Source organism: Streptomyces katrae (assembly GCF_000717655.1).
Lineage (GTDB): Bacteria > Actinomycetota > Actinomycetes > Streptomycetales > Streptomycetaceae > Streptomyces > Streptomyces katrae_B.
Map to the genome: position 1 here is coordinate 454,651 of NZ_JNZY01000010.1, position 110,260 is coordinate 564,910.

Consider the following 110,260-nt stretch of genomic DNA (forward strand, 5'->3'; position numbering starts at 1 on the left):
CCCAAGGGTGTTCGTTGATTGCGGTTTTGAGGAAATGCCGCCGACCCAAATTGCCGACGTGCCGTCAGGTCCGTTCGACCAGGGTTTCGTCCTTCTCCTCGTGCAGCGCACCGGTGCGCGGGCACTCCCACACGCCCGGTTCGCCCGCGCGCTCCACCAGGCGGACCCCGGCCCGGCCCACCCAGCCGATGCGGCGGGCCGGTACCCCTGCGACCAGTGCGAAGTCCGGTACGTCCCGGGACACCACGGCGCCTGCCGCGACCAGCGCCCAGCGACCGATGCGCACCCCGGCCACACACACGGAACGGGCCCCCAGGGAGGCCCCTTCGGCGACCACGACACCGGCTGCCTCCCAGTCGCCGCCGCGCTTCTGCCGGCCGTCGGGGTGGACGGCCCGCGGAGAGAAATCGTTGGTGAGCACGGCGGCCGGGCCGATGAACACCCCGTCGCCGAGTTCGGCGGGCTCGTAGACGAGTGCGTAGTTCTGCAGCTTCACGTTGTCGCCGATCCGTACGCCGGGTCCGACGTACGCCCCCCGCCCCACGATGCAGTCGCGCCCGAGCCGCGCGTCCTCCCGTACCTGGGCCAGATCCCAGATCGTGGTCCCGTCCCCGAGTTCGGCCGTCTCGTCGACCTGAGAGGAGGGTTGAATACGGACACTCACGCGGCGGTCCCCTTACGGCTGGAGGTACTGACGTAAGGGGGGAGCATATGTGCCGCGCGTAAGGCCCGCCGGGAGATCAACGGACTGTTCAGGCAGTGGACTTGGGGCCCCCGCCCGGGCGGTGGACGACGAGGGTGCCGTACGCGGACAGGGCTGTGGCCGGGTCGCCGGCGGTGTGGCGCAGGGTGCTGTCGAGGAAGGCGAGGCTCGCGGCGGCGGTGATGCGTGGGCCCGCTGTGCGGTCCAGGGAGCCGACGAGCGAGGGGAGGGGCGGCAGGTAGAGGGGTGCGTCCGTGAAGGTGAGGTGTGCGGCTCCGGGGACGGTGAGGCGGTAGCTCGTGGCGGTGCCGAGGTCGAGGACACGGGTGAGGCGCGGGAGGTAATCCGGGTCGGTGTCCGGGCCGATGGCCTGGGTGAGTGCGAGTACCGGCTGGGGGAAGGGCTGCGGCGCCGGGTCGTGGGGAGCGCCGTCCAGGTCGATGACGGCGGCGAACCGGGGGTCCTGGCGGGCCGCCTGCAGGGCCGCGGCGCCGCCGAGGGAGTGGCCGGCTGCGACGACGCGGCCGGTGTCGAGGTGTCCGGTGAGCGGTCCGGCGATCTCGCCGCTGTGGATGCGGCCCAGCTGGGTGCGTATGAAGCTGAGATCCGCGGCGCGGACCGCCGTCCAGCCGGCCGCCCGCTTCTCGTCCTCGGCGTCGTCGCCGGTCGCCGAGACGTTCGTACGGATCGTGCGGCCCTCGGTGAGCACGACGGCGGCGGAGTCGTAGGGGTGGTCGAGGCCGACGACGACGTAGCCGTGGCCGGCCAGTTCCTCTGCCCAGGCCGTGTTCTGCGTACGGACCCCGCCCAGGCCCGGGGAGAACAGCACGACGGGGAACCCTTCTCCGCCGCCGGCCACGGGTACGTCGAACGCCGCCTGCGTGTGGGCGCGCGGGAGGGCGTCCAGCAGGATGCGGGGGAGACCGGCGTAGTCCGCGAGGGCGTCGGAGACCACGCGCGCCTCGTGTGCGGTGCGTCCGAGGTACTGGGCGCGGCCGGTCCCCGCGGTGTCCTTCCGGGCCGGGTACCAGAACTGGGCGACGACCGTACGCCGGTCCTCGGGTGCGGCGGTGGCGGTCTCGGGGCGCTCGGGGTCGGTCAGCTCCAGCACGGTGGTGCCGACCGCGAACGATCCGGTCGGCTCGGGGAACGCCGGGGTGGGCAGGGCCCAGACCGCTGCCGGGCCCACGGCGATCAGTGCAAGGCACACCACCGATCCCGGGAGCGCCAGCCACCACGGAGCCCTGCGCGCCGCCCGCCCGGTACGCCCTCGCAGCAGCGGCGACAGGGCGAAGGGGAGGGCGACCGCCGCGCCGGCCAGCACCGGCACCATCTGCCAGCGCAGCCCGATCACGCCGAGCACCGCCCCGGCCCCCACGGCGACCGCCGGAGCGGCGACGGTGACCGGTCTGCGGAGCCCGGGCGGAAGCCACCGCGCCAGGACCAGCACGACTGCTCCCAGCACCAGGAGGGCTTCCCAGAGGGACATCTGGACGTATGTGCTCATCGCCTTCACGTCGCCATCGTCAAGGCGCTCGGGCGCCGTGGCGTCACCCTCGGGTCGGGTCGGTCCTGCGACCTGAGTCGCATCGACCGCTCTCCGGAAGTTCTCTTGTCATATGCCTGTCGCGTTGCGCGTACCCGCGCATATGGTGTGGCTCCGGACCATCCCGGGCACACGGCCCTCCCGCACTCCCCACGGGAGGGCCGTAGCGCGGCGCGTCACCAGCGGCGTACCCGGGTCAAGCCCGTGAAGCTGTCGGGCACGGTGACCGTGCGGGACCCACCCGCGGTCCTCGTCCCTGCACCGATGCTGCCGCTGCCGGCCCGAGTGGTGCCGGCGATGAGGCTGGGCAGCATCCCCACCGAGCGGACTTCGTACACTGCCGACGCGACGAGACGTCCGGCACCTCGGACCCCGTACGCAGGTGCAAGGTGTGCTCGCCCACCGAGGAGGTACCAACCGTGGACCGGACCACACGCGGCGGTCATGACGCGGCGTTGAACGCCCGGACGTGGGACGCCATCGTCAGCAGCCGGCCCCCGACGCCCAGGCGGTTGGACTGGCTGTTCCGTCCGGCCCCGGGACCGGGGCCGGAACTCCTCGGTGACGTACGAGGCGCCATGGTCGCCGAGCTCGGCTGCGGGCAGGGCCGGCACCTGGCGGGCCTGGCCGGGTGCGGGATCGCCCGAGGCTTCGGCATCGACGTGTCGCCGGTCCGCCTCGGTGACGCCGCGTTCACGTTCGCCGACGTGGACCAGGTCGAGTGGTGGCTCGGGGATGCGGTCACCGCGGCCGCGCACCTGCCCGACCTCGACATCGCGTACTCCGTCTTCGGAGCCATGTGGTTCGCAGATCCGCAAGACCTGCTGCCCGTCCTCGCCCACCGCATCCGCCTCGGCGGTCGCCTCGTCTTCTCGTGCCTCACCCGGTCGCCGGGGATGCCGGAGGGGCGCCGGCGGATGCTCGTACGCACAGGTCCCGCCCGGTCCCTGTGGACCGTCCGGCACATGTACTCCGTATCCGGCTGGGTGCGCCTCCTCGCCGAGCACGGCTTCACCACGGATCGGGCCATCCGGCCCACGGATCCGGTGAACGCCTTCTGGGGAACGTGCGTCTTCGTGGCACACCGGTCCCGGTGAGAGCCGGCCGTCGGAGGGTGTGACATCCGCCGTCCACGGTGAGCACATCGCCGTTGGTGTAGCCGGCCTTCGCGAGGTGGAGCACGGCGTGTGCCTCCTGCGGGCGATGCGACTCGGGGCGGGGCCGGCGGTAAGGTGCCCGGGTGATCGCGATGCCGGAGGAGTTCGCGCGGAGCACGGTCGAGCGCGATGGCGATGCCGGGGTGAAGTGGCTCGCCGAACTGCCCCGGATCGTGGATGAGTTGCTGGGGCGCTGGGGCTGCGTGCCGGACGGGGAGGTCATGCACGGGGGCGTTGGCGTCATCGTTCCGGTGCAACGGCGGGCTGAGGGCACCGCTGTGCTCAAGGTGTCTTTTCCGCACCCCGGCAACGTGCATGAGCCGGACGCGTTCGCCGCGTGGGGTGGGCGCGGGGCCGTCGTGCTGTACGAGCGCGACGACGAGCAGTTCGCGATGTTGCCGGAACGTATCCAGGCGTCGACCTTGGCGGAGATCGACGACGGCGACGAGGTGGTGACGGTCGCCGGGCGGCTCAATCGCCGCCTGGCCGTCCCCGCACCCTCCGGCCTGCCTCGGCTGCAAGAGCAGGCCGACGCCTGGGAGGAGCAGCTGCGCAAGGATGCCGAGGAGCTGGCTCACACCCTGCGGGATCACGTGGTGGACGCCGCCGTGGCGACCGTTCGCGAGCTGGGCCGGGCCCAGCCGGACACCCTCATCCACGGCGACCTCCATGCCCGGAACATCCTGCGCGCCGACCGCGAGCCGTGGCTGGCCGTCGATCCCAAGGGTTACGTGGGAGACCCCGCCTACGACGGCGGCACACTGCTCAAGTCACGTGCCCTGGCGCTCCTTGAAGCGGATGACCCGCGCAAGGCCGTCCATCGCGTCTTGGACGTCTTCGCCGAGGCCGCGGAACTCGACCGGGAGCGCGTCCAGCGCTGGTCCCAGTTCCATGCCGTCCAGGCCGCGTTCTGGGGCGCCGCCACGGTTTTCGGGTCGCCCGCAGCGGACCGCGACTGGACTGGCTCACCGAATTCGTGGACGGGCTTGCGGAGTTGCTTACGGGACGGCCGTGAACCGTGATGGGGCATCCACCCCCTGGGCGCGCAGCACATCCGCTCGTGCAGGATGCGGCCCACGTGGCGCGCTGAGCGGTACGGCCCTGAGAAAAACACCTGGCAGACCAGGGCGAGGGCCCGTATGGTCATCGCGATGACGACCCACACCGCTCACAGAATGGGGGTCCCGTCCGCGCAAGGTGAGTGCTGATGGCCACTCACACCGCGAACGAGGAATCCCCTCTCTCCCTCTGGCACCTCTCCCTCTGGCTGCGCGTGCGCGAGTTCGCCGTGCCGCCGTCCATGATCGAGACTGCGACCGCCCGCCGCCTTGCCGGCGACTGGGCCGGGGCATGTGCTGCCGCAGGCATCGATGTCGATCTCAACCTGCGTTCCACGGCGCGTACCCACGGGCGCGAACTCGCGGCCCGAATCCGGGCCGATCTCCGCAACCTGGTCCCCGACCTGCTGCGCTGGCACATGCCCAGGATCGCTCCCGACGGACTGCTGCGCCCGGGCCTGACCCTCTCCCTGGCCCGGTACGACACTCCCGGTTCCGTCGGCGCACGCCCGGTGCACCTCGTGGCCCGGACGCCGCCGGCGTGGGCGGACGCCGGTCAGCGGATCAGCCTCGCGCTCTGGGACGGATCTCACCGCGAGGCAGCCGCCCGCCGGCATCCGCATCCCCACCCCCACCCCCGGTTCCGCCTCGACCTGCACCGCCACCTGTGGGACGCCCGCCGGACCGATGAGCTCCGCATCCGGTCAGGGGCCGCCCCCCTGCCCGCCGACGCCACCCCCGCAACGGACCCGGACGTGCTCGGGCTCCTGCCGCAGGGGCGCCGCTGTGCCGTCGACCGGTGGGCGGCCGAGGCGGGGATCCTGCTCCGGGCCGACGGGTGTTCCACCCGTACCTTCACAGTACGGCTCGGGTCCCGGCAGAGGCTGGACCTGGACCTGGGCCCGGACCTGGGCCTCGTCGCGGACAGGGACGGCAGCGGCGGCCGGGACGACAGCGCCGCCAACAAGCCGCCCGCGCTACGAATCCCGGCGGCGTCCACGCACCCTGGCGCCCGCCCGCCCCCGGTCCTGCCCGACGCGGCGACCTGGCTCCTTCCCGACCTGGAACTGCTCCGCACCGGTTCGATCGACGCCGACCGGCTGCACCCGCTGGTCGCGTCGGCACTCGTACCGGATCACGCGCCGACCGGCCCGTCCCGGGTCCCGCAACGCAGCGGCCGACCGCACCTCGTCGAGTGTCGTGGGGCCCGGCACCGGATCGGGCTGGTCGACGGGGTACTGGCCCCGCTCGATCACGACCCGGCCGAGATCCGCCGGGAGGAACTGCTGGTTGCCCTGACCGGCACTCCGCTGCCCTGTCTGCAGGCGATCGACGAGGCACACCGGCGTCCGGACTGCCTCACCGGCGTACGCGAACGCCTGGACCACGGCGACACCGCCGGTGCGCTGGCCGTCGTCGAGAGCCTGCTGGGCCCCGACGCACTGCTGCGCGACGGCGCCCTCCGGGACGAGCTGGAGGCGGCCGCGCGGCAGCGGATCACGTACGGGCTGTTCAGGGCCGGCCTGACCGGCCCCGGGCCCGGCCGCATCCGCCCGGGCCCCGGCCGCCCCCGCGGGCACCGCTCGCATCCCCGCCATACGGCAGGCCGCTGACCCGGCGACCGCACTGCGCACCCGCCGTTCCCCCAGCGCACCACGAACCTACGAAAGGTGATCGAACATGCCCGCATACGCCCCGTTCGCCGTACGCAGCACCCCCACCGACCCCACCGACGACGTCCCCCAGCTCGACGTCGCCGGCGAGCTGCTGACCCTGCTCCGCGACACCACGACCGAACCTCGCCCGGACACCCAACTCGAGGCCCTGACCCTCGCCGTGGCCGCCGACCTGCCCGTACTGCTGTGGGGCGAGCCGGGAATCGGCAAGACCGCGGCCCTCACCCAGCTCGCCGCGTCGCTGGACCTTCCCCTGACCACCGTGATCGCCAGCGTCCACGAGCCGTCCGATTTCTCGGGCCTGCCCATCATCGGGGACGACCCCGCGGCACAGGGCGTTCCGATGGCCCCGCCGGACTGGGCCGTACGTCTCGTACGAGCCGGCCGGGGGCTGCTGTTCCTGGACGAGCTGTCCACCGCACCGCCGGCCGTCCAAGCCGCCCTGCTCCGCCTCGTCCTCGAGCGGCGGATCGGCGCCCTCCAACTGCCGCCCGGGGTCCGGATCGTGGCCGCGGCCAATCCGCGGTCCTCGGCGGCCGACGGCTGGGAGCTGAGCCCGCCGCTGGCGAACCGTTTCGTCCACCTCCAGTGGACCCACGACCACGACGTCGTCGTACGCGGCCTCGGCGGGACGTGGCCCCGGGCCACACTGCCACGGCTCGACCCTTCGATGCTGCCGCGGGCCGTGGACTTCGCCCGCCGCGCGGTGTGCGGGCTCCTCGCCGCGCGCCCCGGGCTCGTACACCGGCTGCCCAGTGGTGAAACCCGCCGGGGCGGCCCCTGGCCGTCACCTCGCAGCTGGGAGATGACCCTGAGCCTGATCGCCTTCGCGACCGCCGCCGGCTCCTCCCGGGACGTACTGTCCCTGCTGGTCAGGGGCACGGTGGGGGACGGCCCCGGGCTGGAGCTGCTGGCGAGCCTGGACCGGATGGACCTCCCCGACCCCGAGGTCCTGCTCGCCGATCCGGCGGGCGCGGTCCTGCCCGAGCGGGGTGATCTGCGCCAAGCCGTACTCGACGGCGTGGTGGAAGCGGTCCGCAAGCGCCCGGACAGGACCCGCTGGGACGCGGCATGGGCGCTCCTGGTCCGGGCGCTGGAGACGGGAGCCCCGGACCTGGTGGTCGTCCCCGCGTCCACGCTCGCCTCGCTGCGCCGCGAGGAGTGGGACGTACCGGCCGCGATCGAACGGCTCGCCGGAGCGGTGTCCCTCTCCCGACGGGCGGACCAGGCGGCCGCCCGGGCCGCCGCGGGCACGAAGGGCCGACGATGACCGGGGCGGCACCGGAGGCGCTGGACCTCGACAAGCTCTTCGCCGCCCGGCTGCACGCCGCCCGGGTCCGGCCCTACTTGGCGACCGCGCTGTTCGCCCTGCACACCGTCGAGTCTCGGCGGGTACCGACGATGGCCGTCGACCGGCACTGGCGGTGCTACGTCTCACCCGCGTTCGTGGACCGCATGCCGGTGGAGGAACTCGCCGGGGTGTGGGTGCACGAGGTGTCGCACCTGCTGCGCGACCACCACGGCCGTAGCGACCGGGTCGCCCGGGAACGCGGACTGACCGGCCCGGGGGAGCGGCTGCGGATGAACATCGCCGCGGACTGCGAGATCAACGACGACGTCTTCGGCGACGGGCTGGTCCGGCCGGAAGACGCGGTCGATCCGCTGTCCTTGGGGCTGTCCGAGGGGCAGCTCATGGAGGACTACCTGCGCCAGTTCACGCTCGGGCCCCGTACGCAGCACATGGCCTGGCTGGACTGCGGCAGCGGCGTCGACGGACTGGAACGGGAATGGGACCTCGGGGAGGACGGCGCGCACGGACTCAGCGAGCAGGAGCGGGACGCGGTGCGGTTCCGGGTGGCGCAAGGCATCAGGGGCCGCCCGGGAAGTGCCTCGAAGGGGTGGAAGCGCTGGGCGGAGGAAGCCTTCCACCCGCCGCAGCCGTGGCGGGAGTTGCTGGGAGCGGCGGTCCGTTCGGCGGCCTCCGGTTCCGGCGCGGGCGAGGACTACTCGTACGGCCGCCCGTCGCGGCGCTCGGCCGGGCTGCCCGGCACCGTTCTGCCGAGCCTGCGGCGCAGGCCGCCCCGGGTCTCCGTGGTCATCGACACCTCCGCCTCCGTCAGCGACGCCGAGCTGGGCAGCGCGCTCCTGGAGGTCGCCGCGATCAGCCGTGCCGTGGGCGGCCGTCGGGACCTGGTCACCGTGGTGGCGTGCGACGCGGCGGCCCGCATCGCCCATCCCCTGTGCCGTGCCGAGGGAATCGCGCTGGTGGGGGGTGGGGGTACGGATCTGCGCAGCGGCTTCGCGAAGGCCCTCCGGGCGGGAGCCCGGCCGGACGTCATCGTGGTCCTGACGGACGGGCAGACCCCCTGGCCGAGTACACGACCGGCGTGCCGGACGGTGGTCGGCCTCTTTCCCCGGCACCAGTCGTGGGACGAGGACGACCCCGAATACGTGCCGGACTCGCCGCCCGCGTGGGCCCGCGTGGTCGCCATCGGATAGCGCCGCTTGCGATCGCCGTGGTTTGGTAGCGTCCCCCAGATGATGGTGGGCACCGCACAGACCCGGCTGATCGTGCTGCGAGGCAACTCGGCGTCGGGGAAGTCGACCGTCGCCGCGGGGATCCGGGAACGGTTCGGCCGTGGCGTGGCCCTGGTTGGGCAGGACAATCTGCGCCGGGTCGTGCTGCGTGAACGCGACCGGCCCGCGGCCGCGAACATCGGCCTCATCGACGTCGTCGCCCGCTACTCGCTCGACGCCGGCTACCACGTCGTCCTCGAGGGGATCCTCTACACCGAGCACTACGGGGCCATGCTGCACCGGCTGCGCGAGGAACACCGCGGGCCGACCCACGGCTACTACCTGGACGTCCCCTTCCACGAGACCCTGGCCCGGCACGCCACCAAGCCCCAGGCGGGCGAGTACGGGGAGAACGAGATGCGCGACTGGTACCGGCCGCTCGACCTGCTGCCCGGACCCGTCGAGACGGTCATCGACGCCGACAGCTCCCTGTCGGACACCGTCGACCGCATCATGCGCGACACGGGGCTCGCTGGTCTTCCGGCCCTCGAGCCCTGACCTCGCGTACGGTCGGGGGCTGCCTCACCCTGGGCCGGTCCGGTTCGTGTCGGCCGGGGAATACTGCGTACCTCGATCGTCTACAGTTCCGTAGACGGGCTCTCACCCCTTCACCGCACGGGAGTTGTTCCCCATGGCAGCCGCTCTCTCGGGCGCCACGCCGCGGCCGCGGCCGCGGATCGCCTCCTGATGAAGACCGGCCAGGCGCCGTCGCCGACCCGTTGGGCCTTGGCCGCAGTGCTGTGCGCCGCACTGTTCGCACTGCTCACCGCCCTGGTCGTGGCCCGGCACGGCACCCCGTACGCCCTCGACGAGAGCTGGCACCGGTGGTCGGTGCAGCACCGCTCCTCCTTCCCGGTGGCCCTTGCACGCGGCTTCACGGCAACCGGCAGCGGTCCCGTCCCGTACGCGTGCGCCGTCGCCGCCGGGCTCATCGCGGGCCGGGGTTCCCGCGGCCGGGTGATGACTGCCGCGGGCGCGCTCGGCTTTCTGGTGCTCGTCCAGGTCGTGCGCCACGCCGTCCTCTACGGCGTGGCGCGGCCGCGTCCGCCCCTCGCCGACTGGGCCGTGCTCGCCACGTGGTCCGCCTTCCCCTCGGGCCACGCCACCACCTCGGTGATCGTGGCCGGGCTGCTGGGCTGGGCCGCATGGCGTACGGCGACTCCGGCCACCGCCCGGTTCTGCTGGGCCCTGGCGGCCTGCTGGGCCATCTCCGTCGGCCTGTCCCGGATCTACCTCGGGGTGCACTGGCCCACGGACGTGCTCGGCGGCTGGCTCTACGCCCTGACGTGGCTGACCGCCGCAAGGGCTTTGGCCGCGGCGAAACGTATGTGACATCAGGCTGTTGCCGCCGCCGCAGGCGCCGCGGTAGACGGCCGTGTCGTCTGCCATCACTGCGGTCTGTCGCGGCCCTGCCGCCTTGCCCTCCCCGGGAGCACCTGAGTCCGACCTTCCCGCCCGGCGTTCGCCAGGACGCGGTCCGGCGCTGGGCGCCGCCGTGGCCGGCGGTACCGTCGCGGTCCTCCACGGCAGGTCCGCCCCCGGCAGCCCCGGCACGGGCGGCTCCGCCGTGCCGTCCCACGGCAAGCACTCGTCGTCGCGGCGGGCGTCCTCGCGTACGGGTTCCACGACCTCCAGGAGGCCGTCTTCCTCCCCGGCCTGCACACCCTCGCCTTCGACATCAGCGCCGCCGTCCCGGCCGACAGCCGGTACGGGACCCTCCTCAAGGGCGTGTTCAACTCCCAGCCCGACCGAGTGTGCCCGGACCGCTCCACCTCGGCCGGCCGAACCGGCACAAACTGATGTGCGGATCCGGTGTCAGGTTGACAGGCTGAGATCATGGACGATCTGACCACCACACCCCTCAGCGCGGAACTCCTGCGCGGCGCCCTCGACCTGGAGCGCACCGAGCACGGTCTGCTCCCGCACCGGCTGCCGGCCCGGGCCCGCGCCCAGTGCACCGACGGGCAGCTGGCCATGGCGGAGGCCCAGCCCTCCGGTGTGCGGCTGGTGTTCCGCACCCGGGCCACCGTCGTTGAGCTGGACACGCTCCGGACGAAGCCGGCCTACGCGGGCGCACCGCCCCGCCCCGACGGCGTGTACGACCTCCTGGTCGACGGCCGCCTGGCCGGGCAGTCCGGTGTGACCGGCGGCAACGTCCTCATGGTCGACATGGCCACCGGGTCCGCGGAGACCCGCCCCGGGCCGGTCGGCACGGTACGGTTCACCGGTCTGCCCGACCGGCCGAAGGACGTCGAGATCTGGCTGCCGTACAACGAGATCACCGAGCTCGTCGCCCTGCGCACGGACGCCCCCGTCGAGCCCGTACCCCAGGGGAGCCGCAGGGTGTGGCTGCACCACGGCAGTTCGATCAGCCACGGCTCGGACGCCGCGAGCCCCTCCACGACCTGGCCGGCACTGGCCGCCTCGCTCGGCGGTGTGGAGCTGGTCAACCTGGGGCTGGGCGGCAGCGCCCTGCTGGATCCGTTCACCGCCCGGGCGATGCGGGACACATCCGCGGACCTGATCAGCGTCAAGATCGGCCTCAACCTGGTCAACATGGACCTGATGCGTCTGCGCGCGTTCACCCCCGCGGTGCACGGCTTCCTCGACACCGTCCGCGAGGGGCATCCCACCACGCCGCTGCTGGTGGTCTCGCCCATCCTGTGCCCCATCCACGAGGACACCCCCGGCCCCACCGCGCCGGACTTCAGCACCCTCGGAGCCGGGAGGCTGCAGTTCCGGGCCGCGGGAGACCCCGCCGAGCGTGTCACCGGGAAGCTGACGCTCAACGTCATCCGCGAGGAGCTGGCCCGCATCGTGGAACAACGGGCGGCCGACGACCACCACCTGCACTACGCCGACGGCCGCGAGCTGTACGGCGAGGCGGACTTCGCCGACCTCCCGCTGCCCGACCAACTCCACCCGGACGCCGCCACCCACCGCCGCATGGGCGGCCGCTTCGCCGAACTGGCCTTCGGCACCGGCGGCCCTTTCACCGCCCGCGGCGACTGAGTCACCGCCCGGCTGCCGGAGCCGGCACCAGCCGCGGCCGGCGCTCCCAGGCGGCCGAGCGCTGGTCAGGAGCAGGGGCGGCCGGTCCGGAACGTGGTGGTGGCCGTGGCCGTGGCGATTGCGGCGGCGAGCAGGTGCTGCTCCATCCGGTGCAGAAGCTGGTGCTGCGCTTCCGCGCGCTGTCGGAGCCTCGCTCCGGTCCTCTCGGCGCCCCAACGCCGAGAGGACCGGTCCTGCGGCCGTGCGTCAGGGGGACGGGCTGACCTGGACCGTGGTCAGGGCGCCCCCGGAAGCCTCCTTCACCACGGCGATCCGGGTCCCGGTGTCCGGTACCTTCACGCCCACCTGCGGCAGGTCGGCGTTCCAGTAGCCGCCCCGCCGGTCGTCGAAGACCGGGACACCCGGCCGCGCCGGAATGAGCACCGGTACGCCCGCCTTGTGCAGCACGATCTCGTCGCTCGGGCGCGTCGAGAACGTCGCGTCGAAGGTCTGCGCCCGTGCGTTGAGCAGCGTCCCGTCGGCGTTGCGCAGCGGCTCCGGTCGCGCGTCGACGGGGAGCAGCATCCCCGCGCCCGGGTGCGCCTTCGTGGTGTTGTCGCTGTACGCCGTGTCCCACAGCCAGATGAGCACACCCTGCTGGTACGGGTAGAACTCCACCGAGTCGTTCCCGGCGCCGAAGTTGTACGGGCCGGTCTTGAGGTAGGCCCCGTACCCGGTGTAGCGCCGGTTCTCGACCAGGTACGCCCGCGGGTGCTCCGCGGTGCCCGTACGGCCCTGCGTACGGGACCACTTCAGCGCGTTCCAGCCGTTCGAGCCCTGCTCGGCGCCGTCGCGCAGCACCTCCCGCTCACCCGCCGTGATCCGGATGTCGTCGAACGTGACGCCCTTGCCGTGCGTGTTGCCGTCCGAGGTCACCCGGAGGCGCAGCTGGACGCTGCGTCCGGCCAACCCGTCCAGCGGCACGGCGAGTTCGGTCCAGCCGCTCGAGGTGCCGGAGATCCCCTTCGCCGGGATCGCCGCGCCGCCGACCGTGCCCGGCAGCGGCGACCAGCTCGTGCCGCCGTCCGTCGAGGCCTCCACGGTCAGGAAGTCGAAGTCCTGCTCGATGTCGTACCAGACCCGGGCGTCGAGCCGGGCCGGCTGCCCCGCGCCCGAGAGGTCGGCCGTCCGGGTCAGGGTGTTGTCCATGAAGTCGCCGGTGCCGCTCCACCACTGGCTGGCGCCCTCGTACGGGTCGGCCAGATCGGTGCGGGTCACCGACGGCGGCAGATGCACCAACAACGCCTGTGGATCCTCGGTGTTGTAACCGGATACCCCGAGCACGGCGCGCGTCTTGCGGCCCGCGTCGGCCTCGGTGTATTCGAGCCAGCCCAGTTGCAGCTTGCTCCAGGGGTCGAGGTCGCCGGGGTAGTCGCCGGTGGTGTTCCGGCCCTTGCCGAGGTAGGAGGCCGAGGACATCAGCGACCAGAAGTTGACGCTGTTGTCCCCGTCGGAGCTGTACAGGTCGGGCAGCCCGAGGTCGTGCCCGAACTCGTGGGCGAACAGGCCGACCCCGCTGTTCTCACCGCCGGTCAGGTAGTCGCCGGCCCAGATGCCGGAGTCGCCGACCGGGGTGCCGCCCGCCTTGTTGTCCGCAGGACCCGCGCTGCCGGCCTGGTCCCAGTACGCGAACCAGCGGTGCGCCCACACGGCGTCCTTGCCCTGTTCGCCGCCGCCCCAGGTCTGGTCCTTGCCCCCGTGGACGACGACGAGGTGGTCGAGATAGCCGTCCGGCTCGTCGAAGTCGCCGTCGTGGTCGGCGTCGTAGCGGTCCCATACGTCGTACTCGGCCAGCTGGGCCTTGATCTGCTCCGGGGTACGGCCCTTGGCGCGCTCGGTGTGGTACCAGGCGTTGGTGGCGTCGCGTACGAGGTCCCAGTTGGTGCGGCACTGGCCGGGCTCGGAGCAGTTGTCGGTCCCGTACCGGGCTTCGTTCCACGGCAGCCGTACCCAGTCGCTGACCTGGCCGTCCATGTCGTAGCGGCCGGAGGACTGCAGCCGGTAGTAGTTGCGGAGGGTGACGGCGCCGGGGTCGGTGCCGAAGAACTGCTGCTGGTAGTAGGCCTGGCTGAAGTCCTTGCGCCACAGGGTGTGGTTGTCGCTCTTCGCGGGCTTGCCGATGGTGTTGTGGCGGGGGCCCGGCGTGCCGCCGAAGCGCGGCTTGCCCTCGAACTCGGTGGTCGTGTCGACCTGATCGCCGAACTCGGCGAGGATCACGAAGACCTTGTCCTTGCGCTCCTGGGCGAGTTCGACGTACCGCTTGCCGACCGCGGCCCGGCGGGGGAGCGTGCCGTCCGCCTCCGCCGCGGTGGCGCCGGAGGCGACGCCCTCGAGCGCCTGACGGCGCAGGGTCTGGCGCTGGAGCTCCAGCGGGGCGGGCGGCGGGGCGGGAGAGAGTTCGGGGGCCGGCCGCGCCGCGGGGGGCGGCGGGGCGGGCGCGGCGAGCGCGGGGGTGGCGAGGAGGGCGAGGGATATCGCCGCTACCACCGCGGGGAGTCTGCGCAACGTGGCTGACCTTTCGGTGAGTTCGGTCGAAGCGCAGGTAATATTTCACATGTCACAGGTGACGGCTAGAGTGCCGGAGCTGTGAGGCGTTCGCCGCGGTGGCGCGCCGCCGTGAGTGGCCCGGACGTGTCCATCCGGTCCCGCTTCCGGGTGCGGGCCGCCCCGCCGGCCGTGCGTGAGCCGCGTCTCACCCGGGCGCTGCGGCTTGTCTATGCAACGAGTTGCATAGAAGGATCGGGGGTATGGCGCTCGAACACGCGATCCTCGTCTCGCTGCTGGAGAAGCCGGGTTCAGGCTACGAGCTGGCCCGGCGCTTCGAGCGGTCCATCGGCTATTTCTGGACCGCCACCCATCAGCAGATCTACCGCGTCCTCAAGCGCATGGAGGCCGACGGCCTGCTCGCCGTCCGTGAGGTGGAGCAGCAGGGCCGGCCGGACAAGAAGGAGTACTCCGTCGCCGGCCCCGGCCGCGCCGCCCTCTCCCGGTGGCTGCACGAGCCGATCGAACCCGAGAGCCTCCGGCACGACCTCGCCGTGAAGATCCGCGGAGCCGCCTTCGACGACCCGGCCGCACTCGTCCACGAGGTCGAGCGGCACCGCCAGGTCCACCGCGACCGACTCGCCCACTACCTCGCCGGGGAACTGCGCGACTTCACCGGGCCCGAGGCCCCCGCACCACCCGACGCCGGCCAGGAACTGCAGCACGTCGTGCTCCGCGGCGGCATCGCGTACGAACGCATGACGATCGCCTGGCTCGACGACGTGCTCGCCACCGTCCACCGGCTCGCCGCGCACCGCCCGCGCAGCTGAACCCTCCCCTCCCCGCGTCCGGAACCAGCACCCTTCACCCCTCGACCCGACCCTCGGAAGGCGGACCTCCATGGCCGACGCCCTGCTGTTCAACCCGCGCACCTACGACCCGCAGCACTTCGACCCCGAGACCCGCAGGCTGCTGCGCGCCACCGTCGACTGGTTCGAGGAGCGCGGCAAGCGCAAGCTGATCGAGGACTACCGCACGCGCGCCTGGCTGGGCGACTTCCTCGCCTTCTCCGCCAAGGAAGGCCTGTTCGCCACCTTCCTCACCCCGGCCTCCGCCGCCGACGGCCACGCCGACAAGCGCTGGGACACCGCCCGGATCGCCGCCCTCAACGAGATCTTCGGGTTCTACGGCCTCGACTACTGGTACGCGTGGCAGGTGACCATCCTCGGCCTCGGCCCCGTCTGGCAGAGCGACAACGCCGCCGTCCGCGCCCGCGCCGCCGAACTCCTCTCCCAGGGCGAGGTCTCCGCCTTCGGCCTGTCGGAAAAGGCGCACGGCGCCGACATCTACTCCACCGACATGCTGCTGGAGCCCGACGGGAACGGCGGATTCCGGGCCACCGGCTCCAAGTACTACATCGGCAACGGCAACGCAGCCGCTCTCGTCTCCGTCTTCGGCCGCCGCACCGACGTCGAGGGCCCGGACGGTTACGTCTTCTTCGCCGCCGACAGCCGCCACCCGGCCTACCACCTGGTGAAGAACGTCGTCGACTCCTCCAAGTACGTCAGCGAGTTCCGCCTCGAGGACTACCCGGTCGGCCCGGAGGACGTCCTGCACACCGGCCGCGCCGCCTTCGACGCCGCCCTCAACACCGTCAACGTCGGCAAGTTCAACCTCTGCACCGCCTCGATCGGCATCTGCGAGCACGCGATGTACGAGGCCGTCACCCACGCGCAGAACCGCATCCTGTACGGCCGCCCCGTCACGGCCTTCCCGCACGTGCGCCGTGAGCTGACCGACGCGTACGTCCGTCTCGTCGGGATGAAGCTGTTCAGTGACCGCGCCGTCGACTACTTCCGCACCGCGGGCCCCGACGACCGCCGTTACCTCCTCTTCAACCCGATGACGAAGATGAAGGTGACCACGGAGGGCGAGAAGGTCGTCGACCTGATGTGGGACGTCATCGCCGCCAAGGGCTTCGAGAAGGACAACTACTTCGCCCAGGCCGCCGTCGAGATCCGCGGGCTGCCCAAGCTGGAGGGGACGGTCCACGTCAACCTCGCGCTGATCCTCAAGTTCATGCGCAACCACCTGCTGGACCCCGCCGAGTACGCGCCCGTCCCGACCCGCCTCGACGCGGCCGACGACGACTTCCTCTTCCGGCAGGGCCCGGCCCGGGGCCTCGGCTCCGTACGCTTCCACGACTGGCGCCCCGCCTTCGACGCGTACGCGGCCCTGCCCAACGTCGCCCGCTTCCGCGAGCAGGCGGACGCGCTGTGCACGTTCGTCACCACCGCGGCCCCCGACGAGGAGCAGAGCCGCGACCTGGACCTCCTGCTCGCCGTCGGCCAGCTCTTCGCGCTGGTCGTCCACGGCCAGCTGATCCTGGAGCAGGCGCAGCTGACCGGCCTGGACGAGGACGTGCTGGACGAGCTGTTCGCGGTCCTCGTCCGCGACTTCTCCGCGCACTCCGTCGAGCTGCACGGCAAGGACTCCGCCACCGAGGAGCAGCAGGACTGGGCCATGGGCGCGATCCGGCGTCCGGTCATCGACGCAGCCCGCTCCGCCCGGGTGTGGGACCGTGTCGAGGCGCTGTCCGGGGCGTACGAGATGGCCCCGTAACGCCGGCAGCACAGCAGCCGCTCCGGCCCACCACCGCGACGCCCGCGCGGTGGTGGGCCGAGCCGTCACCTCGGGCGGCCGCCCCCGGCCCGGGGACGCGGCCCGGCCCGTAGCGTGGTGGCATGACTACGAAGCCGACCCGTGCGAGCGGACCGAAGGTGCCGCCCTCCTACCCGCCCAGGACACCTCCGCCGCAGAAGAAGCCCGTGGAAGCCCCGCGCCCCCGGCCCGCCACGAAGCCGGCGGCCCGGACGCCGGCCCGCGGAGCCCGGATACGGGGCGGCGCAGCGACCTCGTAGGGTGGCCGGATGGCGATCACACCACCGGAGAAGGACGGCACCCGGCTGCTGTACGGATGCATGGCGCTCGGCGGCAGCTGGGACACCGATACGTACGGCCCCGCCGACATCGATGAGGCGGAGGCGGCGATCGCGGCGGCGCTGGACAGCGGAATCGACACCTTCGACCATGCCGACATCTACCGGCGCGGCAAGGCGGAGGCCGTCTTCGGAGAGGTCATGGCCCGCACCCCCGGCCTCCGCGAGCGGATCGTGCTCCAGACGAAGTGCGGGATCCGGCTGGCGGACGGCGACCTCCCGGGCATGTACGACCTGCGCGGCCCCTCCGTCGTCCGGCGCGTCGAGGAGAGCCTCGGCCGCCTGCGCACCGACGTCATCGACGTGCTGCTCCTGCACCGGCCCGACCCGCTGGCCGCCCCGGAGGACATCGCGGCGGCCCTCACCTCGCTGCGGGACCAAGGACTGGTCCGCCGGTTCGGCGTCTCGAACATGAACGCCGCGCAGATCGCCGCCCTCCAGCGGCATCTGGAGTTCCCGCTGGTCGCCAACCAGTTGGAGATGAGCCTGGACCGGCGGGACTGGCTCGAGGACGGCGTCGTCGTCAACACGGCCGCGGCGGCGGGCAACGGCTTCCCGGCCGGGACGCTCGAGTACTGCCTGGAGAACGGTGTCCGCCTCCAGGCCTGGGGCGCGCTGGCGCAGGGCCGGTTCACCGGCCGGCAGGAGAGCCCCGAGCAGCATGCAACGGCCCGCCTCGTGCGGTCGCTGGCCGATGCCAAGGGCACGACGCCGCAGACGGTACTGCTGTGGTGGCTGCAGCGGCATCCCGCACGGGTGGCCCCCGTCGTGGGCAGCGGCCGCCCCGAGCGGATCCGGGCCTGCCGCGACGCGGCGCTGCGCGAACCGGACCTCACGCACGAGGAGTGGTACGAGCTGTGGATCGCCGCCCGCGGAGCCCCGCTGCCGTAGCGGGGCCGCCCGGCGGGCCGGCGGTGTGAGGGTGTCAGGGTCCGGCGGTCAGATGCTCCACGACCAGGTCTGGTCCGCGCTGACCACCCAGGCGAGGACGACGAGGTCGGCGACGCCCAGGGCGAGACCGAGCCGGGCGCGCCCGGGACGGCTCGTACCGCGGTGCAGGGCGAGGGCGGCGAGGACGATCGCGGTCGGCCCGAGGAACAGGTTCATCGCGAGGAGGCCGATCAGGCCGAACACGAACGAGGCCACCGCCATGCCGTCGGCCTGACGGACGACGGGGGCGGGGAGCGCGGTACCGCGGGAATTCATGATCGTCCTTCCTGTCGGCCGGTCGGTCGGTGGCGCCGGGTGGTCCGCTCGCGCACCGCGAAGACCAGCAGCCAGCAGGCGATCGCGGCGGTGGCGGCGAGGGATATGTCGACGGGCACATGGGCCACGGTTCCCAGGACGACCCCCATCAGCATGAGGGCCGCTATCAGGAAGAGCATCGTGCTACCTCCATCGTGCTCACTCCAAAAATAGGAGACAGTTGTGCACTGACTGCTCAGTCTAAATGCAAGCGCGGGGATTCGGGGAATCGGGGGTTGACTTTTCGTCATGAGTGAGACCATCGGGGCACGCCAGGCCCAACGGCACAAAACCCGCAGGGCCTTGCTGGACGCAGCGCTGTCGCTGCTGGAGGAGCAGGGCCTCGGCAGCCTCGGCCTGCGGGAGGTGACCCGCGTCGCGGGAGTCACCCCGACAGCCTTCTACCGGCACTTCCGCGACACCGAAGAGCTCGGCATCGCGCTGGTGGACGAGGCGTTGCAGAGCCTGCACGGCACCGTCCGCTCGACCCTCACCGCCTCCGGAGACGCGGAGCAGCGGATCGACACGACCGTGGGCCTGATGGCCGAACTCGTACGGGAGTACCCCGGGCACATCCGGTTCATCGTGCGGGAACGGCACGGCGGCGTGCGCCGGGTGCGCGAGGCGGTGGCGGGCCAGCTCGACGCGTTCGCCGACGAGGTGGCCGAACGCCTGGGCGCCGATCCGCTGAGTGCGGGCTGGAGCGGGGACGACCTGCTCATGCTGGCACGCCTGTACGTCGACCACATGGTGATGACGGTTTCCGCCTACCTGGCCGCCGGCCCGGAGGGCGAGGAGTGGGCGGCGGTCACGCGTACCGCCCGTCGCCAACTCCGGCTGATCCACACGGGGCGGCTGAACTGGACCCCCGAACGGCTCCGCTAGCGTCGTCCGATCACGATTGATCACGATTGATCACGATGTCCGACGGGGACGTGGAAGCTCGCTAGCGCCCAAGTATCCTCAGCCGGACGGACTTTGGCTGACCACCAGCGAACCGGGACAGGGGCAGATATGTGGGGGCGGGGGACGGTCCTCGGGGACCGGTACACACTGGCCGAGCGGATCGGCGGCGGTGGCATGGGGGAGGTCTGGCGTGCCGACGACGACGTGCTCAGACGGCAGGTCGCCGTGAAGGTCCTGCTTCCCGCGCTGCTCGACGACGTCTCGTTCGCGGCGCGGTTCCGCCGCGAGGCCACGGTCCTCGCCTCGCTCAGCCACCCGGGCATCGTCGACGTGCACGACTACGGCGAGAGCCGGATCGAATCCGGTGAGCAGGTCGCGTACATCGTCATGGACCTCGTCGAGGGGCGGACGCTGCACGAGGTCCGCGCACAGTCCGGGCCCCTCCCCGTCGAGCAGGCGCTCGACATCGCAGGGCAGGCCCTCGACGCACTGCATGCCGCGCACCTGCAGGGCGTCACGCACCGCGACATCAAGCCGTCGAACCTGATGCTGGGCGAGGACGGCCGGGTGACGGTCACCGACTTCGGCATCGCCCGTTCCAGCGCGGCCAGCACCGGGATCACCGACTCGCACGCGGTCCTGGGGACGGCGCTGTACATGGCTCCCGAGCAGGCGGAGGGGCTCGGCGCCATCGCCGCGTCCGACCTGTACTCCATGGGCGTGGTCTGCTTCGAGCTGCTCACCGGCGAACCGCCGTTCACGGGCGAATCGGTCGTCGAGATCGCGCTCAAGCACATCAGGGAGCCGGTTCCGGACCTTCCGGCCGAATTCCCCGAGCCGGTACGCGCCTTCGTCGCCAGGGCACTGGCCAAGCGGCCCGAGGAGCGGTACGCCGACGCCTCGGTGATGGCTGCGGCGGCGCGGCGCGCGGCGGCCGGGCGGCCGCTGGGCGAGCTGGACGCACCGGCGGGACCGGTCGTCGCGGAGACCGCCCCGGCCGCGGGGGCCGGCGCCGAGCTGCGGCGGTCGTGGCGGGATCGGCTGCGCATCCCCGCGTCCGTCTCCGCACCGCTTGCGATCGGGTTCAGTGTGACGATCACGGTCTCGGTGGCCGTCACCGTCTTCTACATCGACCCCGGTGCGCGGCATGCCGATGCGAGCGGGCCCGGGCAGCACCCCTCCACGTCCGTGTCCGCGCCGGCTTCCGGCAGCGGGAGCCAGAGCCCCGGCGCGTCCCCCCCGGGGAGCGCGGCGGCCGGCACGCCCGATGCCTCGCCCCCGCCGCCCGGCGGCGAGATCCCGGGCGCGCAGGGCGGCGGTGGGGCCGCCGCCGCGGGCGGCGTGGGCGGCGCGGCGCCGGTCCCGGACCCCCAGCCCGCCGCAGGCGGTTCCGGCAGCGACGGGAGCCGGCCCGGCTCGGGGCCGAGCGGCGGCGGGGGAGGGGGCACGCCCGGAGGCTCGACCCCCGGAGGATCGGCCAACGGCGGGTCCAATCCGCCGCAGGGCTGCGGCGGAGCGAGCTGGGGTGCCATCACCAACGTCGGCGACGGGCTCAAGATCGGCTTCAGCGGCTCCGCCCCGCAGGGAAACGCCAAGGTGATCATGGGCGGCACCACCGCATTCGGCTGGCTGCACGAAAAGAGCAACTACGACAGCTTCAAGACGTGCGGCTCGAACGGCATCGCGATGGCGCGGGCGCTCACGCAGTTCAACGAAACCGTCCGCGTCGAGCTCGCCGGCCCGTTCGCCGGAGACGTGTGGTGGAACCTGGAGAAGGCCCCCGCGGCGGGCGCGTACTACATCAAGGACATCTCGTTCCAGGGCGGGTGCCTCACGGACAACGGCGCCGGCAACCAGCTGACGGTGGTCGGCTGCTCCGGGAGCAAAGCCCAGCAGTGGCGGATTCCGTAGCGGACGCACGAATGGTCCGCGGCATCACGAAGGACTCCCCGCCTCGTCAGCAGCAGTACGCCGAGGCGGGGAGCCCGCGGGCGGGGATCAGCCGTTCGGCACCGCCACCGAAACGGGCCGACGGGCGGACCGCGTCATTCCGCCGTCCACGTGGTTCGCCCTGAGCGCTGCGTACGCGCTGGACAGCGCCTGCCTCCGGACCGGGCGCCGCTCGGCGAACGCCGTCAGGTCGCCCGCGCACTGCAGTTCCCATCGCGGGAAGCGGCGCCGGGACATCGCCACGGAGGCGCTGGGGGCGAAATACAGCATGGTGGTGTTCTCGTGGGGGTTGTGCGCCGAGCCCTCGTACACCATTCGGCCGCTGGTCTCGAGGCGGTCCGCCAGGCGGGCGAGCGCGCTCGCGTCGGGCCTGTCCATGAACAGTCCGACGTGGTTCTCGAAACCGTGGACCCGCTCCTGCGCCCCCACGTCGTCCGTGTAGCCCGGGCTGCACCGCGGGAAGAGGAAGACCTCGACCTCCGGTGCCAGGCCGCTCGTGACGCGCAGCCGCGTCACCCGTATGTCCGCATCGTCCGGGAGCCAGTGACGCTCCACCAGACGGCGCTTCACCAGCACGCTCGGTATGGTGGTCGATGCGGGCCAGCCGTTTTCCTCGAAGTACTCGAGAGCGGATTCCACTGTTTCCGGGAACAGTAGCGTTGCGCAATGCGACACCACGCATCCGCTCTTGATTTCCCGTTTGAGATCACCCGGTATCCAGGGTGGCAGGAGAGCGTCCAGTGATTTTTTGGAGGCGTGGAGGGCGTAGTCAACAGCATGCTGGAGGCGCTGGACGTCGCACGGTTCGAACGTCACTTGATGCATGTCGCAGCCTTTCTGTTGCCGACACCTGATTAAAGCCATGTCACCCATCAGGCGGCACTTGGCCGTAGTCTGATCGGGTGAACGTAGGTTTCTGACCTGCGCATCTTGACGTCATGCAACCGTGGTTGTACTCATCGGTGAACTACCGCACTTTCAGCGGAAGGCGTCTTTCCCAGGAGGTAGAGGGCATGTCTCCGTACGGCCGAAAGAATTCTCCGCGCATCGTGATAGCCGGTGCCGGAATTGGCGGACTGACAACGGCCTTGAGCCTTCATGCGGCAGGCCTGGACGATGTGCTCATCCTGGAAGCGTGTCCGAACTTGCGCGCGGTCGGTGCGGGAATCAATCTGCAGCCCGCCGCCGTGCGCGAGCTGACCGAACTCGGTCTGGCAGAGGCCCTCGACGACGTCGCGGTGGCGACCGGCCGGCTGGAGTACCACCACCGCTACGGCGGCCTGATCTGGTCGGAGCCGCGCGGCCGCGCCGCCGGCTACAACTGGCCGCAGTACTCGGTGCACCGGGCGGACCTGCAGGACATCCTGCTGGCGGCGGTCCGGGACCGGCTCGGCCCCGAGGCGCTGGTCACCGGAAACCGCCTCGTACGGTACGAGCAGGGCAACCGGCACGGCCGGCCCACCGTACGGGCGTACGTGGCGGGACGGCCCGGCCCGTTCTCCTGCGACCTGCTCGTCGGCGCGGACGGAATCAACTCCGCCGTGCGCGCGACCATGTATCCGGACGAAGGACCGCCGCTCGGCAACGGGATATCCATGTGGCGCGGGGTGACCGAAGGGCCGCCCTTCCTCGACGGGCGCACGATGGTCATCGTCGGCTGCAACGCGCGGGTGAAGGCCGTGGCCTATCCCGTCTCCCGGGCCGACGGGAGCGGGCGGTGCCTGCTCAACTGGGTGGTGGAGAGCCGCACCGACGAAGGCCTGGGCGAGGAGGACGCGCGGGGCGGGGCCGACTGGGACCGCGCCGTACCGCCGCAGGAGGTGCTCGCACACGTAGCGGGCTGGCGCAGCGACTTCCTCGACCTCCACGGCATCATCGCCACGGCGCCCCGCATCGGCCGGTACCCGATGATCGACCGCGACCCGCTGCCTGCCTGGACGGACGGCCGCGTCGTCCTGCTCGGCGACGCCGCCCACCCCTTGTACCCGACCGGCTCCAACGGCGCGTCGCAGGCCATCGTCGACGCCCGCGTCCTCGCGTACGCGCTCGCCCACCACGACGTGGACGAGGCCCTGGCCCGGTACGAGGCGGACCGCCGCCCGCAGACCACCCTCCTCCTCGCCGCACACCGCCGCCTGGAACCCGACCCGGTCCTCCGTCAGGTGGAGGCCCTTGCCCCGAACGGCTTCCTCGACATTCGCCACGTCCTGCCGGAGGACAGGCTGGACGGCATCAAGTCCTGTACGCGCCAGGTCACCGGCGTGGACGCCACCGCGCTCAATGCGCGTTCCTCCTGGAGCGTCGCCGTATGAACGGTTTCCGTCTGCGTTCCACCTCCGCCGCCGCGCTCGCCTCCGCCGCACTGCTGGCGGCGTTGGTGTCCGCCACCGGACAGCACGCGGCCCCGCCGCCGCCCTCCGGCTCCGCCGCGCGCCTGCCCGACTGCGCCGGCAACGCAGGCGGCGCGGTGTGCTCCACGTACGGTCCCGCCGCCCGCCTGGGCCGCGGCACGGTCCGTACGTACGGGGAGTACCAGAGCGGGATCCCCAGAACGCTGGGAGTCTCCCTGACCGCCCCGGCCGTCACCGCCCTGCCCACCACCCCCACCGACGGCAAGCACTGCTACGACGCGGACGCCGACGGGAGCCTCGACGACACCCACGAATGCGTCGGCGGCCACAGCCTGGAACTCGCGCTGCCGCCCGCCCCGCCCGCCGCGGCCGGCCTGCCCTTCCAGTGGGTGCTGTTCAACTGGAACCCGCACGGCCACAACCCGCACGGCCGCTACGACGTCGCCCACTTCGACGTGCACTTCTACCTCGTCCCGCGCGAGGTCCGGTCGGGGATCAAGACCGGCGGCTGCGCCCTGCTGATCGCCTGCGACCAACTGGCCACGGCCGGAAAACCCGTCCCGGCCGCGTACGTGCCGGCGGGCTACCCCGCGAGCAGCCCGCAGACCGCGGAAGGCGCCATGGGCGCGCACCTGGACAGCCGCCCCCCGTCCACCGGCACGCTCAGCGGCCAGACCTTCATCTACGGGGCCTACGCGGGCGACCTGATCTTCATGGAGCCCATGCTCACCAGGGACTTCCTCCAACGGCACCGCACCTCGGCCGGCCACCGCACCTGCGAGGCCGTTCCCCAGCCGGCGGCCTGGCGGATCCCCGGCTGGTACCCGACGCGGTACTGCACCGCCTACCGCCCCGACGAGGGCGACTACACCGTCTCCCTGACGGACTTCGTCCACTCGGCCGGGGCGCACCGCCTCGCCACGGCGGTCCGGTGAACCCCTGCCGCGTGGCGCAGCGGGCGCGTCCGGCGGGGAGCCGTCACAATCGGGCTGTCCGTCATGCCGCCTAGTCACCCATTTGGGGGCCAGTTCATGTACGCAGCCGTGGTCCACGCCCTGGGGCAGCCTCCCCGGTACGAGTCCGTGCCCGAGCCCACTCCCGCGGCCGGCGAGGTCGTCGTCGAGGTGCTGGCCGCCGCGCTGTACCCGCTGGTGCGCTCGTTCGCCTCGGGTGGCCACTACACGGGTGGCGATGCGCTTCCGCTCATCCCCGGGTTCGACGGGGTGGGCCGGACCGCGGCCGGTGAACTCGTCTACATCCCGGGGCTGGAGCCCCCGCACGGGACGATGGCCGAGCGCGTCGCCGTACCGGCCACCGCCCTCATGCCCGTACCGGAGGGCCTCGACCCGGTCACGGTCGCCGCCGTCATGAACCCCGGGTCCTCCGCATGGATCGCGCTGCGTGAGCGGAGCCGGCTGCGCAGGGGGGATTCGGTGCTCGTACTCGGTGCCACGGGCAACGCCGGGCGCGCCGCGATCCAGCTGGCCCTCGACCAAGGCGCGGGCTCCGTCGTGGCGGCCGGGCGAGACCCGCTGGCCCTGGAGGCCGCGGCAGCGCTGGGCGCTCACCGTACGGTCACCCTCGAGGGCACCGACGAGGACATCGCGGCCGCTTTCGGCGCGGCGGCCGCCGACGTGGACATCGTGCTCGACTATCTGTGGGAGCGGCCTGCCGAGCTGGCGCTCGACGGAATCCTCCGCCACCGCGCCGATCTCACCCGAACCCTGCGTTGGGTGCAGGTGGGCTCCGCGGCCGGGGCCGACATGACCGTGCCGTCCGCGTGGTTGCGCAAGGGGGACGTGAGCGTCTGCGGGAGCGGACTCGGCTCGATCTCGGGCGCCCGCCGCGATGCCGCCCTGCGCGAACTGCTCGACCGGCTGCCCGACCTGGTGCCGACCACCGAGGCGGTCGCCGTGCCGATGGCCGAGGTGGAAGCCGCCTGGGAATCCCCGCTGCGGTCCGGCACCCGGCTCGTGTTCGTCCCCGCCGGCGCCGGCGTACGGGCCTCCGGAGCGTCGGAAGCCGTCGGGAACCGGGAATCGGTCTGACGGTCGCCCTTGTCTCTCACGGTCCCCTGTCGTACGGGGGCGGCGGCGGGCTGGGTGCCAAGTGGAGGCCCAGCGCGCCCCCGACCTCCGGGGTGAGGGGGCCGGGCGGTTCCATACCGAGGGGGCCGGCGAGGTCTCGGGCGTGCAGGCGCGTGGCGGCTTCGAGCAGCGTGGCGTAGCCGTCGGCAGCGGTGCGCGTGCGCTGCCGGCCCGTGACGGCGAGAGTGGCCGCGATCACGGCCGCGGGCCACCACCACACGGCGAGGGGCAGGTACAGCAGGGCCCAGGCGGTCAGCGTGGTGGCACGGGTCAGGGCCTGGCGGGCGGTGGTGATCTCGGTCCGGGTGGTCTCCGGCAGGGCCAGCCACAGGTGGGGCCACAGGGTGGCCAGATCGAGGTGGTGGTCGCGGTCGACGCGCACGGACGCGGCGTGGATGCGGTCGCCGCTCCATGTGGGGCGGTCCGGACGCTCGGGGGATATCCGGAGCATCGCGGCCCGGGCGGAATGCCGTCCGGCGGGGTCCATGCGTTCGCCGCGGGTGCGGGCGTCTGCGGCTTCCTCCCGGTGCCGGTGCCAGGCTTCGGCCGCCGTCCGCCAGCGGTTCTGCCGGCGGACCGTGATCCGGTGCGCGAGCGCGCGGGCCGGAGCCGGCCAGGTGTACCAGTCCGTGGCGAGGTGCAGCCGTTCGGCGGCGGAGCCCAGGGCCTGTGCGAGGACCCCGACGGCCGCGGCACCGCCCAGTACCGCTGCCAGCACCACCACCTGGCCTCCGGCGGTGCGCGCGACCGGCGCACCGGCCCACGCGCTGATCTGGCCGGTCAGGCGGTCCACGGCGAAGGGATGGACCTGGCCGAGCGTCCGGGCCACGAGGGCGACCGCGAGGTAGAGGGCGCCGGGCAGCACCAGCAGGGACAGCCACCGCTCGGCAAGCTTCTTGCCCAGTTCTCCGAGCAGGGTCCCCACGGCTAGAGCCGGTCCAGGCACAGCGTTTCGCCGCTGATCGCGCAGACCGGTGCCGGTCCGCGGCCCGGCCATCCGTAGCGCGTGCACCGACGGGCGGGGCACAGGTACACCGATTCGCCGGAGCGTTCACGGTGCACACCCGCGGGACGGGTCCTGTGCTCCGCCGTGCCCCCGGTCCCTCCGTATGCGTACAGGCCCTGGCTGTCGCCCAGGGACTGCAGGACCGCATGCAGGTCGTCGACCGGGCGGGCCGTCTCCCGCCCGTCCCGCACCGCGGTGACCACCGCTTCCAGCACGGCGTCTTCTCCGGTCGGACCGCGGCGCAGACGCCCGCGGATCCGGTCCGCGTTCGCACATACGATCCCCAGCTGGCGTGCCGTCTCGTCGGCCTCGGTCATGCTTCCCCCCGGCTCGGTGTCCCGCTGTCGCGGAGCGTATCCGAGGAACTACCCGCCGCTCCACGGATCGTGGGACTAGCATCACCCCGCATGAGCGATCCGGGGGGTCCTGAGCGCGCCCTGCGACGGGCCGCAATGGAGCTGCGTCTGCAGCGGGTTGTGGAATCCCGTGACCTGGCACCGGTGTTGGAAGCCGGCGCTCTCCACGAAGCGCAGCAGCTTGCGGAGCTGCTGGACGGCGAGGAGAGCCTGCCCGCCTACCATCTGCTCGGCTGGTTCTACTGGTTCCGCCACCAGGCCGTACCCGCATCGGCAGACCAGGACCAACCCGACCTGCGCGATGCCGTGACGGCGTTCACGGCGTGTTTCCTGGCCGGTGTCGGTGATCTGCCCGAGCCGCTGCTGCCCCTCCTCGCGGAGAACGCGGCAGGGTACGCACTGCCCCTGCTGTCGGACGCATGGAAGTCGGACGACCAGGCACGGCTCTCCGGCCTGGTGCTGCTGTGGCGGCGCATCGTAGAGGCCGTCCCCGTCGGACATCCTCATCGTGCCCTCCACCTGACCGCCCTGGGGAACGCGCTGCGGCTCGTGGCCCGACGGGGTGGTCCCCCTGCAGACCTGGACGCCGCGATCGACCGGTTCCGGGAGGCGCTGTCGTCGGTCTCCGAGGAACGCAGCCGCGCCATGTACCTCTTCAACCTCGCGGACGCATTGCGCGTCCGGTACGAACGGGCCGGAGCGGTCGCGGATCTCGAGAGCGCCATCGCCCTGCTCCGGGAGGCGTTGCCGGAGACTTCGGATGGCCTCCTCTACCGCACGACGATGCTGGCCGGGCTCGGAAACCTGCTGCATGCCCGGTTCGTCCGAGCCGGAGCGGTCGCGGATCTGGACGGTGCCGTCGCCCTGCACCGGGAAGCGGTGCACGTGATGCCCCCCGACCATCCCGACCGCGCCGATGTCCTGTCCGGCCTCGGGAACGTGCTGCGGGCCAGGTTCGAGCAGGCAGGCGACATCGGGGACCTGGCGGCCGCCATCGAAGCGGGGTGGCGGTCGGTCGAGGCGGCGGGCGTCGACGGTCGCGAGCCACGGGCCGTGGCGCTGTGCAACCTCGGCAACGCGCTGAGGCTCCGTTACGAGCGGACCGGCGCCATCGGGGACCTGGAAGCCGCCATCAAAGCAGGACGGGAGGCACTGGACGCGCTGCCTGCCGGCCACCGCCATCGCCTGATGATCCTGTCCAACCTCGGGATCTCGCTGCAGGACCGGTTCGCGAGGGTCGGTGTCGTCGCAGACGCGGACGCCGCCATCGAGGTGGGGTTGCAGGCGGTGGAGGCCGCGGCAGCCGGGCATCCGGACCGCGCGATGTTCCTCTCGAACCTCGGGGGAGCACTACGGGTCCGGTTCGAGCGGATCGGCGCGCTCGCGGACCTGAACGCCGCGATCGACCGGCTTCGGGAGGCGGTCGAAGCCGTGCCCGCCGACCATCCCGAGCGCGTACGGTACCTGTCCAACCTCGGGAACATGCTGCGGGCCAGGTTCGCGCGGACCCGCGACGTCGCGGACCTGGACGCCGCCATCGAGATGGGCCGCCGGGCGGTGGACGCGGCACCTGCGAGTCATCGCCACCGCGCGATGTTCCTGTCGAACCTCGGGGGAGCACTGCAGGTCCGCTTCGCACGGAGCGGCGCCGTCGCGGACCTGGACGCCGCCGTCGTCCGCCTTCGGGAGGCGGTGGAGGCCCTCCCCGCAGATCACCCCCACCGGGCGCGGTACCTGTCCAACCTCGGCCCCGCGCTCAGGACCCGCTTCGGCCGGACCGGCGCCCGGTCGGACCTCGACGCTGCGGTCGACGCGAGCCGGCAGGCGGTGCGGACCGCCCCCGCAGACCACCCCGAGCGCGCCGTATACCTGAACAACCTCGGAGAAACGCTGCTGACCCGGTTTCAGCAGGACGGAGATGCGGCGGACCGGGACGCGGCGGTGGCCGCCTGGTCGGCGGCGTCGGCAACGGCATCGGCGACCGTGTCCCTCCGGGTCGATGCAGGGCTGTCCGCGGCACGACTGCTGGCGCAGTCCGGTGATGCCCAGCGAGCGGCCGACACGGCGGACGCGGCGGTGCGCCTGATGCCCCGGCTGGCCCCGCGCCGGCTGGAGCGCCAGGACCAGCAGCATGTCATCGGCCATACGGCAGGCATGGCCGCCACGGCCGCCGCGCTCGTGCTCGCGGCTCCGGGCGGGACCGCGGACGGACGGGCGGAGCGTGCCCTGGGGCTGTTGGAGGTGGGCCGCGCGGTACTGCTGGGCCAGGCACTGGAGACCCGCAGCGATCTGACCGACCTCCGTGGGACAGACCCCGAACTGGCGCAGAGGTTCGCCGAGTTGCGCGATCGGATGGACCAGTCGGCAGATGTGCAGATCGCCACCGACAGCGAAGGCGACGGGGTGCCACACCTGCTGCGCCAGGAGCTCGCCGTGCAGAACAGGCACCGCCTTGCGCAGGAGTTCAGCGCAGTTCTGGCCGAGATCCGTACCCTGGAGGGCTTCGCCTCCTTCGGACTCCCGCCCACCGTCGACGAACTCAGGGCCCAGGCGTCCCACGGGCCGATCGTGGTGTTCAACGTCAGCAGCCACCGCAGCGACGCACTGCTGCTCACGGCCGAGAGCATCACCAGTTGCCCTTTGCCCCAGCTCGAATACACCACGGTGATCGATCGGGTCAACGCCTTCCGGCAGGCACAGCACACGGCGTTGGCCGGAGCGGACCGGAAGGAGCGGGAAGAGGCTCAGTCCGTGCTTGTCGACGTCCTGGAATGGCTCTGGAACGCCGCCGCCGGCCCCGTACTGGACGCCCTGGGACACGAAGGTCCCCCTCCCGTGGCCGAACGGGCAAGTGACGCTCTGCCACGCGTGTGGTGGGCCCCGGGCGGACTGCTCGGACTCCTGCCGCTCCACGCCGCCGGCCACCACACCGACGCGCCGGACGACCCGCACCGGCGCACCGTGATGGACCGGGTCGTCTCCTCGTACACCCCTACCGTGCGCGCGCTGCGCTACGCCCGCGAACGCAGCCGACGGGAGGGACACGACCCCACCGCGGCCGGCCGGGCGCTGGTCGTCGCCATGCCGACCACGCCCGGACTGCCCGGGCAGGGCCGACTGCGGTTCGTCGCCGCCGAAGCCGCCATGCTGGAAGCCCGCTTTCCCGCTCCCGTCGTCCTCACAGAGCCGGACCGAGGCGGAGGACTGGCAGACCCGGAACCGGCCACCACCCCGACGAAAGCCCGGGTACTGCAGCGCCTGCCCGACTGCGCGATCGCCCACTTCGCCTGCCACGGAAGCAGCGATCCCGCCGACCCCTCCCAGAGCCGGCTGCTGCTCCACGACCACGAGGACGACCCGCTCACCGTCAGGAGCCTGGCCTCCGTCGACCTCGACCACGTCCGGCTGGCCTACCTCTCCGCCTGCCGTACCGCGGCCATCGACACCGTCGACCTGCTGGACGAGGCCATCCACCTGGCCTCGGCGTTCCAACTCGCCGGATTCCCCCACGTCATCGGCACCCTGTGGGAGATCGACGACCAGACCGCCGTCCGTATCGCCCGGGCCTTCTACGACGGCCTGAGGACCGACGCGACCGCCGTCGACCCGGACCGGGCCGCCAGTGCACTGCATGATGCCGTACGAGGACTACGGGACGGAGACGACCTGCCGCCCGGCCACGACCGCAGAAGCGCTCCGCTCCTGTGGGCGGCCCATCTGCACGCCGGGGCGTGACGGGGAGCGCATCCAGTCGCCCCTGGTCACCCCTGACTGCCCTTGAAGCCGCTGCACTCCGTGTGCTCGTTGCCCTGCGAGACGGTGTACTGGGCGTTTTCCAGGTTCATCTTCTGGAACCCGCCGTCGGCACCGATCGTGAGGGACCCGCCCGCCGCGGTCGGCGAGGACAGGAACCCGGGCCCCGGTGTGAAGCCGCTGCCGGACAGGTGCACCGTGCCGTTGGGGAAGACACCGGAGATGGAGCAAGTGGCAGCGGGGACGGCCGCCGCAGCGCCCCCATGCGAGGGAGGCAGGGGCGGCGATGAATGCGCCGGCCATCACGGGGGCGAGCACCAGCAGACGTACGCCCCGGCGTGTCGGTCGGGGGCGACAGGGCGCGTGCCGTGCCGAGGGCGCAGGGGGGTGGGACGCTGGAAGGAGCCGGGCCCGAGCTGTGGGCCGTGCCGTGGAAGCGTGGAGGACAACCCATGAAATGCGCAACGACAAGTGGCGCGATCAAGGTCTCGTCCGTACTGCTCGTGGCGGGCGCCCTGGCCGGAGGTCTCTTGGCAGGCGCCGGTACCGGCGCGGCGGCAGCCGGGGACGCCCTGCGACGGGCCCCGGCGGCCCCGTGCACGAGCAGCCAGATCGTTGCGGACAGCGCGCAGCGGACCGATTCCACCCATGTGCTGATCACCGTGACCAACCAGGGTTCGAAGCCGTGCGTACTGAACGGCTTCCCCACCGTGGCTCTCGCGGGCCAAGGCTCGCCGGACAAGAACAGGCCCCTTCAGGTCGCCCCTCAGGGGAAGGCGCGGCCCGTGCAGCTGGCGGCCGGAGGCCAGGCCGCGACGCGGCTCACCTTCACACCGGTACTCGGTGAGGCGGACGGCTACTGTGACTCCGGCGCCGATCCCACCGTCGCACCGTCGATCGTGGTGGGTGTCGCGGGAGGCAGGTACCAGCTGGCGCCGGACGACGGCGGCGAGTTCGCGCTGTGCGGCAACGGCGTCCGTGCCACGGCTTTCCGCGCGGCGGGTTCCTGACACCGCGTTGCCGTGGACGCAATGCGGCTCGTGACGGCAGGTTGATATAGCGTGCGCACGTCAAACACGCACGATGCACACGCCCACGGGGGATTCCCACATGACCTATCCGCCTCAGCAGGGCCCCGGCCCGTACGGCCAGCCTGTCCCGAACGGACAGCAGCCGCAGGGGTACCCGCCCCAGCCGGGATACGGATATCCGCAGCAGCAGGCCCAGCCCCCTTACGGCGCGGCGGCACCCCAGCAGTACCCGCACCCGCAGCAGTTCGCGGCTCCGCCGACGCCGCCCGCCCGGCGCGGCGGCATGGGGATCATGAAGATCCTCAAGATCATCGCCGGTGTGGTCGTCGTCATCATGATCGCGGTCGGCTACTTCGCGAGCCGCGACGACGCGGACAAGGCGAAGGTCGGGGACTGCCTGACGAACAAGGGGAACACGGTGACCCCTGACCTGCAGGTGGTGAAGTGCGGCGGCGCCAATGCCGAGTTCAAGGTGGTCCAGGTGATCCCCGACACGCTCGACACGAACCAGTGCCAGGGCAAGTCGGACATCGGCTACCAGGAGCAGATGAGGGGCTCCCGGCGCAGCTCGGGCAAGCAGTTCGTGCTCTGCATCGACAAGATCAAGAAGAGCTGACCGAGCCGCCCCGGCTCGCCTCCACGCAGCCGCCCCGGAGCCGGCAGGTTCCGGGGCGGCTGCGGCTGTTGGGGCTGCGCGCGTCAGGATGTCGTCGTGCTCGTCGTACTCGTCGCGAGCGGCGCCGGGCGGGCCGGGGCGGGCGGGGGTGTGCGGCGGGCCGGGCGGAAGCCGAGGACCAGGACCACTGCGCCGATCAGCGCGAATCCCGCCGTCCACAGGGCGCCGACGTGCATGGCGTGGATGAACGCGGCGTCGGCCGCCTTCGCGAGGGAGGGGTCGTGCGTGGCGGCCGCCACGTGCCTGGCGAGCTCGGCCGAGACCCGGGCCTGTTGACGGACCGGATCCGGCAGGCCGGTCAGCGAGCCCTCGATCGAGTGGCGGTAGGCGATCGAGGTGATCAGAGGAGGCCGACTACCTGATCAGCGCCCGCCTCGGCGGGTGAAGCGTCCCTCAGTACACGAGCTTGTACGTGACGTCCTTGGGGGCCGGGGACGGTGCGTGGTCGGGGTAGAAGAGCCGGATGGTCGTGAAGCGCTGGACGTCGGGGTGCCCGGGCCAGGGCTCCGGCTTGCTCAGGGTCACCGTGACCGGGTAGGCGCGGAAACGGCCGGCCGCGCAGTAGGGGTTGCAGTCGTTCACCATGTCGGTGCCGGTGGCCGTCGCCTTCCGCGGCCCCCAGGTGTCCCAGCTGAGCCGGACGAGGCGGTTGTTCCCGTCGCCGCAGGCCAGCAGGTACTCCTCGGGGCGCACCTGGGCCTCGGAGGAGCAGTCCACGACCACGACCGGTTCGGGATCCGGTTCCGGAGCGGCCCGGGTCTGCGCGGAGGCGGGTACGGCACCCACCACGAGGGCCGCAGCCGCGCACAGCAGGGTGGCCGTCCGCACGCTCCGCACCCCGGCTCGGGATGCACGAGCGAGTCCGCCGTCTCCAGAAACGTCCACGGGACCTCCTCGGGTCATCCGTCCGCCGTCGGTGCTGCACCCGTCCCAGCTTCCCCCATCCGGACGTAGCCCGCACCCGCTGCGGCGCGGGCCGAGCGGCTCACCCGCCGCCTGAAAGAGCCCCCGGTCTTGCGGAGAGGGATGCTTCAGACGGTTCGGGCGCCATGCCCGATTGCCGGCAGACCCGCTCCGCGGCGGCCGGGCGGAGGTCCTGACCCGGTTCAGGAAACTCCGTACCACTGGCTGGCCCAGCCGGTGTTGATCGTGCTGGTGGACTGCTCGGCGAGGTTCAGGGTGGCCGGGAGGGAGGTCTGGCCGGTCAGGAGCGTGCTGTAGCGGAGGTTCGGCGGGGTCAGGCCCGCGTTGACCGAGATCCCGGCGCCCGTGGCCTTGAGGGTGAGGGCGTTGGTGGCCCAGTTGCCGTTGAGGAGGAGGGCGACGAAGTACGTCCCGGGTGCGGCGGTGAACGGCTTGGCGAGCGGCAGCGGCTTGGCGATCGCGTCGGTCATCAGCTGCGGCGAGATGTCCGCGGTGGACGCCCGCAGGGCGCCGGTGGCGTCGTAGACGCCGAGGTAGCACTGGGAGAGCTGGGCGTTGGGGTCGACGCCGGCCAGCCCCAGCCAGATGTTGGACCAGGTGATCTGCTCGCGCAGCACGATCCGTACCAGGGTGACGCGCCCGCCGACCCCGGCGGCGGACTGGGCGGTGACGTGCCCCGCGTCGTTGGGGTCACCGGTCCAGGCGAGGAGGTTCTGGTCCTGGGGGCGGGGCCCCTCGTACCCGGAGCCGCTGCCCGGCGCCACGGGGGCAGGAGCGGTCGCGACCGCGCTGCCCGGCTTCTCCTTCGGGCTCCCACCGGGCGAGGTACAGCCGGTCAGGACGAGCAGTGCCGCGAGTGCCGCGGCGACGCCGGTCGAGACGGTGGTGGTACGGGTGCGCATGGTCCCCCCATGAGGTGCAGATGTGCCGAGGGGACATGGTCACACGGGCACTCGCCCGCTCCCCGCGCGAGGTCCCGTAACGGGCGGACGACGGCCCGCCGGCCGTGGCACACGCTCAGGTCGCGGTGCCGGGCCGGGGGACTACTTCTGCGCGGTGCCCACCGGGGCGGGCCAGAGGTGACCGGGGGTCACGATGGAGGTGACCGCGTTCCCGATCAGGCCGGACAGGTTCTTGCCCTGGTGGTCGATGTCGCTGTTGACGAGCACGACCAGGGTGGCCTTCTCGGCGGGGAGCTGGGCGGCGATGGTCTCGTAGCCGGGCAGCTCCCCGTTGTGACCGAGCCAGCCGTTGAAGTCGAGGATGCCGAGGCCGTACGAGGCGCCGGGGACGATCCCGGTCGGGAGCGTCCGGAGCCGTTCGGCCTGCGTCTTCTTGGTCAGCAGCCGGCCGTCCGCGAGCGCCGGGGCCCAGGTGTGCAGGTCTTCGAGATCGGAGATCACGGCGCCGGCGGCCCAGGCCCAGCTGGGGTTCCAGTCGGTGGCGTCGGCGACGGTGCCCTCCGGGGTGAAATCGGTGTACCCGTGGGCATGCGGGTCGGGCATGGCGCCGTCGCCGGGGAGCGAGGTGTCGTTCAGTTTCAGCGGCGCGAACACGTGATCCCGGAGATAGACGTCGAGGTTCTGCCCGCTGACCTTCTCGACCAGCATCCCGAGGAGGACGGTGTTCGTGTTGCGCAGCGCCACGGCGGCGGGCACACCCGCCGGCCGGACCCGGCGCCCGCGCAACGAACGACACCTGCCCATGACCGGTCACCTCTGCCCAGGCTCGACGGAAGAATTCCCCGAACCCCCGAGCGGCTCCATCAAGCGTAGGAGCGCCGCCCGCCCGTCGCGATTCGCCGGGCGGGCGGCGGGCAGCCGGCTCCGCCGGCCGGTACGAGGGCGACCCGGCCTGCTGCGGGCCGACGCCCGACCCGTCGCGGCCTTACGGGGCGATCGGCAGCTGGCGCTTGTGGTCGGTCTGGCGGTAGCGGCGGACGATCGTGTCGAAGGCGCGCTCGTCGACGGGCTTGCCCTCGAGGAAGTCGTCGATGTCGTCGTACGTGACACCGAGGGCGTCCTCGTCGGCCTTGCCCGGGTCCAGCGTCTCCAGGTCTGCCGTCGGGGTCTTCCAGACGAGCGCCGCAGGGGCACCCAGGGCGTCTGCCACGGCGCGTACCCGGCGCTTGGTCAGGCCGGTCAGGGGGACCAGGTCGGCCGCCCCGTCGCCGAACTTGGTGAAGAAGCCGGAGACGGCCTCCGCAGCGTGGTCGGTGCCGACGACCAGGCCGTCGTGGGCGCCGGCCACCGCGTACTGGGCGATCATGCGCTGGCGGGCCTTGATGTTGCCCTGCACGAAGTCCTGGTGGTGGGCGTCCCGGAAGACGGTGCCACCGGCGAGGGCGGCCTCCAGCGCGGCGTCGCTGGCGGGCTTGACGTCCACCGTCAGGACCCGGTCCGCCTTGATGAAGCCGAGCGCGAGCTGCGCGTCCTGCTCGTCGGCCTGGACTCCGTACGGCAGCCGCATCGCGTAGAACGTCGCCTCGTGGCCGCTCTCCCGGGCCCGCTCCACGGCGAGCTGGCAGAGCCGTCCGGTCGTGGTGGAGTCCACGCCGCCGCTGATCCCGAGCACCAGGGAGCGCAGGCCGGTGGAGGTGAGCCGGTCCGCCAGGAAGGCCACCCGGCGCTCGATCTCCCGGTGTGCGTCGAAGGTCTCCGACACCTGGAGTTCCCGGGCGATCTCCTGCTGCAGAACGGTGGACGCCGGCCGGCTCACGGCTGCTCCTCGTGGTCGATGGTTGATCGTCGTGCGCTGTCCCGCCGACCCTAGTCGAAGCGTCCGGCCCGCCGTCAGTCGGCTGCTGCCTCGGCCTGATCGTTCGCTTCCCACCGAACTCTTGAGGCATCCTGGAAGCATGAACGCCTTGCATCCCGAGACGCCGGCCGACGGCGTCGCCCCCGCAGCGCGCCTCGCCGCCTTCGCCGCAGCCCTGGCCGATGAAACCCGGGCCGCCATCTGCATGACGCTGCTCGAGGGGCGTGCCTGGACGGCGGGTGAGCTGGCCAGGATCACCGCGGTCGCGCCGTCGACCGTGAGCGGCCATCTGACGCGCCTGCTGGATGCGGGGCTCTGCGTCACCGAGCGGCAGGGCCGCCACAGCTACGTGCGGATCGCCGACGCCGCGACGGCCCGCCTCGTCGACGAGCTGGCCTCGTACGCGGTCCCCGACCGGGACGCGGCGCATGCGGTGCCCGTGGTGGCTGCGCCCGACCCGCTGGCCCGCGCCCGGACCTGTTACGACCATTTCGCGGGGCGGCTCGGGATGGCCGTGACGGACGCCATGGAGCGGCGCGGGCTGCTCCGCACCGACGGGGTCTTCGAGCTGACGGAGGCCGGACGCGAGTGGTGTGCCGGGGCGGGGGTCAGCCTCGTCCACGAGGGGCGCAGGCCGCTCGCCAGCTCCTGCCTGGACTGGACCGAGCGGCGTCGCCACCTGGGGGGCCTGGCCGGGGCGCGGCTGTGCGCGCGGGCGCTCGGCGAGGAGTGGGTGGTGCGGCCGGCGGCCGGCGGGCGGGGGCTGGAGGTGACCGAGGCCGGCGAACGGGCCTTCGGTGACCTGCTGGGGATCGGCGCCGAGGCCTGGAGCTGAGCCCGAGCGTCCGAAACAATATTTCGGTGGACGCCGAAGTGTTGAGCTCGTAAGGTGGTGCCCATGACGTTCCGCCTGCACTCGATTCCGCCCGGCGTCCTCACGGTCGGCGCCGTCTCCTTCACCGTGTTCGCCTGGGCGTCGGCCTTCGTGTCCATCCGCAGCGCGGGTGACGCCTACTCGCCCGGCGCCCTGGCCCTCGGCAGGCTGCTGGCCGCCTCGCTGGTGCTCGCCGCCCTGCTCGTGATCCGCCGCCAAGGCCTGCCGCCGCGCGGCGCCCGGCGCGGAATCCTGGTCTCCGGGGTGGTCTGGTTCGGCGGCTACACGGTCGCGCTGAACTGGGGCGAACGGCTGGTCGACGCGGGTACGGCGGCGCTGCTCGTGAACACCGGGCCCATCCTCATGGCCCTGCTCGCGGCCCGGCTGCTCGGCGAGGCGCTGCCGCCACGGCTCCTGGCCGGCATGGCCGTCTCGTTCGTCGGGGCGGTGGTCGTCGGCCTGTCCATGTCGTCCGGCGGCGACGGCTCGACCTCGGTGCTCGGCGTCGTGCTGTGCCTGCTCGCGGCAGTGGCCTACGCGAGCGGCGTCATCGCGCAGAAGCCCGCGCTGTCCTTCGGGACGCCCCTGCAGATCACCGCCTACAGCTGCCTGACCGGAACCGTGGCCTGCCTGCCGTTCACGGGGCAGCTGGTAGCGGAGCTGCCGAGGGCGCCGGTGTCGGCGACGCTCAACATGGTCTACCTGGGTGTGGTGCCGACCGCCCTCGCCTTCACCACGTGGACCTACGCCCTGGCACGCATGCCGGCCGGGAAGCTGGGCGCGACGACCTACGCCGTCCCGGCCATCGTCGTCCTGCTGAGCTGGGCCCTCCTGGGCGAGGTCCCCGCCTGGCTGACCCTGCTCGGCGGGGTGCTGTGCCTGGCCGGCGTGGCGGTGTCCCGTCACCGGCCGCGCATCCCGATGGATGCCGCGGCCGGTATGCAGACTTCCGGTACCCGGTGATGTCCGGGACGGCGAAGGGCCGGGCACGCGGGCAGAGGGGCTAGCCGGTGGTCCTGTTCTCCTCCAGGGGCACCGTCAGGCCGATGCCCTCGGCCGCCACGGCGATGGCGAAGTCGAAGTACGCGGCCTCGTCCCGCACGCTGTCGTGGGTACGGCTGAAGACCTGGAACACCAGCAGCCCGATCAGATTGCTCCACAGCACGATGCCGCGCTCGATGAGGTCCGAGAACGGGGCCCCGGGCACACCGCCGAAGAGCTCCACGGCCTCCGGCCGGAGCAGGGGCGGCCCCGGCACCGTCCGCCGCGGCGGGGTGAGTTCGCCGGCCGCGAGCGCCGAACGTACGATGCCGGCCAGCACGGCGGGGGTGCGCGAGGCGGCCGGGACGGTGTCCTGCGGGGCGTGGTAGCCCGGGACGGGGGAGCCGTAGATCAGCGTGAACTCGGCGGGGTGGTCGAAGGACCACTGCCGCAGTGCGCGGGTCACCGCGAGGAGCCGCGCGCCGGCCGTCGCACCGGCGGCGCCGGCGGCCCGTTCGGCCTGCTCCATCGCGGCGGCGGAGTCGTTGTAGGCGTCGGTGATCAGTGCGGTCAGCAGGTCGTCCCGGTGCGGGAAGACGCCCGCCACTTCGCCGACGGCAAGACCGCCGGCCTCGGCAACGGCGTCCAGCGACAGTCCTGAGGCGCCCATTTTCACCAGCAGTTGGCGTGCGGTGGCCTTGATGACCGCCGACTGCGGGGAGTTCTCATCGGTAGCGCTGGGGGAAAGATCCATGGCCAAACCGTACCTGTCGGCCACCACGCCACTGCTCCAGGCGGGACAGGTCGGGTGCGCGGGCGCGCGGGAGTTCGGGGACCGTCTCGCCGATCGCGTCCAGCCGGCCGGGGGCGAGGCGAAAGGCCAACTCCCCGGGATTCTCCGCAAGATGGGCGCGGTGGCGCATGCCGGGAGGGGATGACGGTGTCCGGCGCGGCCGGCATCCAGGCGATCGCCGGCTGCGCCGGAGTGCAGTCCGTGCCCGTGGCGAGAGCCTGCAGGAGGTGCACGAGACGCAGGTTGGCGGCGACGGCCGCCCGAGCGCGGCGCGAGCGGTACGCCGTGCTCCGCTGCCCAGCGGACCGCCGCCCGTACGTCGCCCGCCGTCGCGCAGGCCACGATGCCGGCCGGCAGCACATGGGCGTACCGCAGGTTGTCCGGCGCCGCCAGCAGGCCGAAGCCGTCACTGCGCGGCTGGTACAGACCGGCGGCCGGGCTGAGGCTGCGGCGCAGCTGCTGCCAGGCCACCGCCTCCGTCGGTGCTCCGCCGGCGACCCGGCCCGGCCGGCGCAGCGAGGGCGTGACGGCAGCCGCTGCGGCACCGTTCCCGCCGGTCAGGCCGCCGGCCAGGGTGCCCGCCGCGCACACCGCAGCCCCGGCTCCCCACCGCAGAACGTCCCGGCGTCCCGCCATCATGCAGTTCCTCTCCTCGTACGGGAGCAGCGTGCGGCCGCCGTCCGGGCTCCGCGCTGCTCGCGATGTCGCGGCGATCATGTTCCCGGCCCGCCCGCCGCACGGCCTGCGCCGCTCCGTCGGAGCGGGAGCGCACCCGCAGGGAGGATCCGGCTTCCGGGCCGGATGGCGGATGGGAGGGCGGAGAGACAGAGCGTGTTTGCATAGACATGCGTTTAAGTGCATACTCTTCCCATGTCTAAGGTTCTCACCTCCCTGCCCACCGGCGAGCGCGTCGGCATCGCCTTCTCGGGCGGCCTCGACACCTCCGTCGCGGTCGCGTGGATGCGCGACAAGGGTGCCGTCCCGTGCACCTACACCGCCGACATCGGCCAGTACGACGAGCCCGACATCGCGTCGGTGCCCGGCCGTGCGAAGACCTACGGTGCAGAGATCGCGCGCCTGGTCGACTGCCGGGCGGCGCTGGTCGAGGAGGGCCTGGCCGCACTCGCCTGCGGCGCGTTCCACATCCGCTCGGGCGGGCGTGCGTACTTCAACACCACGCCGCTCGGCCGCGCCGTCACCGGCACCCTGCTGGTCCGGGCGATGCTCGAGGACGACGTCCAGATCTGGGGCGACGGCTCGACGTTCAAGGGCAACGACATCGAGCGGTTCTACCGCTACGGCCTGCTCGCCAACCCGCACCTGCGCATCTACAAGCCGTGGCTCGACGCCGACTTCGTCACCGAGCTCGGTGGCCGCAAGGAGATGTCGGAGTGGCTGGTCACCCACGGGCTGCCGTACCGCGACAGCACCGAGAAGGCGTACTCGACCGACGCCAACATCTGGGGCGCCACCCACGAGGCCAAGACGCTGGAGCACCTCGACACCGGTGTGGAGACCGTGCAGCCGATCATGGGCGTACGGTTCTGGGACCCGTCGGTCGAGATCGCCGCCGAGGACGTGACGATCGGCTTCGACCAGGGCCGCCCGGTGACGATCAACGGCAAGGAGTTCCACTCCCCGGTCGACCTGGTGATGGAGGCCAACGCCATCGGCGGCCGCCACGGCATGGGCATGTCGGACCAGATCGAGAACCGGATCATCGAGGCGAAGAGCCGCGGCATCTACGAGGCGCCCGGCATGGCGCTGCTGCACGCTGCGTACGAGCGCCTCGTCAACGCGATCCACAACGAGGACACCCTCGCCCACTACCACAACGAGGGACGGCGCCTCGGTCGGCTGATGTACGAGGGCCGCTGGCTGGACCCGCAGGCCCTGATGGTCCGCGAGTCGCTGCAGCGCTGGGTCGGCTCGGCGGTCACCGGCGAGGTGACGCTGCGGCTGCGGCGCGGTGAGGACTACTCGATCCTGAACACCACCGGCCCGGCCTTCAGCTACCACCCGGACAAGCTGTCCATGGAGCGGACCGAGGACTCGGCGTTCGGCCCGGTGGACCGCATCGGCCAGCTCACCATGCGCAACCTGGACATCGCCGACTCGCGCGCCCGGCTGGAGCAGTACGCCGGCCTCGGCATCGTCGGCACCGCCCACCCCGAGCTGGTCGGCGCCGCGCAGGCGGCGGCGACCGGGCTGATCGGGGCCATGCCCGAGGGCGGCGCCGAGGCCATCGCCTCCCGCGGAGAGGTCTCCGCCGAGGACGAGCTGCTGGACCGCGCCGCGATGGAGTCCGGCACCGACTGACCGGCTGACCGGCTGACCGGCTGACCGGCTTCGGCTGGCCGGCTGGCCAGCTGACCGTATGGCCGGCTGTGCCGGACGAGCCGCCCCCGACGCCGCGTCGGGGGCGGCTCGTCCGGCGTGGGTCCGCTTAGGATGCGTCCCATGCCGGACGTCTCTCCCCGCCCCGAGCCGTTCACTCCGAAGACCGCCCCCGCGGCGCTCGAGGACCTCCGCGCACGCCTGCGCGCGACGCGCTGGCCGGACCTGCCCGAGGACGCAGGCTGGTCGCTCGGGACCGACCTCGGCTACCTGCGCGAGCTCGTCGCCTACTGGGTGGACGGCTTCGACTGGCCGGCGCAGGAGGCGGAGCTGGCCCGCTTCCCCCGCTTCCGCGTCCCCCTCGGCGATCTCGGGATCCACTTCGTGCACGTCCGGGCCACCGCTCAGGCCGGGCCCGTGCTGCCGCTCGTACTCAGCCACGGCTGGCCGGACTCGTTCTGGCGCTACGCGAAGGTGATCCCGCTCCTCACCGACCCCGGCGCCCACGGCGCCGATCCCGCCGACGCGTTCGACGTGGTCGTGCCGGACATGCCGGGCTTCGGGTACTCCGACCGCCCCGCCGGCCCGCCCCTCGACTACACCGCCGTCGCCGGCCTGTGGGCCGAGCTCATGGCGGTCCTCGGCTACCCGCGATTCGGCGCGGCGGGCGGGGACATGGGCAGCCACGTGAGCCGCTGCCTCGGGCTCGACCACCCCGACCGGGTCGTGGCCGTCCACCGCACCGACGCGGGCCTGCCCCTGTTCACCGGCGACCCGGCGGACCTCGCGCCCGAGGAGCGCGCCTGGCTCGAGGACGCCGCGGCCTGGGGCGCGACCGAGGGCGCGTACGCCGCCCTGCAGCGTACGAAGCCCCACACCGCCGCCTTCGGGCTCACGGACTCGCCGGCCGGGCTCGCCGCATGGATCGTCGAGAAGCTCCGGGCGTGGAGCGACTGCGACGGTGACGTCGAGCGGAGCTTCACGAAGGACGAGATCCTCACGAACGTCACGCTCTACTGGCTGACGGGGACGATCGGCTCGTCGATGCGCATGTACCGCGCGAACGCCGCGGTCCCGCCCGAGCAGCACGCCCGCCGGGTCGAGGTGCCCTCCGGCTTCTCGGTCTTCGGCGGCGACGTGGTCCGCCCGCCCCGGGCGTGGCTGGATCGCACGGCGAACGTCGTGTACGCGACCGAGCCCCCGCGCGGCGGCCATTTCGCACCGTTCGAGGAGCCCGAGCTCTACGCGGCGGAACTGCGCGAGTTCTTCCGCCCTTACCGGCCGGCGGCGGCCGGCTGAAGCCGTCGGCACCGGGGCGTGACCCCGTTCGTGACCAAAGGGTGCCCCTCTGTACAACGCACATGTCATGATGCTGAGTTGTGGCTGAGGGGGAGGCTATGGCGAATACGGCTATCCGCGTGCGCCTGACGCAGGGCGCGAGCGAGAGCGACATCGCGGCGCTGAAGGCGTGGCTCGAGCGGGAGCGGAAGCTCGAAGCCCGCAGGGACAGCGGCGAGCTGGAGATCCACGAGCGGGCGGGGACGGAGGACGGGTCCACCAGCCCGATGGGGGCCGGGATGGAGATCGTGCTGGTGCTGATCGGAGCAGCCGCCAACACGTTGTTCGACGAAGTGCTGGAGCAGGTGAAGAGCGGGGTCCGTGCATGGCGGGAGAACCGCCGTTCCGTCGAACGCGGTGAACCCCCGGAGGTCGAGGTCGCGCCGGAGAGCGACGGGAGATAGCCCGGTGGCGCGCTTCGACCCGCGTGGGAAAGCGAACCGGGCGCTGCTCGTCGGAGTCCCCGAATACGACTTCAAGCAGCCCGAGCACCCCTTCGGAGTGTCGGGCGACCTCGGCGCGGTCGGCCAGAACCTCGCCGCACTGGAGCGGGCCCTGCGCGGGGGTGGCGTGTTCGCCGAGGACGGGATCACCGTCACCCGGCCGGGCACCGTGGACGAGTTCGACCGGCAGTTGGACACCGCGGTGGAGGAGGCCGAAGGGCTGCTCCTGCTCTACTTCTCCGGCCACGGCGCCGTGCCCAGTACGGGGGACGAGCTCTGGCTGCTGATGCGGCGGGCGACGATCGTCCCGGGCGACGAGTCCGTGTTCCGCGGCGCCGTGCCCTGGAAGAGCGTCCTCACCGTGCTGTCCCGCGCCCGGGCGGAGCAGGTGGTCGTCATCCTCGACTGCTGCTACGCGGGCAACGCCTCGGCGGCATGGAACGCGCTGGGTACCGCCCAGCGTCAGCGGACCTCGCTGCTGATGAGCGTCCAGGCCAACAACCGCATCGACGCGGGTGACGGTGACTCGCCCACGCCGTACACCGCCCAGCTCGTGCACTTGCTCCGCGAGGGCCTTGGCGGGCAGGGCGGCGAAGTCGCCTTCGCCGAACTGGCCCAGAAGCTGTGGGCCCACATGTCCGAGCACCACACGACGCTGCGCGGGCCCGCCGAGCCGTGGGAGCCGCAGAGCCACGCGGCCACCTCGGGCGCCGACGTACTGCTCGCAGCACCTCCCGCCCCCTCGCAGGACGTGCCGTCCTCGCCGGAACTCGACTCCGCCGCGGGCGGGTCCGGCAACCGGCCGTCCACGCCGCTGTCGCCGGGCCCCGGCCCCCGCCCTGCCCGAAGACCAGGAGGCCTGGGCAGGCCGGGCTGGCCGGGCTGGCTGGGCGGGCTCCGACCCCTCACCGGCCGGAGGCTCGCGATCGCCATCGGCGTGTCCGCGGCGATCGCCGGACTCGTCGCCACCGGCATCGCCGCGCTCGACGGAGGGGACGGCGCCCCCTGCAAGCCGCCGCTCGAACTCAGGCTGCTCACCGACCCCGAACTGGAACCCACCGTCCGCAAGGCCGCGGAGGCGTACCTGACGTCGGCTGAGAACACGTCGGAAGGCGGGTGCAGGCGCACGGGCATCACCGTCTACAGCGCCGGAGCCGCCGCGGCCGTCGCCGCGTTCGGCCGGCAGTCCGATCCCTGGCAGCGGCCCGTGACCGACGAAACCAACCCGCAGCGCGACATCGGCCCGCAGCCGGACATCTGGATCCCGGGCTCGTCCTCGAGCGTCGACCGGGCCCGTACCGCGTCCAGCGAGCGGACCTACGTCGCGCTGGAGGCAGATCCCGAGCCCTTCGCGTACTCGCCGGTCGTGCTCGCCGTACCGCAGGACCTGGCGGAGGAGGCGGTCGCCGCCCGGGTCGGTGGTCTCGCAGCCTTGACGGAGGCGCTCAAGAAGCGCGAGCCGAAGTCCGAACTACGGCGTACGGACCCGGAGAACAGTGATTCCGGCCTGCTCGCGACCGTCGGCCTGTACGGCGCGGGCGCGCAGGATCCGGCCGCCGCCGAACACAGCGTGGGCCAGCCGGGACCGCCGTCGCGCACCGGCGGGGAACTCTTGTGCACCCTGCCCGGCGACCACACCGCGGACAAGCGCACCACCGCGCTGGTGCCGGAGTTCCTGCTCAGAACCGGAGTGGGCTGCGACAGCAGGACCCGTGTCCGCCGGATGGCCGAGTACCCCACCGACGTCCCGGGCCTCACCCCGACGTTCGTACGAGTGCGCTGGCTGGGACCCGAACGGGACAAAGTCGCACGGGACAACGCCGCGGAGCGGTTCCGCGCGTGGCTGACCGGCAAGGGAGCATCCGCGAAGGACGGAGCGAACACCGCCGCTCCCGCGGTCCGAGGCGGACTCGCCGTATTCGGGAACGACGGCTTCCGCAGTGCATCGGGCCCTCACAGGCCCCTCGGCAACGGCAGCGCACCGTCCGCCGACAAGGGCGTCGTGTTCAGCAACTTCGGGGCCCTGGACGACCCCGGCCCGCTCACCGGCCCCGCCCTCCCACCCGCGATGACCGCGGCGCTGAAGGGCTATCGGGAGGCCAACGGTCCGGGCCGGGTGCTCTTCCTGCTCGACTCGTCCGGGTCCATGGGGAGCCTCTGGCAGGGGCCCGGCGGCGCCCCCGGCATCATCTCCCAGTCCCTCGCCGGGCTCGGCCAGCTGGACGAGTACGGGGTCTGGGCGGTGGCCACCGAGCCGGGCAGCTCCCGCGCGTACAGCGAAGTGCTGTCGTTCGGCAGGCACTCGCGCGAGGAGGCGAAGAAGACCATCACCGCCAACGCCCAGGTCAAGGACCTCGAAGCCGATCCCGACAAGGCGCTGATCGCGGCCCTGGACTTCATGAGGCAGCGCGGTACCGACGGCCGCGGTCCGCAGCTGATCGTCTACCTGACGGATGACGAGGACAACAACCGGCTGAACGAGGGCGGCCGGCTCGACGCTCTGCTCCTGTCCGTGCGGACGGGGAAGAGGGTCCCGGTGGTCATGGCCTCCCTGGACAGCGGAGGCTGTGACAAGGACAAACCGGACGCGCTCGTCTCCGAGACGAGCGGCGGCCGCTGCCTGGACACCAAGAGCGATCTCGTCGCGCGGCTGCGGGACGAGGTCGCGAGGACCGGAACGGGGGATCAGGGATGAGGCTCGGGCCCGCAGGGCGCGCCGCGTCCGCACTGCTCCTCGCCGTGCTGCTCACCGCAGGATGCGACGCCGGCGGAGGCGAGGCAGCCGGCGGCGGGCAGGGCGGCGCCGCAGGCGCGGCCGACCAGCCGGGCGACATCGTGCTGGCCAGCGGCCGGGACGTGACCGGCAAGGGCGGCATCCGCCAGCAGCTGATCGATGCGTGGAACGCGCAGCAGGAGGGCAAGGGCTCCGGCCACCGGGCCCGCCTCGTCGAGCTGCCCGGCTCGGCGGACCAGCAGCGCAGCCAGCTGCTCGGCGCGCTGCAGTCCGGCAGCGCCGAGTACGACGTGGTCAACCTCGATGTGACCTGGGTGCCCGAGTTCGCCGCCGCGGGCCTCGTCCAGCAGCTCCCCGGCAAGCTGGTCGACTCCGACGTCGTCAAGTCCGTCGCCGCCACCGCCGGCTGGGGGGACAAGCTCTACGCGGTCCCCTTCAACAGCGACGTCGGGCTGCTGTTCTACCGCCGTGACTACCTGCAGAGCGCGGGCGTCAAGGAGACCGACCTGAGCAAGGGCACCGGCGGCGGCTGGCCCGTCGTCCAGCAGCTGATCCGCGCCCTCGACGCGGCGCGCAAGAGTCTGCCCGAGGCCTACGAGAAGGGCTGGACCTCGCAGCTCGACGCGTCGTACGAAGGGCTCACCGTCAACGGCATCGAGGCCTTCGCCTCCGCTTCGGCCTCCGACGGCTTCACCCTCACGGACAAGGAGGGCCGCTACGCCGGTTCCGTGGACGACCTGAAGGCGGGGCTGGACGAGCTGGGCAACCGCACCGAGGCGGCCTACACCCTGGCCTCCGCCGCCCAGTCCGACGAGGCGGACACGCTCACCGACTTCGCGGCGGGCCGTACCGGCTTCCTGCGCCACTGGCCGTACGCCTACCGCACGCTCCACCAGTCCCTGTCCGAAGAGAAGCTCGGCGTGGCCCCGCTGCCCGGCCGGGCGGTGCTGGGCGGCCAGAACCTGGCCGTGGCCACGGGGTCGCCGCGGAGCAACGCGGCCCGGGAGCTCATCGAGTTCCTCACCAGCAGGGAGAGCGAACGCTGCCTGCTCGACGCGGGGTTCGCGGCCACCCGGATCTCCGCGTACGTGGACGACAAACTGAAGTGCGAGGCAGCGAAGCCACCAGGCCAGGCCACCGCGGCTCCGTCGAGTGAGCGCACCGACCACATGCCACGGGACGCGTACGGCCGTCCCGGTTACGCGCGCGGCACCCTGCTGCCGGCACTGGAGAACGCCGTCCAGCGGCCGCGCACCCCGCTCTACGGCGCCTTCAGCCAGACGTTCACCGCCCAACTGGCCCGGCTCCAGGGTGACAAGCCGCCCTCCGACGAAGAACTCGCCAAAGCCCTGCACGAACAACTGAAGAAGGCCCTGCCCCGGGGATGACCGCGGGCGGTCAGCCGAGGCGGTCCGGACGAGCACTGCGGAAGGTGCGTCGGTAGGTGTCCGGTGGCACGCCGACCGTGCGGTTGAAGTGGCGCCGCAGGGTGGCGTCCGTACCCATGCCGGTGGCCGCGGCGATCGAGCCGATGGTGTCGTCGGTGGTTTCGAGGAGTTCCTGGGCGCGGTGGATGCGTTGCGTCAGCAGCCAGCGCAACGGAGTGGTGCCGGCGATGTCCGTGAAGACGCGGGCCAGGTGGCGTGAGCTCATGTTCGCCCGGCGCGCCAGGTCCTCCACGGTGAGCGGCTGGTCGAGGCGCTCCATCGCCCACGCCAGCAGCGCGCCGAGGGGGTGGTCGGGGCGCTCGGGCAGCGGGGTGGCGACGAACTGGGCCTGACCCCCGGCCCGATGGGGTGGTACGACGAGGCGGCGCGCCACCTCGTTGGCGACGGCCGAGCCGTGGTCGAGGCGGACCAGATGCAGACACAGGTCCATCGCGGCGGCCTTGCCGGCCGAGGTCAGCACGGTGCCGTGGTCCACGTAGAGCACGTCCGGATCGACGTCCACCTGGGGATGTCTCTCGGCCAGCGCGGCGGCGTGCAGCCAGTGCGTGGTCGCGCGGCGCCCGTCCAGCAGACCCGCGGCGGCCAGTACGAACGCGCCCGTGCACAGGGAGGCGACCCGGGCGCCCGCATCGTGTGCCGCGCGCACGGCATCGACGAGTTCGGCGGGCGGGTCCGCGTCCGGATCGGCGCACGCCGGGACGATCACGGTGTCCGCATGGACGAGCTGGTCGAGTCCCGCGTCGGGCTCGAGCCGGAAGCGGTCGCCGACGGGCACGGTGCCCGGGGCGCACACGCTGAACTCGTACCAGGGATCGACGAGATCCGACCGGTTGACGCCGAAGACGTCGCAGGCGGCGGCGAGTTCGAAGTGCGGTACCCCGGGTGTGACGGCCAGCGCGACAAGGCTCATGTCCGAAAGTGTACGGGCCATGTCGTTGCTGCCACTCCCGGCCGCAGGCCACCGGCGGCACCATGGCATCCGTTGATCATTCGCGCACGAGCCCGAGAAGCGCGAGCGCACAAGACGGGGGAACCACATGGGAACGAGTCGAGCGGCCGCGGTAACGGTGTTCGGCGCCTACGGGCACACCGGACGCTTCGTCGTGTCCGAACTGCTGGAGCGGGGGCTGGTCCCGATCCTTTCAGGCCGTGACCCCGGCAAGCTGCGGGCGCTGGCCGACGACTTTCCCGGACTCGACGTCCGGCCGGCCGCGGCCGGCGATCCGGCTTCGCTCGACCGCGCACTGGCCGGCGCGGCAGCCGTGATCAACTGCGCCGGTCCGTTCGCCGTGACGGCCGCCCCGGTCATCGAGGCGGCGCTGCGCGAGCGGATCGCCTACCTGGACGTCGCGGGGGAGGTCGAGGCCGTCGCCGATACGTTCACGCACTTCGCGGACCGGGCCCGCGACGCCGGCATCGTGGTCGTTCCGGCGATGGCGTTCTACGGGGGGCTCGGCGACCTGCTCGCCACCGCCGCCCTGGGCACCGCCCCGGAAGCCGACGAGGTGCACCTCGCGTTCGCCCTGAGCAGTTGGCGGCCCACAGCCGGGACGCGCGGGTCCGGCCAGGTCTCCCGGAGCCGGCGCGAAGGCCGGCGGCTCGTCTACGCGAAGGGCCGTCTGGAGCTGCGTACCGACGAGGCGCCCACGGGCCGGTGGGCGTTTCCCGCTCCGGTCGGGGACCGGCCCGTGATCGGCGAGTTCACCACCACCGACAGCGTGACCATCGCACACCACCTGTCCGCGCCGGACATCCACACCTTTATGACGCTCGAGGCCGTCAAGGACGTCCTGGCCGCGGACGCGGAACCCCCGGAGCCGGTCGACGAGCGGGGGCGCTCGGCACAGACCTTCCTCGTCGAGGTCGTCGTCCGCGCGGGCGGCACCCGGCGCCGTGCCGTCGCCCGCGGACAGGACATCTACGCCGTCAGCGCGCCTCTCGTCGTGGAGGCGGTCAGTCGAATCCTCGCGGGACAGGCCGGGAAGACCGGGGTGGTCGCGCCCGGCGAGATCTTCGACGCGCACGCGTTCCTGCGCTCGCTGGCCCCGCACCACCTCTCGTACGAGCGCGGTGCGGCCTACTGACCGTCGGTCAGCCGGAGTCCTGGTGCCATGACTTGTTTGCATCAGGGGCCAGCCAGTCGTCGGACCCGCCTGCGCGGCCGTCCTGCCAAGTGCTCAGCCGTGCCATTGGCGGTCGTGCAGCCGGTGGGCCTCGGTCAGGCCGTCGCGGAAGAACCGCTCGTAGTAGGCGGTCTCGACGTGGTGGGCCTGCAGCCAGACTCCAGGGACGTGGATCGTGTCGCAGTGCGCGGGGAACCGTCCGTGGGTCTCGTAGATGTACGTGCAGATGTCGCGCGTGCAGGCGACGACGTCGGCCGAGTAGTTGCTGGCCTCGCGCAGGTACCGGACACCGAACTCGCCCCGGTAGATGCGCTCGAACAAGCCCTCGTCGGTGTAGATGCCCTGCGGCCCGAACTTGTCCGCCACGACGGCGTCGACGGCGTCGTTCATCGTGGCGTAGTTCGGCGGGCACATCGCCTTGATCAGGTGCTCCCCGTCGTGGCGCAGGCCGACGGTGGTCGCCCGCAGCGCGGAATGGCGCGGCAGCGGCACCTGCCAGCGCAGGAGGTCGGCCGGCCGCCACCGGGGCGTGGTCCAGTCGAAGCCGAGCATCGGACCGTACGTGGGACGGAACTTGGGGTCGCCCAGCATGATCGGCGGGGCGAGCGAGGCGTGGATCCATGCCCCGAGCCCCATGGCGTCGGCGGTGAGCATGAGGTTCTGCAGCAGCAGGTCGGCCTCGATCTGCGTGCGCATCGCCCAGATCGCGCCCAGCGGGAGTTTGATGTCCTTGTTCAGGAACCCCGACTTGACCCACTTGGCCACGCCCGCCGAGCGGTAGAGGTTCCGGTCGTCGACGATGGCCGGCCGTGCGCCCTCGGGCTGCGTGAGCAGGTACATCATGCCGTTGATGTACTGCCGCGACAGGTCCACCACCGGGAACAGGATGGTGGTGCCCGGGAGGTTCGAGAGGAACCGGTTGGAGTCGAGGTAGGCGGGGAAGTCGCGCTTCCCGTCCGGTACGTCGATGCGGTGGTCCAGCAGCTGCACCTTCGCCTGGGCGGCGCGCGAGCACAGGGTCTCCGCGTCGAAGGTGGCCGGTGAGCCGTCGGCGGGGGGAGGCAGCTTGCGCAGGAAGTAGGTGCCGGTGTCGTTGATCAGGAAGAAGTGGGTGCCCTGGGCGTTGTCGGGGCTGCCCGCGGTCCGTCCGGCCATGTTGAGGTTCGGCTTGGCCATGATCGGTTTGCGGTCGCGGGGATCGGCGAAGGGGCGGTCCGGCATGGTGAGGCCGGTGCACCCCGTCATGGAGATGAGAATTGCCTCCTCGAGCTCCGTCAGCGGTGCGCGTGCCTCGGTGGAGGACCAGCTCATCGAGCCGGCTTCGACGGAGCTTCCGCGGCTGACGCGGTGGGTGCGGCGGCGCCAGATCGATGTGATCAGCGGGCGGTTCAAGAGGGCGTCGAGCCCGGTGTGGCGGTGCGTGTTCGTCAGGTCTGTCATGCTCCTGCCCCTTTCGGTGGCAGCCGAGCCGGCCGGCGGTCAGTCGCGCAGACGTGCTTCGATGGTCTCGACGAGACCGGCGATGACGCCGTCCGGTGAGGGGCTGTAGTGCGGGACGGCCCACCGCGTGATCCTGGCGTCGATGACGGTGGGCCGGCCGGAGGTCAGCGCCGCACGGAACGCCTTCTCGAACTCCTCCAGCGTCTCGACGCGGTAGCCGTCGGCGCCGCACGCCTGCGCGTAGGCGGCGAAGTCCGGGTTCTGGAACTCGACCAGCCCCGTCTCCCCGTAGGTGGTGAGCTGGAAGAGTTTGATCAGCTTGAACTCCCGGTCGTCGAAGATGACCCAGATGACGGGGATCTCGTTCTCGACGGCCGTCATCAGCTCGAACCCGGACAGCGAGTAGCATCCGTCGCCGCAGCCGACGACGACCGTCCGCTCCGGGTGCGCGACCTTCAGGCCGATGGCGCCGTTGACATGGCCGGCCATCGGTCCGAACGAACCGGCCTTGCGGAAGTTCTGTCCCTCTTCGAGCTCCACGTAGTAGCCGAGCCAGGCCAGGTGCGCGCCCGCGTCGGCGAGCAGGACGGCTTGTGGCGGCAGCATCCGGCCGATCGCCTGGGCGAGCTCTCCGGGGTGGATGTGCCCCGTCAGGTGGGTGATGTGCCGGGCCTCGTAGTCCCGGCCGTCGACCTCGGCCCTCGGGACCTCGCCGACCTTCTTCTCCAGCGCCTCGACGAGCGCCGCCACCGCCAGGCGCGCGTCGGACAGCAGAGTGTGGTCGGGCCGGTAGGCCTTGTGGAACTCGGCCTCGGAGATGTTGACATGGATGAGCACCTTGTTGTCGAAGAGGTCCTCGCGGTAGTTGAACGTGGCGTGCTGGTTGAGCGAGTTGCCGATGCACAGCACGACGTCCGCCTCACGGAAGGCCTTCCACGCACTCGAGTGGCCGCTGTCGGCGAAGACGCCGACCGAGAGCGGATGCCCCTCGGACACGATGCCCTTGCCGTCCAGCGTGGTCAGCAGCGGAATCTGGAACCGCTCGATCAGCCGTTTGACCTCCGCTCCCGCTCCGCTGCGGACGGCGCCGAAGCCCACGAGGGCCACGATCCGTTTCCGCCCGGTGAGGGCGTCCGCCAGCACCGAGGCGATCTCCTCCACGAGGGCCGGATCGGGTACGACCGGCTTGACGTCGAGCCGGATGTGCCGGAAGTCCGTGACCTCGATGCCGTGCTCGGTGAGGTTCTCGGGTACGTGGATGTGGACCGGCCCCGGCCGCCCCTCGAACGCGGTGTTGACCGCCTCCTCGAGGACGTCGCATGTGTCGGCGGCATCCGTGAGCAGGAAGGACTTCTTCGTCGTCGCCGCGAACATGGCCCGGGAGTCGGGCGTGCGGTTCAGGCCCGAGGTCTCGTTGAGCGAGCCCCACCCCTGCCATTTCATCGAGGCGTAACCGGAGACGGCGAGGACCGGGTAGGAGTCGGACATCGCCACGGCCAGTCCGGAGAACAGGTTGAACGCACCGGGCCCGGCCGTCGCGAAACAGAAGCCCAGCCGGTTCGTGTACATCGCGTAGCCGCAGGCCATGAAGGACGCGGCCTGCTCGTGCCGCGTGATGACCGGCCGGATCTGCTGCGAATGCTTCAGCGCCAGCATCAGGCCGGCGGCGTTCTCGCCGGCCCCGCCGAATGCGGCCTGGACCCCGATGCCCTCCAGCCCCTTGACGATGGCCTCGTAGACTCTCATCGGCACTCCCTCAATCCGTGCCCTGCCGCATCGGGCGAGGACGACGATCCGATGGCGTGCTGTGCCGTCATCCTGCCTGCCAGTCTCCCCGGGCAGACCCGTTCGGGCTGACCGCACGGGTCCGTTCGGGTGAACGGGCCTGTGAGCAGGAACGCAGCACGGCGGTCGACCCGCGACCCCGATGTACCCGTCTGCATTGCTCCGCGCGACGTAGCCCCGCCCGTGGGTCAGAGTTGCTGCGTGTGACGAAGATGCCCGCAGCCACCGTCACGGGCAGCCGTTCGAAGGGGCACAGATGCACGACATCGGGCAGTACGAGCGCTACGTGGGCGGCGACCCCGAAGCGGAACGCATCGTCTTCGAGCGGCTCGCCCGTGAGCTCATGCGGGTCCAGCTCAAGGCCAGGAAGCGCAGCGGCGCGGCGGGCATCGAGCGGGCGTTCCACGCGAAGGCCGTCCTCGGCGTGGAGAACGCCCGGCTGGCGTTCGTCCGGGACCTGCCGCAGGACCTGCAAACCGGCTTCGCGAGACCTGCGGCCGAATACCCGGTGACCGTCCGGCTGTCCAATGCGAACGGCGCCCGCATGCCCGACCACGCCCCCGACCTGCGGGGAGCAGCACTGCGCATCGAGGTGGGGCCGGAGGAGGCCCACGACCTCCTCATGACGAGCTTCCCGGTCTCCCATGCGCGCAACGCACGCGAGTTCGTCGAATTCGCGAAGGCCATGGCAGGTGCCGATACGACGCTCCGCAAGGCATCCGCACTGTTCCTCACCCTGCCCCTCGCGGTCGGCTGGTCCACGGCGGCGCGCATGCGGCGCAACGTACGCGCCGGAACGAGCCGCACCGTACGCAGCCTTGCGCTGGAGACGTACTGGAGCCGCGGCGCCATCCTGTGGGGCGATCAGGGGCCCGTGCGCTACCAGTTGCGCCCCGCCGCGAACGCGTCCCCGGCCCCGGACCCCTCCCGTACCGACCCCGACCACCTGCACCACGAGCTGGCACAGCGCCTGAAGAAGGCGGACGTCGTCTTCGAGCTGTGCGTCCAGCGCTACGTGGACGCCCGTCGGACGCCCATCGAGGACGGTGCGGCCGAGTGGACGGAGGAGGATGCGCCCGTCGTCCCGGTCGCGACGCTGACGATCCCGCGCCAGGACATCGACAGCGCACAGGCGCGGGCCGCCGCGGTGCGGGTCGACCAGCTGGTCTTCAACCCGTGGAACACGACGGAGGAGTTCCGGCCCCTGGGCAACCTCAACCGTGCCCGCAAGGCGGCCTACGAAGCCAGCAGCGCCCACCGCCTGGGCCACCGCTTCGTCACCACCGAGCCGCACCGCAACGCAGTGCTGGGCGTGCCGCTCGACGCCGCATTCCAGGCCCTCAACCGGTTCGTACCCTGGCATCGGCTGCCCACCCGGCTCGGCCTGCTCAACCTCGTCACGCTGCGGCAGGCGCTGCGCCGGTACAACCTCATCGACACCGAGATCCACGAGGCTCCGCCCAAGGCCCAGCCGGTGCCGGCGCCCGTCGACGAGCAGATGCGGACCGCGCGCAGCTACGACGGCACCTACAACGACCTGTCCGCGCCGAAGATGGGGGCCGTCGGATCGCCCTTCGGCCGCAACCTCCCACCCGTCTACCGGCCCGACCTGTTCGACACCCCCAACCCGGTCACCGTCAGCAGGGAGCTGCTGCAGCGCGATGCGTTCATCCCCGCGCGGTCGCTGAACATCCTGGCCGCCGCGTGGATCCAGTTCCAGGTGCACGACTGGGTCAACCACAAGCGCTACCCGACCGGTACGAAGAGCGTCGAGGTGCCGCTCCCGCCCGGTGTCACCTGGAGCAACACCCCAGGCGGTCGGCCCGAAACCGTGATGCGCTTCGCCGAGAACGAGAGCCTGACCGCCGCAGACGGCGCAGCTCCGCCCATCCTGTTCGGCAACTCGGCCTCGCACTGGTGGGACGGCTCGGAGGTCTACGGCGGCACCAAGGACGCCGGAACGTCCCTGCGCGAGCCGGACGGCGGGGCCGGGCTGCGCCTGGAGGACGGGCACCTGCCGTTCAGCCCGAACGGCTTCCCCCTCACCGGCTTTGCGGAGAGCTGGTGGCTCGGCCTGAGCGCCATGCACACGCTGTTCGCCCGGGAGCACAACGCGGTGTGCGAGGCGCTGCGGCAGGAGTACCCGCGGCTGGACGAGGACCGTATCTACCACACGGCACGGCTCGTCGTCTCCGCTCTCATCGCCAAGATCCACACGGTCGAGTGGACCCCCGCGATCCTCGCCACCGAGGCGATCGACATCGGGCTGAAGACCAACTGGCAGGGACCGCCGAAGAACTGGCTCACACAGCTGGGGCTGTGGCTGTTCGAGGCGCACTCGCTGACCGGTATCCCGAAGACCCTGCCGGACCACCACGCCGCGCCGTACTCCCTCACCGAGGACTTCGTCACCGTCTACCGCATGCACCCCCTGCTGCCGGACGACTTCGAGATCGTGGACCACCGGCTCGGCCGGAGGCTCGACACCCTCGGGTTCAACGACCTGCAGGGCACCGCGGCGGAACCGCTCATCCGCAAGACCGGTCTGGCCAACTCGCTGTACTCACTCGGCATCGCCCATCCCGGCGCGATCACCCTGCACAACTACCCCCGCGCCCTCCAGGCGTTCGAGCGGGACGGCGAGGTGATCGACCTGTCCGTGGTCGACCTGGTGCGCACCCGGCGGCGCGGTGTGCCGCGGTACAACGACTTCCGGGCCGGACTCCACAAGCCGCGCTTGCGCCGCTTCGAGGACCTCTCCTGCGACCCGGACACGGTCGCGCGGCTGAAGGGGGTCTACCGTGACGTGGACCAGATCGACACCATGGTGGGGCTGTTCGCCGAGAATCCGCCCCAGGGCTTCGGCTTCAGCGACACGGCCTTCCGCATCTTCATCCTGATGGCCAGCCGGCGGCTGCAGAGCGACCGCTTCCTCACGGTCGACTTCCGGCCCGAGGTCTACACGCCGCTGGGCATGGACTGGATCGAACGCAACGGCATGACGAGCATCGTCCTACGGCACTGCCCCGAGCTGGCGGGCCTGCTGCCGCGGACGGCGAGCGCCTTCGCACCCTGGCGCCCGGCCCCGGTACGCGGCCCCTCCGACGGAGGCCGCGGCTGATCAGCGCATCGATGGAGGTGCCCCCCACACCACGGACCGCCGTGGTGTGGCTGCCCCCGGCCGGGGCGTGGCCCGTCATCCAGAGCATCCGTGAGGTGCACGACCCCCAGATCCGCCGCTGGCCGCCCCATGTCAACCTGGTCTTCGGCTTCGTCCCGGAGGCCGACTTTCCGGCGGCGGCCCCACTGCTGGCCGCGGCCGCCGCGGAGACGGAGCCGTTCGCGATCCGGCTGAGCGGGGTGCGTACCTTCCGGCACCGGGCCTACGCCACCGTGTGGCTCGATCCGGCCGCGGCCGGCCTCGCGCCCTGGACGGCGCTCCAGGAGGCCCTGACGGGGCCGTTCCCACTGTGCGGCGGGCGATTCCCGACCTTCACGCCGCACCTGTCACTGGGCCGCACCCATGAGCCTCGGCGTCTGGCCGAGGAATGCGCTGCCCGGCTGGGCAGCATGCCGGCCCGGGTCGAGGAGATCGTGATGCTCTCCCGCCGCGGCGACGAGCCCATGCGGCCCCGCGTCACGATCGCCCTGGGAACGGGCGCAGTCCACTGGCACTCCGAGTCCGGCTCCCCGGCGCAGCCCGATCCCTCGGGGCAGACTCCCCGGCCCGGGGAGGGAACGTTCCGGTGAGCGTGCCGGTCACTTCGTGGAGGACGGGCCCTTGTTCGTCCACTGGACCGTCACCTTCACGTGGCAGTTGGCGCCGGTCCTGGTGATCACGGCCCCGGCCCTGACCGCGAGGTCGACGCCGAACTCGACGGTGATCGCATCGGGGCGGGCCTTGCGCAGCTGCTCCAGGGTGGCGCGCGCCGCCTCCGTGATCGGCTCCAGGGCCTCCTGCAGGCTGCCCGGCAGATCGTGAAGGGCATCGCTGAGGCGACCGGCCTTCACCGGTCCCGCCCAGGCGGCCGGCCCCTCGATCAGAAGGCTGCCACCGCCGTCCAACGGAATCCGAGCCAGAGGTGCCAAGACTCCTCCTCCGCCTGCTGCGCGGCTGCGGACTGCCTGCCGTGGGGTTTCGGCCAGCATGGCCGGCTGCCGGCACGTGCCGCATCCGGGGTGGGCCGTACGCATGAGACGCCTTCCGGTCCGACGACTCAAGTGGCCCCGTACTTGTTGCGGGCGCGGTCCCACGGCTGCTCCCTGGTAGGAGACCTCTTCGACGACGGAACGGTGGATCCCATGTCCGAGCTGGCGGAGCTGGACGAAGCACGCGAGGCGCTCGAACGGCAGCAGGCTGCGGCGAGCCGGCGCTACCGCGACGCGACCAGCACGCGCCGGACCGTGGAGGAGCGACAGGCCGAGGGGACGCGATTCCCGGACTCGGCCGAGCACGTGGCCGCCCGGGCCGGCAGGCTCATCGACAGAGGCGGGGTCCCGGCCTCGGCCTTGGTGGACGGCGTTCGCGCGGCGGCGCTCACGGAGGCCGGCGCCAACGAGCGCATCATCAACATCGCCAACGAGTCCCAGCCGTGGAGCTTCCTGCCGCGGGGTGCCCGCGCCGCCGCCACCGTCGCCCGGATCTCCGTCCGCACCGAGGGCCGTGAGCAGCCGCACGGCACCGGTTTCATGGTCTCTCCCCGTTTGCTGATGACCAATCAGCACGTCCTGCTGGACGAGGCGTTCAGCCGGCGCTGCTTCGTCGAGTTCAACGTCCAGAACACCGTCGACAACACCCCGGACGCGGCCGTCCGCTTCGCACTCGATCCTGCGGCCTTCTTCGTCATGGACAAGCACCTCGACTTCGCGCTGGTGGCGGTCGCCCCGGCAGCCGACGGCCGCCTCCCGGGTGAAGTCTTCGGCTGGAACCGGCTCAGCGTCCAGCAGGGCAAGGTGCTTCTGGGCGAACGGGTCAACGTCATCGGCCACCCGGGGGGCCGGTTCAAGGAGGTCGCGTTCAGGGACAACACGGTCCAGGACCGGCTCCCCGAGTTCCTCCACTACACGACCGACACCGAGCGCGGAAACTCCGGATCACCGGTCTTCAACGACCAGTGGGAGGTCGTGGCCCTCCACCACAGCGGCGTGGCGAGGGAGGACGCCCAAGGCAACAGGCTGCTCAAGAACGGCGGCATCGCACGCCCCGGCGACCCCGACGACGCCATCGACTACATCGCGAACGAGGGCGCGCGCGTCAGCTCGATCCTCAAACATCTCGCCACGCTGCAGCCGGAACCCGAACAGCGCGCGTTGCTCGCCGAGATGGGCCCGGAGTCCGGCCTCCAGCAAGGCCCCGCCGCCGCGGCGCCCGCCTCCGCTCCGGTCCCCGGTCCGATCTCCGCCCCGATCCCGGCCCCGATCCCGGCCCCGTCCCCGCTCCCCGCCGCGGGCTCGGGCTCCCCGCACGAAGCCGCCGGCCCGGCCGGAACCGCGGTGATCCGCAGCGGCCTGCCCGCCCGCGGCACTCCCGCCGTCGGCGGACGGCACCTGGTCTTCCTCCACGGCCGCAGCCAGCACGAGCACGAACCCGAGGAGCTGCGCCGTGGCTGGACGGCAGGCCTGAACCACGGACTCACCCGCGCCGGCCTCCCCACCGTCGACCCGGCGGACGTGTGGTTCCCCTTCTACGCAGACCGGATCGTCGAGGCCATCAGGCGAAGGGAGGGCGACGGAAGCCGCGAGGCCGTCCCGGCCTCCGGCCCGTTCGAGGAGCTGAGCGGCCACTCGGCAGCCGAGGCCTTCGCCGCGGAGTCGACGACGGGCATGTACGAGCAGCTCCTCCTGCAGGCGGCGGCGAAAGCGGGCATGCCGCAGGACGGCGGTACGGCCGGCGAAAGCATCGGGAGCGCACTGGCCGGACGACTTCGCCGGGCGGTGAGCTGGCTCGTCGCCACGACCGACATGGACGCGCTGGCCATCGCCACCCGGTTCCGCGACGTCGACGCGTACCTGGACGACCGGTCCGTCCGTGACGCAGTCCTGACCAGTGTGCTCGACACCCTGCCGCCCTCCGGTGAAATCGTCCTCGTCACCCACAGCCTCGGCACGGTCGTCGGGATGGACCTCGTCCACCGGCTCCCGGAGGGGCTGGAGGTTTCACTGCTCGTCAGCACCGGCAGCCCTCTCGGTATGGACACGGTGTACAGCCGGCTGCTGCCTCCCGGACCCAACCTGTCGGCCCGAGTGCGCCGTTGGATCAATGCCTGGTGTCCCACCGACACGGTCGCCCTCGGCTGTCCGCTGGGGGAGACCTGGGGCAAGCTCACCGACATGGCCGTGGAGAACGCCAACGGCCGGGCGCACAGCATCGAGGAGTACCTCGCCCACGCCGAGGTCGCCGCGGAGATCGGGCACGGGATCAGCCGTACGTGAGTGAGGAGCCCGGCCAGGTCCGTGGCGGCCGCGTGATCAGCCGCCCAGACGAGTCCGGCATGACAGTCCTCCACGGGTTGGAGGTACTGCGCCTGCGGCGCCGGCCGGTACTCGACGGATGTGACCGCGGGCCGCATCGGCAGCACCCATTCGCGCAGCAGCCGCGGAAGGACGGACCATGCATTGCCCGTGATCATTCCGCCGCCGTGCATGGAGTACAGGAGCGGCAGCGGCCCGTTGGTCCCGGCGGGCCGGCCCCTGACGAGCGTGACCTCCCTCCCGGCCCCGGGCCCCGGCGCCCGCAGCTCCTCCACCTCGAAGCGGCCGCCGGACCGGAGCTCGCGAACCGTCGGCCTGGGCCGTACCGCCGCATCACGCTCCTGCCTGGCCGCAAGGCCCTCAAGGGTGACCGGCTGCTTCGCCCCCTCACCCCCGGCGGCCAGCGCGGCACCCGGCTCCGGGTCGAAGGGAGGCGCGTGCCGAGCCGTTGAGCCAGGACCTTGCTGCCACGGCACTCCACCGACACCCACGCAGGGACCTCCCCTCGGATCCGGGATGCCTCGCGGCATCCCGACCGGGACGGCTTGCCGGGTCACATCCCCGTCGCGCCGTCGATCCCTTCGCGGAGGAGGTCCGCATGACCGTTGTGCCGGGCGTACTCCGTGATCATGTCGACCATGATCCTGCGCAGCGAGATCGGCTCGCCGGTCCTCTTGCGGATCCCCGTTTCGTCCAGCGAGGCTGCGGCGGCAGTGATCTGCCGGGATCGTTCGCATTCCGCCCGCCACACTGCGAAGGCCTCCTCGACGTCACCGTCCAGGCTCTCGAAGTCCTGGTCGGGGTCGTCGTCGGAGTAGTAGAGCAGCGGGACGTCCTCCTGGGCGAACTGGATACGGAACCACCAGCGCTCGACGCCGGACAGGTGCCGGACCAGTCCGTGCAGGGAGAGCGCGGACGCCGCCACGGCCTTCTCGGACAGCTGCTCCGGGGACAGGCCGGCGCACTTGAGCTCGAAGGTGGCCCGCTGCCAGTCCAGGACCGCGCCCAGCGTTTCCCGTTCGCCGCCCACGTCAGGCGGAGCCGCGCGGGTGTCGCCGTTCCACCGGGGTGAGTAGTGCTGGGGCGCGGGTGCATCGGTCATCGCTCTGCCTCCTGCTCAGGTGGCACGCGTGTAGCGGACGTTGCCGCTCCAGATGCGCTCGAGCCGGACGCGCGTGCCCGGCCGCGGGGCGTGCCAGATCTTGTCGTGACCGGCGTAGATTCCCACATGTCCTATGGTCGCGCCTGCGGGGAAGAAGACGAGATCGCCCGGCACGCGCTGAACGCGTGGGATGTGGCGCGTACCTTCGTATTGTTCGTCGGCCGTACGGGGAAGCTTCCGGCCGGCCTTTCTAAAGGCGTAGAGGGTGAGGCCCGAGCAATCGAATTCCCTCGGCCCCGTCGCCCCGTAGACGTACGGTGCGCCCCGCTTGGAGGCGGCGATTTCGACGGCCTTGGCGCCGTACGGTGAGGCCGCCTCGGCTCGGGCGGCGGGTCCGGTGAAGCTGGCCAGCGAGATTATGAGGAAGAACGTGAACCCCGCGGCGATGCGGCGGTTCGTCAAGTGGCCGTTTGCAGGTTTTCGGTTGTCCGTCCTGGTGCAGCTCAATCGGATACCTCCGCATTGCTTTGCTGAAACAATCCCGGGTGGGGTTCTGCGTCGGTGTCATGCGTAGTGGCTCTCGATGGCGGACCAGTTTTCTCCGACGGACCGGAAGTTGCGACCACCGGACACGACTTCAAGTATCTCAGTTGGGTAAAATCGTCCGATTTCATAGTAATGAATGATATTCCGGACAAACGCCCGGAGGGGTGATCCGCCGGCTCGCTGCGGGGAGGCGTTACCCATCGATCACCAGGGGCGTTGCCCTCACACAGTGATCTTTTCGAACCCTCCTGGTGCGCAGCCGGCACGGTGACGAGCCGGCGGGACGCGAAGCCTGCCGCGTAAATGGTCAGCGCCAAATCCGGAGACGGCGGATGATGCGCAGGGTCGGGGGGCCGCTGTGAGCCCCGTCGACCCGTCCGAGGGGAACTGTCATGACCGCTGCCGCGTACGAATCCTCCGAGTCCGGGCCCGGGCCCGAAGTCCGCGCGGCCGCCGGCGCGCTGCGCGGGACCCGGGAAGCGGGCGTGGCGGTCTTCCGCGGCATCCCGTACGCCGCGCCCCCGGTCGGCGCGCTGCGCTTCGCCGCGCCGCGGCGGGCGGAGGGCTGGAGCGGGGTGCGGGAGGCGGTTGCGTACGGTCCGCCACCCCCGCAGGCCGGTGTGTTCGGCATGGACGCGCTGGCACAGGACACGGCGGGCGACGACTGGCTCACGGTCAACGTCTGGTCGCCCGACCCCGGCCCGGACGCCGGGCTCCCGGTGATGGTGTGGATCCACGGCGGTGCCTACGTGATCGGCATGTCCGGCCTCCCCGAGTACGACGGCGGCCGGCTCGCGCGGGACGGCGGCGTCGTCGTGGTGACGTTCAACTACCGCGTGGGCATCGAAGGTTTCGCGCAGATCGAGGGGGCTCCCGCGAACCGGGGGCTGCTCGACCAGGTCGCCGCTCTCGAGTGGGTGCGCGACAACATCCGCGCGTTCGGCGGCGACCCGGAGCGGGTCACGGTCTTCGGTCAGTCGGCGGGCGGCGGTTCGGTTGCCGCGCTGCTGGCGACGGACCGTGCCACGGGGCTCTTCCGCCGGGCCGTTGCACAGAGCGCGCAGGGCACGTACTTTTCGCGCGAGCTCGCCGCGGACATCACCGCCGCCTGCGCCGCCGAGCTGGGGCTGCGGTCCACGGTGGCCGACCTGTCCGGTGTTGCTCCGCACCGGCTGTCCACCGCCGGTGATGCGGTCAGCGCCAAGATGGACCGGTGGGCGGACCGCTGGGGGCCGGCCGCGCACAGGTCGATCCCCTTCTCACCCGTCGTCGACGGTGACGTCCTGACCGTCACCCCGTGGCAGGCCCTGACCGACGGTGCCGGCCGGGATGTCGAACTCCTCGTCGGCCACACCCGCGAGGAGCAGCGCCTGTTCACCGCCCTCGACGGCCTGCTGGGCCAGGTGACCGAGGAGCAGGCGGCGAGCGCCCTCCGCCTCTTCGCCCCGGGCCCGGACGGCGAGCGCCGCTACCGCGACGCCTTCCCGACGGCGGGCCCGGACGAGCTGTACGAGCTGGTCCATTCGGACTGGCTGTTCCGCATGCCGACGCTGCACCTCGCCGAGGCCCAGACGGCAGCCGGCGGCCGGGCACACGTCTACGAGCTGACCTGGCCCGCCCCCGGCATGGGCGGCGCGTTCGGCGCCTGCCACGGCCTCGACGTACCGCTCGTCTTCGGCAACCTGGACCGCGGTCAGCCGGCCATGCTGATCGGCGAGGCGCCGTCCCCGGAGGCGGAGGCCCTGTCCGCCCGCATGCGCGCCGCATGGACCTCGTTCGCCGCCCACGGCGATCCCGGGTGGCCCGCGTACGACACCGGTCGACGCCTTGCCCGGCTGTTCGACACCCGACCGGCCGTCACCGCCTACCCGGAGGATGCCTCCCGGCTCATCTGGCAGCACCACACCCTCCCCGTGCTGCCGCTGATCGACGGGTAGCGTCCGACGGAGGTGCGGCTTGTCCGGCATTCCGGCTCCGCACTACCGTGCCGGTGTGGATCTCTTCTCACGCTCGTGGACGGCGTTGCGCGCGGCGGTCGCCGCGCTCCCGGACACGGCCTTCGAGCAGCCTTCCGGCTGCACCGGCTGGCTCGTACGGGACCTGGTGTGCCACCTGATCATCGACGCCCAGGACGTCCTGATCACCCTCGCCACCCCCGCCGAAGCGGAACCGACCGTCGACGCGGTGACCTACTGGAACGTCGAGGACCGGCCGCCGACCGGCGAGGACCCGCTCGGCGCGCTGATCGTCCGGTTGGCCGCCGCGTACGAGGAACCGCGCCTGCTCACGTTCCACCTCGACGACGTCGGCTCCGCCGCCGGACGCGCCGCGGAACTCGCCGACCCCGGCGCACGGGTGAGCACCCGCGGCGAGGTACTCACCGTGGGCGACTACCTCACCGCGTACGTCCTGGAATGGACGCTGCACCACCTCGACCTGATCGCGCACCTCCCGGACGCGGCGGAACCGCCCCCGGAGGGGCCGGCCCGGTCCCGCGCGATGCTGGAGGAGATCGCCGGCGCCCCCTTCCCCGCGTCGTTCACCGACAAGGACGCCCTCCTGATCGGCACCGGCCGCCGGGCCCCGACCGAAGCGGAGCGGGCCGAACTCGGCGAGGCGGCCGCGAAACTGCCGCTCTTCCTCGGCTGACCCGCCCCGGACCGGCTGACCCGCCGCCCGGACCGGCTGACCCGCCCCGGAGCCGGCGGCCGCCGGGCCTCAGCAGGCTTCCTCGCCGCCTCCCCGGCCGCCGCAGACCCGCTCCCAGGCCGCCGCGAACATCTCGTGCAGCGGTGCCGTCGGCAGGACGCGCCCGAACGGGCTGTGGATCTGGTTGCGCCACAGCGGGCGTACCCCGTACGCCGCCAGCTTCACGGTCTCCAAAGGCAGGTGCGGGGCCTTCAGTTCGGTCCACTCCCCGGGAAGGAACAGGGTCCGGCCCGCCCGGGCCCGCTTGGCCTCCACCACCGCGCCCGTGCCGAGCAGTTCCGTCCTGGCCTGCGCATGCTGCCTGGCCGACCAGCCGTTCCACCGCCGTACGTTCCGGTCGGTGGGGGCGGCCAGCGTCGCCAGCTGGAGGTACAGTGCCGCCGCGTCCGGGCCGACGCCCAGCTGCTGCGCCGCCCGTGTGACCAGCTCCGGGCAGGACTGCCGCGGATCCGCCTCGTACGCCCCGGCCGGGACCGCTCCCGATCGGGCCCGGCGCATCATCCGCTCCAGCCCGCCGCCGGTCAGCAGCGGCGCCACCCGGTCCAGCTCCTCGGCCAGGTCGGTGACCTCCCGGACCCGCTGCCACACCTCCGGGCCGGCCACCGCCGCGGGCCGCAGGAAGGAGGCGCCGCCGGGCGCGCAGACCACCAGCGGCCCGGAGTCGTACGCGGTCACCGGAACCGGCCCCTCCTCCTTGCGGGCGTCCATCGCCACCGGCAGCTGCCCGGGCCCGAACCGCTCCGCGATCCGCGCCGAGGTGTCCTGGACCCGGCCACCGGGCAGCGCCAGCAGCAGTTCCGGCCGGTCCAGTTCGGCGCGCAGCCGCTCGTACAGGGCCATCGCGCCGGCCACCGCCGGGTCGCCGACGGGCCGGTCCGTCCACGCCCACACCAGCGCGCTCGCGATCTGCCGGTGCGAGAGGCCCACCGGGGTGCGGGAGGGCAACTCAGGCCCGGCCGGCGGCACGGCCCGGACCTCGACCCCGATGCCGTAGGGGGTGGCCGCCAGCTCCCAGCCGGTGGCCTCCACGGTCGCGTCCGCGGCCGCCCCGTATCCGCCGGCCAGCCGCCGGGCCCACACCTCGGGGAGTTCGAGCTCGGCCTCTAGGGCGTCGGCGGCCTCGTCGTGCACGGCCGGCTGTGCCCCGATGAGCTCCCGCCACACCTCGGCCATCCGCTCCACGGCCGCCTCGACCCCGCCGGGCCGCCACAGCTGCGCCGGATCCTCCGGCAGGGCCGCCGCCAGGACGGCCCGCCGGCCCGCACCGCCGAGCCGTGCGCGCAGCCGGTCGTAGGACTCGGCCGTCATCGGCGTTGCCCTGTACGGGGCCTTGCGCACCAGGGCGCGGTCCTCGTCGCGGTCGGGCCTGCCGATCAGACCCGACACCACCAGCCGTGCCACCGACCGTCGTACGCCCGTCAGTTCGGCGAAGCGCGCGGCCGCCGACTCCGGGAGCGGGACCGGCCCGTGCGCCTCGACCGCCGCGACCAGGGCTCGCAGCCGGGCGGCGTCGTCCCGCTCCACGCGGACGCAGCGCGCCTGCGGCACCGCCGTCGGCACCGGGTCGCCCGCCGGATCCTCTGCGGCGGCCGCCACGAACCAGCACTCCGACCCGCCGGCGCGCACCGCGCAGGACGCCACCGCGATCCCGCCCGCCCGCAGCCCGTTCAGGAGCTCGGCGGACGCGCGGCCCACCCACCACCGGGTGCCCGCCCGGGCGAACGGCTGGCCGGCCCAGGTCTCCAGCAGTGCGACCAGGGCGGCCCGGGCCCCGTCCGGGGTCGGTGCCACGGCCGCCCGCCAGGCGGCGGCGTCGATGGCGCCCATCAGCTGCGACCAGTCGTGCGGCGGTGCCGGCGGCGAGAGCCGGCGCACCTCCTCCGCGAGGGTCCCCGCCAAGCAGGCGCCGTCGGAGGCCAACGCGGTCAGTGTCGCCGCCAAGGGCACGGCCGGGCTCCGCCGCCACGGGTCCCGCTCGCCGCCCGAGACCAGCCCGAACAGCGCGGGCAGCAGCTCGGTGTCCGGCACGGACCGGCCCGGCAGGGCGGGCGGCGCCTCGGCGAGCAGGCAGACCCGCCGGTGCAGGGCGAGCCTGCGTTCCTCCACCCGGGCGGCCCGGGCAGCCACCGCCGCCACCGCCTCGATCAGCACCGGGTCGGTGACCTCGGGCAACTCCCGGGCCACGGCGGCCCGCAGCACCTCCGCGCCGGAACGCGCGGCCGCCAGCAGGGCATCCGCCGTCTCCCGGCCCATGGCCCGCAGCGCCCGGGAACCGGCGGCGTCCCGGGTCCGCAGCAGGTACCAGAACGCGGGCGGCAGGGCCACACCGCCGGAGGCGGTGGCGCGCCGGACCGGCTTCACCCGCGGATGCCGGGGCGAGTGGTGCCCGTCCAGCTCCCACAGCAGGGCGCCGTCGGCGGTGTACGCGCGCACCCCCGTCCGCGTCTCCGCCTCGGCGAGGACCACGTCCTCCACCGCGCCCTCCGGCGGCGCCCACAGGGCCCACGGCTCCTGCCCCGGCCGGTCGATGTCGAAGCGGGCCGTGCGCCCGTCCACGCTCTCCAGCAGGAAGTGGTCGGGCGCGTGATCGCGGTGCCGGGTGCGGAAGAGCACCCGGGTCCCGACCAGCCCGTCCCGGCTGCCGAGCGGGGAGGCGGCCAGACCGGCGGGCAGCGGTGCCAGCTGGAGGGCTTCCGTGGCCAGGGCCATGCCCACCTCGGACGGCTCCGCGCGCGGATCGGTGCTCGCGGGACGGCCCGGGAAGTCCGGCAGCGCGACCGCGCCCTGCGGCTCCCCGGTGACCGGGTCCACGGACTCCCAAGGCCGGCGCCCGAACACGCCGTTGGTCCAGATCCGCGAGCCGTCGCCGAGCTGCAGTTCGTCCCGGTCGATGCCCTCCGTGCCGCCCGGGCGCAGTACCCGCCGGCCGCCGTGCCGCCCGCCTCCGTCGGCCGTCTCGAACTGGAAGCCGTACGCGCCGTCCAGGCTTCCGCCGAACGGCACCAGACCGCCCGACTCTTCCGGGGTGAACGGCTCGTTGGGGCGGTCGGCCCACACGGCGGTGTCGCAGCAGTAGGGGCTCGGCTTGAGCGTCCAACTCACCAGGAAGGAGCCGCCCACGTAGTGGACCGCGTACATGGTCGAGTCGGCGGGCACCGTGAACCTGCACGATCCCCGCACCCCGTCCGGGTCGACGGCGACCGCCCGGTCCCGTCCGAACACCGTCAGCACCGGCCAGGTGGTGGTCACCCCGGCCACCCCCGGGAGCACCCCGTCCGCTTCCCCGGCCCCGGCACCCGCAGCGAACTCCGCGTACACCGACTCCAGGGCCGGCCAGGCCAGTTCCTCCGGCAGCCCGGCCGCGAGCGAGCGCCGCAGGGCCCCCACCGCTCCCGCTTCGGCCAGGGCGTCGCAGATCCCGCCGAGCGCCGATACCGTCGGCCGGTCCAGCAGCGTCTCCAGCTCGGCCACGGCCTCCTCGGCACCGGCCATGCCGCCGCCCGCGACGGTGTCGACGAGCTTGCCCACGCGCCCCGCGACCTCGTGGGCGATGCCCTCGTTGCCCGGCAGCAGCGTGACCGCCGACCCGGCCCGGCGCCGCTGCTCCGGCGCAGACCGCGGCAGCAGGCCCGCGTGTACGGTCCCTTCCAGACGCGGGCCGAACACCGGGTCGGCGGCGAGGGCGCACAGGTCCCGCCGGGACCGCCCGGCCCAGAAGCGCATCCGCATCTCCGGGCCCGGGTCGGCGACCGTCACCCCGGCCGCCAGGCAGGCGTCCAACACGTCCGCGTCGAAGCCCTGGTGGTGGTGCCGGGTGGTGTGCACCGTCACTGCACTGCCCTCCGACCGCAGTCGCGGTCCCAACCGGCCCACCAGGTCGAGGAATTCCACCGGCAGCTGCTGACGCGCGACCCCGCCGCCGGACTGGGCCGCGTACTGGTACATGTGCACGAAGTGCCCCACCCAGCGGTGGAGTCCGCCCTCCGGTACCACCCGCCCGGCCGCCATGGCCTCGGCCGCGCCGCAGCCGATCAACACCCGCAGCCAGGCCCCGCCGTCGGTGACCCCGTCCGGGAAGACCTCGACCAGTCCGGCAGAGATCTCGTCCGTCGGCGGATGGGCGGCCAGGACCGGCCCCGCGGCGTCCAGCAGCGCCTCCGGCACGGACTTCTTCCGCGTGACCGACAGGATCGCGCCCACCATCCGCGCGATCTCCGCGTCCCCGTGCCCGGCAGCCCTGGCGGAGGCCCGCACCCGGCGCACCAGATCGGCCGGCAGGTCAGCCGCCGATCCCGCCCACGCGGTCAGGAACGCCTCGAGCGCCGTGTGCGCGGCGGCCGGCTCCAGCGTCTCGGCGAGGAACCGCTGATGGGACCCGAACTCCTTGGCCGGCATGGCCCCGCCCGCAGCGAACAGCAGGGCATTGGCCCTGCGGTATCCGGGATCCACCGGGAGCCCGTGCTGGGCCTCGGCCGCCCGGGCCGCAGCGTAGGCCCGCCCGCCGGGCCGGCTCCCGTAGCCGATCAGCCGGTGGCCCACGGTGTCCCAGAACCACGGAAGATGCGCCGGCGGCAGGCGCCGCGCCCGCGTCGCCATCGTGTCCACGAACCGACCGGGCTTGGTCCAGGACCGGCCGAGTTCGGTCCGCATGCCCTCCATCAGGTCGCGCGCGACCTCGACCGCGTCCGGGTCGTGCGCCGCGACCCAGTCGGCGTACGTGGTCGAAGCGTGCGGGCCGGTGGTGGGAAGCAGGGGCTCCAGCGAGACGATCATGCCGTGGATCGTCGCACGCCCGACTGACAGCATCCGACGTACGGACGTCGCCCCGAACGGATGCCTTTCAGGGCGTCAGTGGTGTCGCTCACAGGGGTCGTTGATGGATTCAAGGCGTAGCGGGCATCCGCCTTCGATCCCCAGAGGAGCCCCCGCTTCCGCCATAGATCCCGCAGGCTCCGCCCGTACGGCTGCGTACGGGGGCCCCGGTATTGCCGTGCGGTTGTCCGAGGCGGGTGGGACCATCTGGCCCGGTGATCAGACCGGCTACAGGGGGTAGGCATGGCGAGCACGTACGACTGGCCGCGCGGAGCGGAGATTGCGGACAGCGAGGCGCTGGAGCGCTGGCTGGACGCCCGGGGGTGGGAGGTCGACCCGACCGTCTTCATGGCCGGGGTGCTGGGCCCCGCGGTCCAGGTCCGCCGCATCGGCCGCGCCTGCCAGGACGGCGAATCCGGCCTGCTGATCCTGCCGGGCGAGACGGTGTCGTTCGACGGGGACCGCATGCGCATCATGCCCCGCACCCCGGCCCCGGCCACTCCGTAGCCGCGCCGCGTCCGCTACTTCACCGAGCCGGCCATCACGCCCTGGACGAAGTGCCGCTGGAAGGCGAAGAAGACGACGAGCGGGACCACCAGCGACAGGAACGCACCCGGCGCGAGGACGCCGATGTTGCTGCCGAACTGCCGCATCTGGGACTGCAGTGCGACCGTGAGCGGCTGGGACCCGCTGTCCGCGAAGAGCAGCGCCACGAGCATGTCGTTCCAGACCCAGAGGAACTGGAAGATGGCCAGGCTCGCGATGGCCGGCCGGCCCAGCGGCAGCACGAGCCGCGAGAAGATGCGCCACTCGGAGCCGCCGTCCATCCGGGCGGCTTCGAGCATCTCGCGCGGTATCTCGGCGAAGTAGTTGCGCAGCAGGAAGACCGCGAAGGGCAGCCCGTACGCGACGTGGAAGAGGACGACTCCGGCGATCGTGCCGAACAGTCCCACCGCACCGAAGAGTTTGGCCACGGGCAGCAGCCCGATCTGCACGGGGACGACCAGCAGCCCGACGACCACCAGGAAGATGCCGTCCCGGCCGGGGAAGTCCAGCCAGGCGAAGGCGTATCCGGCGAGTGCCGCGATGCCGACCACCAGGACGGTGGTGGGGACCGAGATCAGGACGGTGTTCCCGAACGCCTCCGCGATGCCGGAGTCCTTCAGCAGGGCGCTGTAGTTGTCCAGCGACAGCTGGGACGGATCGGTCAGCGCGGTCCACCAGCCGTCGGAGGCGTTGTCCCGCTCGGAGCGCATCGAGGACAGGAACAGGCCCGCCAGCGGGGTGATCCACACCAGGGCGACCAGGATCAGCAGGCCCTGGACGACCGAGCTGCCCAGCAGGCGCGACAGGCGACTCCTGCGGCGCGGTCCGTGTGCGGGCGGGGCCGGGACGGGCCTGACCGGTGGTGTGACCCGCCGGGGCCTGCGGCGTTCGATGGTGCTGTGGCTGCTCATGCTCCGCTCCTTCGGAAACGCCGGATGTTGAAGACCATCGCCGGGACGACCAGCAGCAGGAGCACCACGCTCAGCGCGCTGCCGAGCCCCTGGTCGTTGCCGCCGCCGAAGGAGACCAGCCACATCCGTGTGGCCAGTACGTTCGCTTCCTCCTGGACCGGTCCCGGCGCGATGATGTAGACGAGGTCGAAGACCTTCATCACGTTGATCACCAGGGTCACGAACACCACGGTGAGCACGGGCGCGAGCAGCGGCACGGTGATCCTGCGGAAGATCTGGCCCTCGCTGGCACCGTCCATCCGTGCCGCCTCCAGCGCATCGCGCGGGATCGCCGCCAGCCCCGCGCCGATCAGGACCATCGCGAAGCCGGTCCACACCCACAGGTACGCACCGATGATGGCCGGCGTCACCAGCGCCGGGCCGAGCCAGTTCACGCCCTGGTACGGCGCCGCGAAGTTGGCCGCGGGCAGGCGTACCGCGTACGCGCCGTCGGCCAGCCCGGTGAAGCGGAACGACCCGTCGGCGGAGGCGGTCGTGGTCGCGGCCACCCGGCCGTCGTCCCGTACGGCCTCGACCGTCATACCGGGCAGGCCCTTCTCGCCCGGGTCGACCTTGCCCGGGGTTCCGGCGCCGCCGGGGGCGAAGTCGAGGTAGACGACGCCCCCGATCCCGTCCGCACCGGGCCTCGCGGTGGCCGCCGCCTTCGCGTCGGCGGGTATCGCGCCGGGTGCCACCCCGACCAAGCCGAGGGTGACCGAACTGCCGGGGCGTACGGTCCGCCCGGTGCTGTACGGGCCGCCGGCCCGGCCCGTCAGGCCCTGGCCCTCGCGGGCGCGGGCCGTCGGGTAGGCGGCGGTGTCGTCGAAGGTGTCGTGGACGCCGACGACGACGGCGTTGAGCACGCCCCGGTCCGGGTCCTGCTCGTAGGCGAGCCGGAAGACGATGCCCGCGGCCAGGAAGGACACGGCCATCGGCAGGAAGAGGACCAGCTTGAACGCGGTCGCCCAGCGCACCTTCTCGGTGAGCACGGCGAGCATCAGCCCGAGTCCGGTCAGCAGGAGAGGGGCGACGACGACCCAGATGGTGCTGTTGCGGATCGCCTTGAGGGTGGCCGGGTCGTCGATGATCGCCGCGTAGTTCCCGGCGCCGACGAAGCGGTCGCCGCTGGCGTCGAAGAGACTGCGGCCGAGGGAGAAGACGACCGGGTAGACGACCAGCGCGCCGAGCAGCAACAGGGCCGGCAGTACGAAGGCGATCGCGAGGCGGCGTTTCCTTCGCTGGGCCAGGCGCCGCGGGTTCGCCGCGGCGCGGGCGGTCCGGAGGGGGGCGGTCAGGGTGTCAGCCATGGTGGGCCGCCTCAGTTCCCGTACGCCTTGGCGGCCGCGGCCTCGAGCTCCGCGGCCGTGCCCTGCGGGTTCGACGGGTCGCGCAGGAAGTCCTGGAGGAGCTTCCATTCACCCGCGCCCTTGGTGCCGCCGAACGCGGCAGGCGCCTGGTCCGACATGTCGAAGCGGACCGAGTTGCCCGCCGCGACCAGCGACTTGGCGGTGCTGCGGGTGGTGTCGTCGCCGTACGCGGCGAGGTCGACCTGGGTGTTCGGGGACAGGAAGCCGCCCGCGCCGGCCCAGACCTCGGCGGCCTCGGGGCCGGCCAGGAATTCGAGCAGCTTCATGCCGGCCTTGCCGTTCTTGGCGTCTTTGAGGACGACGGCGGCGTCACCGCCGCTGACCACCGGCGTCGTGCCGCCGTCGACCGCCGGGAACGGGAAGAACTTGGCGTCCTCCCCGAGCTTCTTGCCGAACTGGTCCTTGGCGACCCCGCCGACGAAGTCGCCCTCGTAGACCATGCCCGCCTTGGGCTCGGGGCCGAAGACCTGCTCGACCGACGAGGGGAAGTCGGTGCCGAGCGCGCTCTGGGCGCCGCCGGCGACGAGCTGCTTGTCCTTGAACAGTTCACCGAGGGTGGTCAGCGCCTTGACGACGCTGTCGTCGGTCCACTTGAGCTTGTGCTGGGCGAGCTGGTCGTACTTCTCCGGGCCGGCTTGCGAGAGGTAGATGTTCTCGAACCAGTCGGTGAGGGTCCAGCCGTCCTCGCCGGCTATGGCGAAGGCCGGGCGGCCGGAATCTGCGAGGGTGCGGCCGGCCTTCAGCAGGTCGGCGTAGCTCTTGGGCTCGCTGACGCCGGCCTGGGCGAAGGCGTCCGGGGCGTACCAGACCGTCGACTTGTGGGCGGCCTTGAAGTACAGGCCGTAGTACTGGCCGTCGACGGTGCCGTAGTCCTTCCACACCGGGGCGAGGGAGGAGCCGGCCGTCTTGGCGGCCTGGTCGGACAGGGGCAGCAGCCAGCCCTCCTTGGCGAACTGCCGGAGCACGCCCACCTGGGGAACCATCACCACGTCGGGCGCGTTGCCGCCCTCGATCTTGCTTCCGACGAAGGTGGAGACGTTGTCGCCGGAGGGCACGAAGACCGTCTTGGCGCCGGTCTTCTCGGTGAAGGCGTCCAGGACCTTCTTGAAGTTCTTCTGCTCGCTGCCGGTCCAGACTCCGGCCACGGTCACGGTCTGGCCGCTCAGTTCGCCGCCGCTCGCGGGTCCGGTGGTTCCGCCGCCGCAGGCGGTGGCCCCGAGGGCGAGGGCGAGGGCCGCCGATGCGGTGGCCGCGGTCCGTCGGGTCGTCTTGCTGGGTCGTCGCATGGTGAGGTCCGTTTCTGGAGGCCGGGAGGTCGGCAGGTGGGAGGCCGGCGGGTGGGGAAGCCGGCGGGTGGGGGTCAGGGGGTCGGGCACTCGGCCGTCCACCAGGCGGCGGTCGCCGCGGGGAGCACACCGTCGGGGCAGGGGCCGCTCGCGAGCAGCGGGGTCCCGGCGACCGGCGCGGGCACCGGCTCCGTGCCGAAGTTGACCGCGCAGATCAGGCCGTCGCCGCGGGCGATGGCCAGCACCTGCGGGGGTGCGTCCAGCCAGCGCAGGGCGCCCTCGCCGAGCTGGGGCAGACTGCGCCGCAGCTGGAGGCCGTCGCGGTAGAGGTGCCAGAAGGAACGGGTGTCGGCCAGGGCACGGTCGGTGGCGTGCTCGGCGAACCACTCGGGCTGCGGCAGCCACGGTCTGGCGTCGGCCACGCCCTGGCTGAAGCCGAACGGGGAGGCGTGTCCCGACCAGGGCAGCGGCACGCGGCAGCCGTCCCGGACGTGTCTGCGGCTGCCGGTGCGGTGGAAGATCGGGTCGGTGAGGACCTCGTCCGGCAGGTCGAGCACCTCGGGCAGGCCGAGCTCCTCGCCCTGGTAGACGTACGCGGCGCCGGGCAGTGCGAGCATCAGCAGGGCGGCGGCGCGGGCCCGGGCGGCTCCCAGTCCGCTGCCTCCCACTCCGGGCTCGCCCGCGTACCGGGTGACCGTACGGACCTGGTCGTGGTTGTTGAGCACCCAGGTGACGGTGGAGCCGGTGCCGGCGATGTCGCGTATCGCCTCGGTGATCGTCGCGCGGAAGGCGTCGGCGTCCCAGGGCGCGCTGAGCAGGTCGAAGAAGAACGCCTGGTGCAGTTCGTCGGGGCGGACGTACGCGGCGTGTTCGCGCGCGGTGGGCACGGACACCTCGCCGACCAGCAGCCGCTCGTGGCCGTCCCGCACGGTGTACTCCTCGCACACCGCGCGCCAGCGGCGCCACACGTCGTGCACCTCGGGCCGGTTCCAGGCCAGCTGGTTGACGGCGTCGCGGGCGCGCTCGTCGGCTCCGGGGTCGTCCGAATCGGGCAGCTCCGGGTGCTTGAACAGTCCGGCCGCGACGTCGATGCGGAAGCCGTCGACACCGCGGTCCAGCCAGAAGCGCAGCACCTGCTCGAACTCGTCGCCCACGGCCGGGTCGCGCCAGTTCAGGTCGGGCTGCTCGGGCGTGAAGAGGTGCAGGTACCACTCGCCGGGGGTGCCGTCGGGCCCGGTGGTCCGGCTCCAGGCGGGACCGCCGAACATGGCGCGCCAGTTGTTGGGAGGCTCGGCCCCGTCCGGGCCGCGGCCGGGCGCGAAGTGGAAACGGGAGCGCGGCGCGGTGCCCGGCGCGGCGGCGAGCGCCTCCAGGAACCACGGGTGCTCGCTCGAACAGTGGTTGGGAACGATGTCGAGCAGCAGCTTGAGCCCGAGCCGGCGCGCGTCGGCCACCAGCCGGTCGAACTCGGCGAGGTCGCCGTAGACGGGGTCGACACCGCAGTAGTCGGCGACGTCGTAGCCGTGGTCGTGCTGCGGGGACGGGTAGAAGGGGCTGAGCCAGATGCCGTCCACACCGAGCTTCCGCAGGTAGGGGAGCCCGGCCCGGACGCCGGCCAGGTCACCGATGCCGTCCCCGGTGCTGTCGAGGAAGCTGCGGACGTAGACCTGGTAGATCACCGCGTCGCGCCACCAGGGGGCAGCCGGGGTGGTGGTGCGGGAGGGGTGGCCGGTGTCGGCCGGAAGGGTGCTGAGCATCTCGCGTCGACCTGTTCTGCTGAATGCGAGAGCGTCCCGGATCGGGTGCGCTGTTATGCATGCATGTTAAGTAGCAGCGACGGGAAGGTGTCAACGATGTGTCCAGAAACAGCGCAAAGCTGGGGTGGTATGTCCCTGAATGCCCCCCATGCACAACGAAGGGCCTCTACTTAACATGTAAGTAGAGGCCCTCGGGGCAGCGGAGGAGTGGAGGAAGCGGAGTGGTGCGATCAGCCCTTGCGGGACAGGGGCCCGAGCTCGCGCGCAAGCCGCGCCGTCGCCTGCTCGGGCGTCTGGCGCAGCGCCATCACGTCCTGTGTCACGGCCTGCACGGCGAGGCTCACCTGGTCGTAGCGCGGGCTCTTCGGGCGTGGCACCGCCGACAGCACGCTCTCGCGGAGCGTGGGCAGGTACGGATACGCGCGGATCAGCTCGGGATCCTCGTACAGCGCGGCGCGCACCGGCGGCAGCGCGCCCTCGGTGAGCACCTTCCGCTGCACCCGTTCACTGGTGAGGTAGGAGATCAGATCGGCCGCCGACGCCGGATGCCGCGCATGGCTGCTCACGGCGAGGTTGGAGCCGCCCAGCACGCTGGCGCCCGGGCCGTCGGGTCCGGGCAGCGGCACGGCGCCGAACCTGCCCGCGACCTTCGACCCGCTCGCGCCTGCGTCCGCGTACACGTACGGCCAGTTCCGCAGGAAGAGCAGCCGGCCGTCCTGGAACGCCCGCCGCGACTCCTCCTCCTTGTAGCCGAGCGCCTCGCGCGAGATCCAGCCGTCGCGCACCCCGTCCGCGAGGAACCGCAGCCCGGCGCGCGCCGCATCCGAGTCCACCGTCACGCGTGCGCCGTCGTCGCGCAGGATCGAGCCGCCCGCGGAGTGCACGGCCTCGGTGACGTTGACGGTGAGCCCCTCGTACGGCAGGAACTGACCGGCATACCCGTCCAGTCCGTACTCCGGGGCGATCGTGCGCGCCTGGCGGACCAGCTCGGCCCACGTGCGCGGTGGTTGCTCGCCCTCCCGGTCCAGGACGTCCTTGCGGTAGTAGAGCAGCCCCGCGTTCGTGACGTACGGGACCGCGTACAGCCGGCCGTCGAAGGTCGCGGTGTCGACGACCGGCCGCAGGAACGCCTCCAGGGGGAAGCGATCGCGCTCGAGCGGCGAGATCCACCCGGCCGCCGCGAACTCGGACGTCCAGGCGACGTCGATGTTCAGTACGTCGAACCGGTCGCGGCCCGACCGCAGTTCGCTGATCATCTGGGCCCGGGTCTCGTCCGCCGAATCGGGCAGCTCGACGAGCGTGACGCGTTCGCCGGGATGGCCGTCGTTCCAGTCGTCCAGGAGCGGGGAGAGGTAGTCGGTCAGATCGCCCGCGGTCACGAGCGTCAGGGGACCGCGGCTCCCGGAGGCTGCGCCTGCGTCGGCGCGCACACCGAAACCGGCGTACCCCGCCAGCACCACCGCCCCGACCAGGAGAGCTCTACCCGCGGCACGCATCCACCGCATAGATTCCTCCCAGTGCACGATCCGGCTGCGCTGCCGACCATAGGGGCCTATATATACCCGTTAGGCATGGGCGATACTAGACGTCCAGGCAGACGAGACGTACGGCGGCCGCATCCGGTCCGCTGCCGAGTGAACCGTTGACTACGGAGCGGGAAGGAGGGGGAGCGAGTGCGGCTGGCGCTCCTTGCGCTCCTCACCCGTAGCCCTGCGCACGGTTACGAGCTGAAGCAGGACCTTGAGAAGCTCCTGGGCGCCGCGTACCCTCAGCCCAACGTCGGCCAGATCTACGTCACCCTCGGCAGGCTGGAGAAGAGCGGCCTCATCGAGGGCGAGGACGTCGAGCAGTCGGGCCGGCCCAACAAGCGCACGTACCGGCTGACGGCCGCCGGGCGCGAGGCCGTGCTGGCCTGGTTCGAGGAAACCGCCGAGGAACCCCGGGTACGGGACGAGTTCTTCATGAAGCTCGCACTGGCACCGCAGTCAGGTCTGGCCGACCCGGTCGCGCTGATCAACAAGCAGCGGCGGCAGTACCTCAACACCATGCGGGACCTGTCCAAGCTGGCGGCGGCCGAGGACCGCGACAACAAGATCTCCCAACTGCTGATCGAGGGCGCCATGCTGCACCTGCAGGCCGACCTCGACTGGCTGGAACGCTGTCAGGAGGAGCTGGAATGAGCGACGACGCCACCACCGACGCCACCACCGCTCCTGCCGTGCCCGTCCCGCCCATCGTGCGCGCCGAGGGCCTGACCAAGACGCACCACGGCGAGGGCGTACCGGTGCATGCCGTGCGCGGGGTGGACCTGTCGGTACAGCCGGGCGAGTTCGTCGCGGTCACCGGGCCGTCGGGAGCCGGCAAGTCCACGCTGCTGCATCTGATCGGCGGCCTCCAGCGGCCCGACAGCGGGAGGCTGTGGCTCGGCGGAGAGCGGGTCGACGAGTACCGCGAGGCCCGCTGGGCGGTCCTCAGGCGCCGCAGCATCGGCGTCGTCTTCCAGTTCTTCAACCTCGTCTCCAACCTCACCGTCGCCGACAACGTCGAACTGCCCGCGCTGCTGGCGGGTGCCTCCCCGAAGGCCGCCCGCGCGTCCCGCGCCGAACTGCTCGCCGAACTCGGCCTCGAAGGCCGCGAGCGTTCGATGCCCGGCGAACTGTCCGGCGGCGAACAGCAGCGGGTCGCGCTCGCCCGCGCCCTGGTCAACCACCCCACGCTGCTGCTCGCCGACGAACCGGCCGGCAGCCTCGACAGCAAGGGCACCCGCGAGGTGCTGCGGCTGCTCTCCCGGTTCCACCAGCGCGGCCAGACGATCATGATGGTCACCCACGACGCCCGGATGGCCAGTGCCGCCGACCGCGTCATCAGCTTCTTCGACGGGCGCATAGCCGACGACGCACAGCTCGAAGGGGGCGGCCGGCGCGGGCCCGCCCGCGGCGTGTCCGGCGTACTGGACCTGGACCCGGAACCGAAGCGGTGACCGTGCGGGCCACTCTGCGCTGGGCGCACGCCGACTTCCGCGCACACCGCGGCGAAGCCCTCTTCGTGGTGCTGGCCAGCGCCGGGATCATCGCCTCGCTCCTGCTGGCCGGCGCACTGTTCAGCTACGCCGCGAACCCCTGGCAGCGGATCTTCAACCAGTCCCACGGCGCGCACATCTGGCTGCAGACCCGTGCCGGGGCCGACACGGACGCCCTGTCCGGCTTGGACGGGGTCGCAGCCCTCTCCGGGCCCTACCGCACCGCGGCGACGACGGTCGAGTCGCGCGGCGCGCGCATCGGGGTGACGCTGCGCGCGACGCCGGCGGCGCCACCGGAAACGGGTCGGCCGCTCGTCACCGCCGGCAGCTGGTTCCCGCGGCCGGACGACCGCGTGAGCGGCCACAGCGGCACCGGCGCCGTCGTACTGGAAGCCTCGGTCGCGCGGGCGCTCTGGGCCGAGCCGGGCGACACCGTACGGGTCACCGGGCCGGACGGCGCCCCGCACGCACTGCAGGTGAGCGGGATCGCCGAGGTGGCCGAGCCCCGCTACCACCCGGGCGGCGGGCCCGGCATCGGCTGGGTGCTCCCCGCCACCCTCGACGGGATCGCCCGCGGAGACACCGGGCAGAGCGTGGGCCTGCGCCTGCAGGATCCGGACGACACCGACTTCATCGTCCAGCGCGCCGTGACCGTACTCGGCGCCGACCGGGTGGCCCAGGTCACCAAATGGCAGCAGGCGCGGGCCGAGGCGGGCGGCGACGACCGGCTCCTGGGCCAGATGTTCGCTGTCTTCGGGCTCGGTGCGCTGCTCGCGGCGGCGCTCGCCGCAGCCGGTGCGATCGGCGCGCGGGTCCGCGGCCAGCTGAGGGACATCGCCGTCCTCAAGGCCGTCGGCTTCACCCCGGGTCAGGTGACCCGCGGTTTCCTCGTGCAGCACCTGGCCTTCGCGCTCCTCGGCGTGGCCCTCGGCACGGCGGCGATCGCCCTGCTCGGCGCCCGGATACCCGGCCGCATCGGGGAGGCGGCGGCGGTCTGGCAGGACCTGCCGGGCCACACCGCGATCATGATCGGCGTCCCCTGCGGCGCGGTGCTGCTGATCGCGGCCGCCACCGGGCTCTCGGCCTGGCGGGCCGGCCGGGTTCCACCGGTGCCGGTGGCCCGCGCCGCGCTGCCGTCCGCCGCGCCGATCACCGCGCTCGGGCGGCGGGCCCTCGGGATGCGGGTGCCTCCGGCGCTGGTCCTGGGGTGGCGGGCGGCGTTCCCGCGCCGGGGCCGGACGCTCCTACCGGTGGCCCGGCTCGCCCTGCCGCTGGTCCTCATCACGGTCGCGCTCGTCGCCTGGTCGACACTGGACCAGTTCCGCAGCCGGCCCGCGCAGATGGGACTGCCCGCGGCGCTGACCGTACGGGCCGGACAGCCCGCCGCGTCGTCCGACGCGGAACTGGAGCAGACCCTCGCGGCGATCCCCGGCATCGCCGCGGTCCATCCCGGCGCCGAGATGGCGGCGCTCGTGCCGGGGCAGACCGGCACGATCACGCTCCGCGGGCTGGGCACGGCCCGGGACCCGTACCCCTCCAAGGTGGTGGAAGGGCGCGCGGTCGGCGGTCCGGACGAGGCGGTGGCCGGGCAGGGGCTGCTCGACCTCCTCGGGGTGCGGGTCGGGGCGTGGGTGCGGATGACGGTCGAGGGACGGCCGCAGATCCTGCACCTCGTCGGCCGCACCATCGAACCCGAATCCGCGGGCCGCGTGATCACCACGACCATCGACGTACTGCGGGAGCGCGATCCGGGGCTGCGGCCCGACCACCACGCCCTGGTGCTGCGCAAGGGGGCGGACCCGAGGGCGGTGAGCGCCGCGCTCGCCGTGGCGGCGGGCGGAACGCTGGAGGTCCGTGAGACGCCCAATCCGGTGGACCGGCTGGAACCGGCGCGCGGAGTGATCGCCGCCCTGATCGCGGTGCTGGCGCTGATCGGGCTGATCGAACTGCTGACGTTGATCAGCACGGGCGTACGCGACCGGGGCCGGGACCTGCTCGCGCTGAAGGCGATCGGGCTGACGCCCCGGCAGATCGGCGCGATGATCGTGACCGCCGCCGGACTGACCGCGCTGGCCTCCGCCCTGGTGGGGACGACGGTGGGGGCGCTGTCCGGCAGGTGGCTGGTGGACACCCAGGGCGCGTCGAGCGGAATCGGCGCGGGCATCGCCCAACTGCCGCCGCTGCCCGTGCTGTTGACGGTGGTCGCCGCGGCGGTCCTGGGCGCGGTGGCGGCGGCGCTGGTACCGGCGACACGGACGGCGCGGCGCAGGCTGGCGGACTCGCTGAGCGAGACGCTCTGAGGCTCGGGCAACGGCACCCGGAGGTGGGTGTCAGTGGCCGCGACTAGTCTTCCGGCCATGATCGAGTCTTCCGAGGGCTTGCCCTGTGACGTGGATGCGTTGTTCTCGGATCCGGGGCGTCTCGTCTCCGCCGAACCCGACCGGGTCCTGGGGCTGTTGGACCGGGCACGTGGTTCGCGCGCCCGGTTCCTGGCTGCGGTGTACCGCACTTCGGCAGACGTGCACCGGCACTTCGACGCCGCCCGCCGCCGGCAGGTACTGGCCCTGGAAGCGGCCCGGTGGGGTGACCGCGACGTGGCGGCGTGGCTCGCTGCTGCCGAGGTGGCAGGGGAACCCCCTGCGCAGTGGGCGGTGGACTGGGCCGGCGGCTCTCCGGCGGACCACCGGCTCCTGCGCTCCCTGACCGGTCACGGCGGCCCGGTGCGGGCCGTGGCGACGGCGGTGGTCGACGGCCGGCCCGTCGCCGTCACGGGCAGCCGGGACAAGACCGTGCGCGTGTGGGACCTGGCCACGGGCCGCCGGCTCCACGAGCCGGTGACCGGCCGCACCGACCCGGTGTCGTCGATGACGGCAGAGGTCATATCCGTGACCACGGCAGTGGCGGGCGGGCAGCCCGTGGCCGTCACGCTGAACACCGACACCTCGGTGCTCCTGTTCGACCTGGCGACCGGCCGTCGGGCCGGGGAGTTCGTCCGGGTGCTGGAGAGTGCGACGGTGGACGGCCGCAGCGGCGTCCTCACGATCGGGGTGGACCGGACCGCCTGCCTGTGGGACCTGGCCACGGGCCGCCAGGTCGGCGCATTCGCGCACGTGACGGACACGGCGGAGCTGGACGGGCGCCGCGTGGTGCTCACCTGCGCAGCGGACGGTGCGATCCGTGTCCGGGACGTGGCCACCGGCCGCGGGGTGGGGGAGTCCCTGGAGGTGGTGAGCGCCGCATCGCTCGACGGGCGTCCTCTGGTACTCACCGAGGGGGCGGACCGGGCGCCGCGGTTGTGGGACCTGACCACGGGCCACCCCGTCGACGACCCCGGGACCTCCCCTGCGGCCCTGCAGGGTCCGGACGCCGAGGACATCCCGTACGTATCCGCGGTGACGGTGCTGAACGGGCAGGTCGTCGCCGTCACGGTCGACACCGGAGAGGAGACGCTTCTCGAGGACGTGACGACCGGTCGCAGGATCGGCGCGGCCGCGCGCGGGGTGGAGACCGCCGTGATCGACGGCCGGTCCGTCGCGCTCGTGGCCGGTGCCGACGGGACCCTGCGCATCTGGGACCTGGCCGCCGTTCGTCAAGGAGCGGACGGCGTACGGGTCGTGGAGACCCTCGTGCCGAGCGGACAGCACCTCTCCCTCGCCGTCGGGGCCGACCGGGAGGCACGCGTCTGGGAGCTGATCACCGGCCACCGCGACACCCGGTCGCACCTGGGCAGCAGCACCGGCGCAGCCCACTCGGCCGGTGCCGCGGAGAATGCGGTGCTGGACGGGCAACCGGTCACCCTGACCGCCGAGGACGACGGGCTGGTGCGGGTACGGGACGCGGCCACCGGGCTGCCCGTGGGCCTGCCGCTCACCGGCCACACCGATCGCGTCTGGGCCGTCACCGCCGCGAACGCCGGCGAGCGCACGCTCGCCGTCACCGCCGGCCTCGACCGGACGGTACGGGTATGGGACATGAGGACCCGGCAGCAGGAGGGCGCACCGCTCACCGGCCACACGGGCCAGGTCTGGGACGTGGCCACCGCGGTCGTGGACGGCCGGCCCGTGGCCGTCACGGCGGGCGCCGACCACACGGTGAAGACCTGGGATCTCACCCGCACGCCCCAGGGCGGTCGACCCCTGTCAGGGAACGCCGGTCCGGTCCTGGCGGTCGCCACCGCGGTGCTCGAAGGCCGGCCCGTCGCCGTGACGGCAGGAGCCGACCGGGCCGTGCGGGCCTGGGACCTGGCCACGGGGCGGCAGGCCGCCGAGGCCCTCACCGGCTTCGAGGGCGAGGTGTCCGCGCTGGCCACCGCAGTGGTGGACGGCCGGGTCGTCGTCGTCACCGCGGCGCCGGACGCCAGGGTGCACGTTCGGGAACTGGTGGGCGGCCAGTACGTCCACGAGCCTTTCCCCAGTCACCAGGGCAGGGTGCTGGCGCTGGCCACCGCCGTGTTGAACGGCCGGCCCGTCGCCGTCACCGCAGGCTCCGACCGCACCGTGGGCATCTGGGACCTCGCCACCGGGCGCCAGGTCGGCGAACCCCTCGTCGGTCACTCCAGCAGGATCCTCGCCGTGGCGACCACCGAGCTGGCGGGCCGGCCCGTCGCGGTCACGGGGAGCTGGGACCGGACGGTCCGGGTATGGGACCTCGCCACCGGGCAGCAGGTCGGCGAACCCCTGACCGGCCACACCGACTGGGTGACCTCGGTGGCGACCTCGGCGGTGGCCGGGCAGCCCGTCGCGGTCACCAGAAGCCGGGACGACACCGTGCGCCTGTGGGACCTGGTCACCGGGCGGCAGACCGGCAGCGCCCCGGCACGCCACACGGGCCCGGGCCGGGCCATGGCCGTCACCGGTGTCGCGGGGCGGACCGTGGTGGCCGTCGGCCAGGAGCGGACGGTGGAGTTCTGGGATCTCGCCACCGGCTGCGAGGTGGGGACCGGGTACGTGCTCCCGCTCCCCGTCGGAGCGCTCGCCGCCGCGCCGGGCGGAGCGCTGGTGTTCGCGTACGGGCCGGAGACCGCGGTGCTCAGACGCCGGACGACGTACCCCGGGCACCCCGCCCGGGCGCTCGGGGAGGAGAATCCCCCGCCCCGGGCGAGGCGTGATCCGAAAGAGACGGCGTAGCATCGGCCGGTGCATGCCGAATCCCGCCCCTGGTCCCCCTATCCGAAGATCCCCGCAGGCCGCCGGCTGGGCGAGACAGGCGGGCGGGACTGGGTCGCCCAGGAGAAGATCCACGGAGCCAACTTCGCCGTCGTCTGCGACGGCACCGGCCCGCGCCCGGCCAAACGCCGCGAACTCCTCGCGGACGGCGGCCTCGACGACTTCTTCGGCGTCGGCCGCATCTGGCCGGCCCTGGCGGTCGCCGCGGGCCGGTGCGCCGCGCTGCTGCGGGAGCGGTACGGGGCTGCGGCCTCGGCCGTCGTGACCGTCTACGGCGAACTCGCGGGCGGCCGCTATCCGCACCCCGACATCCCCCCGGTGCCGGGAGCCGAGCCCGTGCAGACCGGCGTCTGGTACGCACCGGAACTGCTGTGGCTGCCGTTCGACGCGACCGTCGCCACCGGCGACGGCCTGTGCTGGGTGTCCGACCAGGCGCTGCGGGCCGCGGCGGACGCGGCCGGTCTGCACGGCGCGCCCCTGCTGGCACGGGGCACCCTCGCCCGGGTCGGGCAGCTGCCGGTGGTGTTCCCGACCCGGCTGCCCGCGCTGCTGGGTCTGCCCGTCCTGCCGGACAACCTCGCCGAGGGCATAGTCGTCAAACCCGCAGGGGAGTCATGGACGGCCACCCCGCCGATGGCCAAGCTCAAGCAGCCCGCCTTCGCCGAGGACGAGCGCTTCGCCGGGTCCCGCCCCTTCCGGGCGCCCGCCGAGGGCGCGGCCGGCGTCCCCGGCTGGCTGCTGGCCCACGCGACCGGACTCCTCACACCGGCCCGGGCCGCGTCGGCGGTGAGCAAGCTGGGGCCCCGTACCCCGCAGGGGGAGGTGGCCGCAGAGATCGCCCGCGACGCCGCGGACGAGACCGAGGAGGCGCTGGGCGGGCTGGACGGGGCCACGCGACACGCTCTGGAGGGCGCCCTGCACGCAGGAGCGCTGTCCCTGACCCGCTTCGACGCGGCCGACCGCCGTGCCGGATTGCACGGTGACACGCGCCTGCTGCCCGTCCGATCGGCCACCGCTCACGGCACAGTGGAGCCATGAGCGCTGACGACAGGAACATTCTCGCCCGGGCACGGGTGTCGACCAGGCTTCCGGCCCAGGACCTGGACCGGGCGCGGCGTTTCTACGCCGAGACCCTCGGTCTGGAGCCCGTCGACGAACGGCCCGGCGGGCTGCTGTACCGGTGCGCAGGCACGGAGTTCGTCCTGTTCAAGTCGACGGGCGCCTCGCCCGGCACCTTCACCCAGATGGCTTTGGAGGTGGACGACATCGAGACCGCCGTGTCGGAACTCAAGCAGCACGGGGTGGTCTTCGAAGACGTCGACGTGCCGGGGTTCCGGACGAAGGACGGGATCGCCGAGATCGAGGGGAACTACCCGAGCAAGGGCGCGCGGGGAGAACGTGGCGCCTGGTTCCGTGACAGCGAGGGAAACCTGCTGGGCATGGGCGAGCCGGTCGCCTGAGGCGCCCGCCCCGCCGGGTGTGGCCCGCTGCCGGGTCCGGCAGCGGGCCGCTCACTCCCCGAACGCTCCGTGCCGCCCCGCGCCCGAGGCGAACCGGCCCGCTCCCGCCCGGGTCTCGCCCGCGGTCAGCGGCACCAGACCGTGCCGGTACTCGCCCGCCAGCGCCTCCGCTTCGTCCAGCCCGTCCTGTTCCAGGACGGACAGCCGGTCGTGGCGCAGGCACAGCTGGGGGAACGCGGCGATCTCGCGGGCCAGCGCCTCCGCGGCCTGCCGGGAGTGCCCCGTGGGAACCACACGGTTGGCGAGGCCGATGCCGTGCGCCTCGGCGGCGGCGACCGGACGACCCGTCAGGATCAGGTCCATGGCGCGGCTCTCGCCGATCAGGCGGGGCAGCCGTACCGTACCGCCGTCGATCAGCGGCACGCCCCAGCGGCGGCAGAAGACCCCGAAGACCGCGTCCTCCTCCACCACCCGCAGATCGCACCAGAGCGCCAGCTCCAGGCCCCCGGCCACCGCGTGCCCCGCGACGGCCGCGATCACCGGCTTGCCGAGCCGCATCCGGGTCGGGCCCATGGGCCCGTCCCCCGACGCGAGCACCTTATTGCCGCGCTCGGAGCCGATGGCCTTGAGGTCGGCGCCCGCGCAGAAGGTCCCGCCCTCGCCCCACAGCACGGCGACGGCCGCGTCCTCGTCGGCCTCGAACCGGCGGAAGGCATCGGCGAGCTGCGCCGCCGTCGGACCGTCCACGGCGTTGCGGACCTCCGGCCTGCTCAGGATCACGGTGAACACCGGGCCGTCCCGTTCCACCCGTACCGAGGCCTGCTCGTCCACCATGCCGCACCCCTCCCGCTCCCAGGCCTCCATTGTGCGGGAGGGCGGCTCCGCGAGCGCTGTGACGTGCGCCGAAGGGTCTCGGCCGAAGGCATGCCGCTGAAGGGCTTCAGCGCCGGCCGGTGAATTCCCAGGCCCGGATGTCGCGGTAGTGGATCGGGCCGGGGCCGCGGCCTATGTTGCTGCCGACCAGGTGGAGGCGTTCGGCCTGCCACCGGCGGCCGGTGAACCCGGTGAGTGCGGCGGCGACTTCCACCGTGCTGGAGGTGTCGCTGCGGCGGGAGCGGGCCAGCGTCAGGTGGGGGCGCAGCGGCCGGTCTTCGAAGGCGATACCGCAGTCCTTGACGACGGTACGCACCTGCGCGGTGAGCCCGTGCAGTCCGTCGAGCTCCCCGTCGATACCGCTCCAGAGCACGCGGTGGTCGAAGTGTCCGCTGCCGCGCAGCGCCAGCTCCAGGGGCCGGTGCGCTGCGGCCAGGGCGGCGAGCGGCGGCTGCAGCAGCGGGACCGCGGTGACCGGGAGTTCACCGAGGAAGGCCAGGGTGATGTGCCAGTCCTCGATGCGGTTCCAGCGCATGCCCGGGTACGCGTGGTAGGCGGGCCGCAGCTCCCGGGCCAGTTCCTCCTTGGCCTCGTCGGGCGGGGCGAGGGCGATGAACACACGGACGGTTGCGGGCTGGATCTCTTCGTTCACGAGGGACTTCGTACCTCACCCCGGTTGATCTCGTCATCTTCGGAAAACAGGGAGATCCGTGACAGCGGGAGACCCCGGGGGGAAGTCCGGGGTCTCCCGCTGTCCGCATGGGGTGTCTCGCCGGTGCCTCGGTCCGTGAGGCCGTGAGGCCGCGAGGCCGTGAGTGGCTACGTGGTGCCCGTCATGCTGGCGAACACGACCACGTTGCTGTTGTAGTAGTGCTTCTTCGGGTCGAACTCGCCGCCGCACGTCACCAGGCGAAGGCCTGCGTGGTCGAGGTTCTTGTACACCTCGAGCGTCGGGAACTCGGCCTTCGGGTACTCGGCGACCCGGTCCACCGTGAACGTGGCCGTCTTGTTGTCCCGCCGGGTCACCTTGATCGTGTCGCCGGCCTTCATGGTCTTGAGCTTCTCGAACACAGCCGCCGCGCCGTTCCACGTGACATGGCCGGCGATCACGGCGGGCCCCTGGGAGCCGGGCGTCGGCCCCGGCTCGTACCAGCCCGCCAGACCGGGATCCTTGGGGGTCTGCATCGTTCCGTCCGCGTTCTGCCGCAGCGTCTCCAGGGAACTGGAGAGCTTGAGGGACGGGATCGAGATGCTCTGCGGCTCCGACCGGGCGAGGGCGGGCTTGGCCTGGCCGCCCGCACTCGCACCTGCACCGTGCTGCGCTCCGCCCTCCGGCGACGAGGGGTGGCCGCCGGCGGACGCCTGCCCGGTGGGAGCACCTCCGGCGCTGCCGCTCACCGGCGCCCCGCCCTGCAGGGCCTGACCTTGAGAGGCGGCGGGCGCCGCCGGATCCTGGCCCCCGCACCCCGCGAGGAGCAGCGTGGCGAGGGCGGCGGCCGCCAGGGCGCCTGAGGCCCGGCGGCGGGCGGGCCGCACGGTGGTTGCGGCGGGTGCGGGGAGCACGGCCCGTGCGGAGGTCCGCCCTGCCTTCACGCGGCGGCCCCCATGCTCTCCGTACGGACGCGGACCGAGGCCGCCCGCCTGCGCGCAACGAACAACGAACCGGCCGCAGCACCCGCCACCGCCGCGGACAGGGCGAGTGCCGCCCCGGTGATCACCGTCTGCGGCGTCGCCGCGCTCGGCGGAGCACCGCCGCCGGTCTCGATGCCGCCGACCGGGAGGGAGCCCACGGATGCGCCCATGACCATGCCGCAGTTGGTCGGAGCCGTGGCCTCCTGGGGCAGCTTCGGGTCGAGCTCGCTCTTGCCGGCGCCCTCGAAGTCGTACTTGCCGTTCTTGTTGCGGTCGATGCCGTGCTGCACGATGTGCAGGTCCTTGATGTGGTCGACCACGGCCTGCGAAACGGTGATCGTCCGCTTGTACGAGACCTTGCCCTGCTTGTTCGCGACGGGCATGCGCTCCACGGCGAGACCGCTGGTCGCCTGGGTGTCCCCGGACGTGGTGAGCGAGATGTTGATGTCGCCGTAGTCGACGGTGGCCTCGGTGTTGCTGAGGATCCCGTCGCCATCGGTGTCGTCACTGGCGTCGGGGCACTGGAAGTCGTGCCCGTTGGTCGAGCCGTGCAGATGCTGGGCCGACGGCGACCCGGGCACCATGCCCTCGGACTCGATCTGCACGGTCAGCTGATTGCCCTTCAGGCTGAGCATGGCCGTACCACGGGAACCGGAGCTGTTGAGCTGCGCCAGATCGATCTGGTACGCCTTCCCGCCCTCCGCGAGAGCCGGGCCGGAAAGCCCTACGGTCAGGAACACGGCGGCGGGCACGGCGGCGAGAACCGTGAGGCGACCAGTGCGCTTGGCTATCACATTCGCTCCTGTTCCGCGCTTTCCCCGGGTGGGGAATCGCAGATCGTACGGGTTTGAAGTGAGCTCCCGGAGAGGGTCTCGCAGCTACTTCGGAGCACCGGCGTCCGTGGATTGGTGCTTCTTCAAGAAATTTCCCGGCGGCCGACAGCAGGCACGAGGGCTGCCGTGAACGCGGGCAGGGAGTCCACCGAGGCGTACACCGTCGCCGCGTCCACCACACCGGCCCTGCCCAGGTCGAGGCGGACCGGCGGGCTCAGGTGCAGGGCCACGTTCAGCGAGCCGCCCACCGAACAGGCCACCGCCCCCGCCTCACCCGGCACGGGCCGCGGACCCCGGCCCGCGACGGTGCGGACCACCGGCACCGCGGAGCGGACCGATGACCGCGGCAGCGTCACGTCCCCGAGGAACCCGGTCCGCAGAAGGACCCGTTCCGCGTCCACCTCGTGCGGATGCCGCACGACCGCGGCCACCACGCCCAGCCCGGCCAGGATCAGCAGCAGCTCGAGCGCCGCATGCACCGGCCGTACGCCGGGCGGCAGCATCGAAGAAACCAGCACGGTGGTGACGGCCTCCATGGCCACCAGAGCGAGTACGGCCTGGCGCAGCTCGGCCGAGTGGCGCACCCCCGGCCCTGGCCGGCCGCGTACCAGCACGGCCGTCAACGACCCTGCCCACACCCGCGCGATCCCGGCCTTGGTCGGCCGGGCCGTCACGCCCCCCGTCACCCGCTCCCTTGCCGTCACGGACACCTCCAGTCCCGTTCGTTCCGTCGGTCGTCTTCACCCAGCATCAAGCGGGTCCGGTGGAACGGAAAGTGATGAATGTCAGGGAAGCGTCGGGTGCTTGTCGTCGGGAGATACGGTTTCGCGCCAACTGTCTGCCATTTCAGGCGGGTTGTGGCTGTGTGGACCTATGTTCCAGGGGTCCACCGGTTCGCCCCAGGAGGTCAGATTGCAGTACAGGCGACGCTTCCTCGCCTCTTTCCGCGTGTTACGCCGTTCCCACCTGCTCATCGCCCTCGGTCTCGGATCGCTCCTGGTCGGTCTGATGCCGTGGCTCGGGGTCGAGGGGCCGGCAGCAGCCGGCCGTGCTCCGGTGCCCCGGCCCGTACCCGTTCCGTTCGACCAGCAGACGGCGAAGCAGTCACCGCACCACGGCATCGCACCGGCGAACGCCATGGAACCCACGGCTCCCCTCCTCGACCGGACCGGCTGGACGGCCACGGCGAGCGACGAGGAGACCACCGGTGAGAACGGCCGCGCGGCCAACGTGCTCGACGGCAACGACAGCACCCTCTGGCACAGCAAGTGGGCAGGAACTCCCGCCCCCTTGCCGCACAGCATCACCATCGACATGCACCGCACGGCCGTCGTCTCCGCCCTCCTCTACCGCCCCCGGGCCGACGGAGCCAACGGGCGCGTCGGCGAGTACAGCATCAGTGTCAGTACGGACGGACAGGCCTGGGCGAGCCCGGTCGCCTCGGGCACGCTGGCCGACGACGCCGGCGCCAAGACGCTCGGGTTCGCCCCGCAAGGGGCCCGGTTCATACGGCTGACGGCGCTCACCGAGGCCGGCGGCCGCGGCCCCTGGACCTCCGCCGCCGAGATCAACCTGCTGGGCGACCCCGGCACCCCCGCTGCCACCGTCGACCTGTCCCGGACCGGCTGGACGGCCACGGCGAGCGACGAGGAGACCGGCGGTGAGAACGGCCGCGCGGCCAACGTGCTCGACGGCAACGACAGCACCCTCTGGCACAGCAAGTGGGCAGGAACACCCGCCCCCTTGCCGCACAGCATCACCATCGACATGCACCGCACGACGGCCGTCTCCGCCCTCGTCTACCACCCGCGCGTGGACGGACCCAACGGCCGGGCAGGCGCGTACACCGTCAGCACCAGCACCGACGGCACGGCCTTCGCCGCACCGGTCGCCGCGGGCACCTGGCGCGACGACGACACGGTCAAGACCGCCACCTTCACCCGCACCGAGACCGCGCGCTTCATCCGCCTGACCGTGACCACCGAGGCCGGCGGCCGCGGCCCCTGGACCTCGGCCGGCGAAATACGCCTGAGCGGACCGGCCAGCCCGGCCACCCACGGCGTGTGGGACCGGATCACGGGCTTCCCGCTGGTACCCGTGGCCACCGCCGCCCTGCCCGGCGACAAGCTGCTCGCCTGGTCCGCGTACGCCGTCGACCGCTTCGGCGGCAGCAACGGCTACACCCAGACCGCGATCCTGGACCTGAAGACCGGCAAGGTCACGCAGCGCCGCATCGACAACACGGGCCACGACATGTTCTGCCCCGGCATCGCCATGCTGGCCGACGGCCGGGTGCTGGTCACCGGCGGAAGCAACGCGGACAAGGCCAGCATCTACGACCCGGCCACCGACGCCTGGTCCGCCACCACCAGCATGAACATCGCCCGCGGCTACCAGGCGATGACGCTGCTCTCCACCGGAGAGGCCTTCGTCCTCGGCGGATCCTGGAGCGGAGCCGCTGGAGACAAGGCCGGTGAGGCCTGGTCGCCGGACACCCGTACGTGGCGCAGGCTCCCCGGCGCCTCGGCCGTCCCGGCGCTGACCGCCGACCCGGCAGGCCCGTACCGGGCCGACAACCACATGTGGCTGCACGCCACTTCGGGCGGCAAGGTACTGCAACTGGGCCCGAGCCGGCAGATGAACTGGATCTCGACCAGCGGCCAGGGCAGCATCACGCCCGCAGGCACCCGGGCCGACAGCCAGGACGCCATGACCGGCAACGCCGTCTCCTACGACATCGGCAAACTGCTCACCCTGGGCGGCTCGCCCGCCTACGAGAAGACCCCGGCCACGCGGCGCGCCTACACGGTGAGCATCTCGGGCAACCAGGAGGTGCAGGCGGCCCGTACGGGTGACATGGAGTACGCCCGCGCCTTCAGCAACAGCGTCGTACTGCCCGACGGCAAGGTGGCCGTCTTCGGGGGACAGGCCTATCCGGTGCCCTTCAGCGACGCGACCTCGGTGCTGGCCCCCGAGCTGTGGGACCCGTCGACCGGCAGCTTCACCCCGCTCGCCACCATGGCGGTTCCGCGCAACTACCACAGCGTGGCCAACCTGCTGCCGGACGGGCGGATCTTCTCCGGCGGCGGGGGCCTGTGCGGTGACTGCGCGACCAACCACGCCGACGGAGCCGTCTTCACACCGCCGTACCTGCTCAACGCGGACGGATCGCCGAAGCCGCGTCCCGTCATCACCGCAGGCGTGCCCTCCAGGGCGGCACCCGGCGCCTCGCTCACGGTGAGCACCCAGGCCCCGGTGGCGTCCTTCGTCCTGATGCGGGCCGCGGCCGCGACCCACTCCACCGACAACGACCAGCGGCGGGTCCCCCTCGCGTCCACGGCCACGGGAACCGGCGCGTACACGGTGTCCGTCCCTGCTGACACCGGTGTGGTCCTGCCGGGGAACTACATGCTGTTCGCCCTCGACGCCCAGGGGGTACCGAGCATCGCGAAGTTCATCACCGTTTCCTGAACCCCAGGGGCGGTGTCCGGCCGGCGAACGCGCCGGACACCGCCTCCGCCGGCCCTCCGATCCCTGAGACCGTCCGATAAATTGGCGCACCGGACGACCCGTTCACCGCGGGTCGGCGAACGCTCATGGGGACGGGGGAGCCGGTGGAGTCCTTGCGGCCCGGTGACCTGCCGGAGATCGGCGGGTACCGCCTGCTGGCGCGGCTCGGTGAGGGAGGAATGGGCGAGGTGTTCCTGGCCCGGACGCCGTCCGGCCGGCCGCTGGCCCTGAAGACCGTGCACCGGGAGCTGAGTCTGGAGCCGGACTTCGCCGAACGGTTCGCCCGGGAGATACGCACCAACGACCGCGTGCGCAGTGCGTGGACGGTCTCGGTGGTGGACTTCAGCGCGCCGGGCGTGCTCCCGCAGTGGCTGGCGACGGAGTACATCGCCGCACCGTCGCTGGGCGACTGGGTGCACCGCCACGGGCCGCTGACGGCGCCGGCCGTGCGGTGCCTGGCCCGGGAACTGTCCTCCGCGCTCGTCGCCGTACGAGCGGCAGGGGTCGTCCACCGCGACATCAAACCGGCGAACGTACTGCTCGGCCCGGAGCGGCCCTTCCTCATCGACTTCGGCATCGCCCGTGCCGTCCGCGACCCGCGCCACACCCGGACGGGCGCGGTCATCGGTACGCCCGGCTTCCTCGCACCGGAGCAGGCGACGGGCGCCGTGGCCGGTGCGCCGGCCGACGTGTTCTCCCTTGCTGCGGTCCTCGTGTACGCGGCGACGGGCCGCAGTCCCTTCCTCGCGGGCGCCGAGGAGCTGCAACTGCCGGCCCTCCTGTACCGGATCGTCCACGACGAGCCCCTGCTCGACGGCGTGCCAGAGGCGCTCCTCCCACTGGTGAGGGAGTGCCTGGCCAAGGACCCCGGCCGGCGCCCGACCGCCGAGGAGGTACGGGCGCGGCTCGGCGCCACGGAGGAGGACTGGAGCACGGCGGCGCCGGCGGCCCTCGTCGCCGACGCCGGCCACAGGGAGGCCGAGCTCACGCGACTCCTGACCGTGCCGCAGCCGCCTGCGTACGCCCCCGCGGGGCCCGGGACTTCGCCGGTTGCGACGCCGCAGTCGCCGGCCCTGCTCCCTCCCGCCGCGCCCGTGCCGCCGGCCACGGCCCCCGGGGCTCCGCTCCCGGCCCGGCGGCCCCTGGTGGTCGGCGCTGCCGTCGGCGCCGCCGCGCTCGCGGCGGTCGTCACGCTCGCCATCCGGCTTCCCGGGGGCGGCGACGACGGTGGCAAGGCCACGCCCCCCGCCGCCTCGCTCACCCCGTCCGTACCGGCATCCTCCGCGGCGGCGTTGCCGGCCTCGTGGGCCGGCACGTGGTCCGGGGTCGGCCCCGGCACGCCGGACGCGGACGGCATCACCCGGGCGCGGACGGGTGAGTTCGCCGTCACGGTCACCCTGCAGGCGGGAGCCGCGGGCGAAATCGTGGGCCGGCAGGTCAGCGACGTCAAGGAGCTCTCCAGCGGGCGCAACCTGGGGTGCACGGAGGCCCTCGAGCTGCGGCAGATCAAGGGGAACACCGCGGTCCTGGCCGCAGCGACCAGCCATCCGACGGACCGCTCCGCCTCCTTCGACTGCCCCCGGGGCAACCTCTACGTACTGACCCTGGACCAGCCGGACCGGCTGACGCTCCAGTCGGAAGGCGCGCAGTCGGCCGGAGCCCCCGCTGCCCTGACCCGCAACCACTGACCCGGAGGGCCCGAGGGCGTCGTACGGGTCCCCGGTCAGCCGGAGCCGGTAGCCCGCGGGGTGGTGAGCCGGGTGGCTCCCCCGGCGTGGCCGCTTGCCCCGGTGCGGACGCCCGGCGTGTCATGTGTGGGGTCCGTGCCATGTGCCTGGTCCTGTGAACGCCCGGCCACGTGGGGGAACCATGGTGAAACTTCCTGCGCGCCGTTCCCTGCTCGCGGCCGGGGCCGGCGGAACGTTCGCAGCCGCATCAGCGGCCTTCCTGCTGCGGGGCGGCCCCCGTGCGACCGCACGGGAGCCCACCCCGCCCGCTCCGTCCGCCTCGCTGCGCACCGACCTGACCCTGCGCAGCCGGCTGCTCGGCCGGGAGGTCCCGTACAGCCTCTACCTGCCCGCCGACGTGAGCCCCGCGCCCCGGGGCGGGCGGCCCGGCGGCGCGATCCCGGCCCTCTTCCTGCTGCACGGAGCGAGCGGGAAGCACACCGACTGGGTCGTCAAGGGCGGTGTCGTGCCGACCCTGGAACGGGCCGTCGCGGCGGGCCGGATCCCGGCGTGCGCCCTCGTCATGCCCGACGCCCGGCGCGACCCCGGCATGCCGGGGGGAGGCCAGGACGAGACGTTCTACATCAACGACGCCGGATCCGGCGGAGGCGCCCTGCGCTACGAGGACATGTTCGTCAAGGAGTTCGTCCCGGCGCTGGAACAGGCCCACGGGCTGGGCGGCCGGGCGGAGAAGAGGGCCGTTGCCGGGCTCTCCATGGGCGGTTACGGCGCGCTGATGTACGCCCTTCGGTACCCGGGCCTGTTCGGCGCCGCCGCCGGGCTGAGCACGGCACACTTCACCGCCGAGGGCTACCGCGAGATGCCGATGGGGGAGTGGAACCGCTTCTACGGCCATGCCTTCGGCCGGGACCTGGCAGGATCCGCCCGGCTGACCGTCCGGGCCCGGGAGTACGACCTGGCCGACATCATCCGGCGCACTGCGCCCGACCGGCTCCGGCGCGCCCGCTACCACCTCGGCTGCGGAACCGAGGACGCCAACTACCTGCCGGGGACCGAAGACCTGCGCACCGCGTTCGCGGCCCGCGGCGTGCCCGCCGAGGTGGTCCTGGAACCGGGCGGCCACGGCTGGCCGTACTGGACCCTCGCGGCGGACCGGATGCTGGACTTCTTCGGCCGCCAGCTCGCCTGACCCCACGCCCTGTCGCCGCGGGTTCAGTTGTTGACGAAGGTGAGGCTGGTCGCGTCGTAGCGGGTGCCCGCGATCTCCGAGGGCGGGGCCGCGGCCTCGATGGCGGCGACGTCCTCGGAGGACAGCTCGACGGCCAGGGCCGCGAGGTTCTCCTCCAGGTACCGCTGCCGCCGCGTGCCGGGGATCGGCACCACGTCGTCGCCCCGGTGCTGCACCCAGGCCAGGGCGAGCTGGCCGGCGGTGACACCCTTCACCGCGGCCAGCTCGTTCAGCTTCGCGACGATCGCCAGGTTCCGCTCGAGGTTGCCGTCGGCGAACCGCGGCTGCGTGCGCCGTACGTCGTTCTCGGCCAGCCCCTCCACCGAGCTGTACCGGCCGGTCAGAAAACCGCGCCCCAACGGCGAGAACGGGACGAGGCCGATGCCGAGCTCGCGGCAGGCCGGGGCGATCTCCGCCTCCAGGTCGCGGGTCCACAGCGACCACTCGCTCTGCAGCGCGGTGATCGGGTGCACCGCGTGCGCCCGCCGGACGGTGGCCGCGCCGGCCTCCGACAGCCCGAGGTGACGGACCTTGCCGGCCTGCACCAGCTCGGCCATGGCGCCGACGGTCTCCTCGATCGGTACCTGCGGATCGACCCGGTGCTGGTAGTAGAGGTCGATGTGGTCGACCCCGAGCCGGCGCAGCGACGCCTCGCACGCCTGCCGTACGTAGGCGGCGTCGCCGCGGACCCGGACCGGCTCGCCGAGGCGGCTGGCGAAGCCGAACTTCGTGGCCAGCACCACCTCGTCGCGGCGCCCGGCGACGGCCCGTCCGACCAGCTCCTCGTTGTGCCCGGCGCCGTAGAAGTCGGCGGTGTCCAGGAAGGTCACCCCGAGGTCGAGGGCATGGTGCAGGGTCGCGATCGACTGTGTGTCGTCCGAGGCGCCGTAGCCGTGGCTCATGCCCATGCACCCCAGGCCTTGCGCGGAGACCGCCAGGTTGCCCAGGTGCCGGGTGGGGACATCGGTCATGGTGCTGCCTCCTGATCTGGGGATCATCTGCAAAGGACGCTAGGTGTTGGAGTGCGCTCCATGTCAACCGACGGCCCCGGGCGCCACGCTGCCCGCGTCCGGGATTTGTATCCGGCGCGTATCAGGCAGCGCTTGGTTGCCCATCGAAACGGTGGACGAGGCCTGGGCGATGAAGGCCCCCGGAGCGCCGGACGGCCGGGGAGCCGGCTGCCGTCCGAGCCCGGCCGCCCCTTCTGACCTGCGTGTTCTCGGATGGAGGCGTGCCCCGGAGGGCGATGCGCGTCCGGCGTGCGACGCAGTCGCCGCGTCCGTTGCCTGCCGTATCGTTCCTTTCAGGTCGCCGGCCGTGCGTGAGCGCACGCGGGACCGATGCCTCATCCGGCCCGCCCGAACAGGAGTCGTCCCCGTGTCCTCGCCCACCCCGGCTCCGGCCTCTCCGCGCCCCGTTCGGGTGCTGCTGGTGGAGGACGACGAGCTGATGCGCCGCTCCTTCGCCGTCGCCCTCGAGCGCTACGGCTACGTGGTGAAGGCGGCGGCCGACGGGCTCGCGGGGCTGGAACTCTTCCGCGACGACAGCTTCGACCTGCTGATCCTGGACGTGATGCTGCCCGCTCTGGACGGGATCGGCCTGTGCCGCAGGATCCGGGAAACCAGCTTGGTGCCGATCTTGATGATGTCCGCGCGCGGCGACGGGCTCGACGTCGTCGCCGGCCTGGAGGCCGGAGCGGACGACTACGTCGTCAAGCCCGTGGACACCTACGTACTCGTGGCACGCATCCGCTCGCTGCTGCGCCGGGCCACCTACGCGCCTGTGGCCGGAACCGGGCAGCCCGAGAGCGGGGCGGAGCCGTCGTGCGAGGGAAACCGGCTGGTCTTCGGGGATCTGGCCATCGACACCGGCGGCCTCGAGGTCTTCGTCTCCGGAAGCCCGGTGGCGCTCACCCCGACCGAGCTGAAGCTGCTGCTGGAGTTCGCCGCCCACCCGGGCGTCGTGCTCGAGCGGCACACCCTGCTGCGCAACGTCTGGGAGTACGGCTGGGACGGCGACAGCCGAGTCGTGGACCTGTGCGTGCAGCGGCTGCGCAGGAAACTGGGCCGAGACCGGATCGAGACGGTCCGCGGCTTCGGTTACAAGTTCAGGCGCTGAGGACGATGCCCCCCTTCCACCGGCTGCGGCCGGCCCGCGCGTCCCTGCGCCGGAAGATCGCCGCGCTGGCCGCGGCCACCGCCTGCCTGGTCGCGGCGGCGGTGGGTGTGCTGGTCCATCTGTGGACCGCGAGCGACATCCGCAGCCGGGCCGAACGGGATGCGTTCAACGCCGTCTACTCGGCCATGGACACCTACCGGCGTACCGGAACGCTGGCGGAGGGCGCCGAACTCGATCCCGCGGGCCTGCCCGACGCACTGCGCCACCCGGCCGACGGCAACCGGCATACGGCCTACGACGGATACGTCAACGGCAATCTGGGGCCGAGCGTCTGGGGCGCCCAGCGGGTCGGCGGACCCGGCACCCCGGTGCTGGCCGTCCAGTCCAACATGAGCTCGGACCTCCACGGGCTGCGCCGGCTCGACGTGAGCATGGCGGTCGCCTCCGTGGTCTCGCTCGCGGCGGCCGTACCGCTGGCGGTCTACGGGGCCGGGTTGCTCGGTCGCCGGCTGCGGCGCGTCTCGGAGACGGCGGTCCGGATCTCCGCCGGGGACCTCGACGCCCGTACCGGGCCGATCAAGGGCGGCGACGAGGTCGCCGACATCGCCGCCACCGTCGACCACATGGCCGACAGCCTCGGCCGACGGCTGCGTGCCGAGCGCCAGTTCACCGCGGACGTGGCCCACGAGCTGCGCACCCCGGTCGGCGGCCTGCTGGTCGCCACCGACCTGCTGCCGCCCGGTGAGACCGAGGACCTGCTCCGGAGCCGGGTACGGGACCTGCGCGGCCTGGTCGAGGACCTGCTGGAGATCTCCCGGCTGGACGCGGGCGCGGAGCAGCCGGTCCGCGCCCGTGTGCCGCTCGGCGCGGTCGTCCGCGAAGCCGTGGCCCGGACCGGACTCGACGCGGAGGTCATCGTCGCCGATGCGCAGGGCGCAGGGTCCGCAGAGCCCGTGGAGACCGACCCGCGCCGCCTCGAACGGATCGTCGGCAACCTCGTCGTCAACGCCCACCGGCACGGCGCGACCCCGGCCGGAGTCGCCGTCGAGGTCGCCGTCGAGGACCGTACGGTCGTCGTACGCGACCACGGCCCGGGCTTCCCCGCGGACCTGCTGCGCGACGGTCCGCGCCGCTTCCACACGGGTGCGGCGGAGCGCGGCTCCGGCCACGGGCTGGGCCTGACCATCGCCCTGGGCCAGGCCCGGCTCCTCGGCGCCGAGCTGCGCCTGGCCAACGCCCCGGACGGCGGCGCCGTCGCCACCCTGCGCCTGCCCCGCCCTGACGGGCCCGCCCACCACCTACAGAACTGATACGAAGCGACGCGGACGCCGATACACGGCCGCCCCGGCTCCGATACACGCCCCGGACACCCTTCGAAGTGCACCCATTGGCACCCGAAGAGGAGTCCCCCGTGACCGCCGCACCGTTCGACGCCCCCGCGCCGTATCCGACGACCGCCGGGATCGCGGCCGCCACCAGCGACCTGTCGAAGGTCTACGGCAGCGGCGACACCCGTGTCGTCGCCCTGGACCGGGTCAGCATCGCCTTCCGGGAGGGCGAGTTCACCGCGATCATGGGCCCATCCGGCTGCGGTAAGTCCACCCTGATGCACTGCGCCGCCGGGCTCGACTCGGTCAGCTCCGGATCCGTCCGTATCGGCACCACCGAACTGAGCACGCTGAACGACCGGCAGCTCACCGAGCTGCGCCGCGACCGCGTCGGCTTCGTCTTCCAGGCGTTCAACCTGCTGCCGACGCTGACCGCGCTGGAGAACATCACGCTGCCGCTGACCATCGCCGGACGCCGCCCCGACCTGCAGTGGCTGGACCGCGTCGTCTCCATGGTCGGCCTCTCCCAGCGCCTGGCCCACCGGCCCGGACAGCTCTCGGGCGGGCAGCAGCAGCGCGTCGCCGTGGCCCGGGCCCTGGTCTCCCGCCCCGCGATCATCTTCGGCGACGAGCCCACCGGCAACCTCGACTCCCGCGCCGGGGCCGAGGTCCTCGGCTTCCTGCGCGACTCGGTGCGCGAGCTCGGCCAGACCGTGGTCATGGTCACCCACGACCCCGTCGCCGCCGGCTACGCCGACCGCGTGGTCTTCCTCTCCGACGGCCGGCTGGAGGACGAGATGGTCCACCCCACCCCGGACCGGGTCCTGGACCGGATGAAGGCGTTCGACGCGCGCTCCCGCACCAGCTGACCCGGCCTCACGCCGACATCTGCGTCCACACATTCCCCGTACCTCCACGTCCCCGAAAGCTGCCCATGCTGAGAACAGCCCTGCGAAACGTCCTCGCGTACAAGGCCCGTCTGGTCATGACCGTCCTCGCGGTCTGCCTGGGTGTCGCGTTCGTCTGCGGCACCCTCGTCTTCGCGGAGTCCTCCGCCGCGGCCTACCGTGCCGCCGCGTCGAAGGACTTCGCGGACATCGCGGTCACCGTGACCCCGAAGGACTCCCCGCCCGGGGCCGCGGACGACAAGACCGGAGCACTCGACGACGCGCTCGTACGGAAGCTGGCCGGGGTGCCCGGTGTCGCCGCCGCGCGGCCCGCCGCCGACGGCTCGGCGACCCTCAACGGCGCGGACGGCGCTCCGCTGCGCGCCGGCAAGGCGTGGGCGAACCTGGCCGGCGCCTACGTACCGGGCAAGGACGGCAAGGACAGCCGCCATCCGCTGGTCAGGGGCCACGCCCCCCGGAACGGCGACGAACTCGCCGTGGACAGCGGCACCGCCGCCGCAGGCGGGTTCGGCATCGGCGACACCGTCACACTGGCCACCGACGGCCCGGTCATGAAGAAGCGGCTCGTGGGAATCGTCACCACCCGGGACACCCGGGTGACCGCGGGCGGCACCCTCGTCCTGTTCGACGAGGCGACCGCCCAGCAGCTGTTCGCGTCCCCGGGCCGGTACACCTCGATCGACCTGTCCGCCGCGCCCGGCACCGACCGGTCCACACTCTCCGAGCGGGTCACCGCCGTGCTCCCGGCCGACCGGGCCGAGGCCGTCAGCGGCGCCGCCCAGGCCACGCAGCAGGCCACGTACCTCGACACGCTGACCCGGGGCTACCAGAAGATGCCGATGATCTTCGCCGGGGTATCGCTGTTCATCGGCTCGTTCCTCATCGTCAACACCTTCACCATGCTCGTCTCCCGGCGTACCCGCGAGATCGCCCTGCTGCGGGCGATCGGCTCCTCGCGCCGCCAGGTGGTCCGCTCCACCCTCTGGGAGGCGTTCCTGGTCGGCCTCGCCGCGTCGGCGGCGGGGTTCCTGCTCGGCCTCGGCATCGCCTCCGTACTGCCCGACATCCTGAGCACCTCGCAGGACGCGCTGCCCCGCGGCCCCCTGGTGATCGGTCCGCTGCCCGTCGTGGCAGCGCTCGGCGTGGGCGTGGGCGTCACGGTGCTCGCCGCATGGCTGCCGTCCCGCAAGGCGGCCAAGGTCGCGCCCATCGAGGCACTGCGCTCGGCGGAGCAGCCGCCCACCGCCACCGCATCCCGGGTCCGCGGTGCGGTGGGGCTGGCCATGCTCGCCGTCGGAGCAGGGCTGCTGGTGTCGCTCATGGGGGCGAAGGACGCCTCGGTGGAGAACCTGCAGAACGCGATGTTCGGCTGCGCCCTCGTCGTCGTCGCCATGATCGTGCTGGCGCCGCTGCTCGCCGCCCCCGTGATCCGGCTGAGCGGACGGCTGCCCGGCCGCTTCGGGATCACCGGGCACCTCGCCCGCGAGAACGCGCTGCGTGACCCGCGGCGTACCGCGGCCACCGCCTCCGCCCTGATGATCAGTACGGCGCTGGTCGCCGGGCTCGCCGTCATCGGCAACTCCAGCGGGAGGGCCCTCGACCGGCAGGCCGCGGCCGGCCTCGGGGCCGACTACGTGATCAGCAGCCGTACGACGATGACGTCCATCGACCCGGCCGCCGAGAAGCGGGTGGCCGGCACCCCCGGGGTGAAGACGGCGGACGCCGTCGCGGACTCCGTCGTGTTCACCGCCCGCGGCGGTGTCCAGGGGATCGCCGGCGTCGACCCCGGCACCGTGAACGCCGTCATGAAGCTCGACTTCCTCAGCGGCTCACTGAAAGACCTCGGACCGGGCCGGATCGCCGTCTCCGGCACCACCGCCCGCGAACAGCACCTGAGCACCGGCAGCCGGCTCGACGCCCGCATCGGCCGCAGCCAGGAGCTCGAGCAGTACACCGTCGTCGGCGTCTACGAGGACAACCCCACCGCCGGGGAGGTACTGGGCGACCGCACCGAGGTCCAGCAGCACAGCTTCAAGACCGGCACCATCCAGCGGATCCTCGTCCGCACCGAAAGCGGCGCCGTCTCCGCGGCCACGGAGGACCGGCTGCGCACCGCAGTGGGCAACAGCCCGCTGGTACAGGTGAAGGACCGGAAGGAAATCGTCCAGGAGGCCGCCGGCTCCCTGGGGAACCTGCTGACCCTGATGTACGGGCTGCTCGCCATCGGCGCCGTGATCTCCGCACTCGGCATCGTCAACACCCTGGCCATGTCGGTTTCGGAACGCACCCGGGAGATCGGGGTACTGCGCGCCATGGGCATGGAGCGCAGCGGTATCCGGCGGATGATCCGCCTGGAGTCGGTGACCGTCGCCGCCTTCGGCACGCTCCTGGGCCTGGCGGGCGGGCTGTTCGGAGCCTGGACGGTCGGCGCTCTGGCCAACGGTGCGATGACTCAGTACTCCTTGGCCCTGCCCTGGGGGACGCTGCTCCTCGTGTGCCTGCTGTCCCTCACGATCGGCGCGATCGCGGCAGCCGTCCCGGCCCGCCGAGCCGCTGCCCTGAGCCCGCTGGAGGCCGTCGCGGAGATGTGACGCGCACGGACCGGGGGCCGGGCCCGCAGGCCCGGCCCCGGTTCCGGTCGGGTGCACGGTCAGAGCTGTGTCCGGTCGATGTTCAGGTACGTCCGCTCGCCGTGCGCATCGGTGATGTCGATCGTGAGGCCCGTCCATTCCCGGACGGGCTCCTCCGGTACCTCCGCCACTCGGTACCCGGCCTCGGCCAGCAGCTCCTCCGTCACCCGGACGCCCGTGAGGCGCTCGGTCAGCGCGAGGACCGCCGCCTTCTGATCGATGCCGGGATCCTCGTCACCGGTGGGGTCGAGACCGACCTGCCTCATCACGCCGTTCAGTTCGTCGGGAGTACTGCCGGTCCTGTCCGCGGGCCACTCGAACGTCGTCCGCAGCTCTCCGTCCTCGTACCAGTGGAAGAAATCCATGGGCTTCCCCCCGTTGCTCGAATGCGAGACGGCACGCGTCCCGGCGGAGAGCGCCTCCATGAGCCGCGCGCGCGTGCCCAGATCGCCTCCGAACTCCAGAGCCAGAGTCCAGTCCCCTCCTTCGCCCCGGACGGTGAACGCTCCTGCGAGGAAGGCCTCGGGCCATTGCTCGTACTCGTCCAAGAACCCCTGCTGCTCGTGGATCAGCGCGTCCAGGCCGGCGCATTCACCGCGAGGCTCGGCCCCGACGATCCGGAACACCTCCGAAGGCGAGACTCCCCGTACCAGCGTCAGGGTGTAACCGACCTCCAGTGCATAGGCGAACAGTGAGGACGAGGAACGTATCCAGCCGTAATCGGCGGCGGTGGCAGAAGACATGGACCGCATCCTGCCAGCGACCTCTGACACGCCGGGGGCCGAGAACCGCAGCCCACTGCTCAGCAGGCTGCGGGCCCTCGCGGGTGTGGGGAAGACCTCAGGCGTCGGCCGCGTGGCGCGGCTCGCGGCGCATCGGCCACAGGGTCGGTCCGCCGCCCGGGAGCCGGAACTCGCCGAGCACCGTGAAGCCGAAGTGCTCGTAGACGGGCAGGTTGGACGGCTTGGAGGACTCCAGGTACGTCGGCAGGCCCGCCGCGTCCGCCTTGGCGAGGCCGGAGCGGAGGAGGGCGGCTCCGTGCCCCTGACCCTGCGCGGCCGGGTCCGCGCCGACCACGGCCAGGTACCAGTGCGGCTCCTGGGGTCCGTTCCCGGCGGCCGCCGCCACGGCTTCGCGGAACAGCGGAGCCCGGTCGCCGAGGATCTCCTCGAGCTCCCGGATGGTCTCCGCGTCGGGAACGGCCTTGTCCTGTGCGCCCGGCGGCACCCAGAAGGCCGCCGCCGCCCCGGTGCGTTCGCATACGCCGTGCCGGCCGTACTGCCGTGTGAAGAGCGTGCTGAAGTAGCGGCCCAGACACGCCTCGCGCGTGGCGTCGTCGGGGAAGAACCAGCGCATCATCGGGTCATCGTCGAAGGCGAGGGCCAGGGTGCGGCCGATCGGTGAAGCGTCGTCGATCGATGCCGTCTTGGGAGTGTTTGTTATCGACATACCGGCCATTCTGTACCCGATGATCATCGACGGGCCGAGCGGGTCCCGGCTCCAGCCACAGCCGCCGCACCGGAAATGGTCAGGGGATCATCACGCAGTGGTTCTCGATCACCCTGCCACTGCGGTCCAGGCCACCGCAGACGGCCAGCCGCGGATACGCCCTGAACTCCCGGTTGACGACGAACCGGGCCTGCGACACGCCCGCCCTGCTCCCCCGGTAGTCGCCCACGAAGGCGCGCAGCGTCCCCGGCAGACCCTCCCTGGTGGTGACGGTGATGTCCTGGACGTAATCGCGCCCCTGATAGGCGGTGGCCACACAGATGTAGGTCCCGCACGTGGACTTGACCTCGGCGCTCGCCGGTGCTGCGGTCACCAACGCCGAAGCGCAGGCTGCGGCGAGGGCCGCTGCGACCGTCGCCAATCGGCGGCGCGTGGGTGCCACCGACCGGTCCCTCTTCTGGCGTGCGTACATCACGGGATCCCCTCCAAGCTGTGATGGCCGACTGCAAGACGTGTCCACGGTGTCACGTTCGGTTCCGTCGTGGCGTCCGGCGGCGCCGATCGGTCGGCGTTGGGGGCGAATTTTCACACCGCCTCTACAGACCGTCCCCGACGTTCGAGTGTCGACAGGCGGTCAGGGTCCGGGGTGGCTTCTTCAAAAATTGAACCGGTATCAGCGCGTCAATCGGGCTGAAAAGATCCACTAATGACGGGATTGCCAGGATACGGAGCGTGATGGCAACGTTGCCATCTCGTTAATAGTTCACTTCTTGACGGTGATGTCGTCGCCGAGTTGACTGCGTCTACCTCGGCCGCAAGTACAGGGCCTCGTCAGGGAGGTTTACATCGTGAACACATATCTGGGTCGAGTCGCCGTTGCAGTTGCTGCTTCCGCGATCACCGTCTCGCTCACTGCCTGCGGCAGCTCGGACGACGATGCCGACGGGAGACCCGGGGGGTCGGCGGTGGGCGATGCGGTCAAGGTCGGCCTCCTGCTTCCCGAGGACCAGACGGCGCGCTACGAGAAGTTCGACAAGCCGCTGATCGAGAAGGAAGTCGGCAAGTTCACGCGAGGCAAGGGCAAAGTGGTCTATGCCAACGCCAAGCAGGACGCCGCCGCCCAGAATGCCCAGGTGGAAGCGATGATTGCCGACAAGGTGCATGTCCTCATCGTCGACGCGGTGGACGCCAAGGCCATCGCCGGCTCGGTCAAGAAGGCCAAGGACGCGGGCATTCCGGTCATCGCCTACGACCGCCTGGCGGAAGGGCCGATCGACGCCTACACCTCCTTCGACAACGAAGACGTAGGCAAGGTCCAGGGCAAGGCGCTGCTGGAGGCGCTGGGCGACAAGGCCAAGGACGGCCAAATCGTCATGGTGAACGGCTCGGTCACCGACCCGAACGCCAAACTCTTCAAGTCCGGTGCGCACTCCGTCCTCGACGGCAAGGTTAATGTCGGCAAGGAGTACGACACCGTCGACTGGAAGCCGGAGAACGCCCATGCGAACATGGCGGCCGCCCTGTCGGCGCTGGGCAAGGGGAAAATCGTCGGCGTCTACTCCGCCAACGACGGAATGGCCGGAGGCGTCATCACCGCCCTCAAGGCGGCCGGAATCTCCAACCTGCCCCCGGTCACGGGCCAGGACGCCGAACTGGCCGGTGTGCAGCGGATCGTCGCGGGCGAGCAGTACATGACCGTCTACAAGCGGTACGCGCCGGAGGCTGCGGCCGCCGCGGAGATGGCCGTTGCCCTCGCCAAGGGCGAGAAGATCGACGGAATCATCAACCAGATCGTCAACAGCCCGACCATGAAGGGCGTACCCTCGGTCCTCGTCCCGGGCGTGGCCCTGAACAGGAACAACGTGAAGTCCACCGTGGTCGACGACGGCGTCTACACGGTCGACGAGATCTGCACCGACAAGCTCAAGGCCGCGTGTGAAGAGATCGGCCTGAAGTAGCAGGACCCGGGGTCCGGCCAGCGTGCACACCCCGGATCCCGCCTCAGCGCGGGCGCTCACCTCGAGTCGCTCGGTGGGGTCCAGGCGGGCCACACCGGCATGGGGTACCGAGGTGCGCGCCGCCTGCTTGCTTCGCGCGCGAGGAAGATGATTCCCGAGGCGACCGTCGCGGTGAACGACAGCACCACGATGGCGGGCCGCCAGATGCTGGATGCTCCCACCAGCTGGAGCCACACCGCTGGCGAAGCTGCCGCCACGACCAGCAGCCACGCGACCCTGGCCCCACGTGACAGCCTGCCGCTCACCGCGACGAACGCGCACCCGAGCGCCGCGGTTCCCGCAGGCCATACTGTCAGAGCCTTTGAACGCGTTCAACGGCGGCTGCGGCCTCTCGCTGGGCGGCGAGGAAGCGTCGGGCCGGGCCGGGCCTCACCGGCCGGCGGCAGCTTCTACCAAGATCGGTTCCAGGGGTCAAGCCACGTATTCGAGTGGCGTGACGCACACGCCCCTGCAGGGTTTATTTGGAGTACGCCCTCACCGGGAACTCCCGGAGGACACGGGGCCGGAACATAATCCCGGGCCTTTTCTGCGGGGCGGAATGCAAACCCTTTTGATACCGAATGGAGAATTCTCATGTCTGAGCGTTTTTGGACCCGTCGTATCGTCCTGGCCGGAGCTTCCGTTGCGCTGGTCGGTGGTGGCATCGCACTGCCGGCGACCGCGATGGCCGCACCCGTCGCCGCCCCGCAGCAGGCCGTCAGCCTCCTCCAGGACGACAGCGCTGACGGAATCGGTACCGGCGGCGACGCCAACGCCGAGAACACCACCGTCGGCGGTACCGCCAAGGGCGGCGATGCCTCCACCGGCGTCGGCAACTGCAAGGGCAAGTGCGTGATCACCACCGGTAATGCGCGTGGCGGTGACGCCAGTGCCGATGCCATCAACACGGGCGATGCGACCGCCGTGGGCGGCGATGGCACGGGCAAGGGTGGCCAGGTGAACAAGCAGAACATCAAGCTGCAGGTCAAGGAAAACCTGAAGCAGAAGCTCGGTCGGTGAGGTCTGACTGTCCACACTGGGAACCGCGCCACACAGCAGTAGCCGGAGAGGCCGTGGGCCTCTCCGGCTACTGCTGCTTGTGGCGGAGGGGCCGGGGCGGCTGCGCCTGCCGCGGGGCCCACGAACGGCGGTCGTCAAGTCACGAAAACTCGGAACGTGACGCGAACCGGAGCGGAGGGCTTACTCAAGACATGGGCTCACGCGCACCGGCTGGCCCCCACCCCGTCACACACGTGGGGCGGGCCCGTCCGGCCGTCTTCTTCATCTTTTTTAGCGGGAGCGAAATTTCCAATATTCACGCCTCCGGGAGCCGGAGGTCATACTGGCGAATAGGAGCAAGCACATGCGAATGACCATTGTTTTCCCGATGTCCCCTGTCGGGGGGAGTGTGTCGTGAGTTCCCTACCTCCTTCGTCCGAGCGCCCCACCGGGCCCCCGTCCGGACCTCTGTCCGGCCGGCCGACAGACGAGCACGCTCCGCCTCCGGGGCTTCCGCCGCCTCCTGGGCCCCCCGGGCCGCCGACCGTCAGTGGCGAGCCGGGTGAGCCCGGCCGGGGCCGCGGCAGGTCGCCTCGCGGGTGGCGGTCGCGCAGAACAGTTCTGAGTGCCGCAACCGCCGTTGCGATGGCCACGGCGGTGGTTCTCGCCTTCACCGTCATGGGCGGGAACAAGGCGGTCGGCGGAGAGGTCTTCCTGCAGGCCGCCTCGGCGGCCGGCCCGGACCCGTTCACCCCCTCGACGGCCGCGGACTCCGCGGACTCCGGAGTCGTACCCGTAGCTGCTGCCCAGTCGAAGGGCGGCGCGGCCGGTACCCGCACCCTCGAGGTCAACGGGGCGTACCCGGGGCTCTACGGGGGCACGCGGAACCTCGCGAGCTGCGACGTCGAAAAGCAGATCCAGTTCCTGACCCAGCACACGGACAAGGGCAAGGCCTTCGCCGCCCCCTTGAGCATCAAGCAGCCCGAGATCCCCTCCTACCTGCGGTCGCTGACTCCGGTCCGGCTCGGCTGGGACACCCGGGTCACCAACCACGGGTACAAGAACGCCGCGCCGACCAGCTATCAGGCGGTCCTGCAAGCCGGCACACCCGTCCTGGTCGACGACCGCGGCGTACCTCGCGTCCGCTGTGCTTGCGGCAACCCGCTGGCCCCGCCCGTCGCCGTCAAGGGCAAGCAGACGTACAGCGGCAAGGAGTGGTCCTCGTTCCAGTCCTCCGACCTCGTTGCGGTCAAGCCAGCCGCGCAGCCGGTGAAGACGGTCACGATGTTCGATCACGACCGCAAGGGCTGGTACGAGCGGTCGAGCGGCGACGTGCAGGGCAAGCACGACCACGTCGTCCCGCCCCCGAAGGGCCAAACCCCCGACTCGGCGTACCCGGTCCTGCCCCCGCCCCATTCGGGATCGGCGGAGAGGCTCCCCGAGAAGGACAAGGGCAGGCAGCAGGAAAAGGAAACGGACGAGGGGCCCCAGACGGGCCAGAATCCTGCCGAGAAGGGCAGGAACCAGGTCCCGGAAAAGGGCACGAACCAGGTGCCTCACAAGGAGACGAACAAGGTCCCGGAGAAGGACACGGACAAGGCGCCTGAGAAGAAGCCGGACCAGGTCCCTGAAAAGGGAACGCGCGTGAACCCTGAGGAGGGCACGGACAAGGTTCCTCAGAGGGAGACGGACAAGGTTCCTAAGGACGAGACGGACAAGGTCCCTCCGAAGGAGACCGAGAAGGTTCCTAAGGACGAAGGTTCCTAAGGACGAGACCGACAAGGCTCCGAAGAACGAGACGGACAAGGTTCCTCCGAAGGAGACGGACAAGGTCCCGAAGAACGAGACCGACAAGGTTCCTCAGAAGGAGACGGACAAGGTTCCTAAGGACGAGACGGACAAGGTTCCTCCGAAGGAGACGGACAAGGTCCCGAAGAACGAGACGGACAAGGTTCCTAAGGACGAGACTGACAAGGCTCCGAAGAACGAGACGGACAAGGTCCCTCCGAAGGAGACCGACAAGGTCCCGAAGAACGAGACGGACAAGGTTCCTAAGGACGAGACGGACAAGGTCCCTCCGAAGGAGACCGACAAGGCTCCGAAGAACGAGACCGACAAGGTCCACCCTCAGAAGGAGACCGACAAGGCTCCGAAGAACGAGACGGACAAGGTCCCTCAGAAGGAGACCGACAAGGTCCCTGAGACGGGGACCGGTCAGAACTCCGAGAAGGAGTCGGGCCAGAACCCCGGTGAGGACCGGGGTCAGAATCCCAGTCACGAGCAGGGCAACAGCGAGCAAGGCGGCAACGAGCAGGGCAACAGCGAGCAGTCCGGATGACCCTGCGGTCCAGGCGCCTGGGGGCACATCGGCCGGCATGGCCAACACCGGACGGCGACCCCGGTGGTCAGAAGTGCACAGCGGCGTGCGAAGGCGGCGGTCCGCCCCACACGAAGACGGCGTGCCCCGGCTGGATCGCCAGGACACGCCGTTCGCGGTAGGCCGGCAGCTCACATTCCCCTCGGCGTGGCTGCCGGCCCGGTCAGCCCGTCAGGGCAGCAGGTCCGCGTCAGCCGTGGCGGTGGTGCCGGCGGCCGTCCCACGACTCGCTGTCGACGACGTTGCCGCGGTTGTCGCGGAGCGTCGCGCTGTCGCGCGCGTCCCACACCTGGTCACGACGGTCCTGGTAGACGTCGTGGCGGGTGTCGCGGCCCTTGCCCGTGTGGACCTTGACGCTGGAACGGCCGTCCAGGCGGAAGTCGTTGAAGCGGTAGCGGTTGCCCTGCCGGTCGGTGAGGGTGAAGCCGCGCAGGTTGACGCTGTGGCGGCCGGTGTTCTTGACCTCGACCCATTCCCCGTTCAGGGCACGGGCGGAGCGGTCGTTGCGACCGGGGCTGTCGTACTGGACGTCGCCGATGACGATCGAGGAGTGCGGGGCCCGGTGGTCACGCCTGTGGTCGTCGGCGGCAGCCGGCAGGGCGGCGGCGCCGATCAGGGCGCCTGCTGCCAGGAATGTGGCGACTACGCGGCGGGTGGCGGGAGAAGCAGACATGTAGATGACCCCTTCAACAGACAGCGGCCCGTCCCGGCTCGTACGAGGCGGGTGGGCTCCGAACAGTTCCCGGCGTCCTGCCGAGGAGCCACACTTTGGCCCGGAACCGCCACCAAAAGCCACTAACTCAGCGCGTGTTGCGCAATACGGATATACCAGTGACTCTCGCTTGTAGCGGACATGTGTCATGGCTGCGCTGACGCGGACGGCGCGAGCGCGGGCATCGGGCCGTGGGACGCCTGGGGCCGGAGGCTTTCCCTGGTCAATGGCCTTTCCTCGGGGTGTCCTTCGTTCTTGCGCCGAATGGGTTCAGGGCCTTGTAACAGCCACTTACACCACTTCTTCGTACCTGCTCACGCGAACGGTTCTGGTGTGCGAAGGCGAGCGCGTTTCAGTGGCGGCACCTCGCGCCCCCGCTCCGTGGGCTGGGCGTCAGAGCGAAGGCAGGCGGGTCGTCGGCGCCGGGGCGGGTTTCCGCGGCGTGCGGACCAGCGGGAGCAGGGAAGCCGCGCCCGCGAGCGACAGCAGCGCCGCGGCCCTCAGCACGCTTTCGATGGCCGATCCGTCTGAGGCCGCCTGCTGCTCCGAGCCGCTCAGGACCTCGAGGACGGTCGCCGCCACCGCCACGGCGACCGCGCCCAGCAGGACGAGCGAGGTCAGCACCAGTCCGGAGGCGGCGGCGAGGCGGCTCGACGGAACGTACGACTGGGTGGCCACGCTGGTCAGCGCCCAGCCGAGTCCGAGCCCGATGCCCACGACCGCGAACACGGCTGTGTAGAGGGCGAGCGGGCCCGCCCAGGTCAGCGCCAGGATGCTGGCTCCGCTCAACAGCAGCCCGCCGGCCATCAGCGCTTCGGGGCGCCTGCGCTGGGCGAGGTGGCCGGACCAGTAGCTGGCTGCCCCGGCACCGACGGACAGCGCGAGGAACACCAGCCCCGCGTCCAGCGGGGAGAGACCGCGGACCTGCTGGAGGTAGAGCGCGGAGAGGACCGCCACGAGGCAGTACCCGATGTTGGACACGCAACCGGCGAGGGTGACGGTCACGAACGGGACGTTGTGCAGCAGAGACAGGTCCAGCAGCGGTTCGGCGGTCCGGCGTTCGATCGCGGTGAACAGGATCAGCAGCAGCGCACCGGCGGCGAGGCAGGCCAGCGTCACGGCTGAGGCCCAGCCCCAGCGGCCACCCTGGTCGACGGCGATCATGACCGCGGTGAGACCACCCGCCACGGTGACGGCTCCGGGCAGGTCCAGGCCGTTGCCGGCCTCTTCGTCGCGGGTGTCGGTGACGAACCGCAGCATCAGGAAAGCCGCGACGGCGCAGACCGGCACGTTCAGCAGGAACACCGCCCGCCAGCTGATGTGCTCGGCGAATACGCCGCCCACGAACGGCCCGAGAGCGACACCGATCGCGCTGAAGGCCAGCACCGTGCCGACCGCGCGGCCCTGCCGGTCGTCGCGGAAGTAGGCGCTGACGACCGCCACGGCCACGGGGAAGATCAACGCGGCCGTGGCACCCTGCACCACCCGCGCCACGACCAGCCAGACCTCGTTCTGCGCGGCGCTGCACACGACGGACACGAGGCCGAAGCCGACCAGCCCCCACACGATGACCGTGCGCCGCCCGTGGACGTCGGCGGCCCTCCCGCCCGTGATCATCAGTGCCCCCAGGGCCAGCATGTAGCCGCTGACCAGCCACTGCAGATTCGTGGTCGGGGTGGAGAAGTCCCGGGCGATCACCGGCAGCATCAGGTTGAGGGCGAACCAGTCCATCTGGACCAGGAGCATGGACAGCGAGGCGGCCGCGATGACCGCGCGATCGCGGCCGGAGAACAGCCGGCGGCCGGGCGACCTGGTGTCCGCCTTGCCCACGCTCATCGACACGTCCCGTCCGGAGCCCCCGCCACCCCACCCCCACCAGCATGCGCCCACGTGCGGCGCCGGGCACCCGGCGGGGCGGGCGTCCCGGACGCCGCCCGGACCGCTCCGCTCCCTCGTGAGCAAGGAGGACGGTGGGGTGAATCCGGGGTACTTCGTCGTCACCAACGGGGTGGTTCAGGTCCTCTGTTGGCCTCCGGAGTGCGTACTCCGGCTGCTTCGTCGCGCCTGAGCCGGGGCCTCGTCGGGTGTCGGCGAGACGGACCCGTGGGTTGTCGTGGTGCATGCGGATGCCGGAGGGGCGGTGGGCCTCTCCGGCGTCTGCTGTGTGGGGCGGGTTGGGGTGGGTGGTTGTCACTTGCC

The 110,260-nt window shown here is 72.2% G+C and carries 87 protein-coding genes and 3 pseudogenes; 51 read left to right on the forward strand and 39 right to left on the reverse strand.

The window, feature by feature from the left end:
• Positions 1-64 precede the first annotated feature (64 nt).
• Both IF09_RS0115770 and IF09_RS0115775 read right to left on the reverse strand, forming a co-directional pair.
• Positions 65-664: an acyltransferase gene (locus IF09_RS0115770; protein WP_030296091.1), complete on the reverse strand. Its 600-nt coding sequence runs from the start codon at positions 662-664 to the stop codon at positions 65-67.
• Between the two features lie 88 nt (positions 665-752).
• Positions 753-2,210: an alpha/beta hydrolase family protein gene (locus tag IF09_RS0115775; RefSeq protein ID WP_030296098.1), complete on the reverse strand. Its 1,458-nt coding sequence runs from the start codon at positions 2,208-2,210 to the stop codon at positions 753-755.
• A gap of 458 nt (positions 2,211-2,668) precedes the next feature.
• Between IF09_RS0115775 and IF09_RS41750 the strand changes: the two genes are divergently transcribed.
• The 9 genes and pseudogenes from IF09_RS41750 to IF09_RS0115820 all read left to right on the forward strand — a co-directional run bounded on the left by IF09_RS41750 (position 2,669) and on the right by IF09_RS0115820 (position 11,729).
• Positions 2,669-3,346 (forward strand): class I SAM-dependent methyltransferase, encoded by a 678-nt coding sequence (locus tag IF09_RS41750; protein ID WP_158709983.1) that lies wholly within the window; start codon positions 2,669-2,671, stop codon positions 3,344-3,346.
• Between the two features lie 143 nt (positions 3,347-3,489).
• A pseudogene (locus tag IF09_RS40280) lies at positions 3,490-4,421 on the forward strand (aminoglycoside phosphotransferase family protein).
• Between the two features lie 192 nt (positions 4,422-4,613).
• The gene (locus IF09_RS0115795; RefSeq protein ID WP_030296102.1) at positions 4,614-6,077 is read left to right on the forward strand and encodes a hypothetical protein; all 1,464 of its coding nucleotides are present in this window, start codon (positions 4,614-4,616) and stop codon (positions 6,075-6,077) included.
• 67 nt (positions 6,078-6,144) lie between these two features.
• Entirely contained in the window at positions 6,145-7,410 is a 1,266-nt protein-coding gene (locus IF09_RS0115800; RefSeq protein ID WP_030296104.1) for an AAA family ATPase, read from the forward strand.
• Complete coding sequence (locus IF09_RS0115805) at positions 7,407-8,639, forward strand: DUF2201 family putative metallopeptidase (protein WP_030296106.1); 1,233 nt, start codon at positions 7,407-7,409, stop codon at positions 8,637-8,639. Before IF09_RS0115800 ends, IF09_RS0115805 begins: the two co-directional genes overlap by 4 nt.
• A 42-nt stretch (positions 8,640-8,681) precedes the next feature.
• On the forward strand, positions 8,682-9,215 hold the full coding sequence (locus tag IF09_RS0115810) for an AAA family ATPase (protein WP_030296108.1): 534 nt from the start codon (positions 8,682-8,684) through the stop codon (positions 9,213-9,215).
• Positions 9,216-9,404: 189 nt separating this feature from the next.
• Entirely contained in the window at positions 9,405-10,049 is a 645-nt protein-coding gene (locus IF09_RS0115815; RefSeq protein WP_051832494.1) for a phosphatase PAP2 family protein, read from the forward strand.
• A 255-nt stretch (positions 10,050-10,304) separates the two neighbouring features.
• Positions 10,305-10,466: pseudogene (locus IF09_RS43030) on the forward strand (iron transporter); the annotation flags it as partial.
• A gap of 87 nt (positions 10,467-10,553) precedes the next feature.
• A complete protein-coding gene (locus IF09_RS0115820; protein WP_030296110.1) occupies positions 10,554-11,729 on the forward strand; it encodes a GDSL-type esterase/lipase family protein in 1,176 nt (391 codons plus the stop codon).
• Positions 11,730-11,975: 246 nt separating this feature from the next.
• On the opposite strand, the gene IF09_RS0115830 is transcribed toward IF09_RS0115820, so the two are convergent.
• Positions 11,976-14,273 (reverse strand): immune inhibitor A domain-containing protein, encoded by a 2,298-nt coding sequence (locus IF09_RS0115830; RefSeq protein WP_030296111.1) that lies wholly within the window; start codon positions 14,271-14,273, stop codon positions 11,976-11,978.
• A 242-nt stretch (positions 14,274-14,515) separates the two neighbouring features.
• Here IF09_RS0115830 and IF09_RS0115835 point away from each other — a divergent pair, with 242 nt between their 5' ends.
• The 3 genes from IF09_RS0115835 (at position 14,516) to IF09_RS0115845 (ending at position 18,142) form a co-directional block, all read left to right on the forward strand.
• Positions 14,516-15,082 carry a PadR family transcriptional regulator gene (locus IF09_RS0115835; RefSeq protein WP_030296112.1) on the forward strand — a complete coding sequence of 189 codons (567 nt, stop codon included), beginning with the start codon at positions 14,516-14,518 and terminating at the stop codon, positions 15,080-15,082.
• A 70-nt stretch (positions 15,083-15,152) separates the two neighbouring features.
• Positions 15,153-16,874, forward strand: coding sequence for an acyl-CoA dehydrogenase family protein (locus IF09_RS0115840; RefSeq protein ID WP_030296113.1), 1,722 nt, complete (start codon positions 15,153-15,155; stop codon positions 16,872-16,874).
• Between the two features lie 308 nt (positions 16,875-17,182).
• Positions 17,183-18,142, forward strand: coding sequence for an aldo/keto reductase (locus IF09_RS0115845; RefSeq protein ID WP_234321010.1), 960 nt, complete (start codon positions 17,183-17,185; stop codon positions 18,140-18,142).
• 48 nt (positions 18,143-18,190) lie between these two features.
• On the opposite strand, the gene IF09_RS0115850 is transcribed toward IF09_RS0115845, so the two are convergent.
• Together IF09_RS0115850 and IF09_RS0115855 are read right to left on the reverse strand one after the other, a co-directional pair.
• Positions 18,191-18,457, reverse strand: a complete 267-nt coding sequence (locus IF09_RS0115850) for a hypothetical protein (protein WP_030296115.1) — start codon at positions 18,455-18,457, stop codon at positions 18,191-18,193.
• Complete coding sequence (locus IF09_RS0115855) at positions 18,454-18,636, reverse strand: hypothetical protein (RefSeq protein ID WP_030296116.1); 183 nt, start codon at positions 18,634-18,636, stop codon at positions 18,454-18,456. The genes IF09_RS0115850 and IF09_RS0115855 overlap by 4 nt, the downstream gene beginning before the upstream one ends.
• A gap of 109 nt (positions 18,637-18,745) precedes the next feature.
• Between IF09_RS0115855 and IF09_RS0115860 the strand changes: the two genes are divergently transcribed.
• A complete protein-coding gene (locus tag IF09_RS0115860) occupies positions 18,746-19,381 on the forward strand; it encodes a TetR family transcriptional regulator (protein WP_030296117.1) in 636 nt (211 codons plus the stop codon).
• Positions 19,382-19,510: 129 nt separating this feature from the next.
• Positions 19,511-21,313: a protein kinase domain-containing protein gene (locus IF09_RS41755; RefSeq protein ID WP_051832495.1), complete on the forward strand. Its 1,803-nt coding sequence runs from the start codon at positions 19,511-19,513 to the stop codon at positions 21,311-21,313.
• Between the two features lie 87 nt (positions 21,314-21,400).
• Here IF09_RS41755 and IF09_RS0115870 read toward each other — a convergent pair whose 3' ends face one another.
• Positions 21,401-21,928: a hypothetical protein gene (locus IF09_RS0115870; protein WP_158709984.1), complete on the reverse strand. Its 528-nt coding sequence runs from the start codon at positions 21,926-21,928 to the stop codon at positions 21,401-21,403.
• A 437-nt stretch (positions 21,929-22,365) separates the two neighbouring features.
• Between IF09_RS0115870 and IF09_RS0115875 the strand changes: the two genes are divergently transcribed.
• The 3 genes from IF09_RS0115875 to IF09_RS0115885 all read left to right on the forward strand — a co-directional run bounded on the left by IF09_RS0115875 (position 22,366) and on the right by IF09_RS0115885 (position 25,751).
• On the forward strand, positions 22,366-23,664 hold the full coding sequence (locus IF09_RS0115875) for a flavin-dependent oxidoreductase (protein ID WP_030296123.1): 1,299 nt from the start codon (positions 22,366-22,368) through the stop codon (positions 23,662-23,664).
• A complete protein-coding gene (locus tag IF09_RS41760; RefSeq protein ID WP_051832497.1) occupies positions 23,661-24,638 on the forward strand; it encodes a hypothetical protein in 978 nt (325 codons plus the stop codon). Before IF09_RS0115875 ends, IF09_RS41760 begins: the two co-directional genes overlap by 4 nt.
• A gap of 96 nt (positions 24,639-24,734) precedes the next feature.
• Positions 24,735-25,751 carry a quinone oxidoreductase family protein gene (locus IF09_RS0115885; RefSeq protein ID WP_158709985.1) on the forward strand — a complete coding sequence of 339 codons (1,017 nt, stop codon included), beginning with the start codon at positions 24,735-24,737 and terminating at the stop codon, positions 25,749-25,751.
• A 16-nt stretch (positions 25,752-25,767) separates the two neighbouring features.
• Here the strand turns inward: IF09_RS0115885 and IF09_RS0115890 are convergent, their stop codons facing one another.
• Entirely contained in the window at positions 25,768-26,715 is a 948-nt protein-coding gene (locus tag IF09_RS0115890; protein WP_051832502.1) for a hypothetical protein, read from the reverse strand.
• A 2-nt stretch (positions 26,716-26,717) separates the two neighbouring features.
• Positions 26,718-27,113, reverse strand: coding sequence for a hypothetical protein (locus IF09_RS44705; protein WP_030296131.1), 396 nt, complete (start codon positions 27,111-27,113; stop codon positions 26,718-26,720).
• Between the two features lie 90 nt (positions 27,114-27,203).
• Between IF09_RS44705 and IF09_RS0115900 the strand changes: the two genes are divergently transcribed.
• Positions 27,204-30,887: a CHAT domain-containing protein gene (locus IF09_RS0115900; protein WP_158709986.1), complete on the forward strand. Its 3,684-nt coding sequence runs from the start codon at positions 27,204-27,206 to the stop codon at positions 30,885-30,887.
• Positions 30,888-30,913: 26 nt separating this feature from the next.
• Here IF09_RS0115900 and IF09_RS0115905 read toward each other — a convergent pair whose 3' ends face one another.
• Entirely contained in the window at positions 30,914-31,102 is a 189-nt protein-coding gene (locus IF09_RS0115905) for a hypothetical protein (RefSeq protein WP_030296133.1), read from the reverse strand.
• A gap of 255 nt (positions 31,103-31,357) precedes the next feature.
• Between IF09_RS0115905 and IF09_RS43035 the strand changes: the two genes are divergently transcribed.
• Together IF09_RS43035 and IF09_RS0115915 are read left to right on the forward strand one after the other, a co-directional pair.
• The gene (locus IF09_RS43035; RefSeq protein WP_030296135.1) at positions 31,358-31,915 is read left to right on the forward strand and encodes a DUF4232 domain-containing protein; all 558 of its coding nucleotides are present in this window, start codon (positions 31,358-31,360) and stop codon (positions 31,913-31,915) included.
• A gap of 100 nt (positions 31,916-32,015) precedes the next feature.
• On the forward strand, positions 32,016-32,552 hold the full coding sequence (locus IF09_RS0115915; RefSeq protein WP_051832506.1) for an LppU/SCO3897 family protein: 537 nt from the start codon (positions 32,016-32,018) through the stop codon (positions 32,550-32,552).
• 83 nt (positions 32,553-32,635) lie between these two features.
• On the opposite strand, the gene IF09_RS0115920 is transcribed toward IF09_RS0115915, so the two are convergent.
• From IF09_RS0115920 to nadE, 5 genes are all read right to left on the reverse strand, one after another.
• Positions 32,636-32,851 (reverse strand): hypothetical protein, encoded by a 216-nt coding sequence (locus tag IF09_RS0115920; RefSeq protein WP_030296139.1) that lies wholly within the window; start codon positions 32,849-32,851, stop codon positions 32,636-32,638.
• A 154-nt stretch (positions 32,852-33,005) separates the two neighbouring features.
• On the reverse strand, positions 33,006-33,440 hold the full coding sequence (locus IF09_RS0115925) for a hypothetical protein (RefSeq protein WP_324606848.1): 435 nt from the start codon (positions 33,438-33,440) through the stop codon (positions 33,006-33,008).
• Positions 33,441-33,718: 278 nt separating this feature from the next.
• Positions 33,719-34,438 (reverse strand): hypothetical protein, encoded by a 720-nt coding sequence (locus IF09_RS0115930; protein WP_030296143.1) that lies wholly within the window; start codon positions 34,436-34,438, stop codon positions 33,719-33,721.
• 141 nt (positions 34,439-34,579) lie between these two features.
• A complete protein-coding gene (locus IF09_RS0115935) occupies positions 34,580-35,242 on the reverse strand; it encodes a serine hydrolase domain-containing protein (RefSeq protein ID WP_078613276.1) in 663 nt (220 codons plus the stop codon).
• A gap of 181 nt (positions 35,243-35,423) precedes the next feature.
• On the reverse strand, positions 35,424-36,254 hold the full coding sequence (gene nadE, locus IF09_RS0115940; RefSeq protein ID WP_030296146.1) for an ammonia-dependent NAD(+) synthetase: 831 nt from the start codon (positions 36,252-36,254) through the stop codon (positions 35,424-35,426).
• Between the two features lie 139 nt (positions 36,255-36,393).
• On the opposite strand from nadE, the gene IF09_RS0115945 reads away from it, so the two are divergent.
• Together IF09_RS0115945 and IF09_RS0115950 are read left to right on the forward strand one after the other, a co-directional pair.
• Entirely contained in the window at positions 36,394-37,128 is a 735-nt protein-coding gene (locus IF09_RS0115945; protein WP_030296148.1) for an ArsR/SmtB family transcription factor, read from the forward strand.
• Between the two features lie 63 nt (positions 37,129-37,191).
• Positions 37,192-38,130, forward strand: coding sequence for a DMT family transporter (locus tag IF09_RS0115950; protein WP_037634909.1), 939 nt, complete (start codon positions 37,192-37,194; stop codon positions 38,128-38,130).
• Between the two features lie 40 nt (positions 38,131-38,170).
• Here the strand turns inward: IF09_RS0115950 and IF09_RS0115955 are convergent, their stop codons facing one another.
• The gene (locus IF09_RS0115955; RefSeq protein ID WP_037634910.1) at positions 38,171-38,902 is read right to left on the reverse strand and encodes a TetR-like C-terminal domain-containing protein; all 732 of its coding nucleotides are present in this window, start codon (positions 38,900-38,902) and stop codon (positions 38,171-38,173) included.
• On the opposite strand from IF09_RS0115955, the gene IF09_RS0115960 reads away from it, so the two are divergent.
• The 6 genes from IF09_RS0115960 (at position 38,901) to IF09_RS0115985 (ending at position 47,181) form a co-directional block, all read left to right on the forward strand.
• Positions 38,901-39,086: a hypothetical protein gene (locus tag IF09_RS0115960; RefSeq protein ID WP_030296153.1), complete on the forward strand. Its 186-nt coding sequence runs from the start codon at positions 38,901-38,903 to the stop codon at positions 39,084-39,086. The two genes, IF09_RS0115955 and IF09_RS0115960, sit on opposite strands and share 2 nt — an antisense overlap.
• Positions 39,087-39,811: 725 nt before the next feature.
• Positions 39,812-41,260 carry an argininosuccinate synthase gene (gene argG / locus IF09_RS0115965; RefSeq protein WP_030296155.1) on the forward strand — a complete coding sequence of 483 codons (1,449 nt, stop codon included), beginning with the start codon at positions 39,812-39,814 and terminating at the stop codon, positions 41,258-41,260.
• Positions 41,261-41,401: 141 nt separating this feature from the next.
• On the forward strand, positions 41,402-42,577 hold the full coding sequence (locus tag IF09_RS0115970) for an epoxide hydrolase family protein (protein WP_030296157.1): 1,176 nt from the start codon (positions 41,402-41,404) through the stop codon (positions 42,575-42,577).
• 98 nt (positions 42,578-42,675) lie between these two features.
• Entirely contained in the window at positions 42,676-43,020 is a 345-nt protein-coding gene (locus tag IF09_RS0115975; RefSeq protein ID WP_030296158.1) for a hypothetical protein, read from the forward strand.
• A gap of 4 nt (positions 43,021-43,024) precedes the next feature.
• On the forward strand, positions 43,025-45,754 hold the full coding sequence (locus IF09_RS0115980) for a substrate-binding domain-containing protein (RefSeq protein WP_030296160.1): 2,730 nt from the start codon (positions 43,025-43,027) through the stop codon (positions 45,752-45,754).
• On the forward strand, positions 45,751-47,181 hold the full coding sequence (locus IF09_RS0115985; protein ID WP_037634913.1) for an extracellular solute-binding protein: 1,431 nt from the start codon (positions 45,751-45,753) through the stop codon (positions 47,179-47,181). The genes IF09_RS0115980 and IF09_RS0115985 overlap by 4 nt, the downstream gene beginning before the upstream one ends.
• Before the next feature lie 10 nt (positions 47,182-47,191).
• Here IF09_RS0115985 and IF09_RS0115990 read toward each other — a convergent pair whose 3' ends face one another.
• Positions 47,192-48,151 (reverse strand): helix-turn-helix domain-containing protein, encoded by a 960-nt coding sequence (locus tag IF09_RS0115990; protein WP_037634915.1) that lies wholly within the window; start codon positions 48,149-48,151, stop codon positions 47,192-47,194.
• A gap of 127 nt (positions 48,152-48,278) precedes the next feature.
• Between IF09_RS0115990 and IF09_RS0115995 the strand changes: the two genes are divergently transcribed.
• Positions 48,279-49,325, forward strand: coding sequence for a saccharopine dehydrogenase family protein (locus tag IF09_RS0115995; RefSeq protein WP_030296165.1), 1,047 nt, complete (start codon positions 48,279-48,281; stop codon positions 49,323-49,325).
• 93 nt (positions 49,326-49,418) lie between these two features.
• On the opposite strand, the gene IF09_RS0116000 is transcribed toward IF09_RS0115995, so the two are convergent.
• Together IF09_RS0116000 and IF09_RS0116005 are read right to left on the reverse strand one after the other, a co-directional pair.
• Complete coding sequence (locus IF09_RS0116000; RefSeq protein WP_030296166.1) at positions 49,419-50,804, reverse strand: hypothetical protein; 1,386 nt, start codon at positions 50,802-50,804, stop codon at positions 49,419-49,421.
• 39 nt (positions 50,805-50,843) lie between these two features.
• On the reverse strand, positions 50,844-52,550 hold the full coding sequence (locus IF09_RS0116005; RefSeq protein WP_030296168.1) for a thiamine pyrophosphate-binding protein: 1,707 nt from the start codon (positions 52,548-52,550) through the stop codon (positions 50,844-50,846).
• Positions 52,551-52,845: 295 nt separating this feature from the next.
• Between IF09_RS0116005 and IF09_RS0116010 the strand changes: the two genes are divergently transcribed.
• Together IF09_RS0116010 and IF09_RS0116015 are read left to right on the forward strand one after the other, a co-directional pair.
• A complete protein-coding gene (locus tag IF09_RS0116010; protein WP_030296169.1) occupies positions 52,846-55,710 on the forward strand; it encodes a peroxidase family protein in 2,865 nt (954 codons plus the stop codon).
• A gap of 11 nt (positions 55,711-55,721) precedes the next feature.
• On the forward strand, positions 55,722-56,339 hold the full coding sequence (locus IF09_RS0116015) for a 2'-5' RNA ligase family protein (RefSeq protein WP_078613277.1): 618 nt from the start codon (positions 55,722-55,724) through the stop codon (positions 56,337-56,339).
• 9 nt (positions 56,340-56,348) lie between these two features.
• Here IF09_RS0116015 and IF09_RS0116020 read toward each other — a convergent pair whose 3' ends face one another.
• Positions 56,349-56,678, reverse strand: a complete 330-nt coding sequence (locus IF09_RS0116020; protein ID WP_037634918.1) for a CU044_2847 family protein — start codon at positions 56,676-56,678, stop codon at positions 56,349-56,351.
• A 213-nt stretch (positions 56,679-56,891) separates the two neighbouring features.
• Between IF09_RS0116020 and IF09_RS0116025 the strand changes: the two genes are divergently transcribed.
• Positions 56,892-59,021 carry a trypsin-like serine peptidase gene (locus IF09_RS0116025; protein ID WP_030296178.1) on the forward strand — a complete coding sequence of 710 codons (2,130 nt, stop codon included), beginning with the start codon at positions 56,892-56,894 and terminating at the stop codon, positions 59,019-59,021.
• Between the two features lie 35 nt (positions 59,022-59,056).
• Here the strand turns inward: IF09_RS0116025 and IF09_RS48220 are convergent.
• The 3 genes and pseudogenes from IF09_RS48220 to IF09_RS0116035 form a co-directional block, all read right to left on the reverse strand.
• A pseudogene (locus IF09_RS48220) lies at positions 59,057-59,590 on the reverse strand (alpha/beta hydrolase); the annotation flags it as partial.
• 23 nt (positions 59,591-59,613) lie between these two features.
• A complete protein-coding gene (locus tag IF09_RS0116030) occupies positions 59,614-60,162 on the reverse strand; it encodes a DinB family protein (RefSeq protein WP_030296180.1) in 549 nt (182 codons plus the stop codon).
• 15 nt (positions 60,163-60,177) lie between these two features.
• On the reverse strand, positions 60,178-60,609 hold the full coding sequence (locus IF09_RS0116035) for an NlpC/P60 family protein (protein WP_030296183.1): 432 nt from the start codon (positions 60,607-60,609) through the stop codon (positions 60,178-60,180).
• A 491-nt stretch (positions 60,610-61,100) separates the two neighbouring features.
• Between IF09_RS0116035 and IF09_RS0116040 the strand changes: the two genes are divergently transcribed.
• Both IF09_RS0116040 and IF09_RS0116045 read left to right on the forward strand, forming a co-directional pair.
• The gene (locus IF09_RS0116040; RefSeq protein WP_030296185.1) at positions 61,101-62,645 is read left to right on the forward strand and encodes a carboxylesterase/lipase family protein; all 1,545 of its coding nucleotides are present in this window, start codon (positions 61,101-61,103) and stop codon (positions 62,643-62,645) included.
• Between the two features lie 55 nt (positions 62,646-62,700).
• Positions 62,701-63,357, forward strand: a complete 657-nt coding sequence (locus IF09_RS0116045) for a maleylpyruvate isomerase N-terminal domain-containing protein (protein ID WP_030296187.1) — start codon at positions 62,701-62,703, stop codon at positions 63,355-63,357.
• A gap of 69 nt (positions 63,358-63,426) precedes the next feature.
• Here IF09_RS0116045 and IF09_RS0116050 read toward each other — a convergent pair whose 3' ends face one another.
• Positions 63,427-68,190: a hypothetical protein gene (locus IF09_RS0116050; protein WP_030296188.1), complete on the reverse strand. Its 4,764-nt coding sequence runs from the start codon at positions 68,188-68,190 to the stop codon at positions 63,427-63,429.
• Between the two features lie 282 nt (positions 68,191-68,472).
• On the opposite strand from IF09_RS0116050, the gene IF09_RS0116055 reads away from it, so the two are divergent.
• Positions 68,473-68,736, forward strand: coding sequence for a hypothetical protein (locus IF09_RS0116055; protein ID WP_030296191.1), 264 nt, complete (start codon positions 68,473-68,475; stop codon positions 68,734-68,736).
• Between the two features lie 14 nt (positions 68,737-68,750).
• Here IF09_RS0116055 and IF09_RS0116060 read toward each other — a convergent pair whose 3' ends face one another.
• The 5 genes from IF09_RS0116060 to IF09_RS0116080 all read right to left on the reverse strand — a co-directional run bounded on the left by IF09_RS0116060 (position 68,751) and on the right by IF09_RS0116080 (position 75,640).
• Positions 68,751-69,686 (reverse strand): carbohydrate ABC transporter permease, encoded by a 936-nt coding sequence (locus tag IF09_RS0116060; RefSeq protein ID WP_078613279.1) that lies wholly within the window; start codon positions 69,684-69,686, stop codon positions 68,751-68,753.
• Positions 69,683-71,032, reverse strand: a complete 1,350-nt coding sequence (locus tag IF09_RS0116065; RefSeq protein ID WP_051832513.1) for an ABC transporter permease subunit — start codon at positions 71,030-71,032, stop codon at positions 69,683-69,685. Before IF09_RS0116065 ends, IF09_RS0116060 begins: the two co-directional genes overlap by 4 nt.
• A gap of 11 nt (positions 71,033-71,043) precedes the next feature.
• Entirely contained in the window at positions 71,044-72,378 is a 1,335-nt protein-coding gene (locus IF09_RS0116070) for an ABC transporter substrate-binding protein (protein ID WP_030296195.1), read from the reverse strand.
• Between the two features lie 74 nt (positions 72,379-72,452).
• Entirely contained in the window at positions 72,453-74,135 is a 1,683-nt protein-coding gene (locus IF09_RS0116075; protein WP_030296197.1) for a glycoside hydrolase family 13 protein, read from the reverse strand.
• Positions 74,136-74,365: 230 nt separating this feature from the next.
• Positions 74,366-75,640 (reverse strand): ABC transporter substrate-binding protein, encoded by a 1,275-nt coding sequence (locus tag IF09_RS0116080; RefSeq protein WP_030296199.1) that lies wholly within the window; start codon positions 75,638-75,640, stop codon positions 74,366-74,368.
• Positions 75,641-75,808: 168 nt separating this feature from the next.
• On the opposite strand from IF09_RS0116080, the gene IF09_RS0116085 reads away from it, so the two are divergent.
• From IF09_RS0116085 to IF09_RS0116110, 6 genes are read left to right on the forward strand one after another with little or no spacing between them, the layout of a single operon-like run.
• Entirely contained in the window at positions 75,809-76,315 is a 507-nt protein-coding gene (locus tag IF09_RS0116085; RefSeq protein WP_030296203.1) for a PadR family transcriptional regulator, read from the forward strand.
• Positions 76,312-77,115: an ABC transporter ATP-binding protein gene (locus IF09_RS0116090; protein WP_030296205.1), complete on the forward strand. Its 804-nt coding sequence runs from the start codon at positions 76,312-76,314 to the stop codon at positions 77,113-77,115. Before IF09_RS0116085 ends, IF09_RS0116090 begins: the two co-directional genes overlap by 4 nt.
• Positions 77,116-77,117: 2 nt before the next feature.
• Positions 77,118-79,454 (forward strand): ABC transporter permease, encoded by a 2,337-nt coding sequence (locus IF09_RS0116095; protein WP_030296206.1) that lies wholly within the window; start codon positions 77,118-77,120, stop codon positions 79,452-79,454.
• A 57-nt stretch (positions 79,455-79,511) separates the two neighbouring features.
• Positions 79,512-82,280, forward strand: coding sequence for a WD40 repeat domain-containing protein (locus IF09_RS0116100; RefSeq protein WP_030296208.1), 2,769 nt, complete (start codon positions 79,512-79,514; stop codon positions 82,278-82,280).
• A gap of 9 nt (positions 82,281-82,289) precedes the next feature.
• Entirely contained in the window at positions 82,290-83,357 is a 1,068-nt protein-coding gene (locus IF09_RS0116105) for an RNA ligase family protein (RefSeq protein ID WP_051832514.1), read from the forward strand.
• Positions 83,354-83,779, forward strand: coding sequence for a VOC family protein (locus tag IF09_RS0116110; protein ID WP_030296212.1), 426 nt, complete (start codon positions 83,354-83,356; stop codon positions 83,777-83,779). Before IF09_RS0116105 ends, IF09_RS0116110 begins: the two co-directional genes overlap by 4 nt.
• Positions 83,780-83,830: 51 nt before the next feature.
• Here IF09_RS0116110 and IF09_RS0116115 read toward each other — a convergent pair whose 3' ends face one another.
• The 5 genes from IF09_RS0116115 to IF09_RS0116135 all read right to left on the reverse strand — a co-directional run bounded on the left by IF09_RS0116115 (position 83,831) and on the right by IF09_RS0116135 (position 87,821).
• Complete coding sequence (locus tag IF09_RS0116115) at positions 83,831-84,613, reverse strand: crotonase/enoyl-CoA hydratase family protein (RefSeq protein ID WP_030296214.1); 783 nt, start codon at positions 84,611-84,613, stop codon at positions 83,831-83,833.
• Between the two features lie 106 nt (positions 84,614-84,719).
• A complete protein-coding gene (gene thpR / locus IF09_RS0116120; protein WP_030296216.1) occupies positions 84,720-85,304 on the reverse strand; it encodes an RNA 2',3'-cyclic phosphodiesterase in 585 nt (194 codons plus the stop codon).
• Positions 85,305-85,471: 167 nt separating this feature from the next.
• The gene (locus IF09_RS0116125; RefSeq protein ID WP_234321011.1) at positions 85,472-86,245 is read right to left on the reverse strand and encodes a class F sortase; all 774 of its coding nucleotides are present in this window, start codon (positions 86,243-86,245) and stop codon (positions 85,472-85,474) included.
• Positions 86,242-87,078 (reverse strand): hypothetical protein, encoded by an 837-nt coding sequence (locus IF09_RS0116130; protein WP_030296220.1) that lies wholly within the window; start codon positions 87,076-87,078, stop codon positions 86,242-86,244. The genes IF09_RS0116125 and IF09_RS0116130 overlap by 4 nt, the downstream gene beginning before the upstream one ends.
• A 122-nt stretch (positions 87,079-87,200) precedes the next feature.
• On the reverse strand, positions 87,201-87,821 hold the full coding sequence (locus IF09_RS0116135) for a hypothetical protein (RefSeq protein ID WP_158709987.1): 621 nt from the start codon (positions 87,819-87,821) through the stop codon (positions 87,201-87,203).
• Between the two features lie 244 nt (positions 87,822-88,065).
• On the opposite strand from IF09_RS0116135, the gene IF09_RS0116140 reads away from it, so the two are divergent.
• From IF09_RS0116140 to IF09_RS0116150, 3 genes are all read left to right on the forward strand, one after another.
• On the forward strand, positions 88,066-90,588 hold the full coding sequence (locus IF09_RS0116140) for a discoidin domain-containing protein (RefSeq protein WP_234321012.1): 2,523 nt from the start codon (positions 88,066-88,068) through the stop codon (positions 90,586-90,588).
• 143 nt (positions 90,589-90,731) lie between these two features.
• A complete protein-coding gene (locus IF09_RS0116145) occupies positions 90,732-92,315 on the forward strand; it encodes a serine/threonine-protein kinase (protein WP_158709988.1) in 1,584 nt (527 codons plus the stop codon).
• A 181-nt stretch (positions 92,316-92,496) separates the two neighbouring features.
• The gene (locus tag IF09_RS0116150; RefSeq protein WP_030296228.1) at positions 92,497-93,504 is read left to right on the forward strand and encodes an alpha/beta hydrolase; all 1,008 of its coding nucleotides are present in this window, start codon (positions 92,497-92,499) and stop codon (positions 93,502-93,504) included.
• Positions 93,505-93,527: 23 nt separating this feature from the next.
• On the opposite strand, the gene IF09_RS0116155 is transcribed toward IF09_RS0116150, so the two are convergent.
• Positions 93,528-94,514: an aldo/keto reductase gene (locus IF09_RS0116155; protein ID WP_030296230.1), complete on the reverse strand. Its 987-nt coding sequence runs from the start codon at positions 94,512-94,514 to the stop codon at positions 93,528-93,530.
• Between the two features lie 478 nt (positions 94,515-94,992).
• On the opposite strand from IF09_RS0116155, the gene cseB reads away from it, so the two are divergent.
• The 4 genes from cseB to IF09_RS0116175 all read left to right on the forward strand — a co-directional run bounded on the left by cseB (position 94,993) and on the right by IF09_RS0116175 (position 100,488).
• Positions 94,993-95,661 carry a two-component system response regulator CseB gene (cseB, locus tag IF09_RS0116160; protein ID WP_234321019.1) on the forward strand — a complete coding sequence of 223 codons (669 nt, stop codon included), beginning with the start codon at positions 94,993-94,995 and terminating at the stop codon, positions 95,659-95,661.
• Between the two features lie 5 nt (positions 95,662-95,666).
• A complete protein-coding gene (locus IF09_RS0116165; RefSeq protein ID WP_030296235.1) occupies positions 95,667-96,971 on the forward strand; it encodes a sensor histidine kinase in 1,305 nt (434 codons plus the stop codon).
• Between the two features lie 101 nt (positions 96,972-97,072).
• Positions 97,073-97,858, forward strand: coding sequence for an ABC transporter ATP-binding protein (locus IF09_RS0116170; RefSeq protein WP_030296236.1), 786 nt, complete (start codon positions 97,073-97,075; stop codon positions 97,856-97,858).
• Between the two features lie 65 nt (positions 97,859-97,923).
• A complete protein-coding gene (locus IF09_RS0116175; RefSeq protein ID WP_030296237.1) occupies positions 97,924-100,488 on the forward strand; it encodes an ABC transporter permease in 2,565 nt (854 codons plus the stop codon).
• A gap of 59 nt (positions 100,489-100,547) precedes the next feature.
• Here IF09_RS0116175 and IF09_RS46355 read toward each other — a convergent pair whose 3' ends face one another.
• The 3 genes from IF09_RS46355 to IF09_RS0116190 all read right to left on the reverse strand — a co-directional run bounded on the left by IF09_RS46355 (position 100,548) and on the right by IF09_RS0116190 (position 102,349).
• Complete coding sequence (locus IF09_RS46355; protein WP_037634921.1) at positions 100,548-101,270, reverse strand: DUF6461 domain-containing protein; 723 nt, start codon at positions 101,268-101,270, stop codon at positions 100,548-100,550.
• A 97-nt stretch (positions 101,271-101,367) separates the two neighbouring features.
• Positions 101,368-101,976 (reverse strand): GNAT family N-acetyltransferase, encoded by a 609-nt coding sequence (locus IF09_RS0116185; protein WP_030296239.1) that lies wholly within the window; start codon positions 101,974-101,976, stop codon positions 101,368-101,370.
• A gap of 79 nt (positions 101,977-102,055) precedes the next feature.
• On the reverse strand, positions 102,056-102,349 hold the full coding sequence (locus IF09_RS0116190) for a hypothetical protein (RefSeq protein ID WP_234321020.1): 294 nt from the start codon (positions 102,347-102,349) through the stop codon (positions 102,056-102,058).
• 475 nt (positions 102,350-102,824) lie between these two features.
• Here IF09_RS0116190 and IF09_RS0116195 point away from each other — a divergent pair, with 475 nt between their 5' ends.
• The 3 genes from IF09_RS0116195 to IF09_RS41770 all read left to right on the forward strand — a co-directional run bounded on the left by IF09_RS0116195 (position 102,825) and on the right by IF09_RS41770 (position 106,739).
• On the forward strand, positions 102,825-103,934 hold the full coding sequence (locus tag IF09_RS0116195) for a sugar ABC transporter substrate-binding protein (protein WP_030296244.1): 1,110 nt from the start codon (positions 102,825-102,827) through the stop codon (positions 103,932-103,934).
• A gap of 633 nt (positions 103,935-104,567) precedes the next feature.
• Complete coding sequence (locus IF09_RS0116200) at positions 104,568-104,993, forward strand: hypothetical protein (RefSeq protein ID WP_158709989.1); 426 nt, start codon at positions 104,568-104,570, stop codon at positions 104,991-104,993.
• 624 nt (positions 104,994-105,617) lie between these two features.
• On the forward strand, positions 105,618-106,739 hold the full coding sequence (locus tag IF09_RS41770; protein ID WP_051832517.1) for a DUF6777 domain-containing protein: 1,122 nt from the start codon (positions 105,618-105,620) through the stop codon (positions 106,737-106,739).
• Between the two features lie 800 nt (positions 106,740-107,539).
• Here the strand turns inward: IF09_RS41770 and IF09_RS0116215 are convergent.
• Positions 107,540-108,022 (reverse strand): lamin tail domain-containing protein, encoded by a 483-nt coding sequence (locus IF09_RS0116215; RefSeq protein ID WP_030296252.1) that lies wholly within the window; start codon positions 108,020-108,022, stop codon positions 107,540-107,542.
• Positions 108,023-108,454: 432 nt separating this feature from the next.
• On the reverse strand, positions 108,455-109,897 hold the full coding sequence (locus tag IF09_RS0116220) for an MFS transporter (RefSeq protein WP_051832518.1): 1,443 nt from the start codon (positions 109,895-109,897) through the stop codon (positions 108,455-108,457).
• Positions 109,898-110,260: the final 363 nt, after the last annotated feature.

Excerpts from the sequence above, each read along its gene's own strand:
- IF09_RS0115775 (WP_030296098.1), bottom strand. The coding sequence starts at position 2,210 with ATGAGCACATACGTCCAGATGTCCCTCTGGGAAGCCCTCCTGGTGCTG.
- IF09_RS0115795 (WP_030296102.1), top strand. The coding sequence starts at position 4,614 with ATGGCCACTCACACCGCGAACGAGGAATCCCCTCTCTCCCTCTGGCAC.
- IF09_RS0115800 (WP_030296104.1), top strand. The coding sequence starts at position 6,145 with ATGCCCGCATACGCCCCGTTCGCCGTACGCAGCACCCCCACCGACCCC.
- IF09_RS0115805 (WP_030296106.1), top strand. The coding sequence starts at position 7,407 with ATGACCGGGGCGGCACCGGAGGCGCTGGACCTCGACAAGCTCTTCGCC.
- IF09_RS0115810 (WP_030296108.1), top strand. The coding sequence starts at position 8,682 with ATGGTGGGCACCGCACAGACCCGGCTGATCGTGCTGCGAGGCAACTCG.
- IF09_RS0115815 (WP_051832494.1), top strand. The coding sequence starts at position 9,405 with ATGAAGACCGGCCAGGCGCCGTCGCCGACCCGTTGGGCCTTGGCCGCA.
- IF09_RS0115820 (WP_030296110.1), top strand. The coding sequence starts at position 10,554 with ATGGACGATCTGACCACCACACCCCTCAGCGCGGAACTCCTGCGCGGC.
- IF09_RS0115835 (WP_030296112.1), top strand. The coding sequence starts at position 14,516 with ATGGCGCTCGAACACGCGATCCTCGTCTCGCTGCTGGAGAAGCCGGGT.
- IF09_RS0115840 (WP_030296113.1), top strand. The coding sequence starts at position 15,153 with ATGGCCGACGCCCTGCTGTTCAACCCGCGCACCTACGACCCGCAGCAC.
- IF09_RS0115845 (WP_234321010.1), top strand. The coding sequence starts at position 17,183 with ATGGCGATCACACCACCGGAGAAGGACGGCACCCGGCTGCTGTACGGA.
- IF09_RS0115850 (WP_030296115.1), bottom strand. The coding sequence starts at position 18,457 with ATGAATTCCCGCGGTACCGCGCTCCCCGCCCCCGTCGTCCGTCAGGCC.
- IF09_RS0115855 (WP_030296116.1), bottom strand. The coding sequence starts at position 18,636 with ATGCTCTTCCTGATAGCGGCCCTCATGCTGATGGGGGTCGTCCTGGGA.
- IF09_RS0115860 (WP_030296117.1), top strand. The coding sequence starts at position 18,746 with ATGAGTGAGACCATCGGGGCACGCCAGGCCCAACGGCACAAAACCCGC.
- IF09_RS41755 (WP_051832495.1), top strand. The coding sequence starts at position 19,511 with ATGTGGGGGCGGGGGACGGTCCTCGGGGACCGGTACACACTGGCCGAG.
- IF09_RS0115875 (WP_030296123.1), top strand. The coding sequence starts at position 22,366 with ATGTCTCCGTACGGCCGAAAGAATTCTCCGCGCATCGTGATAGCCGGT.
- IF09_RS41760 (WP_051832497.1), top strand. The coding sequence starts at position 23,661 with ATGAACGGTTTCCGTCTGCGTTCCACCTCCGCCGCCGCGCTCGCCTCC.
- IF09_RS0115885 (WP_158709985.1), top strand. The coding sequence starts at position 24,735 with ATGTACGCAGCCGTGGTCCACGCCCTGGGGCAGCCTCCCCGGTACGAG.
- IF09_RS44705 (WP_030296131.1), bottom strand. The coding sequence starts at position 27,113 with ATGACCGAGGCCGACGAGACGGCACGCCAGCTGGGGATCGTATGTGCG.
- IF09_RS0115900 (WP_158709986.1), top strand. The coding sequence starts at position 27,204 with ATGAGCGATCCGGGGGGTCCTGAGCGCGCCCTGCGACGGGCCGCAATG.
- IF09_RS43035 (WP_030296135.1), top strand. The coding sequence starts at position 31,358 with ATGAAATGCGCAACGACAAGTGGCGCGATCAAGGTCTCGTCCGTACTG.
- IF09_RS0115915 (WP_051832506.1), top strand. The coding sequence starts at position 32,016 with ATGACCTATCCGCCTCAGCAGGGCCCCGGCCCGTACGGCCAGCCTGTC.
- IF09_RS0115930 (WP_030296143.1), bottom strand. The coding sequence starts at position 34,438 with ATGCGCACCCGTACCACCACCGTCTCGACCGGCGTCGCCGCGGCACTC.
- IF09_RS0115935 (WP_078613276.1), bottom strand. The coding sequence starts at position 35,242 with ATGGGCAGGTGTCGTTCGTTGCGCGGGCGCCGGGTCCGGCCGGCGGGT.
- IF09_RS0115945 (WP_030296148.1), top strand. The coding sequence starts at position 36,394 with ATGAACGCCTTGCATCCCGAGACGCCGGCCGACGGCGTCGCCCCCGCA.
- IF09_RS0115950 (WP_037634909.1), top strand. The coding sequence starts at position 37,192 with ATGACGTTCCGCCTGCACTCGATTCCGCCCGGCGTCCTCACGGTCGGC.
- IF09_RS0115960 (WP_030296153.1), top strand. The coding sequence starts at position 38,901 with ATGGCCAAACCGTACCTGTCGGCCACCACGCCACTGCTCCAGGCGGGA.
- IF09_RS0115955 (WP_037634910.1), bottom strand. The coding sequence starts at position 38,902 with ATGGATCTTTCCCCCAGCGCTACCGATGAGAACTCCCCGCAGTCGGCG.
- argG (WP_030296155.1), top strand. The coding sequence starts at position 39,812 with ATGTCTAAGGTTCTCACCTCCCTGCCCACCGGCGAGCGCGTCGGCATC.
- IF09_RS0115970 (WP_030296157.1), top strand. The coding sequence starts at position 41,402 with ATGCCGGACGTCTCTCCCCGCCCCGAGCCGTTCACTCCGAAGACCGCC.
- IF09_RS0115975 (WP_030296158.1), top strand. The coding sequence starts at position 42,676 with ATGGCGAATACGGCTATCCGCGTGCGCCTGACGCAGGGCGCGAGCGAG.
- IF09_RS0115985 (WP_037634913.1), top strand. The coding sequence starts at position 45,751 with ATGAGGCTCGGGCCCGCAGGGCGCGCCGCGTCCGCACTGCTCCTCGCC.
- IF09_RS0115990 (WP_037634915.1), bottom strand. The coding sequence starts at position 48,151 with ATGAGCCTTGTCGCGCTGGCCGTCACACCCGGGGTACCGCACTTCGAA.
- IF09_RS0115995 (WP_030296165.1), top strand. The coding sequence starts at position 48,279 with ATGGGAACGAGTCGAGCGGCCGCGGTAACGGTGTTCGGCGCCTACGGG.
- IF09_RS0116000 (WP_030296166.1), bottom strand. The coding sequence starts at position 50,804 with ATGACAGACCTGACGAACACGCACCGCCACACCGGGCTCGACGCCCTC.
- IF09_RS0116005 (WP_030296168.1), bottom strand. The coding sequence starts at position 52,550 with ATGAGAGTCTACGAGGCCATCGTCAAGGGGCTGGAGGGCATCGGGGTC.
- IF09_RS0116010 (WP_030296169.1), top strand. The coding sequence starts at position 52,846 with ATGCACGACATCGGGCAGTACGAGCGCTACGTGGGCGGCGACCCCGAA.
- IF09_RS0116015 (WP_078613277.1), top strand. The coding sequence starts at position 55,722 with ATGGAGGTGCCCCCCACACCACGGACCGCCGTGGTGTGGCTGCCCCCG.
- IF09_RS0116025 (WP_030296178.1), top strand. The coding sequence starts at position 56,892 with ATGTCCGAGCTGGCGGAGCTGGACGAAGCACGCGAGGCGCTCGAACGG.
- IF09_RS0116030 (WP_030296180.1), bottom strand. The coding sequence starts at position 60,162 with ATGACCGATGCACCCGCGCCCCAGCACTACTCACCCCGGTGGAACGGC.
- IF09_RS0116040 (WP_030296185.1), top strand. The coding sequence starts at position 61,101 with ATGACCGCTGCCGCGTACGAATCCTCCGAGTCCGGGCCCGGGCCCGAA.
- IF09_RS0116050 (WP_030296188.1), bottom strand. The coding sequence starts at position 68,190 with ATGATCGTCTCGCTGGAGCCCCTGCTTCCCACCACCGGCCCGCACGCT.
- IF09_RS0116055 (WP_030296191.1), top strand. The coding sequence starts at position 68,473 with ATGGCGAGCACGTACGACTGGCCGCGCGGAGCGGAGATTGCGGACAGC.
- IF09_RS0116060 (WP_078613279.1), bottom strand. The coding sequence starts at position 69,686 with ATGAGCAGCCACAGCACCATCGAACGCCGCAGGCCCCGGCGGGTCACA.
- IF09_RS0116065 (WP_051832513.1), bottom strand. The coding sequence starts at position 71,032 with ATGGCTGACACCCTGACCGCCCCCCTCCGGACCGCCCGCGCCGCGGCG.
- IF09_RS0116070 (WP_030296195.1), bottom strand. The coding sequence starts at position 72,378 with ATGCGACGACCCAGCAAGACGACCCGACGGACCGCGGCCACCGCATCG.
- IF09_RS0116075 (WP_030296197.1), bottom strand. The coding sequence starts at position 74,135 with ATGCTCAGCACCCTTCCGGCCGACACCGGCCACCCCTCCCGCACCACC.
- IF09_RS0116080 (WP_030296199.1), bottom strand. The coding sequence starts at position 75,640 with ATGCGGTGGATGCGTGCCGCGGGTAGAGCTCTCCTGGTCGGGGCGGTG.
- IF09_RS0116090 (WP_030296205.1), top strand. The coding sequence starts at position 76,312 with ATGAGCGACGACGCCACCACCGACGCCACCACCGCTCCTGCCGTGCCC.
- IF09_RS0116100 (WP_030296208.1), top strand. The coding sequence starts at position 79,512 with ATGATCGAGTCTTCCGAGGGCTTGCCCTGTGACGTGGATGCGTTGTTC.
- IF09_RS0116110 (WP_030296212.1), top strand. The coding sequence starts at position 83,354 with ATGAGCGCTGACGACAGGAACATTCTCGCCCGGGCACGGGTGTCGACC.
- IF09_RS0116115 (WP_030296214.1), bottom strand. The coding sequence starts at position 84,613 with ATGGTGGACGAGCAGGCCTCGGTACGGGTGGAACGGGACGGCCCGGTG.
- IF09_RS0116150 (WP_030296228.1), top strand. The coding sequence starts at position 92,497 with ATGGTGAAACTTCCTGCGCGCCGTTCCCTGCTCGCGGCCGGGGCCGGC.
- IF09_RS0116155 (WP_030296230.1), bottom strand. The coding sequence starts at position 94,514 with ATGACCGATGTCCCCACCCGGCACCTGGGCAACCTGGCGGTCTCCGCG.
- cseB (WP_234321019.1), top strand. The coding sequence starts at position 94,993 with ATGCGCCGCTCCTTCGCCGTCGCCCTCGAGCGCTACGGCTACGTGGTG.
- IF09_RS0116165 (WP_030296235.1), top strand. The coding sequence starts at position 95,667 with ATGCCCCCCTTCCACCGGCTGCGGCCGGCCCGCGCGTCCCTGCGCCGG.
- IF09_RS0116175 (WP_030296237.1), top strand. The coding sequence starts at position 97,924 with ATGCTGAGAACAGCCCTGCGAAACGTCCTCGCGTACAAGGCCCGTCTG.
- IF09_RS46355 (WP_037634921.1), bottom strand. The coding sequence starts at position 101,270 with ATGTCTTCTGCCACCGCCGCCGATTACGGCTGGATACGTTCCTCGTCC.
- IF09_RS0116185 (WP_030296239.1), bottom strand. The coding sequence starts at position 101,976 with ATGTCGATAACAAACACTCCCAAGACGGCATCGATCGACGACGCTTCA.
- IF09_RS0116200 (WP_158709989.1), top strand. The coding sequence starts at position 104,568 with ATGTCTGAGCGTTTTTGGACCCGTCGTATCGTCCTGGCCGGAGCTTCC.
- IF09_RS41770 (WP_051832517.1), top strand. The coding sequence starts at position 105,618 with ATGGCCACGGCGGTGGTTCTCGCCTTCACCGTCATGGGCGGGAACAAG.
- IF09_RS0116215 (WP_030296252.1), bottom strand. The coding sequence starts at position 108,022 with ATGTCTGCTTCTCCCGCCACCCGCCGCGTAGTCGCCACATTCCTGGCA.
- IF09_RS0116220 (WP_051832518.1), bottom strand. The coding sequence starts at position 109,897 with ATGAGCGTGGGCAAGGCGGACACCAGGTCGCCCGGCCGCCGGCTGTTC.